97 protein-coding genes and 3 pseudogenes (1 of these 100 running past the window's edge) are annotated in these 115,343 nt (G+C 70.5%); 38 read left to right on the forward strand and 62 right to left on the reverse strand.

Features of this window, described 5'->3' with window-relative positions:
* The 15 genes from AB0D04_RS11320 to AB0D04_RS11390 all read left to right on the forward strand — a co-directional run.
* On the forward strand, positions 1-1,535 hold a 1,535-nt coding region (locus tag AB0D04_RS11320), incomplete at its 5' end, for a Gfo/Idh/MocA family oxidoreductase (protein WP_362701877.1).
* Positions 1,532-3,490: an alginate lyase family protein gene (locus tag AB0D04_RS11325; protein ID WP_362701878.1), complete on the forward strand. Its 1,959-nt coding sequence runs from the start codon at positions 1,532-1,534 to the stop codon at positions 3,488-3,490. The genes AB0D04_RS11320 and AB0D04_RS11325, both read left to right, overlap by 4 nt.
* 8 nt (positions 3,491-3,498) lie before the next feature.
* On the forward strand, positions 3,499-5,031 hold the full coding sequence (locus AB0D04_RS11330; protein WP_362701880.1) for a right-handed parallel beta-helix repeat-containing protein: 1,533 nt from the start codon (positions 3,499-3,501) through the stop codon (positions 5,029-5,031).
* Between the two features lies 1 nt (position 5,032).
* Positions 5,033-6,274 (forward strand): O-antigen ligase domain-containing protein, encoded by a 1,242-nt coding sequence (locus tag AB0D04_RS11335; protein WP_362701881.1) that lies wholly within the window; start codon positions 5,033-5,035, stop codon positions 6,272-6,274.
* An 11-nt stretch (positions 6,275-6,285) separates the two neighbouring features.
* Positions 6,286-7,527, forward strand: coding sequence for a glycosyltransferase (locus tag AB0D04_RS11340; protein ID WP_362701883.1), 1,242 nt, complete (start codon positions 6,286-6,288; stop codon positions 7,525-7,527).
* Positions 7,524-8,768, forward strand: coding sequence for a class I SAM-dependent methyltransferase (locus AB0D04_RS11345; protein ID WP_362701884.1), 1,245 nt, complete (start codon positions 7,524-7,526; stop codon positions 8,766-8,768). Before AB0D04_RS11340 ends, AB0D04_RS11345 begins: the two co-directional genes overlap by 4 nt.
* Positions 8,765-9,562 (forward strand): glucose-1-phosphate cytidylyltransferase, encoded by a 798-nt coding sequence (locus AB0D04_RS11350; protein ID WP_362701885.1) that lies wholly within the window; start codon positions 8,765-8,767, stop codon positions 9,560-9,562. Before AB0D04_RS11345 ends, AB0D04_RS11350 begins: the two co-directional genes overlap by 4 nt.
* Complete coding sequence (locus tag AB0D04_RS11355) at positions 9,559-10,206, forward strand: PIG-L deacetylase family protein (RefSeq protein WP_362701886.1); 648 nt, start codon at positions 9,559-9,561, stop codon at positions 10,204-10,206. The genes AB0D04_RS11350 and AB0D04_RS11355 overlap by 4 nt, the downstream gene beginning before the upstream one ends.
* A gap of 3 nt (positions 10,207-10,209) precedes the next feature.
* Positions 10,210-11,274 carry an NAD-dependent epimerase/dehydratase gene (locus tag AB0D04_RS11360; RefSeq protein WP_362701887.1) on the forward strand — a complete coding sequence of 355 codons (1,065 nt, stop codon included), beginning with the start codon at positions 10,210-10,212 and terminating at the stop codon, positions 11,272-11,274.
* Positions 11,271-12,545 (forward strand): DUF4910 domain-containing protein, encoded by a 1,275-nt coding sequence (locus AB0D04_RS11365; protein WP_362701888.1) that lies wholly within the window; start codon positions 11,271-11,273, stop codon positions 12,543-12,545. Before AB0D04_RS11360 ends, AB0D04_RS11365 begins: the two co-directional genes overlap by 4 nt.
* 5 nt (positions 12,546-12,550) lie before the next feature.
* Positions 12,551-13,849: a hypothetical protein gene (locus tag AB0D04_RS11370; RefSeq protein ID WP_362701889.1), complete on the forward strand. Its 1,299-nt coding sequence runs from the start codon at positions 12,551-12,553 to the stop codon at positions 13,847-13,849.
* The gene (locus AB0D04_RS11375; protein ID WP_362701891.1) at positions 13,846-14,793 is read left to right on the forward strand and encodes a glycosyltransferase family 2 protein; all 948 of its coding nucleotides are present in this window, start codon (positions 13,846-13,848) and stop codon (positions 14,791-14,793) included. Before AB0D04_RS11370 ends, AB0D04_RS11375 begins: the two co-directional genes overlap by 4 nt.
* Positions 14,790-16,073, forward strand: a complete 1,284-nt coding sequence (locus tag AB0D04_RS11380; RefSeq protein ID WP_362701893.1) for a polysaccharide pyruvyl transferase family protein — start codon at positions 14,790-14,792, stop codon at positions 16,071-16,073. The genes AB0D04_RS11375 and AB0D04_RS11380 overlap by 4 nt, the downstream gene beginning before the upstream one ends.
* Positions 16,070-16,621: a dTDP-4-dehydrorhamnose 3,5-epimerase gene (gene rfbC, locus AB0D04_RS11385; RefSeq protein ID WP_362701895.1), complete on the forward strand. Its 552-nt coding sequence runs from the start codon at positions 16,070-16,072 to the stop codon at positions 16,619-16,621. Before AB0D04_RS11380 ends, rfbC begins: the two co-directional genes overlap by 4 nt.
* A gap of 7 nt (positions 16,622-16,628) precedes the next feature.
* Positions 16,629-18,041: a glutamate-1-semialdehyde 2,1-aminomutase gene (locus AB0D04_RS11390; protein ID WP_362701897.1), complete on the forward strand. Its 1,413-nt coding sequence runs from the start codon at positions 16,629-16,631 to the stop codon at positions 18,039-18,041.
* Positions 18,042-18,048: 7 nt separating this feature from the next.
* On the opposite strand, the gene AB0D04_RS11395 is transcribed toward AB0D04_RS11390, so the two are convergent.
* Together AB0D04_RS11395 and AB0D04_RS11400 are read right to left on the reverse strand one after the other, a co-directional pair.
* On the reverse strand, positions 18,049-18,756 hold the full coding sequence (locus AB0D04_RS11395) for a phosphatase PAP2 family protein (protein ID WP_362701899.1): 708 nt from the start codon (positions 18,754-18,756) through the stop codon (positions 18,049-18,051).
* Positions 18,753-19,043: a hypothetical protein gene (locus AB0D04_RS11400; RefSeq protein ID WP_362701901.1), complete on the reverse strand. Its 291-nt coding sequence runs from the start codon at positions 19,041-19,043 to the stop codon at positions 18,753-18,755. The genes AB0D04_RS11395 and AB0D04_RS11400 overlap by 4 nt, the downstream gene beginning before the upstream one ends.
* Positions 19,044-19,572: 529 nt before the next feature.
* Here AB0D04_RS11400 and AB0D04_RS11405 point away from each other — a divergent pair.
* Positions 19,573-20,004, forward strand: a pseudogene (locus AB0D04_RS11405) (integrase core domain-containing protein); the annotation flags it as partial.
* Between the two features lie 526 nt (positions 20,005-20,530).
* Here the strand turns inward: AB0D04_RS11405 and dxs are convergent.
* From dxs to AB0D04_RS11440, 7 genes are all read right to left on the reverse strand, one after another.
* Positions 20,531-22,429 (reverse strand): 1-deoxy-D-xylulose-5-phosphate synthase, encoded by a 1,899-nt coding sequence (dxs, locus tag AB0D04_RS11410; RefSeq protein WP_362701903.1) that lies wholly within the window; start codon positions 22,427-22,429, stop codon positions 20,531-20,533.
* 326 nt (positions 22,430-22,755) lie between these two features.
* Positions 22,756-23,118 (reverse strand): hypothetical protein, encoded by a 363-nt coding sequence (locus AB0D04_RS11415; RefSeq protein ID WP_362701905.1) that lies wholly within the window; start codon positions 23,116-23,118, stop codon positions 22,756-22,758.
* Between the two features lie 595 nt (positions 23,119-23,713).
* Positions 23,714-25,618, reverse strand: coding sequence for a glycosyltransferase family 39 protein (locus AB0D04_RS11420; RefSeq protein ID WP_362701907.1), 1,905 nt, complete (start codon positions 25,616-25,618; stop codon positions 23,714-23,716).
* 81 nt (positions 25,619-25,699) lie between these two features.
* On the reverse strand, positions 25,700-26,788 hold the full coding sequence (locus AB0D04_RS11425) for an NlpC/P60 family protein (protein WP_362701909.1): 1,089 nt from the start codon (positions 26,786-26,788) through the stop codon (positions 25,700-25,702).
* A 38-nt stretch (positions 26,789-26,826) separates the two neighbouring features.
* Positions 26,827-27,309: a poly-gamma-glutamate biosynthesis protein PgsC/CapC gene (locus AB0D04_RS11430; RefSeq protein WP_069571427.1), complete on the reverse strand. Its 483-nt coding sequence runs from the start codon at positions 27,307-27,309 to the stop codon at positions 26,827-26,829.
* Positions 27,306-28,643: a poly-gamma-glutamate synthase PgsB gene (pgsB, locus tag AB0D04_RS11435; RefSeq protein WP_362701911.1), complete on the reverse strand. Its 1,338-nt coding sequence runs from the start codon at positions 28,641-28,643 to the stop codon at positions 27,306-27,308. The genes AB0D04_RS11430 and pgsB overlap by 4 nt, the downstream gene beginning before the upstream one ends.
* A gap of 13 nt (positions 28,644-28,656) precedes the next feature.
* The gene (locus AB0D04_RS11440; protein ID WP_362701913.1) at positions 28,657-30,981 is read right to left on the reverse strand and encodes a HAMP domain-containing protein; all 2,325 of its coding nucleotides are present in this window, start codon (positions 30,979-30,981) and stop codon (positions 28,657-28,659) included.
* 411 nt (positions 30,982-31,392) lie between these two features.
* Here AB0D04_RS11440 and AB0D04_RS11445 point away from each other — a divergent pair, with 411 nt between their 5' ends.
* Positions 31,393-32,649 carry a hydrolase gene (locus tag AB0D04_RS11445; protein WP_362701915.1) on the forward strand — a complete coding sequence of 419 codons (1,257 nt, stop codon included), beginning with the start codon at positions 31,393-31,395 and terminating at the stop codon, positions 32,647-32,649.
* A gap of 281 nt (positions 32,650-32,930) precedes the next feature.
* Here the strand turns inward: AB0D04_RS11445 and AB0D04_RS11450 are convergent, their stop codons facing one another.
* Positions 32,931-33,845 carry an MBL fold metallo-hydrolase gene (locus tag AB0D04_RS11450; protein ID WP_362701917.1) on the reverse strand — a complete coding sequence of 305 codons (915 nt, stop codon included), beginning with the start codon at positions 33,843-33,845 and terminating at the stop codon, positions 32,931-32,933.
* 100 nt (positions 33,846-33,945) lie between these two features.
* Between AB0D04_RS11450 and AB0D04_RS11455 the strand changes: the two genes are divergently transcribed.
* Positions 33,946-34,881: an AraC family transcriptional regulator gene (locus AB0D04_RS11455; protein ID WP_362701919.1), complete on the forward strand. Its 936-nt coding sequence runs from the start codon at positions 33,946-33,948 to the stop codon at positions 34,879-34,881.
* A 202-nt stretch (positions 34,882-35,083) separates the two neighbouring features.
* On the opposite strand, the gene AB0D04_RS11460 is transcribed toward AB0D04_RS11455, so the two are convergent.
* The 15 genes and pseudogenes from AB0D04_RS11460 to AB0D04_RS11530 form a co-directional block, all read right to left on the reverse strand.
* Positions 35,084-35,383: a DUF6506 family protein gene (locus tag AB0D04_RS11460; protein WP_362701920.1), complete on the reverse strand. Its 300-nt coding sequence runs from the start codon at positions 35,381-35,383 to the stop codon at positions 35,084-35,086.
* A gap of 585 nt (positions 35,384-35,968) precedes the next feature.
* Positions 35,969-37,180 carry a helix-turn-helix domain-containing protein gene (locus AB0D04_RS11465; protein WP_362701921.1) on the reverse strand — a complete coding sequence of 404 codons (1,212 nt, stop codon included), beginning with the start codon at positions 37,178-37,180 and terminating at the stop codon, positions 35,969-35,971.
* Between the two features lie 50 nt (positions 37,181-37,230).
* Positions 37,231-38,646: an NAD(P)/FAD-dependent oxidoreductase gene (locus AB0D04_RS11470; RefSeq protein WP_362701922.1), complete on the reverse strand. Its 1,416-nt coding sequence runs from the start codon at positions 38,644-38,646 to the stop codon at positions 37,231-37,233.
* Entirely contained in the window at positions 38,639-40,390 is a 1,752-nt protein-coding gene (locus AB0D04_RS11475; protein WP_362701923.1) for a DUF3556 domain-containing protein, read from the reverse strand. The genes AB0D04_RS11470 and AB0D04_RS11475 overlap by 8 nt, the downstream gene beginning before the upstream one ends.
* Before the next feature lie 20 nt (positions 40,391-40,410).
* The gene (locus AB0D04_RS11480) at positions 40,411-41,901 is read right to left on the reverse strand and encodes an AMP-binding protein (protein ID WP_362701924.1); all 1,491 of its coding nucleotides are present in this window, start codon (positions 41,899-41,901) and stop codon (positions 40,411-40,413) included.
* Between the two features lie 303 nt (positions 41,902-42,204).
* The gene (locus AB0D04_RS11485; RefSeq protein WP_362701925.1) at positions 42,205-43,464 is read right to left on the reverse strand and encodes an acyl-CoA dehydrogenase family protein; all 1,260 of its coding nucleotides are present in this window, start codon (positions 43,462-43,464) and stop codon (positions 42,205-42,207) included.
* On the reverse strand, positions 43,461-44,453 hold the full coding sequence (locus AB0D04_RS11490) for a 3-hydroxyacyl-CoA dehydrogenase NAD-binding domain-containing protein (protein WP_362701926.1): 993 nt from the start codon (positions 44,451-44,453) through the stop codon (positions 43,461-43,463). The genes AB0D04_RS11485 and AB0D04_RS11490 overlap by 4 nt, the downstream gene beginning before the upstream one ends.
* On the reverse strand, positions 44,450-45,205 hold the full coding sequence (locus tag AB0D04_RS11495) for an acetoacetate decarboxylase (protein ID WP_362701927.1): 756 nt from the start codon (positions 45,203-45,205) through the stop codon (positions 44,450-44,452). Before AB0D04_RS11495 ends, AB0D04_RS11490 begins: the two co-directional genes overlap by 4 nt.
* Positions 45,206-45,225: 20 nt before the next feature.
* Positions 45,226-45,999, reverse strand: a complete 774-nt coding sequence (locus tag AB0D04_RS11500; protein WP_362701928.1) for a crotonase/enoyl-CoA hydratase family protein — start codon at positions 45,997-45,999, stop codon at positions 45,226-45,228.
* 28 nt (positions 46,000-46,027) lie between these two features.
* A complete protein-coding gene (locus tag AB0D04_RS11505; RefSeq protein WP_362701929.1) occupies positions 46,028-47,197 on the reverse strand; it encodes a CoA transferase in 1,170 nt (389 codons plus the stop codon).
* Between the two features lie 156 nt (positions 47,198-47,353).
* Positions 47,354-48,259, reverse strand: coding sequence for a LysR family transcriptional regulator (locus AB0D04_RS11510; RefSeq protein WP_362702010.1), 906 nt, complete (start codon positions 48,257-48,259; stop codon positions 47,354-47,356).
* Positions 48,260-48,495: 236 nt separating this feature from the next.
* Positions 48,496-48,795 carry a hypothetical protein gene (locus tag AB0D04_RS11515; RefSeq protein WP_362701930.1) on the reverse strand — a complete coding sequence of 100 codons (300 nt, stop codon included), beginning with the start codon at positions 48,793-48,795 and terminating at the stop codon, positions 48,496-48,498.
* 49 nt (positions 48,796-48,844) lie between these two features.
* A pseudogene (locus tag AB0D04_RS11520) lies at positions 48,845-49,168 on the reverse strand (NmrA family NAD(P)-binding protein); the annotation flags it as partial.
* A 441-nt stretch (positions 49,169-49,609) separates the two neighbouring features.
* Positions 49,610-49,951, reverse strand: a complete 342-nt coding sequence (locus AB0D04_RS11525; RefSeq protein WP_362701931.1) for an AzlD domain-containing protein — start codon at positions 49,949-49,951, stop codon at positions 49,610-49,612.
* Positions 49,941-50,585, reverse strand: coding sequence for an AzlC family ABC transporter permease (locus AB0D04_RS11530; RefSeq protein ID WP_362702011.1), 645 nt, complete (start codon positions 50,583-50,585; stop codon positions 49,941-49,943). Before AB0D04_RS11530 ends, AB0D04_RS11525 begins: the two co-directional genes overlap by 11 nt.
* A 174-nt stretch (positions 50,586-50,759) precedes the next feature.
* Between AB0D04_RS11530 and AB0D04_RS11535 the strand changes: the two genes are divergently transcribed.
* Positions 50,760-51,209 carry an Lrp/AsnC family transcriptional regulator gene (locus AB0D04_RS11535; RefSeq protein WP_362701932.1) on the forward strand — a complete coding sequence of 150 codons (450 nt, stop codon included), beginning with the start codon at positions 50,760-50,762 and terminating at the stop codon, positions 51,207-51,209.
* 694 nt (positions 51,210-51,903) lie between these two features.
* Here AB0D04_RS11535 and AB0D04_RS11540 read toward each other — a convergent pair.
* The 4 genes from AB0D04_RS11540 to AB0D04_RS11555 all read right to left on the reverse strand — a co-directional run bounded on the left by AB0D04_RS11540 (position 51,904) and on the right by AB0D04_RS11555 (position 55,655).
* Positions 51,904-52,527: a hypothetical protein gene (locus tag AB0D04_RS11540; RefSeq protein WP_362701934.1), complete on the reverse strand. Its 624-nt coding sequence runs from the start codon at positions 52,525-52,527 to the stop codon at positions 51,904-51,906.
* Between the two features lie 410 nt (positions 52,528-52,937).
* Entirely contained in the window at positions 52,938-53,828 is an 891-nt protein-coding gene (locus AB0D04_RS11545) for a geranyl diphosphate 2-C-methyltransferase (RefSeq protein ID WP_362701935.1), read from the reverse strand.
* A gap of 2 nt (positions 53,829-53,830) precedes the next feature.
* Positions 53,831-55,162: a family 2 encapsulin nanocompartment cargo protein terpene cyclase gene (locus AB0D04_RS11550; protein ID WP_362701936.1), complete on the reverse strand. Its 1,332-nt coding sequence runs from the start codon at positions 55,160-55,162 to the stop codon at positions 53,831-53,833.
* Positions 55,163-55,259: 97 nt separating this feature from the next.
* Positions 55,260-55,655, reverse strand: a complete 396-nt coding sequence (locus AB0D04_RS11555; RefSeq protein WP_362701938.1) for a hypothetical protein — start codon at positions 55,653-55,655, stop codon at positions 55,260-55,262.
* A 476-nt stretch (positions 55,656-56,131) separates the two neighbouring features.
* Here AB0D04_RS11555 and AB0D04_RS11560 point away from each other — a divergent pair, with 476 nt between their 5' ends.
* On the forward strand, positions 56,132-58,228 hold the full coding sequence (locus AB0D04_RS11560) for a prolyl oligopeptidase family serine peptidase (protein ID WP_362701939.1): 2,097 nt from the start codon (positions 56,132-56,134) through the stop codon (positions 58,226-58,228).
* An 89-nt stretch (positions 58,229-58,317) separates the two neighbouring features.
* Positions 58,318-58,785, forward strand: coding sequence for a Rieske (2Fe-2S) protein (locus AB0D04_RS11565; protein WP_362701940.1), 468 nt, complete (start codon positions 58,318-58,320; stop codon positions 58,783-58,785).
* 233 nt (positions 58,786-59,018) lie between these two features.
* Here AB0D04_RS11565 and AB0D04_RS11570 read toward each other — a convergent pair whose 3' ends face one another.
* The 6 genes from AB0D04_RS11570 to AB0D04_RS11595 form a co-directional block, all read right to left on the reverse strand.
* Positions 59,019-60,218 carry an aspartate kinase gene (locus AB0D04_RS11570; protein ID WP_362701941.1) on the reverse strand — a complete coding sequence of 400 codons (1,200 nt, stop codon included), beginning with the start codon at positions 60,216-60,218 and terminating at the stop codon, positions 59,019-59,021.
* Positions 60,215-61,264, reverse strand: coding sequence for an aspartate-semialdehyde dehydrogenase (locus AB0D04_RS11575; RefSeq protein ID WP_362701942.1), 1,050 nt, complete (start codon positions 61,262-61,264; stop codon positions 60,215-60,217). The genes AB0D04_RS11570 and AB0D04_RS11575 overlap by 4 nt, the downstream gene beginning before the upstream one ends.
* A gap of 31 nt (positions 61,265-61,295) precedes the next feature.
* Positions 61,296-62,270, reverse strand: a complete 975-nt coding sequence (locus AB0D04_RS11580; RefSeq protein ID WP_362701943.1) for a helix-turn-helix domain-containing protein — start codon at positions 62,268-62,270, stop codon at positions 61,296-61,298.
* A 104-nt stretch (positions 62,271-62,374) separates the two neighbouring features.
* Positions 62,375-62,740 (reverse strand): LuxR C-terminal-related transcriptional regulator, encoded by a 366-nt coding sequence (locus AB0D04_RS11585; RefSeq protein WP_362701944.1) that lies wholly within the window; start codon positions 62,738-62,740, stop codon positions 62,375-62,377.
* A gap of 219 nt (positions 62,741-62,959) precedes the next feature.
* On the reverse strand, positions 62,960-64,417 hold the full coding sequence (locus tag AB0D04_RS11590) for an aldehyde dehydrogenase family protein (protein WP_362701946.1): 1,458 nt from the start codon (positions 64,415-64,417) through the stop codon (positions 62,960-62,962).
* Positions 64,418-64,465: 48 nt separating this feature from the next.
* Positions 64,466-65,725 carry a hydroxyacid-oxoacid transhydrogenase gene (locus AB0D04_RS11595; protein WP_362701948.1) on the reverse strand — a complete coding sequence of 420 codons (1,260 nt, stop codon included), beginning with the start codon at positions 65,723-65,725 and terminating at the stop codon, positions 64,466-64,468.
* A gap of 454 nt (positions 65,726-66,179) precedes the next feature.
* Here AB0D04_RS11595 and AB0D04_RS11600 point away from each other — a divergent pair, with 454 nt between their 5' ends.
* Both AB0D04_RS11600 and AB0D04_RS11605 read left to right on the forward strand, forming a co-directional pair.
* Positions 66,180-67,430 (forward strand): MFS transporter, encoded by a 1,251-nt coding sequence (locus AB0D04_RS11600; protein WP_362701949.1) that lies wholly within the window; start codon positions 66,180-66,182, stop codon positions 67,428-67,430.
* Positions 67,431-67,496: 66 nt separating this feature from the next.
* Positions 67,497-68,741 carry an ATP-grasp domain-containing protein gene (locus AB0D04_RS11605; protein WP_362701951.1) on the forward strand — a complete coding sequence of 415 codons (1,245 nt, stop codon included), beginning with the start codon at positions 67,497-67,499 and terminating at the stop codon, positions 68,739-68,741.
* A 124-nt stretch (positions 68,742-68,865) separates the two neighbouring features.
* Here the strand turns inward: AB0D04_RS11605 and AB0D04_RS11610 are convergent, their stop codons facing one another.
* From AB0D04_RS11610 to AB0D04_RS11680, 15 genes and pseudogenes are all read right to left on the reverse strand, one after another.
* Positions 68,866-69,969 carry a M14 family metallopeptidase gene (locus tag AB0D04_RS11610; RefSeq protein WP_362701952.1) on the reverse strand — a complete coding sequence of 368 codons (1,104 nt, stop codon included), beginning with the start codon at positions 69,967-69,969 and terminating at the stop codon, positions 68,866-68,868.
* Positions 69,970-70,060: 91 nt separating this feature from the next.
* Complete coding sequence (locus AB0D04_RS11615; protein WP_362701954.1) at positions 70,061-70,825, reverse strand: hypothetical protein; 765 nt, start codon at positions 70,823-70,825, stop codon at positions 70,061-70,063.
* Positions 70,826-70,838: 13 nt separating this feature from the next.
* Positions 70,839-71,567 carry a hypothetical protein gene (locus AB0D04_RS11620; RefSeq protein ID WP_362701956.1) on the reverse strand — a complete coding sequence of 243 codons (729 nt, stop codon included), beginning with the start codon at positions 71,565-71,567 and terminating at the stop codon, positions 70,839-70,841.
* Positions 71,568-71,588: 21 nt separating this feature from the next.
* Positions 71,589-72,677 carry a hypothetical protein gene (locus tag AB0D04_RS11625; RefSeq protein ID WP_362701957.1) on the reverse strand — a complete coding sequence of 363 codons (1,089 nt, stop codon included), beginning with the start codon at positions 72,675-72,677 and terminating at the stop codon, positions 71,589-71,591.
* 197 nt (positions 72,678-72,874) lie between these two features.
* The gene (locus AB0D04_RS11630) at positions 72,875-73,945 is read right to left on the reverse strand and encodes a hypothetical protein (RefSeq protein ID WP_362701958.1); all 1,071 of its coding nucleotides are present in this window, start codon (positions 73,943-73,945) and stop codon (positions 72,875-72,877) included.
* Between the two features lie 311 nt (positions 73,946-74,256).
* Positions 74,257-75,459 (reverse strand): IS110 family transposase, encoded by a 1,203-nt coding sequence (locus AB0D04_RS11635; RefSeq protein ID WP_362701959.1) that lies wholly within the window; start codon positions 75,457-75,459, stop codon positions 74,257-74,259.
* A 678-nt stretch (positions 75,460-76,137) separates the two neighbouring features.
* A complete protein-coding gene (locus AB0D04_RS11640) occupies positions 76,138-76,686 on the reverse strand; it encodes an SRPBCC family protein (RefSeq protein WP_362701960.1) in 549 nt (182 codons plus the stop codon).
* Between the two features lie 75 nt (positions 76,687-76,761).
* Positions 76,762-77,358: a TetR/AcrR family transcriptional regulator gene (locus AB0D04_RS11645; RefSeq protein ID WP_362701962.1), complete on the reverse strand. Its 597-nt coding sequence runs from the start codon at positions 77,356-77,358 to the stop codon at positions 76,762-76,764.
* A gap of 80 nt (positions 77,359-77,438) precedes the next feature.
* Positions 77,439-78,851, reverse strand: coding sequence for an alpha/beta hydrolase (locus AB0D04_RS11650; RefSeq protein ID WP_362701963.1), 1,413 nt, complete (start codon positions 78,849-78,851; stop codon positions 77,439-77,441).
* A gap of 143 nt (positions 78,852-78,994) precedes the next feature.
* Positions 78,995-79,228 (reverse strand): annotated as a pseudogene (locus tag AB0D04_RS11655) (hypothetical protein); the annotation flags it as partial.
* Between the two features lie 28 nt (positions 79,229-79,256).
* A complete protein-coding gene (locus AB0D04_RS11660; protein ID WP_362701965.1) occupies positions 79,257-80,753 on the reverse strand; it encodes a hypothetical protein in 1,497 nt (498 codons plus the stop codon).
* Positions 80,754-81,114: 361 nt separating this feature from the next.
* Positions 81,115-82,755: an alpha/beta hydrolase gene (locus tag AB0D04_RS11665; RefSeq protein ID WP_362701966.1), complete on the reverse strand. Its 1,641-nt coding sequence runs from the start codon at positions 82,753-82,755 to the stop codon at positions 81,115-81,117.
* A gap of 396 nt (positions 82,756-83,151) precedes the next feature.
* A complete protein-coding gene (locus AB0D04_RS11670) occupies positions 83,152-83,694 on the reverse strand; it encodes a DUF6368 family protein (protein ID WP_362701967.1) in 543 nt (180 codons plus the stop codon).
* A 333-nt stretch (positions 83,695-84,027) separates the two neighbouring features.
* Entirely contained in the window at positions 84,028-85,155 is a 1,128-nt protein-coding gene (locus AB0D04_RS11675) for an NADH:flavin oxidoreductase (RefSeq protein ID WP_362701968.1), read from the reverse strand.
* Positions 85,156-85,281: 126 nt separating this feature from the next.
* Positions 85,282-87,366, reverse strand: a complete 2,085-nt coding sequence (locus AB0D04_RS11680) for an MFS transporter (RefSeq protein WP_362701970.1) — start codon at positions 87,364-87,366, stop codon at positions 85,282-85,284.
* A 268-nt stretch (positions 87,367-87,634) separates the two neighbouring features.
* Between AB0D04_RS11680 and AB0D04_RS11685 the strand changes: the two genes are divergently transcribed.
* Positions 87,635-88,090 (forward strand): MarR family transcriptional regulator, encoded by a 456-nt coding sequence (locus AB0D04_RS11685; RefSeq protein WP_362702012.1) that lies wholly within the window; start codon positions 87,635-87,637, stop codon positions 88,088-88,090.
* A 156-nt stretch (positions 88,091-88,246) separates the two neighbouring features.
* Here the strand turns inward: AB0D04_RS11685 and AB0D04_RS11690 are convergent, their stop codons facing one another.
* The gene (locus AB0D04_RS11690) at positions 88,247-90,805 is read right to left on the reverse strand and encodes a hypothetical protein (RefSeq protein ID WP_362701971.1); all 2,559 of its coding nucleotides are present in this window, start codon (positions 90,803-90,805) and stop codon (positions 88,247-88,249) included.
* 189 nt (positions 90,806-90,994) lie between these two features.
* Here AB0D04_RS11690 and AB0D04_RS11695 point away from each other — a divergent pair, with 189 nt between their 5' ends.
* Positions 90,995-91,282: a hypothetical protein gene (locus tag AB0D04_RS11695; RefSeq protein WP_362701972.1), complete on the forward strand. Its 288-nt coding sequence runs from the start codon at positions 90,995-90,997 to the stop codon at positions 91,280-91,282.
* A 23-nt stretch (positions 91,283-91,305) separates the two neighbouring features.
* Here AB0D04_RS11695 and AB0D04_RS11700 read toward each other — a convergent pair whose 3' ends face one another.
* Positions 91,306-91,950, reverse strand: a complete 645-nt coding sequence (locus tag AB0D04_RS11700) for an isochorismatase family protein (protein ID WP_362701973.1) — start codon at positions 91,948-91,950, stop codon at positions 91,306-91,308.
* A 121-nt stretch (positions 91,951-92,071) separates the two neighbouring features.
* On the opposite strand from AB0D04_RS11700, the gene AB0D04_RS11705 reads away from it, so the two are divergent.
* From AB0D04_RS11705 to AB0D04_RS11715, 3 genes are all read left to right on the forward strand, one after another.
* Positions 92,072-92,536: a pyridoxamine 5'-phosphate oxidase family protein gene (locus AB0D04_RS11705; RefSeq protein WP_362701974.1), complete on the forward strand. Its 465-nt coding sequence runs from the start codon at positions 92,072-92,074 to the stop codon at positions 92,534-92,536.
* 277 nt (positions 92,537-92,813) lie between these two features.
* Positions 92,814-94,274, forward strand: a complete 1,461-nt coding sequence (locus tag AB0D04_RS11710) for an acyl-CoA synthetase (RefSeq protein ID WP_362701976.1) — start codon at positions 92,814-92,816, stop codon at positions 94,272-94,274.
* Positions 94,267-95,649: a carboxyl transferase domain-containing protein gene (locus tag AB0D04_RS11715; protein ID WP_362701977.1), complete on the forward strand. Its 1,383-nt coding sequence runs from the start codon at positions 94,267-94,269 to the stop codon at positions 95,647-95,649. Before AB0D04_RS11710 ends, AB0D04_RS11715 begins: the two co-directional genes overlap by 8 nt.
* Positions 95,650-95,686: 37 nt before the next feature.
* Here AB0D04_RS11715 and AB0D04_RS11720 read toward each other — a convergent pair whose 3' ends face one another.
* Positions 95,687-96,595 (reverse strand): LysR family transcriptional regulator, encoded by a 909-nt coding sequence (locus tag AB0D04_RS11720; RefSeq protein WP_362701978.1) that lies wholly within the window; start codon positions 96,593-96,595, stop codon positions 95,687-95,689.
* Between the two features lie 74 nt (positions 96,596-96,669).
* Here AB0D04_RS11720 and AB0D04_RS11725 point away from each other — a divergent pair, with 74 nt between their 5' ends.
* The gene (locus tag AB0D04_RS11725) at positions 96,670-97,662 is read left to right on the forward strand and encodes a DMT family transporter (RefSeq protein WP_362701979.1); all 993 of its coding nucleotides are present in this window, start codon (positions 96,670-96,672) and stop codon (positions 97,660-97,662) included.
* A gap of 112 nt (positions 97,663-97,774) precedes the next feature.
* Here the strand turns inward: AB0D04_RS11725 and AB0D04_RS11730 are convergent, their stop codons facing one another.
* Both AB0D04_RS11730 and AB0D04_RS11735 read right to left on the reverse strand, forming a co-directional pair.
* The gene (locus tag AB0D04_RS11730) at positions 97,775-98,074 is read right to left on the reverse strand and encodes a hypothetical protein (RefSeq protein WP_362701980.1); all 300 of its coding nucleotides are present in this window, start codon (positions 98,072-98,074) and stop codon (positions 97,775-97,777) included.
* A gap of 20 nt (positions 98,075-98,094) precedes the next feature.
* A complete protein-coding gene (locus AB0D04_RS11735) occupies positions 98,095-99,426 on the reverse strand; it encodes an aminotransferase class I/II-fold pyridoxal phosphate-dependent enzyme (RefSeq protein ID WP_362701981.1) in 1,332 nt (443 codons plus the stop codon).
* 35 nt (positions 99,427-99,461) lie between these two features.
* Here AB0D04_RS11735 and AB0D04_RS11740 point away from each other — a divergent pair, with 35 nt between their 5' ends.
* Positions 99,462-100,184, forward strand: a complete 723-nt coding sequence (locus AB0D04_RS11740; RefSeq protein ID WP_362701982.1) for a pyridoxamine 5'-phosphate oxidase family protein — start codon at positions 99,462-99,464, stop codon at positions 100,182-100,184.
* 9 nt (positions 100,185-100,193) lie between these two features.
* The gene (locus AB0D04_RS11745; protein ID WP_362701984.1) at positions 100,194-100,844 is read left to right on the forward strand and encodes an FMN-binding negative transcriptional regulator; all 651 of its coding nucleotides are present in this window, start codon (positions 100,194-100,196) and stop codon (positions 100,842-100,844) included.
* Between the two features lie 46 nt (positions 100,845-100,890).
* On the opposite strand, the gene AB0D04_RS11750 is transcribed toward AB0D04_RS11745, so the two are convergent.
* The 3 genes from AB0D04_RS11750 to AB0D04_RS11760 form a co-directional block, all read right to left on the reverse strand.
* Entirely contained in the window at positions 100,891-101,871 is a 981-nt protein-coding gene (locus AB0D04_RS11750; RefSeq protein WP_362701986.1) for an EamA family transporter, read from the reverse strand.
* A 178-nt stretch (positions 101,872-102,049) separates the two neighbouring features.
* Complete coding sequence (locus AB0D04_RS11755; RefSeq protein ID WP_362701987.1) at positions 102,050-103,126, reverse strand: EamA family transporter; 1,077 nt, start codon at positions 103,124-103,126, stop codon at positions 102,050-102,052.
* A gap of 49 nt (positions 103,127-103,175) precedes the next feature.
* Positions 103,176-103,706 (reverse strand): Clp protease N-terminal domain-containing protein, encoded by a 531-nt coding sequence (locus AB0D04_RS11760; RefSeq protein WP_362701989.1) that lies wholly within the window; start codon positions 103,704-103,706, stop codon positions 103,176-103,178.
* A 288-nt stretch (positions 103,707-103,994) separates the two neighbouring features.
* On the opposite strand from AB0D04_RS11760, the gene AB0D04_RS11765 reads away from it, so the two are divergent.
* Together AB0D04_RS11765 and AB0D04_RS11770 are read left to right on the forward strand one after the other, a co-directional pair.
* Positions 103,995-104,519 carry an HAD domain-containing protein gene (locus AB0D04_RS11765; RefSeq protein WP_362701990.1) on the forward strand — a complete coding sequence of 175 codons (525 nt, stop codon included), beginning with the start codon at positions 103,995-103,997 and terminating at the stop codon, positions 104,517-104,519.
* An 82-nt stretch (positions 104,520-104,601) separates the two neighbouring features.
* On the forward strand, positions 104,602-105,030 hold the full coding sequence (locus tag AB0D04_RS11770; protein WP_362701992.1) for an SRPBCC family protein: 429 nt from the start codon (positions 104,602-104,604) through the stop codon (positions 105,028-105,030).
* Between the two features lie 77 nt (positions 105,031-105,107).
* On the opposite strand, the gene AB0D04_RS11775 is transcribed toward AB0D04_RS11770, so the two are convergent.
* The gene (locus AB0D04_RS11775; protein ID WP_362701994.1) at positions 105,108-105,752 is read right to left on the reverse strand and encodes a PadR family transcriptional regulator; all 645 of its coding nucleotides are present in this window, start codon (positions 105,750-105,752) and stop codon (positions 105,108-105,110) included.
* Between the two features lie 338 nt (positions 105,753-106,090).
* Between AB0D04_RS11775 and AB0D04_RS11780 the strand changes: the two genes are divergently transcribed.
* Positions 106,091-106,414 carry a hypothetical protein gene (locus AB0D04_RS11780; protein WP_362701995.1) on the forward strand — a complete coding sequence of 108 codons (324 nt, stop codon included), beginning with the start codon at positions 106,091-106,093 and terminating at the stop codon, positions 106,412-106,414.
* Between the two features lie 241 nt (positions 106,415-106,655).
* Entirely contained in the window at positions 106,656-107,477 is an 822-nt protein-coding gene (locus tag AB0D04_RS11785) for a PhzF family phenazine biosynthesis protein (protein ID WP_362701996.1), read from the forward strand.
* 46 nt (positions 107,478-107,523) lie between these two features.
* Here the strand turns inward: AB0D04_RS11785 and AB0D04_RS11790 are convergent, their stop codons facing one another.
* Positions 107,524-108,369 (reverse strand): CPBP family intramembrane glutamic endopeptidase, encoded by an 846-nt coding sequence (locus AB0D04_RS11790; RefSeq protein WP_362701997.1) that lies wholly within the window; start codon positions 108,367-108,369, stop codon positions 107,524-107,526.
* Positions 108,370-108,565: 196 nt separating this feature from the next.
* On the opposite strand from AB0D04_RS11790, the gene AB0D04_RS11795 reads away from it, so the two are divergent.
* Positions 108,566-110,464 carry a substrate-binding and VWA domain-containing protein gene (locus AB0D04_RS11795; RefSeq protein WP_362701998.1) on the forward strand — a complete coding sequence of 633 codons (1,899 nt, stop codon included), beginning with the start codon at positions 108,566-108,568 and terminating at the stop codon, positions 110,462-110,464.
* Between the two features lie 8 nt (positions 110,465-110,472).
* Here the strand turns inward: AB0D04_RS11795 and AB0D04_RS11800 are convergent, their stop codons facing one another.
* A complete protein-coding gene (locus AB0D04_RS11800; RefSeq protein ID WP_362702000.1) occupies positions 110,473-112,023 on the reverse strand; it encodes a glutamate-cysteine ligase family protein in 1,551 nt (516 codons plus the stop codon).
* Positions 112,024-112,625: 602 nt separating this feature from the next.
* Here AB0D04_RS11800 and AB0D04_RS11805 point away from each other — a divergent pair.
* Complete coding sequence (locus AB0D04_RS11805) at positions 112,626-113,216, forward strand: hypothetical protein (RefSeq protein ID WP_362702002.1); 591 nt, start codon at positions 112,626-112,628, stop codon at positions 113,214-113,216.
* Positions 113,217-113,516: 300 nt separating this feature from the next.
* Positions 113,517-113,720: a DUF5999 family protein gene (locus tag AB0D04_RS11810; RefSeq protein ID WP_362702004.1), complete on the forward strand. Its 204-nt coding sequence runs from the start codon at positions 113,517-113,519 to the stop codon at positions 113,718-113,720.
* Positions 113,721-113,837: 117 nt separating this feature from the next.
* Here the strand turns inward: AB0D04_RS11810 and gcvP are convergent, their stop codons facing one another.
* Positions 113,838-115,343, reverse strand: partial view of an aminomethyl-transferring glycine dehydrogenase gene (gcvP, locus tag AB0D04_RS11815; protein WP_362702006.1) — the 3' portion only. 1,380 nt of this gene lie beyond the right edge of the window; only the last 1,506 of its 2,886 coding nucleotides appear in the window; the start codon falls outside the window, past its right edge — the gene reads right to left on this strand; its stop codon occupies positions 113,838-113,840.

Below are 115,343 nucleotides of genomic sequence, written 5' to 3' on the forward strand. Positions count from 1 at the left end.
CCGCGTCCGCGGCCGTGGAAGCCGCCGTCGCAGAACTCACCGGCGGTCACGGCGTGGACCAGGTGTACCTGGCCGCCGGCGGCGGCAGCAACCAGCCCGTCGAGCTGGCCGCCCGGTTGAGCCGGGATCGCGGCCGGGTCGTCGACATCGGCAAGTGCCGCCTGGACCTGCCGTGGAACGCGTACTACGAGAAAGAGCTCGACGTCCGGTTCTCGCGCTCGTACGGCCCCGGGCGCTACGACCCGGAGTACGAACTCGAGGGGCGGGACTATCCGATCGGCTATGTGCGCTGGACCGAGCGCCGCAACCTGGCATGTTTCCTCGATCTCCTCGCCCGCGGCAGCGTCGACGTGGAGCCCTTGGTCTCCCACATCGCCGACTTCGATGACGCCGTCGAGACGTACCAGCGCCTGAAGGACGGCGATCTGAAGGCCGTGGCTGTGCTGTTCCGGTACCCCGAACGCGCGGGGGAAGCGGGGGAAGCGGAGGCCCCGGCGGTGGCCGTGCCCGCGGTGCGACGCAGCGGCGTAGCGTCCACCCCGGCCCGGGCTGCCAAGGCGCAGGTGCGGCTGGCGTTCGTCGGCGCGGGAAACTACGCGACGTCGATGCTGCTGCCGCACCTGGCACAGCGCGACGGCATCACGCTGTCGACCGTCGTCACCACGACGGCGCTGTCCGCGGCCAATGCGAAGCGGAAGTTCGGCTTCGCCGAGGCGACCACCGATCTCGACGCCGTGCTCGGCGACCCGTCGATCGACGCGGTGTTCGTGGTCACCCGGCACAGCTCGCACGCCGAACTGACCCAGAGGGCGCTGCTGGCCGGCAAGACGGTGTTCGTGGAGAAGCCCCTAGCCCTCACCGAGGACGAGCTGGCCGGCGTGCTCGCGGCGGTGGAGGAGTCCGGCAACGACCGGCTGCAGGTGGGCTTCAACCGCCGGTTCGCGCCGCTGTTGCAGGAGGCCAGGAAGCGGTTCGGCGCCCGGACCGGTCCGGCGAGCGTCCGCTACCTGGTCAACGCGGGCCAGTTGGGGCACGGCAGCTGGTACCTCCAACAGGGCACCGAGGGCTCGCGCTTCGCCGGCGAGGGCGGGCACTTCATCGACACGGTGAGCTGGCTGCTCGCGGGCGACCCGGTCTCGGTGTACGCGGTCGCCACGTCCGGCAACGAGGACCTGCAGGTCGTGCTGCGCTACCCGGACGGGTCCACCGCCACCATCAGCTACGTCACCACCGGCGCGGCCAGTTTCCCCAAGGAGACGCTGGACCTTGTCGCGGACGGCAAGGTGCTGAGGCTCGACGACTTCGTCCGTGCCGCTGTTTACGATGGCCGCCGCAAGCGGTGGGTCAGCTCGCGGCTGCCCAAGGCCCGTGACAAGGGCCAGTCCGCCGAGTTGGCCGCGTTCATCAAGGCCGTGCGGACCGGCGGGCCGATGCCGGTGCCGCTGGAGTCGCTGATCGCCACCACGTCGGCCACCCTCGCCGTCCAGGCCGGCCTGGTCGGCGGCGCGCCGGTGACACTGGCGAGGGCACGATGACCATGAGCGTGGGCTGGTACCTGAGGCGCTTGTCCCGGATGGGACCGCGGGAGGTCGGCGGCCGGGTGGGCGACGCGGTGCGCAGGCGGCGGTGGCGGTCGTCGCTGCCGGACTGCCCGAGCGTGACCGGCGCCCGGTTCACCGCGGTACTGCCCGCCGGGGCGATCGCCGCAGTGCCGGCGGAAGCCGCGAAACGGCTCATCGCCGAGGCGGATCGGCTGATGTACGGGCACGTCGAGTATTTCGGGGTGGTCCGCGACGACCTGGCCGACCCGGACTGGTGGTGCGACCCGAAGACCGGGCGCCGGGCTCCATGGGGCTACGCCTTCGACGTGCCGTACCGGAACGAGGACGCGGTCGGGGACATCAAGCAGATCTGGGAGCTGTCCCGGCATCAGTACCTCACCGTGCTCGCCGCCGCCTACGCGATCACCGGGAACGAGCGGTACGCCGAGCGCGTGGCCGAGCACCTGCGGTCGTGGTGGACGGCCAACCCACCGCTGCGCGGCGTGCACTGGATCAGCGGCATCGAGCTGGGCATCCGGCTGCTGTCCTGGGTGTGGATCCGCCGGCTGCTCGACGGCTGGCCGGGCGCGGTCGGGCTGTTCGAGGGCAACCCGGTGGCGCTGAACCAGATCTGGCACCATCAGCGCTGGCTGGCCGCCTTCCCCAGCCGCGGGTCTTCGGCGAACAACCACGTCATCGCCGAGGCCGCCGGGCAGTTGGCCGGGGCCTGCGCGTTCGGGTGGTTCCCCTCCTCGGCGCGCTGGCGGGCCGGCGCGCTGCGGTCGCTGGAGTGGCATCTGCGAAGCAACACCTTCGACTCCGGCCTCAACCGCGAGTTGGCCACCGAGTATCACGGACTGGTGCTTGAGCTCGGCCTGGCCGCGGTGGCCGAGGCGGATGCCGCCGATGTGCCGGTCCCCGCGTCCATCCGGCTGGTGCTGCTGCGCATGACCGACGCGCTCGCGGCCGTCGTGGACGGCCGGTTACGGCCGCCGCGCCAGGGGGACGCGGACGACGGACACGGTCTGGTCGTGGACGGCACGGGAACCGACCGCTGGGCCTCGCTCCTTGCCACCGGGGACGCCGTGTTCGGCCGGCTGGCCTGGTGGCCGACGGTGACCGGCACCGATGTGCGCACCCCGCTCCTTGCCGCGCTCATCCGGCCGTACGCGAAAAGGGAAACCGCACCGGCCGTGTCCCGCCCGGCAAGCCGACCGGCCCATTTCGCCGACGCGGGCATGACCATCCTGCGCGGGACCGAGGAGGTCTGGTGCCGCTGCGACGGTGGTCCGCACGGGTTCCTGTCCATCGCCGCGCATGCCCACGCGGACGCGCTGTCCGTGGAGGTCCGGCACGACGGGGTCGACGTGCTCGCCGACCCGGGAACGTACTGCTACCACGGGCAACCCGAGTGGCGGCAGTACTTCCGGTCGACCCTCGGCCACACCACCCTGCAACTGGACGGCGGTGACCAGTCCGTCTCCGGCGGCCCGTTCCTGTGGACCCGGCATGCCCGCAGCCGCGTCCTGGTCGCCGAGACGTCCGAGGACGGTGTGGCCCGCTGGTGCGCCGAGCACGACGGTTACCAGGGCTCCGTGCACCGCCGCCGGGTGGAACTGACCGCCGCGAGCCAGGAGTTGAGGGTGGTCGACGAGCTGCGCGGCCCGCGCCGGGCCCTGCGCCTGGCGTTCCACCTCGGCCCGGCGATCGCCGCGGACCTGGTGGAGAACCGGGCACAGCTCACCTGGACCCGCGACGGCGAGGACCGCTCCGCGGTGCTCGACCTGCCCGGGCAGCTGTCCTGGCGGGCGCATCGCGGCGAGAGTGACCCGCCGCTGGGCTGGTACTCCCCCGGCTTCGGGCGCAAGGAACCCACCACCACGCTGGTCGGCACCGGCTTCGCCTACGGCGCGGACGGGTTCACCACCGTGCTCAGGTTCCGCGGCTAGGGGGGCGCATGGGGATCAAGAGGCGGCACTGGGCGTGGGCGGCGGCACCGCTGGCGCTGGCCCTGCCGGCGGCGGCCGGCTGTGAGAGCTCGCCGGGCGCCCCGGCGGAGCCGACCGGTGCGCCATCCACGTCCGCGGCCCGATCCGTGGCCCGGGTGTGCGCCAAGCCCGCGGCCGGGCCGGCGAAGGCGCCGGCGGGCGCGGTGACGATCGACCCCGCGGTCGTTGGTGACCTGGCCGCGAAGACCAAGAGCAGCCCCCCGAACACCACGTTCTGGCTTCGACCGGGCAAGCACAGGCTCGATCCGGACCGCTACTCCCAGGTCATCCCCAAGAAGGGGAACCGCTACCTCGGCGCGCTGGGCGCGGTGCTCGACGGCCGGAAGACCAACCAGTACGCGTTCGGCGGCACCGCCCGCAACGTCACCATCCGCTACCTGACCGTGCAGCGCTTCGTCGCGCCGGCGGACGAGGGCGTGGTCAACCACGACTCGGCCGACGGGTGGGTGATCGAGCACACGACGATCCAGCACAACTCCGGCGCCGGACTGATGGCCGGTGCCCGCCAGCAGGTCCGCGCCAACTGCCTGCGCGAAAACGGTCAGTACGGAATGAACGCGTACAAGGCCAACGGCCGCATCACCGACCTGGTGGTCGAGGGCAACGAGATCGTGGGCAACAACACCGGCGAGTGGGAGCGGCGACGGAAGGGCTGCGGCTGCACAGGAGGCATCAAGTTCTGGGCCGTCAACGGCGCCGACGTACACGGCAATTGGGTGCACGACAACCGGGGAACCGGGTTGTGGGCGGACACCAACAACAACGACTTCCACATCGAGAACAACGTGCTCGAGGACAACGACGGTGCCGCGCTGATCTACGAGACCAGCTACAACGCGGTCATCCGGAAGAACACGATCCGGCGGAACAACTGGGTCGAGGGCCGCAGGGAGGCCAAGCGCGGCGACAACTTCCCGTACGCGACCGTCTACCTGTCCGAGTCCGGCGGCGAACCACGGATCCGAGCACGCACCGACAAGATCGAGATCTACCGGAACGTGCTGGAGAACAACTGGTCCGGGATCACCCTGTGGGAGAACGCCGACCGGTTCTGCAACAGCCCGGCCAACACCTCGTCCGGTGACTGCACGTTGCTGGTGAAGAACACCGACCGTTGCGCACAGCCGGCGATCGCCACCGCACCGCTCTACGCCGACTGCCGGTGGAAGACCCAGCGGGTGGACATCCACGACAACCGCTTCGTGCTGGACAAGTCCGTCGTCGGGTGCACGGTGAAGTGCGGCCGAATGGCGGTGCTGGCCAACTACGGCACCTATCCGGACTGGTCGCCGTACCCGGGCGAACGGGTGGCTGAGGCGATCACCCACAAGCAGCGCAACCGCTGGCACGACAACGTGTACCGCGGACCATGGAACTTCATCGCCCACGACCCGAGCCGAAAGCTCGACTTCGGGCAGTGGCAGGGCACGCCGTACCAGCAGGACGCGGGCAGCACCTTCCGCGCACGGGACGGTGGTTGAGATGAGCCCAGACCACACAGACCACTCGCCGAAGATCGTCGGGACAGCCTGGGGGCTGCTGATCCTCAACACGCTCGGCTCCGCCGGGGCGGTGACCATCATCCCGCTGCCCCGCTCCCTCATCCAGATGGTCACCATGGGCGCGCTGGTCGCCGCGTTCGCGCTGGCGCTCGCGGTGAATCTCCGGCTGCGCATCCGAGCCAGCGCCTTCGTGCTGCTGCTCACCCTGCTGCTGGTACCGAGCCTGATCTCGAGCGTGGATCTGGAGTCCGGGTTCGGCGCGCTGTTCCGCTGCGGCCGGCTGGCTCTCTTCGTCGGCACGCTGTGGCTGCTCAGCCGCTGGTGGGACGGCGGCCTGACGTTCGTCCGGCACCACATCCGGATGTACTTCGCGGTGCTCGGGTCGGTGGCCGCCGGCCTGGTCATCTCACCGGGCGCGGCCCTGCCCGAGCTCTACGGCGGACGTCTTGTCGGCGCGTTGTGGCCGCTCACCCCGCCGCAGATCGGACAGTACGCCGCGGTGATCATCGGGCTCACCGTGCTGCTCGTCCTGGGGCGCCGGGCCGACAGAGTCAGTGCGGCCGTCATCATCGTGCCCTCACTCGTCCTGCTCGCGCTGACCCATACCCGGACGGCCACGCTCGGCCTGTTCATCGGCCTTGCGCCGGCGATCGGCTCGCTCCTCCTGACCAGCGCCGCCGCCCGCCGGTTCTTCACCTGGACGGTGCTGTGCGCCACGGTGGCCGCGGTGGGGTTCGGCTCCGCGCTGCAGGCGTGGTTCCTGCGCGGGCAGAGCGAGGAGAACTTCTCCAACCTCACCGGTCGGGCGAAGGTCTGGGATGCCCTGCTGGCAGCGCCCCGGACGACCACGGAGCAGCTGTTCGGCATGGGCCTTGGCGACAAGTCGTTCGGCGGGCTGCCGATCGACAACAGCTGGCTGGCCGTTTACCAGGAGCAGGGTCTGACCGGCGCCGCCATCGTGGCGGCGATCATCATCGCGCTGGGCGGCGTCGCGTTGCTGCGGCCGCCGTCGCTGCCGCGGGCCTGCGCGATCTTCCTGGTCAGCTACTGCGCCACCGCGTCGTACACCGAGGCCGGGCTCGGCGACGCCTCGCCGTATCTGCTCCATCTGGCCGTGGCCGCCTCGCTGTTGGCGGCGCCTGCCGCGGCCACGCACCTGCCGACGCCCGCAGCCCCTCGACGGCACATCCCGCGATGGGCCCGGAGATCGGAGATGACCTGAGCATGCACGGCATGAACGTCTTGGTAGTGCACAACCGCTACGCCTCGGCGCAGCCGAGCGGGGAGAACAAGGTCGTCGACCAGGAGGTGGAGCTGCTGCGCGCGGCCGGCCACCGGGTCGAGGTGTTCGAGCGGCGCAGCGACGACATCGCCGCCCGGTCCCTGCCCGGCAAAGTCGCGGTGCCGCTCCTCGTGCCATGGAACCCGGCGGTCCGTGCGGAGTTGGCCGCCCGGCTGCGCGCCGAGCGGCCGGACGTCGTCCACGTCCACAACGTCTTCCCGCTCCTGTCGCCCGCGGTCCTTGCCGCCTGCGCCGACGCCGGCGTCCCCGCCGTCGCCACGCTGCACAACTACACCCAGGTCTGCCCGCCCGGCACGCTGCAGCGGGACGGACAGCCGTGCACCGAGTGCGTCGGGACGGCGCCGCTGCCCGCCGTCCGGCACGGCTGCTACCGGAACTCCCGCCTTGCGACGGTGCCGCTCGCGGTCAGCCTGTCGGTCAACCGGCGGCGGTGGTGGTCCGGCGTGGAGCGGTTCTTCTGCATCTCCGCGGCGCAGCGCGACGTCCTGGTACGGGCAGGCATGCCGGCCGAACGGCTGGCGGTGAAGCACAACTTCGTGCCAGACCCGGGCACGTACCGGGCGGGCGACGGCGCGCATCTGCTGTATCTCGGCCGCCTCGCGGAGGCCAAGGGTGTACGGCTGCTCATGGCCGCGTGGGACGAGCTCGCCGCGGACGGCGGCGTGGGCGTGCCGCTCGTGATCGCCGGCACGGGGCCGCTGGAGCGCGAGGTGACCGCCTGGGCGGCGGGCCGGGACGACGTGCAATACGTCGGCCTGTACGACACGGCCCAGTGCCGGGAGGCCATTGCCAGGTCGGTCGCCGTGGTGGCTCCCTCGACGTGGCTGGAGGCGTTCGGCCTGGTGGTCGTGGAGGCGATGGCGGCGGGGGTCCCGGCCGTCGCCGCGGGTCACGGCGCCTTCGTCGAACTCGTCGAGGACGGGGTGACCGGGCTGCTGCACCGGCCGGGCGAGGTTGTCTCGCTCGCGTCCTGCATACGCCGGATCACGGGCGAGCCGGCCCGCAACCGGGAGATGGGCCAGGCGGCCCGGCGCCGTTATGAGCAGGGGTTCAGCCCGGCCGTCGGGCTGGAGCGCCTGCTGGAGGAGTACCGCACCGCGATCGCGGGTCGGTCGGCACTGGCTCGCGGCGGGGAAACCCGCACGAGCAGGGGGGATGGGGACAGTAGATGACACGATGCCGACTCTGCGGCTCGACGACACTGGCGAGCGTCGTCGATCTGGGGGCGACCCCGCCGTGCGAGAGCTTTCTCGCCGCGGACCAACTGGACCAGCCGGAGCCCGCGTACCCGCTGCACCTGCGGGTCTGCACCGACTGCTGGCTCGCGCAGATCCCTCCGCTGATCACGCCGGAGGAGACGTTCAGCGAGTACGCGTACTTCTCCTCCTTCTCGACATCCTGGGTGGAGCACGCGCGCACGTTCGTCGCCGACGCCGTACAGCGGTTGGATCTCGACTCCGAGGAGAAGGAAGCCTTCGTCGTCGAGGTCGCGAGCAACGACGGATACCTGCTGAGGCACGTGGTGGACCGGGACATCCGCTGCCTCGGCATCGAGCCGTCGGTGAACGTCGGCGCCGCGGCGCGCGACGCGGGCGTGCCCACGCTCATGGCGTTCCTGGACCCGGCCACCGGCTCGGCCGTCCGCGCCGAACACGGCCCGGCGGACCTGGTCGTGGCCAACAACGTGTACGCGCACATCCCCGACGTGGTCGGGTTCACCCAGGGCCTGCGCGCCCTGGTCGCCGACGACGGCTGGGTCTCCATCGAGGTGCAGCACCTGCTGACCCTGATCGAGGAGAACCAGTACGACACGATCTACCACGAGCACTTCCAGTACTACACGGTCGCCTCCGCGATCCGAGCCCTCGCCGGCGGCGGACTCACGCTCGTGGACGTCGAGTTGCTGCCCACGCACGGCGGCTCCATCCGGCTGTGGGCCCGGCCGACCGAGGTGGCCGGCGAGCCGACCCGGGGGGTGGCAGACGTGCTGGCCCGGGAGAAGGCCGCCGGGCTGCAGGAGCTGTCCGGGTACACCGAGTTCTCCGCCCGGGTGGCCAAGGTGCGCCGGGACCTCCTGCGGTTCCTCATCGAGGCGGCCGAGCGCGGCGAGACGGTCGTCGGCTACGGCGCTCCGGGCAAGGGCAACACCCTGCTCAACCACTGCGGCATCCGGCCCGACCTGCTCCCGTACACGGTCGACCGCAACCCCTACAAGCACGGCAGGTTCACCCCGGGCACCCGCATCCCGATCCTGCCGCCCGAGCAGATCAGCACCGACAAGCCCGACTACGTCCTCGTCCTCCCGTGGAACCTGCGGGACGAGCTGGTCGGGCAACTGTCCTTCATCCACGCCTGGGGCGGCCGGCTGGTCTTTCCCATCCCGGAACTGAGCATTGTCGAGGTCAAGCCATGAAGGTCGTACTGTTCTGCGGCGGTTATGGGCTGCGTATGCGCAGCGGAGCCTCCGACGACATGCCCAAGCCGATGGCGATGGTCGGCCCACGGCCGCTGATCTGGCACGTCATGCGCTACTACGCGTACTACGGGCACACGGAGTTCATCCTGTGCCTCGGGTACGGGGCGCACCACATCAAGGACTTCTTCCTCAACTACGAGGAGACGACGTCCAACGACTTCGTGCTGCGGGAGGGTCGGACCGAGCTGCTGTCCACCGACATGGCCGACTGGACGATCACGTTCGCACAGACCGGCATCGAGTCGCCGATCGGGGAGCGGCTGCGCCGGGTGCGGCACCACCTGGACGGCGACGAGATGTTCCTCGCCAACTACGCCGACGTGCTCACCGACGCCCCGCTGCCGGAGATGATCGACCGGTTCGCCCGGCGCGACGCCGGTGCGTCGATGATGGTGGTGCCGCCGCAGTCGTCGTTCCACTGCGTGGACCTGGGCGAGGACGGCCTGGTGGGGGGCATCACCGCGGTGAGCGACATGCCGCTGTGGGAGAACGGCGGCTACTTCGTGCTCCGCCAGGAGGTCTTCGACCACATCCCGGAGAACGGGGACCTGGTCGCCGACGGATGTGCCCAACTGGCCAAGCGGGCCCGGCTGGTGGCGCATCAGCACCGCGGCTTCTGGAAGCCGACCGACACCGTGAAGGAGCGGGCCGCGCTCGACAACGCCTACGCCCGGGGCGACCGACCGTGGGCCGTGTGGGAACGGGACGGCGCCGCGGTGAGGACCGCGTGATCCGGCTCGGGGCCGGGCCCCTGGACCGGATCGTCGCGGTGGGCGCGCACTGCGACGACATCGCCATCGGCGCCGGCGGCACGCTGCTGACGCTGTGCCTCGCGCGGCCGGGTATCCGCATCGACGCGCTGGTGCTCTCCGGCGGCGGCAGCGAGCGGGAGCAGGAGGAGCAGGCCGCGCTCGCCGCCTTCTGCCCGGGCGCCGAACTGCGGCTGACCGTACTCAAGTTGCCGGACGGCCGAATGCCCGCGCACTGGGAGGAAGCCAAAGCCGCGGTCGAGGAGCTGCGTGGGCAGACCGAGCCGGACCTGGTCCTTGCCCCGCGTACCGATGACGCGCACCAGGACCACCGCGGCCTGGCGAAGCTGATGACCACCGCATTCCGCGACCACCTCGTCCTCGGCTACGAGATCGTCAAGTGGGACGGCGATCTCGGCCGTCCGGCGGCGTACCAGCCGCTGTCGCCGGAGATCGCCGAACAAAAGGTGCGGCTGCTGCAGGAGCACTATCCCTCGCAGCGGCACCGGCCCTGGTACGACCGGGAGGCCTTCCTCGGGCTGGCGCGGATCCGCGGCATCGAATGCCATGCGCGCTACGCCGAGGCGTTCGCCGTCACCAAACTCACTCTCAACCTGGGGGGTTGAACCTTGCGCGTACTACTGACCGGACACCAGGGCTACTTGGGCACCGTGATGGCCCCGGTGCTCGCCGCCGCCGGGCACGAGGTCGTCGGCCTCGACTCCGGCCTGTTCGCCGACTGCGTGCTGGGCCCGCCGCCTGCGGACCCTCCGGGGGTTGGGGTATCCCCTGCTCGAGCGGAGCCGAGAGCTTGGGGAAGGGTGGACCTGCGCGACGTCACGGCCGACCACGTGGCCGGGGTGGACGCCGTGATCCACCTGGCCGCGCTCTCCAACGACCCGCTGGGATCCCTCGCCCCGGACCTCACCTACGACATCAACCACCACGCCTCCGTACGCCTGGCCCGGCTGGCCCGCGAGGCCGGAGTGCGGCGGTTCCTGTATGCGTCCACCTGCTCGGTCTACGGCGCCGCCGGCGGGGACGGCCTGGTGACCGAGGACGCCCCGCTGCGCCCGGTGACGCCGTACGCGGAGTCCAAGGTGCGGGTGGAGGACGACCTGCACGCGCTGTCCGACGGCGACTTCAGCCCGGTGTACATGCGCAACGCCACCGCCTTCGGCTACTCGCCCCGGCTGCGCGCCGACATCGTGCTGAACAACCTGGTGGGCCATGCGCTCCTGTCCGGCGAAGTGCTTGTGATGTCCGACGGCACCCCGTGGCGTCCGCTGGTGCACGCCGCCGACATCGCACGGGCCTTCGCGACCGCGCTGACCGCGCCGCGGGAAGCGGTGCACGACCGGGCGTTCAACATCGGCAGCGAGATCAACAACGTCACGGTCGCCGAGATCGCCGAGCAGGTCGCCGAGGCGGTATCCGGCGCGAAGGTGGTGATCACCGGGGAGACCGGTGCCGATCCGCGCTCGTACCGGGTGGACTTCTCCCGGTTCCGCGCCGCGATTCCCGGCTTCGACTGCGAGTGGACGGTAAAGCAGGGCGCGCTCGAACTCGCCGACGCCTACCGGAAGTTCGGGCTGACCCGGGAGGACTTCGAGCGCCGCTTCACCCGCCTCGCCGTGCTGCGCGCCGCGTCCGACGCCGGCGCCGTCGACGACACCCTGCGGTGGCGCCGATGATCGCGGCCGGCGAAGAGATGTACGCGCTGGTGGAGCGGCTGTACCCGCTGTGCCGGAGCATCACCGGCGACGGTGTGCGCGCCACCCTGGAGATCGTCGGCGAGTACGTACCGCTGCAGGTGCACGAGGTGCCGACCGGGACGCAAGTGCTCGACTGGACGGTGCCGCAGGAGTGGAACATCCGGGACGCGTACATCGCCGACACCGCCGGCAACCGGGTCGTCGACTTCGCCGCGTCCAGCCTGCACGTGCTCGGCTACAGCGTGCCGGTGTCAAAGACCATGCCGCTGGCCGAGCTTCGCGCCCACCTGCACACCCTGCCGGACCACCCGAACTGGGTGCCGTACCGCACGAGCTACTACGAGCCGAAATGGGGGTTCTGCCTGGCCCAGGAGACCTTGGACGCGCTGCCGGACGGCGAGTACGAGGTGCGCGTCGACTCCACACTCGCGGACGGCCACCTCACCTACGCCGAGCACGTGGTCCCCGGACAGGTCCCCGACGAGGTGATCGTCTCCTGCCACGTCTGCCACCCGTCGCTGGCCAACGACAACTTGGCGGGCATCGCGGTGGCGACGTTCCTGGCCCGCGCGCTGGCGGAGCAGACGCCGTACTACACCTACCGGTTCCTCTTCGCGCCCGGCACCATCGGGGCGATCACCTGGCTGGCCCGCAACGCGGACCGGGTGGAACGGGTGAAACACGGACTCGTGCTGGCCTGCGCGGGCGACTCGGGCCAACTGACGTACAAGCAGAGCAGGCGCGGCAACGCGGAGATCGACCGGGTGATGGGGCATGTGCTGGCCGCCTCCGAACGCCCGCACCACGTAACCGAGTTCACTCCGTACGGCTACGACGAGCGGCAGTTCTGCTCGCCCGGGTTCGATCTCGGCGTGGGGTCGCTCAGCCGGACTCCGTACGCCGGCTACCCCGAGTACCACACCTCGGCGGACAACCCGGACTTCGTCTCCCCGGAGGCGATGGCGGACACGCTCGCCGTCTGCCGCGAGGCCTTCGCCGTACTGGACGGCAACCGGCGGTACGTCAACCTCAGTCCCTATGGCGAGCCGCAGTTGGGGCGGCGTGGGTTGTACGACTCGCTCGGCGGCCGGAGCGATGCGAAGCAGACCGAGATGGCCATGCTCTGGGTGCTCAGCCTCTCCGACGGCGAGCACAGTCTCCTTGACGTCGCCGAGCGGTCCGGGCTGCCGTTCGACACCGTCGCCGCCGCGGCCGACGCTCTGCACGGCGCCGGGCTCGTCAAGGCATGACTCCGATGACCACCGAGGGGGAGAAGCCGCAGACAACGGCGCCACCGGCCGGATCCGCCAAGCGGGCCCTCGTCGGTCGGCTGTCCTGGGGCCTTGCCGACCAGGCGGCCTCCAGCATGAGCAACTTCGCGGTGGGCATCTACGTGGCCCGCTCGCTGGGGGTGACCGCGTTCGGCGTGTTCAGCCTCGCCTGGGTGACCTGCGGCGTGGTGCTCAACGTCTCCCGCGGCCTTGCCACCGATCCGCTCGTGGTGCGCTTCAGCGGTGTGTCGGACGCGTCCTGGCGCGGGGCGGTGGCCCGCTCTTCGGGTACCGCGCTCAGCGTCGGTGTATCCATCGGCGCGGCGTGCCTGGTGGTCGGCCTCGCTCTCGGCGGTCGCTTGGGACCCGCGTTCGCCTGCCTCGGCGTCATGCTGCCGGGGCTGCTCCTTCAGGACGCCTGGCGGTTCTCGTTCTTCGCCGCCGGCATCGGGCGTAAGGCGTTCGTCAACGACCTCGTGTGGGGCGTCGCGCTCGTCCCGGCCCTGGTCGTGGCGGCCCGCGTGGGCAGCGTGGCCGCTTTCGTGCTCGCCTGGGGCGCGTCCGCCACGGTGGCCGCGGGGTATGGCTGCGTCCAGTCAGGCATCCGGCCCCGCATGACCGGGGCGCGCGGGTGGCTTCGCGAACAGCGCGATCTCGGCTACCGGTATCTGGTCGAGAACGTCAGCCTCAGCGGCGCGAGCCAGCTGCGGGCGTACGGGCTCGGCGCGATCGTCGGGGTCGGCGCGGTGGGTGCGGTCCGGGGCGGCGAGCTCCTGCTCGGCCCGTTCCTCGCCGTGCTGATGGGGCTCTCGCTGGTCACCGTCCCGGAAGCGGCACGGGTGCTCCGGCGGGCCCCGCACCGACTCGGCACGTTCTGCCTTCTGTTGGGCGGCGGGCAGGCCGCCGGCGCGCTGTTCTGGGGCGGGGCGCTGCTGCTGATGCCGGGCCGGCTCGGCGAGCTTGTGCTCGGCGGCGTCTGGCACTCCGCCTCGGAGCTCATCGTGCCGATCGCCTTCAGCGTCGCGGGCGCAGGACTCGGCACCGGTGCGGCGGCCGGCCTTCGCGCGCTCGGCGCGGCCCGGCGCAGCCTGCGCTGCCAACTGTTCGCCTCCGCCTGCTATGTCGGCGGCGGGCTCGGCGGGGCGGCCGTGGGCGGCACGGTCGGCTCGGCCTGGGGCGTCGCCGCCGCGACGTTGAGCGGCTCGGCCGTGTGGTGGCTGCAACTGCGGTCCGCCCTGCGCGAGCACCACCGCAACCCCATCCCCGAAGTGAGGACGCCATGACCGCCCAACCCAGGCTGAGCATCGGCCTGCCCGTGTACAACGGCGAGGAGTACCTGGCCGAGTCGCTCGACGCCCTGCTCGGCCAGACCTACGAGGACTTCGAGCTGGTCATCTCCGACAACGCCTCGACCGACGGGACCGAGGACATCTGCCGCAAGTACGCCGCGCAGGACGCGCGCATCCGGTACATCGGGCTGCCTCGGAACACCGGCGCCACGCCGAACCACAACCACGCGTTCGCCGAGTGCCGCGGCGAGCTGTTCAAGTGGGCCTCGCACGACGACCTGTACGCCAGGGACCTGCTGCGGCGCTGCGTGGAAGCCCTTGACGAGCGGCCGGACGTGATCCTCGCCCATGCCGACCAGGCGGTGATCGACGGCGACGGCCAGGTGACGGTGCCGTACAAGTACACGCTCGCCACCGACTCGCCGCACCCGGCGGAGCGCTTCCGCAGTCTGCTGTTCGAGCCCGGTGGCGACGACTTCTACGGGGTGATACGGGCCGACGTGCTGCGCCGGGTGAAGCCGATGGACAGCTACCACCACGCGGATCGCACGTTCGTCGCCGAGATCGCCCTGCACGGGCCGTTCCACCAGGTGCCGGAACTGCTGTACTTCCGCCGCGACCACCCCACCCGCGCCGAGCGGGCGAACCCGAGCATGCGCTCCCGGTGCGTCAACCTGGACCCGCGCCGGGCAGGCCCGCTGCACCCGACGCCCCGGCTGCTCGCCGAGTACGTCTGGGGCTTCGCCTCGGCGATCCGGCGGGCGCCGTTGTCCTCGGCCGACCGGCGCGCGTGCTACCGCCACCTGGCCGCATGGATGACCAGCCGGGCCCGTCCTGGCTCCGGCGAGCGGGTCGAGGACCGCGCCCCGGTCGACCCGGCCCTGCTCACTGTCTCCGTCGACGCCCTTGTCGCCGGACGTGAGGGGAGCCAGGCATGACGTCCGCGGACGAGACCGACGGACAACCTCCGGTGCGCATCGGGGTGTTCGGCCTGCTCGGCTCCGGCAACCTCGGCAACGACGGGTCGCTCGAGGCCGTGCTCGGCTACCTCCGCGCCGAACACCCGGACGCGGTCGTGGACGCGCTGTGCGGCGGACCCGAGGTCGTCGCGACGCGGTACCGGATCCCCGCGACGCGGCTGCACTGGTACCGCGGGGAGTACCGGACCGCATCGCGGGCGGGCGCGATCGCGGCGAAGGGTCTGGGCAAACTCGTCGACGCCGTCCGCACCGCTGCCTGGGTGCGCCGGCACGACGTGGTGATCGTGCCGGGTATGGGCGTCCTGGAGGCGACACTGCCGCTGCGGCCGTGGGGCTTCCCGTACTCGCTGTTCCTGCTCTGCGCATCCGGCCGGCTGTTCGGCACCCGGGTCGCGCTGGTCAGCGTCGGCGCCGCCGAGATCGGCAACCGGCCGACCCGGGCCCTGGTGCGGTGGTCGGCGAGGCTCGCCACGTACCGGTCGTACCGGGACGACCTGTCCCGCGACGCGATGCGGGCGATGGGCGTGGACACCGTGCGTGACGAGGTCTACCCGGACCTCGCCTTCGCCCTGCCAACGCCGCCGTGCCCCGAGCTCTCGGCTTCGCTCGAGCAGGGAGGTACGCCCATCGCGCCCTCGGGCCCGCCGGGCCCGGTCTGCGTCGGCGTCATGGACTTCCACGGCGGTGACGACGACCGCGCCCGGGCCGAGGAGATCCACCGGCGCTACCTCGACGGGACGACCCGCTTCGTCCGCGCGCTGGTCGAGGACGGCAGGCCGGTCCGGCTGCTCACCGGCGACGAGTGCGATGCGCCGGTGGTCGCCGCGATCCTCGACGCGGTGGACTCGCCGCTGGTCACCGCTGCCGAGGCGGCCTCGCTGGCCGACCTGATGAAGGAAATGGCGGCTGCCGGCGCCGTGGTGGCGACCCGGTACCACAACCTGATCTGCGCGCTGAAGGTCGGCGTGCCGACGCTCGCACTCAGCTATGCGGCGAAGAGCGACGCGCTCATGGCCCAGATGGGGCTTGCCGCGTACTCCCACCCGGCTCGCGAGGTCGACGCCGACCGGCTGCTCGAGCAGTTCCGGGCGCTGGAGCAGCGATCGGCGGAACTTCGGCGGACGCTCACCGAGCGGAACCTGGATGCCGCTCGTCAACTCCGGGACCAATTCACCGACTTGACCACGGCCCTGTTCCCTGTGGCCGACCACACCCATGCCCTGCGAGAGGCTCCATGAAGGCGACCGAAATCCCGGCGATCGACGGCGCTTACCTGTTCGAGCCGACGCCGTACGCCGATGAACGCGGCTTCTTCTGCCGCACCTTCGACGCCGACGTGGTCCGCTCGGTAGGCCTCGACCCGGCCACCTTCGTCCAAGACAGCGTGTCCCGCTCGGCCCGGGGCGTGCTGCGCGGCCTGCACCTGCGCTCCGGAGCCGGCGAGGCCAAGCTGGTGCGGTGTTCGTACGGGAGGATCTTCGACGTCGTCGTGGACCTGCGGCCGGACTCGCCGACCTATCGCAACCGGGCCTTCTTCGAGCTGTCCGACGAGACGCAGACGACCCTGTACATCCCGGCGGGGTGCGCGCACGGCTTCCAGGCGCTGACCGAGACCGCCGACACCTCGTACCGGATCGACCGCCCGCACGACCCGGCCGAGGACGTGACGATCGCCTTCGACGACCCGGAACTCGCCATCCCCTGGCCGCTGCCGCCCGTATCGATGTCCCCGCGGGACCGGGAAGCGCCGAGCCTCGCCGAGGCCCTGAAGCAAAAGGAGAGGTGAAGTCGGCGTGGACACCGAAGACACCGAAGAGTTCCTCCTGCCCCGGTCGCGGCAGGCGAACGAGCGGCTGCACGCCATGATCCCCGGGGGCGCGCACACCTACGCCAAGGGCGACGACCAGTACCCCCAACACCTGGCCCCGGTCATCAGCCACGGCCGCGGTGCCCACGTGTGGGACATCGACGGCAACCGCTACGTCGAGTACGGCTCAGGCCTGCGGTCGGTCAGCCTCGGCCACGCCCACCCACGCGTGCTCGAGGCGGTGCGGCGGGAACTCGACCGTGGCAGCAACTTCGTCCGGCCGTCCATCGTGGAGGTCGAGGCCGCGGAACGCTTCCTGGCCACGGTGCCGACCGCCGAGATGGTGAAGTTCGCGAAGAACGGCTCCGACGTCACCACCGCCGCGGTGCGACTCGCCCGCGCCGTCACCGGGCGCCCGCGGGTGGCCATCTGCGGCGACCATCCGTTCTTCTCCACCGACGACTGGTTCATCGGCACCACGCCGATGTCCGCCGGCATTCCGGCGTCGACCACCGAACTCACCGTGGCCTTCCCCTACGGCGACCTGGCCGCCACGGAGGATCTGCTCACCCGGTACCAGGACGAGGTCGCCTGTCTGATCCTCGAACCTGCCGGCCACACCGAGCCTTCCCCAAGCTCTCCACTTCTTCCCCAGGCTCTCGGCTTCGCTCGAGCCGGGGATACCCCACTGAGCAGGGAAGACCCCACTCCCGGGTACCTCGAAGGCCTCCGCGAACTGGCCGACCGGCACGGCTGTGTACTGATCTTCGACGAGATGATCACCGGCCTCCGCTGGTCCGAGGCGGGCGCCCAGGGCCTGTACGGCGTCGTCCCCGACCTCTCCACGTTCGGCAAGGCCCTGGGCAACGGGTTCGCCGTCTCCGCGCTGGCCGGTCGCCGCGATCTGATGGAGCGGGGCGGGCTGCGTCACTCCGGCGAGCGGGTGTTCCTGCTGTCCACCACGCACGGTGCGGAAACGCACTCGCTGGCAGCCGCGATGGCCGTGCTCACCACGTACGTCGAGGAGGGGATCACCGCGCAACTGCACGCCCTCGGCGAGCGGTTGGCCGCCGGTGTCCGCGAGGCCGCGGCCGGTATGGGCGTCGGCGACCACATCGTCGTCCGGGGCCGGGCCAGCAACCTGGTCTTCGCCACCCTCGACGAGAACCGGCAGCCGTCGCAGCAGTACCGCACCCTGTTCCTGCGTCGGCTCCTCGCGGGCGGAGTGCTGGCCCCGTCGTTCGTGGTGAGCAGCGCGCTCGGCGACGCCGACATCGACCGCACCATCGACGTGGTGGCCCAGGTATGTGCGGTGTACCGGAAGGCACTGGACGCCGCTGACCCCACCCCCTGGCTGGCCGGGCGGCCGGTGAAGCCCGTGTTCCGCCGCTTGGTGTGACGTGGCGTCAGCGACGCTCCTGCCGACCGGCGCCGGCCGTCCCATCGCCCCGCCGGTCGGCCGTCCGATCGCCCCGCCGGTCGGCCGTCCGGTCGATCAGCCACGCGGTCGCCGGTATCACCACCAGCGCGGTGCACCAGCCACCGAGGACGTCAGTCGGGTAGTGCGCGCCCAGGACGACCTGCGCCCAGCCCATGGCGGCGCCGGCGACCAGCGCCGCGGCGAGCACGAGTGAGGTGCCGGCCGTCCTGCCGAGGCCGAACCGGCCGGTCGCGAGCAGCGCCACCACGAGGGCGAGCGCGGTGGCGAAGGCGGTGTGCCCGCTCGGGTAGGACAGGTTCTCGTCGCCGTGGATGGTGCGTCCCACCAGGTGCTTGAGCAGCGTCGCCGTCCCTACGGTGATGCCGGCGCCGGCAACGACGAGCACCGCTGCGCGAGGACGCCGAAGCAGCAGGCAGCCCGTCACGGTGGCCACGACCAGCGTCGCCGCTCCCACGGGCTCGCCCAAGAAGTCCGTGGCCAGAGCGACGTGCCGCCACAGCGGCCCCACACCCTCCACCGCCGCCCGGATCCGCGCGTCCACCCTGCCGGGCCGGCCGGCGTCGGCATACAGGACCCCGAGCACGACGACCACCAGCGCGGCGAGGGCCGCAATCAGCCCGAGCCACACGCGCAGCGATGGGAGCAGCACCGCGGGCGCCGGCCGGCCGGTCACCCGCCCACCTTCTTGTCCACCGTGTGCAGCGTCGGGCGTTGCGGGATTACGTCGCCGCCCTGCTGGCGCTCCACGACGGCGGGGCGTTGTTTCCGGACGACTCCGGTGACCGTAAGTCCGGGCACGCCACGGCCTCTGTGTCCCGTCACGTCCTCGGCTCCCGCGGGCAGGTCGGAAACGGCATCGTCGAACTCGACCGCGCCGCAACCCCCTACGTGGTGGCGGTCGACTTCCACTTCCGCTCCGGCCAGACGATCCAACGCGAGCCCCCCGTCGTGTCCGACCACCCTCCGGCGATCACGACTGCCTGGCGGACACCCGCTCCTGGCCTGTACGGCTCCGCGGGAGCGGTAAGCCTGTGTAAGCCTGTGCAGCCCCGAACTCGCCAGCTTGGCCATCGCCCTGGCCAAGGGCATCGGGATCAGCCTCTACTTGTCACCCTAACCAACAATCCGGTCGCGGCAAACGCCGTCGGACAGTCGCGAGGTCGAGGCGGATGTCGGCGACCGCGACGAACGGCCGGCCACCGCCGAGTGCGAGGAGTCGAAGCAACTCCGCAACAAAAGAGCGGAGTTAAAGCGGGCCAACAAGGTATTGAGGGCCCGCTTCGGTGTTTCTTGCCCACGAGATCGACCGCCCCCGGACGAGGCGAGCGAGCGGCCCATGCCCGTGATCGAGGAGATCCACGCGACCTCTGGCGGCACCTGTGGGGCTCGCCGGATCACCCGCGCGCTCCAGCGCAAGGGTGTCTGAGGTGGCCCGCTGCACCATCGAGCGGCTGATGCGCGAGCTGGGCCCATGGCCACGGTCATCGACTGCCGCACGGCCGGCATCCGCCGGTCCATGGGCGCGGTCGGCTCGAGCGCGGGCAACGCGGCCGCCGAGTCGTTCTTCGCCTTGCCCACACGGGAGGTCCTGCCCGGACGGCGCGGCCGGCCCACCCAATGGGCCGCTCGGCTCGCGGTGTTCCGCTGGCTCGGCTTCTACAACCACCAGCACAGGCACTCGGCGGTCGGCTGCCTCGCTCCTGCCGTCATCGAACAGAGGTCAACTACCCTCGCCGGCCCGCGAGAGCGCGCGGACCGACCGCGACGGCCGCAAGCAACGCTGCGCCGAGAATCCAGGAAACCCGGTGTCCGGTTCAGGACCCGTCCAGCAGGCCACAAAGTCACCCGGTGCGACCAAGATCTTGACCTGGCGAACCTGTGGGTTCGCTCTGCACCCGGTCGACGCCCTGCACCTCGGTGACGCAGTCCGGTTGATACGCGAAGGTGAAGTGGACCCCATGGAGGTTCCAGGCTCACGTGGCCGAAGATCCGGCGTGGGCCCGCATACTGAGTCGAGGCATCCACGACATCCACTCCAGCGACGTACCGGTAGAACGCTCACCGGCGAGTTGGGCCGCAGTCTCCAGGATCCTTGGTCGACCCTGCTCGACCCTGCTCGACCCTGAACTCCGTATGCGTGAGCCCGACCTCGATGCCGAGTGCCTCGTGTGCGGCGGACGTGAGTCCCCCACCTCGGCCGACACCTTTTCGCGGTCGTCGGCGTCGTGCGGAACACCTCGGCGAAGTGCGGCCCGTCCATCGGCAGCGGCCTGCCGTGCGTCACCCAGGAGCGCAACCCGCTGGGCGACGGTTGCGCGCGCTTTTCTGGAAGAACCGCCGGAACGCTGCCGGAGTCCTGGTGGTGTCCCCCGAGAAATACGAACGTCGGCCTCCGGGATGCGCTCCGGTTCCGGAGGCCGACGCCGGCTCCGCCGCCGTGCCCCGCCTCAGCCCGGGAACACCATTTCGTCCCGCCCCAGACCGGCGAAGACGCCCGAGACCCGGCGAGCGATTTCCGCCGCCGTCAGACCGACGCGTTCGAGCACCCGCCTGCGCTCGGCGTGGTCGAGGAACTCGACGGGGACGCCGAAGTCACGGAGCGGGACGTCCACTTCGGCGTCCCGCAGCGACTGCGCGATGGCGGAGCCGACGCCTCCCGCCCGCACCCCGTCCTCGACGGTCACCACGAGCCGGTGCCGGGCGGCGACGGCCGGAAGGTCCTCGTTCACCGGTTTGATCCACCGCGGGTCCAGCACAGTGGTGCTGATGCCCTGCTCGGCCAGCCGACCGGCGATCTCCAGACACATGGGAGCGAGCGCTCCGACGGAGACGATCAGCACGTCGGCCCCGTCCTCTGCGGAGCCCCTTAGCACGTCCATGCCCCCTACCGTGCCGACGGCGGCCACCTCGGGACCGACCGTGCCCTTGGAGTAGCGCACGACCGTTGGCCCGTCCTCCACCTCGACGGCCTCGCGCATCTGGGCCCGCAGCTGGTCGGCGTCGCGCGGCGCGGCAATCCGCAGCCCCGGCACCACCTGCAGGACGGCCATGTCCCACATGCCATTGTGCGCGGCGCCGTCGTCACCGGTGATGCCCGCGCGGTCCAGCATGAAGGTCACCCCGCAGCGATGCAGGGCCACATCCATCAGGAGCTGGTCGAAGCACCGGTTCATGAACGTCGCATACACCGCGACCACCGGGTGCAGTCCGGCGGTGGCCAGCCCGGCCGCGGAGGCCGCCGCGTGCTGTTCGGCGATACCGACGTCGAAGAACCGGTCGGGGAACCGCTCAGCGAACGGCGCAAGCCCCGTGGAGCGTTGCATCGCCGCCGTGATCGCCACGATGTCCTTCCGCTCGGTGCCGAGCCGTACCATCTCCTCGCCGAAGACGGTGGTCCAGTCCTTGCCCGAGACGGAGACCGGCTTCCCCGTGTCGGGGTCGATCACCTTCACCTGGTGGAAGCGCTCGTCGGCCTCCTCGGCGAAGCTGTAGCCACGGCCCTTCTCGGTGATGCAGTGAACGATCACCGGACCGCCGAAGCCCTGAGCGCGACTCAGAGCGTTCTCCACGGCCGCCACGTCGTGGCCGTCGATCGGCCCCACGTACTTCAGGCCCAGGTCCTCGAACATGCCCTGAGGCGCGATGAAGTCCTTGAGGCCCTTCTTCGCCCCGTGCAGCGCGTCGTAGACCGAGCGGCCGACGAACGGCGTGCGGTCGAGTACGTTCTTGGTGCGCTCCAAGAACTGCTCGTAACCGTCCGTCGTGCGAAGGGCGGCCAGATGGGTGGCGAGTCCCCCGATGGTGGGATTGTACGAGTGGCCGTTGTCGTTGACCACGACGACCAAGGGGAGTGTCTTGTCGGCGGCGATGTTGTTCAGCGCTTCCCACGTCATGCCCCCGGTCAGCGCCCCGTCACCGACCACCGCGACCACGGAGCGGTCGTGCCGGCCGGCCAGCCGGTCGGCCTTCGCGAGGCCGTCGGCCCAGCTGAGCGCCGCGGAGGCATGCTGGTTCTCGACGATGTCGTGCGGTGACTCGGCGCGGCTCGGATACCCCGAGAGGCCACCCTCCTTGCGCAGCTTGGAGAAGTCCTGGCGGCCGGTCAGCAGCTTGTGGACATACGTCTGGTGGCCGACATCGAAAACGATGCGGTCCGTGGGTGAGTCGAAGACCCGGTGCAGCGCAATTGTCAGCTCCACCACACCAAGATTCGGCCCCAGATGTCCCCCGGTGCGGGAGACGGAATTGATGAGGAATTCCCGAATTTCCTCGGCAAGTCTGCCCAGCTCATCGGCGTCGAGCTTTTTCAAGTCCTGCGGCCCGCGGATCGACTCCAGAATGCCCATGCGTCATTCTCCTTCGGCACTGCTGATAAAAAGGGTTTCGCTTCGGTACATGCACCGGATCCGCAGCTTGTCGTCCGTCGGATCCACCGAGTGGTTCACCTTGTCATGGCCGATTGACAGCAGCTCATCTCCACGGCAAACGCGAGGCCGACGGGGTCCCGGCACCGAAGCGGCGAGGCGCCGCCCAAGGGAAGCGAACGCAAGTTCACCTGTCGAATCACTGGACTCGAGAACCCGGCCGCGGCACCGTATGCCAGACATTGCCGTGCCCTCTCAGAGGACCGCAGCGGCGGACCACGAGGAGTGGCGACAGTCCATCGCCCTTGTCATCCAGCAATCACCTCCTCGTGCACGCTGAGGTGACAGGTTATCAATTCTCTACGGATATGCGCCTTACTGCCGGGCTTACTGCCGGGTGGGGTCAGTCCCTGTCGGGACTTCCGCTGTCGAGACCGGCGGAGGCCCTGAGGATAGGTGTGCCGCAGCAGATGGAAGCCGTCCTTCGGTGCCGCCTCCCACTGCCACTGCTTCGCCTCCTTGGGACGTGCCGGAATGATGCCGGCCTTGGCCGGCGCCGGCTGCGTGAGCACATCCGCCTGATCGCCCGGACGTCCCCCGCCGACTGGAACATCGCCGCCTTCTCCACCTGGAGCCTGACCGAACTCGCTTCTCACCTCGTCGAACGGCACGTGGTGCCCCACATAAGCCGGGAGATCCTGCGTCGTATCCTGCGCGAGGGCAAGGTCTCCTGGCAGTCAGCCACGACCTGGAAGGCGTCCACCGACCCGGACTCTTCGCCACGGTGCAACGGGTCCTGGCTCTGTGTGGTGACCGGCACCGTTCAGGGCATGCTCCAGCCGTCTCGGCCCTGCCAGGTGGTCAGGCAGGCCTCGTTGCTTTCGATGTCGGCGAGTACCCAGAAGGCTGGTGCTCGGGTCGCGGACGCCAGGCGGCCACCGGCAGCCGGCGCTCGCGACTCGTCACCCCTGCACGGTCCAGCGACTGGAGAGTGAGCACGACCCGCTCAGGCCGGACATCGGCGCGAAGGTGTTGATCGGCGTAGTCACCGCACACCACCACCACGCTCGTCGCCATCTGGACGCCCTCGGCCGGCGATCCGACCGGGACCGACGTTCGTATCGTGCCCAGCAGGAAGCGCCACCCCAGATCGCTCACCGCGTCGGAGGCTTGCGCCCACTCAGTATCTGCTCCCTGGCGACATCCCCGCAGCCCGGTATTCCTGGGGTGGCGTCCGCGGAACCCGTCGCGTTCAGCAGGTCGGATTCACGGGGCGCAGTCGTAGAGGGTGAAGCTTCCGTCCGAGATGCGGCCGTAGGCGCGCGGCGGAATGCGCGTGCAATTCCCCTTCACCCAGGCCGTTGCCGGTGTGGACGGGCGGCGTGTGGTCAGCAGGGCGTAGCGGAGTTCGTGGGCGGTGACCAGGGTGGTCAGCCCCTGGGCCGTCGGATACGGGGTCAGGCCGGTGAAGCCGCCCATGACCAGCACGGGTTGGGAGGTGGCGCGCAGCAGCGGCTCGGCGCCGTAGGCGGCTTGGGTGGCGAGGAGGTATGTCTCCCCGGAACGGTGCGCGGTGAGGTAGTTCAACAGCGCGGCGTCCCGCGTGGACGGGGTGTTCAAGGAGATGGGCCGGGGCTTGTGCCGGTGGTGGCGCATTTCGAGGTAACCGGGTCCGACCGGCCCGGCCACCGGCGACATCGGTGAGCCGGCGTACCGCGGGTCCAGGCAGGAGGTGGCCCAGACGGCCGGGGCGACCAGCGCGGACGCCAGGCCCGCCGCCAGGGCGCTGTGCACCGCCCGACGCGTGCTGCGCGGCCCGCAGGACCACAGGCCGATGGTCCCGCACAGGCCGAGCATCAGCACCACTGGCAGCAACCAGGGCGCGAACCCACTGTGCGGACCGTCAATGACCACGGCCCACAGCGCGGTCAGACCGACCGCGGCGGGCAGCGCCGCCCGGCGCGGGCCGCCGGCGCGGTATTCGGCCCAGAAGAGGGCCGCTCCGCCACCGGTCAGCGCGGCCAGGGCCGGGGCGAGTACGGCGGTGTAGTAGCCGTGGTTGCCGTTGGAGGTGCTGAATACCACGACGTGCACCGTCAGCCAGCCGCTCCAGAGCAGCAGCCCCGCGCGCGGCCCGTCGGTGCGCGGGTGCCCCGTACGCCACAACAGGCCCAGCACCAGGGCCAGTGCGGTGAACGGCAGTAGCCAGGCGATCTGCGGGCCCACGATGTGGTTGACCAGCATGGTCCAGCCGGTGTTTCCGGTGGTGCGGCTGGCGGCGGTGCCGGCGACGGCGCCCAGCGCATGCGGGTCATGGCCGAAGCGGCTCAGTCCGTTGTACCCGAAGACGAGGGTGAAGGGGTTGTTGTTGGTGGTCCCGTCGGCGTAGGGGCGGTTCGCGGCAGGCGTCGCCCACACCAGCAGCAGCCAGGAGCAGGAGACCGCAAGTGCGGTGACCCCGGCGAGCAGCACCCGCCATGCCCGGTCCCACCGCGAGCCGGGAGCGGCCAGTTGGTACACGGCGGCGAGGACCGGAAGGACCAGCCAGGCCTGGAGCATCTTGGCCTGGAAGGCGAGCCCCACCCATATCCCGCAGACGAGCAGCGGCAGCAGCCTCCCGGTGCTGACCGCCTTCTGCAGCGATCCCGCCGCGAGGACCAGCAGCAGGACGAGCAGGGTGTCCGGGATGGTGTGCCGGTTCAGCGCGACGGTGATCGGGGTGAGGGTGAGTACCAGCGCGGCCAGCAGCCCGGCCGGTGCACCGGCCCAGGCACGGACGATCCGGTGCAGCGCCCAGACGGCCAGTACGCCCTCCAGCGCCTGCGGCAGTGCTGCCGCCCAGTTGTACGGCCCGAAGAGCCGCACGGAAAGGGCCTGCGGCCACAGCGCACCGGGGATCTTGTCGACGGTGATCGAGCCGCTCGGGTCCAGTCCGCCGAAGATGAAGGTGTGCCAGTTCGCCGCCATCGACCGCACGGCCGCGCTGTAGTAGGGGTGCACCCCGGCCTGGTCGATGCCCCAGGAGTAGAGCACCGCGGCCAGGGCCAGGATCAGGAGCAGGGACCACAACTCCCATCGTTCGGCGGCCTGTTGACGCAACACGGCCAGCCGGCCGCCTCCGGTGGGGCGGGAGCGGGCCGTGGAGTCCCGGGTGACGGGGATGGTGGCCATGGCGGGGCCTCTCAGGGGGCGTCAGGCTGGGGGCGTTCAGGGAGGAGCGTCAGGCTGGGGACGATGAGGGAGTCGGCGGCTTCACAGGCGGCGGGCCATGCGCAGCCCCTGGGCGTAGAAGCCGTCGCCGTCGAGCCTCGCGCGGCCGGCCAGGTCGCCCATGGTGGGGCCGTTGGCTTTCGAACGGCTGGAGTAGAAGCGCGGATGCCCTTGGTCGTCCGGCCCCAGGTAGATGCCGCAGTGGTCGATACCGTGCGGCCTGCCGATGTCGATGGCGAAGAAGACCAGGTCGCCGGGTTGCAGCAGGCTGATGTCCGCGGGCGGCCGGCCGGTGTTCGGGATCAGCAGTACGCCGGGGGCCCGGTCGGCGATGGCGTAGGCCCGGCGGGGCAGGCCGATCCCCGCGGTGTTGGTGGCGTGCATGGGGTAGCCCATGCGGTACCCCCAGACCAGGCGCATGAAGCCGGAGCAGTCCACGTCGCCGTAGCGTGCCTTCTCCGGGTCCTTGCGGGTGCCGTCCGGGAACGTCCAGGGGGTGCCGAGGTAGTCGTAGAAGTCCGACTTCTCGTCGCGGTAGTGGAACGACCACGGTGACTGCCCGGCGACGCGCGGTCCGAAGTGCGCCTTGCCCGCATAGCGCAGGCCGGATGCGGTGCGGCGGTCGGGTGCCCCGTCGCCGTACTGGAAGGCCGTGCCGATGACGTCCGGTCTTCGGCCGGCGAGGGCCTTGGGGAACCATTCCCGGAACCACCGTGTGTGCTCGTGGCCCGCCCGCCATCCGTCGGGCATCAGCCGTACCCAGGCGTTGCTGCGTACCACCGCGCTGGTGGTGCGGGGCTCGCTCCAGGTACGGGTCGGGCCGGTCAGCAGTGCGGTGCGTGCACCGTCGGTGAAGGTGGCCAGCACGCGGCCGTCGGCGGCGCGGACCACGGTACGGGCGGGTGTCCGACGGCGCTCGAAGCGGTAGCCGCCGGTCGGCGCCGTGAAGTCATCGTGCGGGGTGCCGGGATCGGGGTGCTGGAAGTGGTACCGCGCGTAGGCGCTGACCGCTCCGGCGGTCACGGCCAGACCGGCGACGCCGCCCAGGACCTGACGGCGGCTGGGGCCGCGGCGCGGGGTGGGATCGGTGCCCATGGTGACCTCCTCGACGTACGGATGGGCGGCGGACAAGGACGGTTCCGGCTCGGACGGCCGGGGGACCGGCTTGGTCAGCCGGTGGGCAGTGCCCCCAGCAGCAGGCCTGCGACGAGCACCACATACGTGCCGAGGGTCACCGCGGTGGTGGAGATCGCGGTGGCCGCCAATGGCTGACGGATCAGCTGATAGGCGATCAGGCCGGGCACGATGAAGCCCAGGGTCTGTGTGGTGTACAGGAGCGGGAACTCGTGCTGGAGCGCAAGCATCACCGTGGCCTGCAGCACCACCGCGCACAGCACCACGGCGGCGAACAGCCGCTTCCCGTAAAGGATCACCTGACGCTGCAGGACCTTGGTCGCGAAGAAGGTGAGCGCCGTGACGCCGATCATCAGTGCGGCCCGGCCCGCGTCGGTGACGAGGGTCAGCGCCAGCCAGCCGGGGGTGATCATGCCACCGGGAGAGAGATTGGTGGTCAGATAGCACACCAGCGAGAAGACCAGTCCGAGGGCGATCCCCAGCGCGGCTGTCTCCGGAGTGACGGTGACGGGGATCATGGCTGCTTCCTTGTCGAGTCGTACGGGGCGTGGTGGCCGGCGGAGGCGGGACTTGGGGGATGCGGGCCGGGCTCCGGGCCGTTCAGCGGTGCCACCCAGCTGTACGGCTCCGGCTCGGGCGGGTGCGCGAGGGCGAGGGGTTCGCCGGTGTCGTCCGCGTCCAGCTCGCCGAGGTGCTCCAGGAACAGTTCGCCCTGGCCGTGGATGTTGCCGATGGCCACCAGGGAGGAGTCCGGACCCAGTTCGGCGAGGAGGGCGTGGGTCAGCTCGGTCGCGTCCCGCCGGTCGCCGCCCAGGTCCACCACGCGTCCCGATGTCCAGTCCGGTGGGATGCCGTCGCGGGCGCTCTTGGTGGGGTGTCCGATCAGGAAGACCGTCTCCGGGGTCAGATCGGGGATGATCGCGCCCATCTGCCCGTTGCGTTCCACCCGGTCCGGGCGGCAGTTGATGACGACGTTGAGCGGGCGGCGGATCGCGCCGAGTTCCTCCAGCTGACGGATGTTCATCAGCGTCGACTCGGGGTCGTTGGCGGCGAAGACATTGGCGAAGCGCAGCCGCTTGCCGTCCGGTGTGCGGTAGCGCTCGACGGAGAGCACGCCGGGGTCCGGCGGCGCGTCCCACATACCGCGCAGCGCGGTGTCCCGGTCCACACCGAGCAGCTCCGCCACCGCCAGCGCGATGGCGACGTTCTCCTTGAAGGTGAACCAGCTGAACCCGCGCAGCTCCTCGTCGGTGACCGACTCCGGATCGACCGCGATCAGGCGGCAACTCCGCTTGTGCGCCTCCTCCTTGAGGATGGGCAGCCGCTCCCGCTCGGCAGTGATGCAGACCCCGCCGACCGGCATCGACCGGCACAGCGAGCGGGCCACATCGTCCAGCGTGGGACCCATCTCCTCGAGGTGGTCCTCGCGGACGTTGCACAGCACTCCGATGGTGGAGCGGATCAGTTTCTCCTGGTTGACCTCCTGCAGTGCAGGCATCACCGCCATGCACTCGATCACCAGCGCATCCGGCCGGTACGCCGCCGCGCGCCGGACGATGCCTATCTGCTCCACGACATTGGCGATGCCGAACTTGCGGTACACCGGCTCCTCGGTGGCATCCGGGTGGATGAACCGGGCCGCGGTACCGGTGGTCTTGGCCACGGTGACCAGGTCACCGCCGCGCAGCGCCCCCGCGCACAGCCGGGTGATGGAGCTCTTGCCGCGAATGCCGTTGACGAGAACCCGAGTGGGGATCTGCGCCAGCGCCGCGTAGTGGCGCCGTTGTTCCAGCACGCCGGCGACCAACAGCACCGCACAACTCAGCAGCAGCACAACATAGAGGAAAAGCACGTCAGTTGTTCCTTTACGACCCCGGGGCACTTCCGCACCGTGACGACTGGGCAGGGACAGGGACCAGGTCGGCTCCACCGCCACGGCCCCGGTCCGCGAGCGCCTGCCGGAGGAGTTCCAGGCTGCGGGCCACCGAACCGCATTCGTCGTGATGGACCGGGTACAGCACCGTGCGACGGTCGCCGCCGGCCAGCCGCTCCGCGCATCCGGCAAGGGCGCGTAGCGGTCTGACCACCACGATGTGCAGCCAGCCCAGGCAGGCGATGCCGGCGGCCAGGGCGAGCAGCCCGGCCAGCATGGTGCGCGCCTGCGCCTGATACACCGTCAGTTTGAGCGCCGCGGCGGGCTCCGCCGAGACCACCCGCCAGCCGAGCGCGGCGGCAGGCCCCGTCTGCGCCAGGGGCGCGGCGGCCGCGACCGACGGGCCGGCACCCGGCGTGGTTTCCGCATGCAGTACGGCCGACACCGGGCTGCCCACCGTCCCGGGTGCCGCCTCGGTCCTGGCCACCAGACGGGTGAAGCCCTGGCTGGGCAGCGGCTGGAAAGCCTGGAAGCCGACGCTTGCCGCGAGCACCCTGCGGTGTTCGTCGGTGAGCCAGACACTGCCGAGCCCCGGCCGGGACAGCAGGCTGTTCAGCGCATTCACATCGATCTCGGCGAAGAGTACGGCCGGGGCGGCACCCTTGGCGTTCTTGGCCGACGGGATCTGGGCGTAGGCGGCGATCGAGGGGATCCTGCCCGAGGTGTTGACACGGGTGATTCCGCTGCCGGTCGGCGCATGGACGAGGGTGCGCAGCGGCTCCTCGCCCACCCGCGTCAGGATGGCGCCCGTACGGTCCAGTACATACAGCGAGCGGTACTTGGGATGGCCGGCGAGCGCACGCCGCAGAGCCTCCGTCGTCCGCTCCCGCGACTGCCCGGAGGCGGCGGACGCAACCTCCCGGAGGTCGGTGTAACTCTGGCCCAGGACCTGCCGCACCCGGTCAGCGGCGGCCTCGGTGCGTGCCTGCTGGTCGGCAAGGGCGGCGGCCGGTACGGCCTTGCCGGCCTGCACACGATGGACCAGGAACAGCATCGGCACCCCCCAGGTGGCGATCACGAGTACGCAGGCGACCACCACGGACCGGACACCGGGGCGCCGGCGCACCGGCAGCGCAGGCTCCGGTCCCGTCTCACCGAGCAGTTGGCGGCGTATCGACTCCAGAGCCCGACCGGTCCTGCCCAGCTCGCCGAAGGCCGGATCCGGCACCGGCCGCGCCAACTCCTTGCGCGCCTCAGGTTCCAAGGCGCCCCTGGCCAGCCGCGCGGCGGACAGATGGAGCCGTAGCAGCGGACGCTGCACAAGGCGCCATAGCGCCACGGTGACCAACACGGCGATCACCAGCAGCGCACCGGCGACGACGATGGCGAACCGGGTGTAGTCGGGGCCGCCCTTCGCCGGCGGCACATCCCTGAAGGTGAGGAGCCTCAGTCCCAGACCCGAGGTGAGGCCCTTGTCGTCTGCCGCGGCGACCGATGCCCAGCCCGCGACCCTGCGCAATCCGTCGTGGCCGTCACCGAGCAGGCTTCCGGAGGAGTCGACGGTGCCTGAACCGGCGTTCGCGGCGCGCTCCACCGCGGCAAGCAGGGCCTGATCGCTGGTGCCGGGTGCCCGCGCCGGGCCGCCGGTGGCAGTGGTGGCGAGCACTTGTCCTTTCCGGTCGACCAGTTGACCGGTGCGCCCGTCCCCGTACACCTGAGGGGCGAGGACCTTTTCGGAGACGACCAGCAGAAGTGTGCGCCGGCCACTCCCCTGGCCCTCGTCCAGGTCCCGTGCCTGGTCGGCGTTCTCGTCCTTGTTGCGCCCCGGAGCGGGCATCGCCACCTGCGCGAAGAACAGCAGGCGGGGCCCGGCGTCCCCCGTAGTGACCAGCCGGGGCATGATGTCGCCGGCGTCGGTCCGTGCCAGGGCGGTCACGTCCACCTCGGACAGCGGCACGGGTTCGCCGCCGGCCGCCAGCTGCTTTCTGGTGCTCGGGACGAGCAGCACACCGCCCTGTACGGAACGTCCGGCTGAAGGCCGGGCCGGCAGAAGGGACTTCATCATCTGCGCCGGAGTGGTCCCGGCGGCGGGCGTGACCGAAGCCGCGGAGCGGCGCAGTGCGGTGGCTCTGGCGGTGACGGAGGTGGCTACCGAGGCGGCGGTGTCGGCGGCGATCTGTTGTTCCGCGTCGCTCACGGCCTGGGGTACGTCCCGTTCGTGAACGGTGCCGAGACCGACTGCGGAGAACGCGGCAATCGCCAGCAGCGTACAGAGCAGTGCGGCGATCGGCGGGCGGACGCCTCCGAGCAGGGGCATGTCGGCGCGGCGTCGGGTGCGGTGTCGACGGGGCGCGAGGGCAACCGGGTGCAGGGCAGGCGTCCTCTCGGCACAGGGGAATCCGTGGTGAAACTCGCGGTATGAGCAAGTCCCCTCGCGATAAAATCACAAAATCGTTCGCGCTTCGTTCCCAGATACGAGCGCAGGTGCAACCGCTACGCCCAACCCGGGCCGGACGAGGCCGCTTGCACGCCTCCCACCTCATCCCGGGGCAGCGGGTGGGCATGCCGCCAAAGCACCGCCCACCTCACCGTCTGCGCGTGGGTGACAACTCCCCGCATCCGCAACGGGCGTTGTGGCGGCCGCGGCAAAATCCGGCACCGGACACCGCTACGATGTGCGGCTATGCGCCGGTCACATTTGCGATCGCCATCGTGGAGAGGGCTGCCCATGAAACACGCACGGAGAAGGCCCCGCAGCCGGTTGGGTGCCCGGGTTGCCGGTACCACGGGAGCACTGGCCGTCGTCCTGGGCGCCGGGATCGGGTCGGCCACCGCTGCCGGGAAGACCACCGCCGCGCCCACGGCCAAGGAGGCGCCCCTGGACACGGCGGACACCCCGGGCGAACTGACCCTTCCTGCCCCGAGCGGGCGTTACCGGGTCGGGACGGCCAACCTCCACCTGCTCGATACGAAGCGCACGGATCCGTGGACGCCCGACCGCCGGCCGCGTGAGCTGATGGTCTCGCTCTGGTACCCGGCCACGGACACCTCCCGCCACCCCGCCGCGCCCTACTTGGAGCCCGCCGCCGCCGCGCACTTCCTGACCAGCCGGGGGCTGCCGCCGAACGCGGTTACCCTGCCCACCACCGCCGGGCACACCGGTGCCCCGGTAGACCGCAAGGCCGGTAAGTTGCCGGTGCTGCTGTACTCGACCGGGCGGGGCTCGGACCGCGCGACGGGCACCGCGCTCGCCCAGGACCTGGCCAGCCGCGGCTACCTGGTCGTCACCCTCGACGACACCCACGATGACAGCGAAGTGCAGTTCCCCGGCGGGCGGCTGGAAGTGGCCACGATGCCGCCAGGCACCCCTGCGTCCCGCGTGATCGCCGTCCGGGCCGCGGACACCCGCTTCGTCGTCGACCAGCTGGCCGCCCTCGCCCGTGGCCACAACCCGGACGCGGACCACGCGCCACTCCCCCACGGGCTGTCCCACGCGGTGGACATGAACCGCATAGGGATGTTCGGCGCTTCGCTCGGCGGGGCAGTGGTGCCGGAGGTCATGCACAAGGACCACAGGATCCACGCCGGTGCGAACCTGGACGGCCAGTTCTTCGGCCCGGCGAAAACCCGCGACCTCAAGCGTCCCTTCCTGCTGTTCAGCTCCCAAAACCACAACCGCAACAACGATTCGAGCTGGTCAACCTTCTGGAAACACCTGGACGGCGAGCGGTTCGACCTGAAGCTGCGCGGCTCCGAGCACCTCTCCTTCATGGACTACCAGGCCCTCTGGCCCCAGATGGCCGGCCCGCTCGGACTGTCCTCCGCCCAACTCGTCCAGATGTTCGGCACGATCGCCCCTGACCGTGCCATCGAGATCCAACGCACCTACCTCGCGGCCTTCTTCGACAAGGAACTGCGCCACCAGCACAGCCCCCTGCTCGACGGCCCCTCCCGCCACTACCCGGAGATCGCCTTCGTGCGCTGAATCGACCGACCGTGGCAGAGGACCGCTACACGCTCCGGCCTGCAGCGGAGTGGCTGCCAGGACGAGTTCCCCCGGTGGCAGTGGCTGATGGTGCGGGACATCCCCGCGAGCCCGTTCTGACGCACACCGGCGCGGCCGGATCGCCGGTGCACCGGCCCCACGAAGCGGCGGCGTTCCTCCCTCGCACGGGAGAGGAACGCCGCCGCAGCTGCGTGTGTACCGCCGTTACAGGACGACAACCAGGCGTTTGCCCCTCAGCAGGACGCGGCAAGAACGGCCCTCTACTCCCTTCCGTAGGACGCCCACCGCTCAAGAGCGAACCCACCACGCTCCCGCCGGACCTCCACGGCACCCGCACCGCCGAAGTGTGCAGGGACGACCAACTCCCGTTCGGCTGCGGCCCGTTCGAGGATCCGGCGGCGGCTGGTCACCGCTTCTTCCGGGTTGAGGCAGAAGCAGCTGTTGCAGGAGGGGTGGAGAATCTGCACCGGGCTGTGGAGCAGATCGCCGACGAAGACCGCCCGGTCGCTGCCGGACGCGAGCCGCAGCACTGACGAGCCGGGCGTGTGGCCGGGCGCGGACTCCAGGGTGAGGTGTTGGTCGATGCGGTGGGAGCCGTCCCACAGCACGACCTGACCGGCCCGGTGGACGGGTGCGATGCTGTCCTCGTAGATCAGCCGGTCGTCCTCGCGCAGGCCGTTGCCGTACGCATTGTCCGGGCCGAAGTGGAAGTCGTCGGCGGCCGGGATGAGGTACTGGGCACGGGGAAACGTCGGCACCCATTCCCCGTCGACGTCCATGGTGTTCCAGCCGACGTGATCGCCGTGGACATGGGTGTTGACCACGACGTCGACGTCCTGCGGGCGGACGCCGGCCCGCGCCATGAGGCCGAGGAAATCACCCTGCCAGTGGTGGAACTGCGGCGAACCGGGCCGCTCTCGCCCGTTGCCCACCCCGGTGTCGATCAGGACGGTCCGCCCGCCGCTGCGCAGCACCCAGGTCTGCAGCGCGACCACCGCCCTGTCGCTGTCCGGGTCCCAGTGGTCCGGCGCCAGCCACTCCTCGTTGTCCTTCCACACCTCGGCGGCGGACTCCGGGACGAGACTGCGGGCGGGTGCGAACGGCTGCTGCCACTCGGTGATGCGGATGACCTCGACCTCGCCCAACATGGTGCTCTGCACGCTCTCGCTCTTCATGTCCTTGATCCTAGGAACGGCAGTTGACCTCCTCAATGCTCATCAAGCTCAGCTGAATACGCATCCATCTCATATCTGAGTCCACCGATACCCTGGCTCGATGGATGTGGTGAGCGACGCGATCTCGACCGTGCGCATTGGGCGGCCCTCCTCCAACCGGGTGCGGGTGAGCGGGGGCTGGTGCACCCGGCTCGCCCCGTACGACGGCGCGGGCTTCCACGTCGTGCTGGAGGGCAGTTGCTGGCTGCTGCCCGACGGCGGCACTCCGGTCTCACTCGGCGCAGGTGACGCGGTGCTGTTGCCACACGGCACGGGACATGTGATCGCCGACTCTCCCGTCGACGCGGTGGCTGTGAAGCAGGCGGTGCCGTTCGAGCGATGGCTGGACGGGAGGGAACCGAGCGGGCCACCGACCGCCTCGCGCGAGATGGAGATGCTGTGCGGCAAGTACCGGCTCGACCGTAGTCGCGTGCACCCGCTCATGGCGGAACTGCCCAAGGTCGTCCACCTGCCGAACCGAGCGGGCAGCCACCCCGAACTCCGCGCGGCCATCGACCTGCTGGGCAGCGAGCTGGGTGCCCAGCGGCCCGGTTCCTGCATCGCGGTCCCCAGCCTGCTCGACCTCCTCCTCATCTACATGCTCCGTTCTTGGATGACCGAGGGCGCGGCCGGAGCCTGGCCGGCGGTCCTGGGCGACACAGTGACGGCCGCCGCCCTGCGGGCGCTGCACTCCGCGCCGTCCGCCCCGTGGACCAACGACCGCCTGGCCGCCGAGGCGGGCGTCTCCCGCCCCACCCTGGCCCGCCGGTTCACCACCCTGGTCGGCCGCCCTCCGATGGCGTACCTCACCTGGTGGCGCCTGACCCTCGCCGCCACCCTGCTCCGCGACACGCCGGACCCCCTGGCCACCATCGCCCGCCGGGTCGGCTACGGCACCCCGTACGCCCTCTCCCACGCCTTCAGCCGGGAGTTCGGCACCACCCCCGGGCGGTACCGGGCGGAGACTGCGGGGCGGGCGGCGGAAGAGCCATCGTAGGGGGACCCATGGGATCCCGTTCCGACTGTGGACGGGTATCCGTGGCGGGGCCTCCCGTCCCGGATGGGGAAGCGGCCGTGGCAGTGCGGGCGGCGGGCCCACTGGCTTCGACCGGGACCTGTACGCGCGCAGGAAGGAACAGGAATGAAGTCGAGCGGACCTTCAATGTCCGCAAGGGCTTCAACCTGCCTGCGTCGTACGATCAGGAGAAGATGGCGTGCACCTGATCGACTGCTTCGGGCCCATAGCCAACCGTGCCCACGGGCACCGCACCGTCGATCGCCTCGATGACGCGCCCGGCCCAAACGGGCCCGAACCCTCCGCACAGCTCGATCAGTTGCACACCCTCGTCCACCAGGCGGCGCGCGACCTCGATGCCCTCCTCGGGTTTCTCCACCCCCACGAGGACAGTGCGGCACTTGCCGGTGTCCAGGACGCTGACATCGCCGCCTGCCGCGCTGCCGGCCGCGGTGTAGATGAATCCCCAATGCGTGAGCGCCATGCGTGTGGACCTCCTGTGACCGTCGAAGCCTCCAGCCAAACAGATCCGGGACGAAAGCGTCCCGGATCGGAGGTGACCCGCGTGTGATCCGCCCCTCACTCCGACCGCGGCGCAGGCTGGAGGCGGCAGCCTTCGCCCCCTCCACGCATGACTCGTCGGACACGCCCTGGTCCCGTCTTTGACGGGAGTCCACGCCCGGCTGCCCGCCGGCCCCAGGGTTCCGCGCCGCTGCTCCTGGTGGCGAGGGAGCCCAGGGGTCTGTTCCGGCCCGTCGAACCAGATGCGGCACCCCCGCTCCCCATACGCGCAGGTACCGGTACCGGTAGAGGTACGTGTTGGTGTGCTTGGTGAAGCCCGCCATGTCCGGCCAGTTGGCTCCGGACCGAGGTAGGCCGCAGACAGGCCGTGCCAGACCGTCGGCTCAGCGCCGTCCTGGATGCTCAGGACACTGGACCCCAGCAGCGCGCCGCCCAGGGCCCGCCGGCCGGCGGCGTAGCGCGCGGCCAGGCCGACGGCTACCTGGAGGGCCGGCCGGCATCCCCGGCCTCGACACCGGCACCGAAATGGCGGCCGGCTGGTCCCGTCTCACTTGGGGCGCAGGACCTTCGGCCCGTGCCAGCGGCAGATCATGAGAGCGAAGTGGAGGTCGAAGGCCTCGGCGTCGAGGTCGAGGTGGTAGTGGTCGACGGCGCGCTGGACGCGGTAGTGGACGGTGTTGCGGTGGACCATCAGCTGGTCCGCGGTGGCGGTGTAACTGCGATGGGTGGCGAGGAAGACGCGGAGCGTCTCACGGAGGAGTGCGGGACGGGGGGCGTCCACGGCGAGGTCGCCGAGGGTGTCGGAGACGAAGTCGGCCAGTTCGCGGGGCTCGTCGACCAGGAGGGCGACCGGGGCGACGCGGCCGAAGGCCACCACTGCGGGGGTGCCGGCCCCCGCGGAGAGGGCGAGGGCCTTGGCACGGGCAGCGGCGCGGGTGCTGCGGCGGAAGCCTTCGAGACCCGGGCGGACGATGCCGAGGGCGACTCGTACCGGTAGCGCGGCGGCGGCCAGTTCGGCTGCGACGGTGTCGGGGTCCACCGGGCAGTCGGGTCTGACGGTCAGCCAGATCCGGGCGCCGGCCTCGTCGGTGTGGACCAGCAGGGGGCGACCACGGGCACGCAGGACGGTGGACAGCAGCGAGGTCAGCCGGTCGAAGACGGCGGTGGGGTCGGTGGTCGCCGTGGCGCCGTGGAGCCAGCTTTCGACGGCCAGATGGCTGCCGGACAGCTGGTGGTCGAGGGCGGCCTCGGCCTGCAGCAGATCGACGCGGGGATTGTCGAGGAGCTGGTTGACCCAGTACTGGCGCAGCATGCCGCGGGCGCCCACCCAGCGTTCGCGCTCCTCCTCGTAGGCGCGGCCTACCTGGTCGCAGACCCGGTCCAGGTAGGCCGAGGTAAGGCTGACCAGGGTGATGACGGTGCCGGCCGGGTCCGGCAGCCCCAGCCGGACGGCCTCGCCGAGGAGCAGGTCCAGACTCTGCGCATGGCCGAGCCGGTAGGCGCGCAGCAGGGCCGAGAGGGGAACGTCCCGCTGCGCGAGCCGGCGGGCGTAGGAGAGGGCGGAGGCGGGCGCATCCACGGTCTGCGGGTCGATGCGGTTGAGGACGACGTGCAGGGCGGTGACGATGTTCTCGGTGATGCTGGCTTCCAGGAGCCCCCGCAGCGACTCGTCGTGTTCCAGCTGGGCGATCTCCGCCTCGGTGGTGGCGACCAGCTTGGCGATGAACTCGTCCCGGCGTGCCCGCATCACCTGGGCCACGAGGACGACCGGATCCGATGGCCCTTCCGCCGGCCGTTCCCCGGGGCCGTTCACCGGGCCAGGTACCGCAGCGCGGAGCGGGCGGCGTTCGCACCGCACATGCCGTGCACCCCCGCACCGGGTGGGGTGGCCGCCGAGCACAGGTACACGCCGGGGATGCCGGTGCTGTAGGGGTCGAGGGCCATGCGGGGGCGCAGCGCGATCTGCCGTGCGCTGTTGGCGCCGGCGACAATGTCGCCACCGACGAAGTTCGCGTTGTAGCGGGCCAGTTCGCCGGTCGAGCGCGCCGAGAGGTCCACGATCCGCTCCCGGACCCCCGGCGCGAACCGCTCGATCTGGCGCAGCACCGCTTCGGTGGCGTCACCGGGGTAGCCGTGCGGGACGTGGGCGTACGCCCAGATGGGGTGGAGGTCACCGCGGGAGCGGCCAGGGTCGGCGAGGTACTGCTGGCCGACCAGGACGAACGGTCGCTCGGGCAGCCGCCCGGCGGCGGTCTGCGCCTCCGTCCGGACGACTTCCTCCAGGGTGCCGCCCAGGTGCACGGTGCCCGCGCGGCGGCATGCCTCATGGGTCCACGGGATGCCGTCCTGGACGGCGAGGTCGACCTTGAACGCCGCCGGTCCGTGCCGCCAGTCGCGGTAGGCCCGGCGCACCCGGCCGGGCAGCCGGTCGCCGCAGATGCGTGCCGCGGCGCCGGGCGCGGTGTCGAGCATGACGATCCGGGCCGGGGCGAGTTCGGCCAGGGAGTCCACCCGCACCCCTGTCTCGATGGTCCCGCCGAGCTGGGCCAGCAGTGCGGCCAGCGCGTCGGTGATGGTCCGCGACCCACCGCGGGCGACCGGCCAGCCGAAGCGGTGGGCGGCACCGATCAGCATCAGCCCGACCGCCGAGCCGGCCGGTCCGGTCAGCGGATACATCAGATGTGCTGCCGCCCCCGCGAACAGCGCCCTGGCCTCCGCGGTGCGCCAGCGCCGGGCCACCGCCGTGGCCGGCTGGAGCGCCCTGAGTCCGAACCGGGCCAGCGCCACCGGATGCGCGGGCAGATGAGGCACCGGGCGCAGCACATCCTCGGTAAGCGCGTCGAAGTCGTCGGCCAGTGGGGCGAACAGCCGCTCCCAGGCGGGGCCGTCCACGCCGAGCCCGTGCACGGTCCGCTCCACGGAGCGGAGCAGCACCCCGGCCCGCCCGCCGTCCAGCGGATGGGCCAGATCTACCTCGGGCCACGCCCAGTCGACGCCGTACCGCTCCAGGCCGAGAGTCCGCAGGAACGGCGAGCCGACGCCCAGCGGGTGGACCGCGGAGCAGTGGTCGTGCAGCAGTCCGGGGAGGGTCAGTTCGCTGCTTCGGGTGCCGCCGCCGATTTCGTCGGCGGCCTCCAGGACGGTCACCTTCAGCCCCCGCTGGGCCAGGGCGACGGCGGCGGCCAGCCCGTTCGGGCCGGACCCCACCACGATCGCGTCACTCATGTGCGGCCGCCACCCCGGTCGCCGGTCGCGGGCGCGCGACGGGCTCGACGGGAATCGCGGGCGTCTCGTCGTCGAGCCAGGGCTGCCGTCTCACCATCTCCCGTACGTTCACATATCCCTCCTCGATCAGGCCGCTCGCCGCGTCCACGATGCGGTAGTGCTGGCGCTGCCGGTGCGTCGGCTGGGACTCCAGCACGACGACGCGCAGGTCGCCCGGCGCGAAACCGCACCGCTGCTGTACGGCGGCCACCAGCTGCTCGTTGTGCAGATGGCCGTCGCCGAAGTTCCAGCCGAGGACCGCTCCCGCCACGGTCTCGCCGTCGCGCACATCGTAGGACTCCACGTCGTCCACGGCCCGTGGCAGCAGCCCGGCCAGCGCGCGTCCGTGGCTGTGCATCGCCCTCCAGGCCAGCCCCTGGTGCAGCACCAGATCGGCGGCCTCGGCTCCGTACAGACGGGTGAGCTGGTCCACGGGCAGACCGGATGCCTTCACGACGTGCTCGTTGAGCCGGTGCTCGGTGCCCTTGCGGAAGCACCACAGGCTGGTGGCCCAGTTGCCGGCGTAGTAGCGCATCGAGGGGAGGAACGACACCAGGTCGGGGCGGAGGTGACCGAGCAGCGGGACCGCCACCAGGCCCAGCACCAGTGCCGCGGTCAGCAGCGGGGAGTGCAGGGCGAAGGCGCCGACCGACGCGTCGTGGCCGAAGAGGACGAGCGCCGAGTAGATGAAGAAGACGTTCCACTCCAGCGGCACGCCCATCGGGAACGTCGACATGATGTGCAGATGGAAGACGACCATCACGGCCAGCGCGATCGTGGTGGCGGTCCCGCCGTGGGAGAGCACCAGGACCAGCGGCACCGCGTACTCGATGACCGTGCCGCCGTGCGCGGCCACGGCGGCGAGAGCGGACGGCCTGAGATCGTCGGGATGGTGGCGGTACAGCCGGCGCTTGAACCAGGCCGGACGCAGCGGGCTGTTGCTGATCATCACCGCCACCACGAACGGGAAGTGGCGGTTGAGCTTGGAGGAGGCGGCGCCCCACCACAGGGCGAGCATGACCAGTTTCAGCGCGGCGGTCATGTCACTCACCGGGAAGAGGAAGACCAGGAGCGTCAGCCCGTAGTGCTCCGCGCGGGCGGCGAGGAAGACGGCCTTGTCGCGCAGCCCGAGCAGCGCGAGCAGCGCGGCGAGGACGGCGACGCGCCAGGGAGCCGGCACGCCGGACGCGCCCGGGTCGCCTCCCTCGCCCGGTGAGCACAGCAGCCACACCGCCGCCCCCAGCAGCGCCGCGTACAGGGCCACGTCGGCCACCGTGCGCCGGGTCCCCGCGGTGAACGGAATCCGGCCGGGCCAGGGGGGCAGCCGTACCGTGCCGGGGCGCAGCCAGTGCAGAAAGGCGCCCACCGGTGGCAGGAAGTGTGAGCTGAGCGGGCCCGAGCCGCAGCCGAGGCCCAGCACCTCCCACAGCAGCGTCCAGACGACGAGTTTCTGATAGACGATCGGCTGCGCCCACCAGGAGCCGAAGTGCGCGATGCTGCCCACGCCGGGGGTCGCGGAGACGACCGCGATGCCGCCGAGTGCATACGCGGTGATCTTCACGAGGTACAGCAGGTGCACGATGCCGGGGGTGCCGAAGCCGTGCAGGGTCCAGTGCTCGGCCAGCGGCCTGATGCGCTGCTGGTAGGGGCGGCTGCGCCACTGCGGTATGTCGACGTCGGCCGTGTGCGGTACGAGGAATCCCATGGCTGCCCTTCCGTTTCCGTTCAGCCGGCCGTGGTGACGGCGGTGGTCCTGGCGCGCAGCGCGGGCTTGTCCGTCTTGCCGACGGGATTTCTCGGCAATCGGTCGACCAGAGTGATCCCGGTGGGCACCTTGAACCGTGCCAGCCGGGCCCGGCAGTGTCCGACCAGGTCGCCCGCGTCGGCCGTCGCGCCCGGACGCAGCGCCACGAACGCCACCGGTACTTCGCCGAGCCGCGGGTCGGCGGCGCCCACCACGGCGGCTTCGAGCACCTCGGGGTGGTCGCCGAGGACGGTCTCGACCTCCTTGGGGTAGATGTTCTCGCCGCCCCGGATGATCATGTCCTTGATGCGGTCGACCAGCACCAGATAGCCGTCCTTGTCGAAGCGGCCGACATCGCCCGTGTGCAGCCAGCCGTCGACCACGGCGCGGGCGGTCTCCTCCGGGCGGCCCAGGTAGCCGCGCATCACGTTGGGTCCGCGGACGACCACCTCACCGGTCTGTCCCGCCGGGACGATCCGGCCCTGCGGGTCCATCACGGCGACCTGCTGGCCGGGCAGCGGTCGTCCGACCGTGCCGGGCCTGCGCGGGCCGTCCAGCGGGTTGGTGGTGGAGGCGCAGGTGCCCTCGGAAAGGCCGTAGCCCTCGAGGATCGGGATGCCGTAGCGGCGCTCGAACCGCTCGATGAGCGCGGGCGGCATCGGGGCCGCCCCGCAGGCGGCGAACCGCACCGACGAGGTGTCCGGCCTTACGTGGTCCGGCAGTTCGGCGAGCATCGAGTAGATCGCCGGCACCGCGGAGAAGCAGGTCGGGCGCGCGACGGCGACCAGGTCGAAGAAGGTCTCGGCGCGGAACCGCCCGGCCACCGTGACCCGTCCGCCGGCCAGCAGCGGGGACAGCACGCCGACCACGATCCCGTTGACGTGGAAGAGCGGCAGGATCAGCAGGCTGTGGTCGGCCTCGGAGAGCCGGGCGGACTCGATCATCATGCCCGCCATGGCGGCGAGGTTGGCGTGGTCGAGCATGACGCCCTTGGGGCGCCCGGTGCTGCCGCTGGTGTAGATCAGCAGGGCGAGCGCGTCCGCCTCCGTCTCCGTCTCCGGTGCGGCCGTGTCCTCGGCCGCAGCGCGCAGTTCGGCCACTGTGAGTGTCCCGGCGCGTGGCGACGGCTCCGCGGTGACGACCAGCGCGGCACCCGCATCGTCGAGCTGGTACCGCACCTCGCCTTCGGTGAGTGCCGGGTTGACCGGGGTCACCGCCGCGCCGAGTCGCCAGGCGGCGAAGAGCGCGACGACGAAGTCCACCGTGTTGGGCAGCAGCAGGGCCACCACGTCCCCGCGCCCGATGCCCCGCGCCCGAAGGGCCGCCGCGGCCTGCCGGACGCGGCCGGCGAACGCCGCGTTGTCCAGGGGTTCCAGGGGCTCCAGAGGCTCCAGGGGTGACACTTCGTCAGCTATGCAGGGGCCGTCCGCGTCCTGTCGGGCCCGCAGATCTGGCAGTTCCGCGATGTGCATGTCGGCTCCTCGAAGTACGTCGACGGACGTCGGGCGGACGGGTGCGCGTTCCGACGCGGGACGGATGTCCGGTACGTGAGGAGAGACGGTAGGAATCGAAGGTGCTCCCGGCCCATGGGCGCGGACGACGACGCTCGCGGCCCGACTTGTGCGCGGCGCACGAAACCGGGGCGGCACGCCCGAACTGGGCCGCACGCCCGCACTGGTCCACACGCCCGCATTGGGCCGCACGCCCGCACTGGTCCGCGCCGGCCCCGAGGCACGCTTCACTCGGGGCCGGCGCAGGGTCGTGGGGAGTCCGGGTCAGACGAAGGCACTCTCGCCGGTGACCGCCTTGCCGACGATCAGCGTGTTCATCTCGCGGGTGCCTTCGAACGAGTAGATCGCCTCGGCATCGGCGAAGAACCGGGCGATGTCGTAGTCGAGCACGATGCCGTTGCCGCCGAAGATCTCCCGGCACCATGCCACCACTTCGCGCATCCGCGACGTGACGAACGCCTTCGCCAGCGAGGAGTGCTCGTCACGGAAGACGCCGGCGTCCTGCAGCCGTGCGAGCTGGACCAGCATGCCCCAGCAGGCGGTGATGTTGCCGAGGCTCTTGACCAGCAGGTCCTGCACCATCTGGAACCGTGCGATCGGGCGGCCGAACTGCCTGCGCTGCTTGGCGTAGTCGAGTGCCAGCTCGTAGGCGCCGATCATCACGCCGAGGGCCTGCCAGGCGACCCCGCTGCGGGTGGCGCGGAGGATCTCCGCCACGTCGCGGAAGGAGTTGATCCGCTGCAGCCGGTTGGCCTCGGGCACCTTGACGTCCGTCAGGGTGATCTCGGCGTTCTCCACGATCCGGAACGCGATCTTGTTCTCGATCTTCACCGGGGAGAAACCCGGGGTGCCCTTCTCGACCACGAAGCCCTTGACCTTGTCGTCCGCCTCGTCGCGGGCCCAGACCACCACCAGGTCGGCGAAGGTCGCGTTGCCTATCCACCGCTTGGCGCCGTTGAGCACCCAGTTCTCGCCGTCCCAGCGGGCCGTGGTGCGCATGCCTCCGGCCACGTCGGATCCGCCGAGCGGTTCGGTCATCGCGAAGGCACCGATGGTGTCCAGCGCGGCCATCGAGGGCAGCCAGCGGTCCCGCTGTTCCTGGTCGCCGCCCCGGTAGATGCTGTACATCGCGAGGCCGCTGTGCACGCCGAAGAAGGTGGCGCTGGAGGCGTCGGTGCGGGTGTACTCCATGGACAGCATGCCGACCAGCAGGTTGCTTCCGGCCGTCAGCGGGTCGCCGTATCCCTCGTACGGGACGCCGGCGAGGCCCAGCTCACTGAACTTGCCGATGAGCTCGCGGGGGAACTCTCCCTTGGCCCAGTACTCGTTGACCAGCGGCTTGATCTCGGCGCGCATGAACGACCGTGCCCGCAGCAGCAGTTCGCGCTCGTGGGGCGGCAGCAGCGCCTCGACGTCGTAGAAGTCCGCGGCCAACCGCTCATCGGCAGGAGCGTTCTCGGATGCCTTCTCGGATGCCTTGTCGGTGGCCTTCTCGGTGGCCTTCTCGGGCAGCAGGGCGGTCATGACCGGGTCTCCTTCTTCGTGCTGGTGGCGCTGTTTCGGGCGGACAGCACGGCGATCTGCCGGGCGTCGCGCTCCTGACTGAGGTCGGCGTAGGAACGGGAGCCGTAGGCGTCCTCGACGGCCGCGACAAGCCGTTCGGTCTGTTCGGGGCCCTGCTCCGGGCGGCCGAGCGAGTCCCACATCTTCTGCATCGACACGCCGATGTGCTCGGCCATGTGCCGGTAACCGCCGGGGCCGCCGCCGAGGTGCGCGCCGAGGAACGGCCCGACCGTCGCCCAGCGCAGGCCGAGTGAGTTCACCATGACGGTGTCCAGCTCTGCCGGGCTGACGACTCCCTGCTCGACCAGGTAAATCGCCTCCCGACTGAGGGCGTTCTGCAGGCGGTTGCCGACGAAGCCGGGGATCTCCTTGCGCTCGACGACCGGGACCCGGCCGACGAAGCGGTAGAACTCGACGGCCCGCGCCACGCTCTCCTCGGAGGTGCGCTTTCCCGGCACCACCTCCACCAGCGGCACCAGGTGCGGCGGGTTGAAGGGGTGGCCGATCAGGATCCGGTCGGCCTCCTCGATGGTGTCGGTGAACGCCGTTGCGGGGATCGCCGAGGACGAGCTGAGCAGCAGCGCGTGGGCGGGGGCGGCATTGACCAGAGTCGTGAACAACTCCCGCTTGAAGTCGACGTTCTCCGGCCCGTTCTCCTGGACGACGTCGGCGTCGCGCACCGCGTCGGCGAGATCGTCGGCGATCAGCACCCGCTCGGCGAGGCCGTGCACGTCCAGGCCCTGCGCGGCCAGTTGTCCGGCCGCCCGGTCGAGCGCCTCGGCGACCGCCTCGGCCAGGTCAGGACGGGGGTCCGTGATACGGACCCGCATGCCGTGGCCGGCGAAGAGCGCGGCCCAGGACAGGCCGATCGTCCCCGCGCCGACCACCGCGGCGCTCGTGAATGGCTTGGTCATCACATGTCTTCCTTCTGCGTCCGTGGCCGCGTTCACCGCACGGGGTGGGCGGGGCGGGCCAGGTAGTCGTGGACGGGCTTGACCGGTGCCAGGGTCAGGTCGGTCAGGATGTGGCTGGCGGAGACGATCTCGCGCACCGGCAGATCGGCCAGCGGTGCCAGCACGTGCGCGAAGAGCTGCAGCCGGGCGGGGCCGGTCCAGGCGCCCTTCACCGTGATGTCGGTGATCTCGCTGCGCACCAACTGGGCGACCTGCGGAGCCCCGTCGAACCCGGGGACCAGCTTCAGCATGTAGGTCGGCACACCGACCTGGGCCACGGCTTCCTCGACCGGCAGCTCGTAGTGCTTGTAGCCCATCGTGGCGGTCGCCACCCGCAGCGTGCCCACGTCGAGGACACCGACCAGCGCTCCGTGGTCGACGTAGAGCGCGGGCGAGCCGGCCGTCTTGGGATAGGCGCTGGCCTCGCGGCCGGACGTGATGGCCGGAAGGTTGTCCAGGTACATCGCGTGCAGGTACTCGCCCCGCTCGCCTTCGTGGCGGACCGGGATCGCCTGGCCGGACTCGGTGTACGGGCCGTATCCGCTGACGTCGCCCATGCGCATGACCTCGAAGCGCACCAGCGGCTCGTCGATCTCCAGCGGCTCGGGCACGACGGCGCGCAGTGCGTCGTGGTCGGTGCGGTAGACGATGTTGAGGTACTCGCGGTCGGTGAAGCGCGGCGCGACCGGCGGATAGGCCGGGTTGGCCAGGGGCGTGGCGATGTGCCGGGGCACGTCGTGCTGTTGCATGGTGTGTTCTCCCTCGGGGCCTACCGGCCCTGCCAGACCGGGGAGCGGCGCTCGGTGAAGGCGGTCATGCCTTCGCGTACGTCGGCGGAGGCGGCGAGCTGGGCCATCTGCCGCCCCTGCACGGCGAACGCCTCCGCTTCGGGCGCGCCGTCGGCGGCGCGGACGAGTTCCTTGACGGCGGCCAGTGCCAGCGGGGCGTTCTGCGCGATCCGCTCGGCCAACTGCAGGGCGGCAGCGAGGGTTTCCCCGGCCGGCACGACACGATTGGCGATGCCCAGCCGGCCGGCCTGTTCGCCGGTGACCGGCTCGCCGGTCAGCAGCAGTTCCATGGCCAGGTGGTACGGGATGCGCCGGGGCAGCCGGATCACTCCGCCGCCCGCCGCGATCAGCCCGCGGCCGACCTCCGGGAGGCCGAGCCGGGCGTCGTCCGCGGCGACGATCAGATCGCAGCCCAGGGCCAGTTCGAAGCCGCCTCCCATGGCCCAGCCCTCGACGGCGGCGATCAGCGGCTTGGTCGTGGGGGCCTGGGTGAGACCGCCGAAGCCGCGCCCCGGGATCTCGGGCGATTCACCGGCCAGCGCGGCCTTGAGATCCATTCCGGCGCTGAACGTGCCGCCGGCGCCGGTGAGCACGCCGACCCGCAGGCCGGGGTCCGCCTCCAGCTGGTCGAGGGCCGTGGACAGTCCGGCGGCGACGGCCGCGTTGACCGCGTTGCGCGCCTTGGGCCGGTCGATGGTGATGAGCAGGGCGGAACCGATGGTCTCGGTCCGCACCTCGTTCGTGGTGCTGTGCATGATGTGTGTGTCCTTGCTGGGCGACCGGTCAGCGACCGGCGGCGAGTTCCTGGAAGACCTCTTCGGTGTGCTGGCCGGGCAGCGGGGCAGGCCGGCGGACCGATCCCGGTGTGGCGGAGAACCGCACGGGGATGCCGACCGAGCGGATGGCGCCCTCGCTGGGGTGGTCCACCACGTCGAGCAGCCGGCCACCGCGCACATACGGGTCCTCGGCGGCCCGGTCGAGTTCGAGCACGGGGGCCATCGGGATGCTGTGCTTGGCGCAGACCCGCTCCCACTCCTCGGTGGTCAGGCGGGGCGAGCACTCCCCCACCAGCTCCATCAGGGCGTCGACGTCGGCATCGGCGATGGACTCGCCGTTGACACGGGGGTCGGCGGCGAGGTCGGCACGGTCGGCGGCGAGGAAGAAGTCCCGGAAATTCTGTGGGTTGTACGGCATGACACAGGCCAGGCCGTCCCCGGTGGGCACCGCGCGGTGCCCCCGCTTCATCGACAGCGGGAACCCGGTGGGCCCCTCCGGCGGCTCGAAGACGTGGCCCGCCAGGTGCTCGACGAGGTTGAACGCGATGAGCGTGTCGGTCATCGGGATCTCGACGTACTGGCCGGCGCCGGTGCGGTCACGGTGGACCAGCGCGGCGAGCACCGAGTAGACGATGGTCAGCGCGCAGACCTTGTCGCCGATGATGGTCGGCAGGTACGCCGGGGTGCCCAGCGCCCGGTTGGCCACGTCCACCAGACCGGAGGCGGCCTGCACGGTCTCGTCGTAGGCCGCGTTGCCGGCCCGGTCGGAGTCGCTGCGGAAGCCCTGGGCGTGGGCGTAGACCAGGCCGGGGTTACGGGCGGCGATGTCGGCGTGACCGAGGCCGAGGCGGGCGAGCGCGCCCGGGCGCATGTTGGTGACCAGCACATCGGCGCCGTCGACCAGTTCGAGTGCCCGTGCGCGGTCGGCGTCGTCCTTGAGGTTCAACGTCACGCTGCGCTTGTTGCGGTTGACGTTGAGGTTGAGCGGGGTCATGCCGGGTGTGGTGCGGTACGGACCCACCCGAACCGTGTCGGACGGGGACTCGATCTTGATGACGTCGGCGCCGAGGTCGCCCAGGATCTGCGCCGCGTAGGGCCCCATCACCACCGTTGACAGATCGATCACCCGCACGCCGTCCAGCGGACCTGTGGTGCCGGCGGCCGTAATGTCCATCATCACTCCTGTTCACGCAGTAATTTCACGATGAATGTTTCCACCGACGACGTTATGCGTGAACGGACCGGAAGGGAATGATCAACTGGCGAACAAGGGTATGACCACAGCAGTCACACCCTTTCCTGCACTCCACGGAAAAGGAATTACGGAAGTCATTCAGGCGGTGATGACATCGTCGAAGATCCGGCGGGCCCGGGCAGCGACCTCGCTCAGGTCCCCACCGGCATTCGCCCGGTCAGCGCGGAACAACAGGCCGGTTGTCAGGGTGGGTTGGAAGTCCTCGACCGGCAGCACGGCCACGTTGTCCAACCGGTAAAGGTGCATGGGGCTCTCCGGCGAGAGCATGGTCATCGAAAATGCGATGCCGGAGGAAATCAATTCCGAGCTTCCGGAATAGTCCGCGACGTTAATGCGGATCCTCTTCTTCACGCCGACCGAATGAAGACGGCTATCGATTTCCTCGAAATAGACCGGGGTGGCGTCGTTCGGCGTGGCCACATACGACAGGTCGGCGAGTTCCTCCAGGGTGACGGACGCCCGCCCCGCGAAGCGGTCGGCCGGAACCGCGGCACCCAGCACCTCGCGCATCACCTCGATGATCTCCAACGCAGGGTCGGAGACCGGCAGCCGGGCCAGCGCCATGGCCAGCCTGCCGTCGCGCACCGCGTCCGCCAGGTCCGCCGACGTACCGGGCCAGCGCTTGAGTTCGCACACCTCACGGCAGGCGTCCTCCAGCAGCCCGACCCGGTCCCGCAGCAACGGATGCACTCCGGCGGGCATACCGATGAACAGCCTGCCCAGCCGCGGCTGCACCGCTTCGCTCAGCCGCCACGGGATCGAGTTGACCCGCTCCAGGATGTCGCGCGCCATCGGCAGCAGCGCGGCACCGGCCGGGGTCAGATCGACGCGGTGGGTGGTGCGCTCGAAGAGCTCATGACCGAGTTCGCGCTCGAGATCCTTGATCCGCTGGCTGAGCGGAGAAGCCGCCATGTGCAGTCTGCGCGCCGCCTGCGAGAAGTTGAGTTCCTCGGCCACGGCGACGAAGTAGCGCAGGTGCAGCATGTCCACACCGGTCAGCCTACCCATGGCGGGAGTCCCCGGTCAGATGCTGTGGCGCCCGTGTACCACCAGCAGACGCAGAACTTCCTGAACGCCCCGCAAAGAATCCATCTGCGAAGGTCAGAGGTCCATATGACCGCTTCACCCAGGTCAGGGCCGTTGGTGGGGCCAACCAGGGGTGACACGAAGAGTCGCGGTGCTGCCGATGGCCAGGGTGCGCGCGAGTCCGTACCTGATCTTCAAGCCGCGCGACTGGCTGTGAGGGGAGCCTCGTCCGTTGCGGGCGCGGGGACGCCGCCCTTGCCGAACAGGTCGAGCATGGCCTGCATGTCGGCATTGGCCTCGTCGCCGAGCGACATCTGCTCATCGCCGGCACCGCCCACCTCGGCGGCGATTTCCTTCGCCGACGCGGTGGACGAGGCGATGTCGACACTCTTGCCGATGAACTCGACGCGGTTCTCCAGTACGTACACCGCGAAGGCCGCGATGTCGTCCACCGCGATCCACGCGATGGGGACGTCCGGGGCCGCGAGGTGCATGAACTGCCCGCCCTCGAACTGGTCCAGGATCCAGGAGCGTCTGGGTGCCGGCGGAGGAGCTGTAGAGGAAGTGGCCGATACCCGCCGCGTGCGCGGCGTCGATCAGGGCCTTGCCCTGACGGACCTCGCCGTCCACGCCCGCACCGCCGAACGGAGTCCCCATGGCGAACACGCCGTCGGCGCCCTCCATGGCGGTCCGCAGCACGGCGGCGTCGTCGAATTCACCGACGACGAGCGCGGCGCCTGCCGCGTGCAGCGCCGCGGCGGCCGGGGAATCGGCGTTGCGCGTCAGGGCCCGGACGCGGTGTCCGCGCGCCGGCAGCAGCCGTGCGACGGCGCCCCCTGTGCTCCCGTCGCTCCGATTGCCAATAATTCAAACAACACAGAATCTTCCTTCAGAACATCACGGACACGTCACTGGATGCGTCCTGGGGTCGGTGGTGCTTTCCCCCGTGCGCCGTACGGCGATCAGCCGTCCGACGCCAGACTCTGGGTAGACGCGAGAGCGGCGGGCTCGAACAACAATCCGCCGTGCCGGACGACGCCCTGCACCTCGCGCCAGATGCGCTGGACCGGATCGCCGTCGGTCCGGAATCCCACCGTCGGCCGTGGTCGCCATCCGCGTCATCAGTCGCGACGCCGCGTCGACCTCGGCCGCGGCACGGGCGAACGACAGCCGCTGGGCCTCTGTCCCCGGCCGCCCCAGGACTCCCGCCAGGGACTCGGCGGCCAGGCCGACCGCCGCCCGCGCCCACAGCGAGGAGATGGTTGACCGAGACCTGCACCTGAGCTCGACCTGGTTGCTGATCGTCACTCACGCGGGGGCCCCGGACAGGAAATTGATCAAAAGGATGTAGGTGCTGGTGCCGGCGACGATACTGAGGACCGCATTGCGCCTCCAGAGATGCAGCGCGGTGGTCACCAGCAGCGCCACGGCTTGCGGGATTCCGTAAGGGCTGTTGTTGAGGGGGACGTCCCGGAGTAGGTAGACCACCAGGATCACCATGAATCCGGGTGGCATGAGGCGTGCGAGATACTTTGTGACGGCGGATGAGCGGAGTCGGGCGACGCATACGAACGGGACGGCTCGGAGGGCAAAGGTGATCACCGCGACCGTCAGGACCGCGCCCGCTATGAAAGCGGTATCAGACCTCATGGGGTGTCCTGGGGGTACGGGTGAGGCGGTAGCGGGTCAGCAGCGCCAGCACATACAGCGACATGCCGACGACGAGTATTTCGCCCGGGGCGACAAGCCGCGCAAAGAGTGCGCACGCGGCGGCCACGACAGGTGCGGGAACGTCGCGGGTCGCGCGGCAGGATTCGATCGCGAGCACGGCGAACAATGCGGTGAGAGTGAAGTCCAGCCCGTTGATGGTGGGAATCCAGCGGCCGAACAGCGCACCGGCTATACCGCCCGTCACCCAATAGGAGTGCAGGAGGGCCTGGGTGGCGATGATGCGTTTACTGGTGAACGATTCCGTGGGGCGTGTGGCGAGTAGTGCGTAGGCTTCGTCGATGAGCGCGAACATCGCGTAGGTCTTGGCGAGTTTGCCGCGGACGCGGTGCAGGGGAAACGACAAGCCGTAGAAGATATGGCGGAAGTTGACGGCACATGCGGTGAACGCGATCGAGGCCAGCGGTGCCGATGCCGCAAGCAGGCCAACCAGAAGAAACTCGAATGATCCGGCATAGATCGACCCGCTGATCAGAGGTGTCCACCACCACGCCAATCCGGACTGGACGACCAGCAGCCCGAAGGTGAGGCCGAGCGAGACCATGCCGAGCCCGATCGGCCACGTCTCGGCCCATGCTCGGCGTAGATCCGATCGTTCTCGGCCGCCAGGCGTGCGTTCCGGTTGCGTGGACGTTGGAGGGGATGTCATGGCGGCAACGCTAGCCATCCGCCTCGGCAATCCGATGGCGAAATCTTGCTCCTCAGCGTCCGGCTGCGCACAATAAGCGCTGTGGACAAGATAGATCGCGCAATTATTGCGCAGCTTCAGCGTGACGCCCGAATCTCGAACACGGAGCTGGCCGACCGGGTGGGCCTCACACCCGCGCCATGCCTACGACGCTTCCGCCGACTCGAGCAAGACGGCGTCATCCTCGGGTACCACGCCCGTGTCGATGCGGAGTCGATGGGTCGCTCCTTCGAGGTGAACGTCAACGTCGAGCTCTCACACAAAGACCGCGAAACAGTGGAGAATTTCGAAGCGCGCGTCGCCTCATTCGATGAAGTCATCGAGTTTCGGCGCATGTTCGGCCTACCGGACTACTTTCTGCGCATCGCCACGGCCGACCTGAGCTCGTACGAAAGGTTCGTCACTTACAAACTTGAAGACACCCCTGGAGTCGCCAGGGTCGATTCCCACCTCACCATGAAAATCATCAAGACGACCCACAGCATGGAATGAGGTCTTCTCCAGTGAACATGGGTGCGTAAGTGGCGGGTTCACCGTGCCTCACTCAGCCTCAGACGCAGTCGAAGCCCCAGAGAGCGTCCGAGAGGGATTCCGCCCCGTGCCACGGCAGTTGGTCGACCCGGGCCGGAACGCCCGCCCGCTGAAGCGGCGCCGACCCCCACCACAAGAACCCGGGTATCCCGCCCTCGGCGGAAACCTTCGCGGGGACGTTCGGCCCCGTGGGTCAGGAACGCTATCCGCTCCTGAAAACGGGCTTCTTCCTGCTCGCTCAGTATTCCCTGGGGCTACTCGGGAACGCGGTGAAGCGCCGGCACACAACTCCGCGAGCGTGGCTCCCGAGCTCAGCGGCCCCGAGAGTGCAGTCACCCACTTGCCGTTTACTCCCAACCCGATTTGCTCTCAATTGACTTCACTCATCGAAGATCAGCCCGCAATATTCCGGCAACTGCAGGAACGCCAAACCGGCAAGCAATAACAGCCATATACATGGTGCAGTCACACAATTGTCTTGCGTTTCCCACGCGCTTGGATGTCCGCAGCACCTCGAAAACGCTTGTGCCTTCATCGGTGAACGGCGCTACCGGTCGGCGAGTCGCTGCCCGGCGGTCTGACGCCGGAGCGGGCGGGGTTCCGGGTACTTGTGGCGTTGCTGGGGCGGGGCGGGACTGACCTCCACAGCCGCCTGTTACCGCAGCCGTACGAGGCAGGACGTGGTGGTGCCACCCGGGCCGTACTTGATATCGGCGTAGAGTTCGCCATCGGCACAGGTTGACTTCGGCTTCTCGAGCCTTCGGGTCACCTTGTACTCGGCGTCGGCCGATCCGCAGTCCGTGACCTGCAGGTCCTGATCCTGCCAGTCGCCTTCGTTGCGTACGCAGTCACCTACGGCAAGGGTCGGTGCCTTCTCGGACTCGTTGCCATAGGGCTGCTGTTCCTTCGGCTTACCGACGATCATGCCGAACACGGTCAGCGCGAGTAGCGCCAGGACCAAGAGAGCCACAAGAGCCACCGGCACCAGACACATCAGGGCCTCAGGCCTGCGCAGAAGAGATTTGCCCGGGTCGAGGGAGGGGCGGAAACCGCCTGTGGGAGCGGCGAGTTTACGAAAGCGCGCCCGGGGGCCGAGGTTCGCCAGCAGGGTGAGCGGCGTGATGACCACGGACAGCGGCCCCCACCAGCCCTGCCAGAGGGTCTTCGCGGACATCTCACGGTAGGTGGCCAGCCCACAGGAGCGGCAGAACACTCCCCGACGGCTCAGGAACCTCATCACCACGATCAGGCCCTGATGCCCGCGCACGGTGGCCGGCACGGCAGGCTGAGCACCGCAGAACTGGCAGCCCGACGTGCCGGGCTGGTGCCCATGGGGATGGGGATGCGGCGCGTACGGATGGGGTGGCGCGTACGGCGGGGTGTACGGGACGGCGGCATGCGGCGCTGCGTACGGGCCGCCGGGCGCCGGAGCGGGCGAATACGGGCCGGGCGGTGGTGGCGGGGTGGCCACGGAGATCCCCCTTGGTCTCGCGTAGCGTCGTCGGGTCCGGCGACGCCGGAAGACCCTATCGGCCCTCGTCGGCCGCCTTCCCACGGGCGGCCGAGGTCACCATCCGTAGCGCCGACCGAGCGCCCTCCTCCGGCAGGGCGCGGGAGCGGAAGCCGTCCTGGCGCCCCGAAAGGGCCGGGCCGTCGGGTGACGGGCCGGCCCTTTCAGTGGGCGAGCGGTCAGACGCGGTCGGCTGCAATCAGGAGGTACTGGAAGGAACCGTCCTTGTACGAGTTGATGAACGCCTCTTCGATGCCGGTGACCAGCGAGGACGTGGCCCGCAGCTCCCAGTAGGGCAGGGTCGCAGCAGTCAGGTCGACGACGGCCTGCGGTACGAGACGGTTGTCGGCCATGGCGCGCAGGTATTCGCGGCGGGAGTGGATGTTGCACTCGAAGTGCGCGTTGATCTGGGAGACCCACTTCGAGGGCTGGCCGTAACGCGGGTTCCAGCAGCCGGTGATGGTCACATAGCGACCGCCGACCTTGAGGATGCGCGAGTGCTCGGCGAAGAGGTCGTGCAGGTCGACGTACATACTCGACTCGTTGTTCCACGAGGCCGCGGCCTGCCCCGTCTCGAAGGGCATGTCGAGCATGTTGCACACGCGGGCCTGGACATGGTCCTGGATGCCGAGTTCGTGGGCGCGCCGGTTGGCGAAGGCGGCCTGCTTGGCGGACAGGGTGACGCCCTCGGCCTTGCATCCGAAGCGCTGATGAGCCATGACCATCGAACCGCCCCGGCCGCAGCCGGCGTCCACGAGCGTGTCGTCACGCCCGAGGGAACCGAGGTGGTCCAAGAGGACTTCGGCCTGCGCCGACTCCAGGCGATGGAGCTCGGCGATCAGCTTCTTCTCGTACTCGCTGTCGTCGGCGTCCCCGAGGGCGGTGTGGTCGACGTCGCCGATGCCGTAGTGGTGGTGGTAGAGCCCGTCGACGTCGCCGAGACGCAGGTTCACGGGCCTGGCCTCCTCGTCCCAGTAGCGGGCGATGTCACCCTGGTAGGGCGACGCCGGGGCGGGGACGAAGGTGGAGGTGGCGGTGGTGAGATCGGTGCTGGTCACAGATAAGTCCATCCTTACCAGAAATCGGGCAGGCTGTAGCGATAGGTGTTGGTCTGGTGCCAGTAGTGGTTTCCGTCGACCCAGACGGCCACTCCCTGCAGGAAGCGCAGCACGTTCGGGGCGGGGCAGGCGGCGGCCAAAGCGGCGGCTTCGGCTTCGAAGGTGTGCATGAGGTCGTTGTGGACCTCGACCGCTTTGAGGTAGGCCTCCCGGTCGGAGACGCCCTCACGTTCGGCGATCACCACGGGCAGGTTCAGGTGCCGGCCGGGGCTGTTGAGTTCCTTGGTGTACGAGTACAGGTCGTTGACGATGGTGGTGGCGTTGCCGGCGAGCGCGATGACCCGTTGCATGGCGGGCTGGGCGTGCAGGTCTGCCGGCAGTTCGTAGCCGCCGACGGTGTCGGTGATGGTCGGGCAGGGGCGGAAGTTGTTGAACTGGCGCATCGCCAGGTACTCCCACACCTCGGGGACGTGGTCCATCTCGGCCCAGGCGGCTTCGGCGAGGTACCCCATGTGCAGCCGGGCCATGTCGTGCCGGAACCGGTCGGCCTGGGAGGGGCTGGCCGCCTGGACGAAGTACTCCATGGCGGACCGGTAGGCACGCCGGGGGGCGTCCGAGTGGAGCGATTCCGCCCACCCCCGCTCGTACTCCTGCGTGGTGTGCAGCGGGTCGAGAGCCGTGTGCGCCAGCAGGAGGCGGCTGCCGAGACCGATGGGCGAGCCGCCGTGGTCCTCGCAGTAGCGGTCGTCGACCGCGTTCTCGGCGACCATCAGCCGCGTGGCGAGCATCAGGTGGTCGATGGTGGGAGCGTCGGGATGGCAGGCGACCATGTAGCGGCCGACGGAGAAGCCGTCGAACTGGTCCTCCCACTCCGGGGGGTACACCTGGGCCTCGTCCACCGCCCATGTCTTGATCCTGCGGCTGACCTCCTCGGCCCGCGCCGGCTCGGGCTCCGGCACCGGGCGGTAGTAGAGGCCCGGGACAGGTGTGCCCTCCACCGGTGTCTCGGGCTCTGGAGGCTCCTCGCGCCGGACCAGGTGCAGGCTCGCCGTGCCCAGACCACTGGGGCCACGCAGGATCCGTTCCAGGACAGCGTTCGAGCTCCTCACCGCGGCCGCATCCTCCTGGGCGTGCGGAGCGATCAGGTCGCCATCCGGGCCGTCGTCGGGTACGGACGCGTGCACGGGAACGGCCCCGGCGGCAGGGACGGGGGCGGAAGGCGGGCCGGGCAGGGCCGGCTGGGCGCCGGCTTCGACGTCGGCGGCGTGGGTGCCGGCTTGGGTCCCGAGGCGGGCCGCGGCGCCCAGCAGGCTCGACTGCAGAGGGGAAATCCCAGGATCAGGCATCCGTAGCTCCTTGGTGAGGTGGGTGTGCTGTCCCGGACCCCGGGCGTGCTGCCCGGCCCGGGAAGGTCCGGGCCGTGGTGGCCGTCGGACGGGGCCTCTAGTCGCGTCTGCGCGCGATCTGCACGTTCTCCAGCACCCCGAGCGCATCGGGCACCAGGCCGGCGGCGGAGCGGTAGGTGGTGAGCAGGTCCGAGACAATCGCCTGCCCGCTGGTGCCCATCAAGCGCACCGACAGGCCCGGCTCGCACTCCTCCGGCAGGCCGGTCCGGCGTACCTCGCCGACGCGGAAGTCGCGTGGGACGCACCGGCCGACGACCACGGTCAGCACATCGGCACCGTCCTGGAACTCGATGCGCCCTTCACCGACGGTGCAGTTCAGCCGGCGGTTCGCCCGATAGGCGCCACCCTTGGCAAGGTTGCGAGCAGCCGCGGTGTGCGGGCTGGACTGCCGAGGCGGCGCCATCTGCGCTTCCGGGCTGGCCTCAACGGTCATCGGGCGAGCTCTCCTTCGTGAGGTCGGTGATCGGCGTACCTGGCGTCAAAGTGAAAGAGAAAAATGGTTCGAATACCTGGCAATCAAGAACGAATATCCGAGAATCCGTCCAGATCCCAGAAAACAGTAACGGCCGGTACGCCCGGCTCGCCCATGAGGCCGTTGGAGTTACCTCGATGCAGTGATCTTGCTCCGCACCGGGTTTATCCGGACGGGCGACGGCATTCGGGCCAGCTGATCGAGAGCACATTTCACATACAGCAGGGCATCCACTCTGCCCCCATCTTCGGTGCTCACAGCCTGATTTGACGGCTCATCAGCCACAAACAGGCCTCCCGGCCCCTTCCGCCCGGTCCCGTACCGGACCGCGAAAGCGATCACGGCCCCTTCCGTGCCGCGTTCTTTTGTGCCTATACAGCCGGGGAAGCCCTGGAGCTTCCCAGCCCCCGCAGGACAGCACTCTGGAGGACGGCGCCTTGGACGGCACACCCCTTGACTCGGCCGATTTTCCCCGGCAGTTCGCACGCACCCGCCGCTTTTCCCTCGGTGTACCGAGGCAGTTCGCCCTCTCCCCTGACGGCCGACGGGTCCTCTTCGTCCGTACGGGGTCGGGCACGGACCCGATCGGCCGGTTGTGGCAGTACGAGGACGGGGCGGAGCGGCTGTTGGCCGATCCGGCGGTCCTGGTGGGGGCCGGTCCGGAGGCGGTGCCCGAGGAGGAGCGGCTGCGGCGGGAGCGGGCTCGCGAGCGCTCGGTGGGCGTGGTGGCGTATGGCGCCGACCACGCCGCCCACCTGGTGGCCTTCGCGCTGTCCGGGGCGCTGTGGGCGGTGCGTACGGACGGCGGCGCGCCGTTCTCCGTACCGGCGGCCGGACCGGTGGTCGACCCCCGCCCCTCCCCCGACGGGCAGCACATCGCGTATGTCAGCCGCCGGTCCTTCCACGTCGTCGGCCTGGACGGCACGGACCGGCAGCTGGCCCGCAGCGAGGGGCCCGAGATCGGCTACGGGCTCGCCGAGTACACGGCCGCCGAGTCGATGGGCCGGTCGCGCGGCTACTGGTGGGCGCCGGACAGCCGCCGCCTCCTGGTGGCGCGGGTCGACACCTCCCCCATGGAACGGCGTTACCTCGCCGACCCGGCCGACCCGGCGAAGCCGCCACAGGCGATCCGCTATCCGGCGGCGGGGACCGCCAACGCCGAGGTCGGCGTGCAGGTGCTCACTCTGGACGGGAAGCGGGTGGACGTGACCTGGGACCGCGCGGCGTACGAGTACCTCGTCGACGCGGGCTGGGACGCACACGGTCCGTTCCTCGCCGTACAGAGCCGTGACCAGCGCACCGTACGAACGCTCACGGTGGATCCGGCGACCGGCGCCACCGAGGTGTGCCACGAGCGGACCGATGCCGCGTGGGTGCAGCTCGTGGCCGGAACGCCGGCACGTACCGCCTCGGGCGCGCTGGTGCTGCCCGAGGACACGGACGACACCCGGTATCTGACCGTCGGGGGCCAGCGGGTCACCCCCGGCGGGCTCCAGCTGCGCGCGGTCCTCGGCGTCGAGGGCGAGCGGGTGCTGTTCACCGCGAGCGAGGACCCCACCGAGACCCATGTGTGGCGCTACGAGCCCGGCCACGGCATCCGCCGGCTGAGCGGGGAGCCCGGCAGGTACGGGGGCGTGGGGCGCGGCGGCACGGTCGTCCTGGCCGGGGTCACGTCACGGGGCGCCGAGGTGACGGTCGTACGCGAAGAGGACGGCGAGGAGGTGGCCCCGGCGGTCATCGCCTCGCTCGCCGAGGACCCGGTGGTTGCGCCCCGCCCGCTTCATCTCACGCTCGGGAAACGGGAGTTGCGGGCCGCGCTTTACCTCCCGTCGTGGCACAAGGAAGGCGCCGGGAAGCTGCCGGTGCTGCTCGACCCGTACGGGGGCCCGGCCGTGCAGATCGTGGGGCGCGACCGTGGCTGGCCCGCGGGTGTGTCGCAGTGGTTCGCGGAGCAGGGGTTCGCGGTCCTGGTGGTCGACGGCCGCGGGACGCCGGGGCGGGGGCCGGCCTGGGAGAAAGCCATTCACGGGGACCAGCTCAAGCCCGCCCTCGAGGACCAGGTGGATGCGCTGCGGGCCGCCGGGGAGCGCTTCGGCGACCTGGATACGGCGCGGGTGGGGATCCGTGGCTGGTCGTTCGGCGGGTTCCTGGCGGCGGCCGCCGTGGTGCACCGGCCCGATGTCTTCCACGCGGCGGTGGCCGGTGCCCCGCCCACCGACCAGCGGCTGTACGACACGCACTGGAAGGAGCGGTTCCTGGGCCACCCGGACGAGCACCCGGAGCACTACGCGCGCTCCTCTCTGGTCGGCCACGGCCACCGGCTGCGCCGTCCGCTGCTGCTCATCCACGGCCTCGTCGACGACAACGTGGCGGCCGCGCACACCCTGCGCTTCTCGGCGGAGCTGCTCGCGGCGGGCAGGCCGCACTCCGTACTGCCGCTGCCCGGCGCCACCCACAGCCCGGCCGATGACGCGGTCAACGAGAACCTGCTCCGCTTCCAGCGCGATTTCCTGCGCGACGCCCTGGGGGAATGAACGGGGGCGGCGCGCCGCCCGTATGGAGAGGAGGAACCCGGGATCCCCTACCGCACGCACCACGGCGCACCAGAAACCGGAGGCACACCATGGCTCGACAGGAATCAACGGAGCGGACGGCATCGGAGGGGACGGCCGGGCCCGGGCGACGGGCCGTCGTCGCGGCGGCCGGCGCGGTGGGGCTGACCGCGGCCCTGGCAGCGTGCGGCGGTGGCGGCGCGTCCGACGGGGGCGGCGAGGCGGGCGCCGCGGCGGCCACCGGAGGCGACGGGGGCGTCCTCGCGCAGACCTCCGAGATACCCAAGGGCGGCGGCAAGATCTTCAAGGCCGAGAAGGTGGTGGTGACGCAGCCGGAGGACGGCGAGTTCAAGGCGTTCTCCGCGGTCTGCACCCATGTGGGCTGCATCGTCGGCGAGGTCTCCGGCGGCACCATCAACTGCATGTGCCATGGCAGCAAGTTCGACCTCACCGATGGCAGTGTGAAGGACGGGCCCGCGACCGGGCCGTTGGCTCCCGCCAAGGTGAAGGTCGAGGGAGGGTCGGTCACCCTCGGCTGACAGCGCGGCGGCCCGGCGCCGCCGAGACCGGATCCCCACGCGCGGGCGTCACAAGCGCCGCTCAAGCCGCTGGAGAGAATCCCGACTTCTTCCAGAGGCCCGGAGGAAGGCGCCTGACCTGGACTTTTGCCCGTCAGGCGCCTTTCGCTCGAGCCACTCGAAGCCGGGTCCGGAATGCGCGGTGCCTCCGGCCGTCGCGACACCGCCGTGCGTGGCGGCGGTCCCGGCCCGGGTCAGTCCAGCGGCCTGTTCTCGGTGGGCAGCGGCCGGGCCGGGCCGACCAGGACGCCGCTGTGCGGGGAGCGGGCCTTGGCCGGCGGGGGGACGGCCTGTCCAGGGGTGTCCCCGGGGGCCGGGTACAGCAGCGCGTGGCACCGGCGGGCTTCGGCCGCGGCCTCGGCGCGCGGCACCACGGTGTGTTCGGTCCTGCCGTCCGCCCACAACGTGGTGACCAGGCACAGGTCGTCGAGGCGGCGCGCGGTCCGCAGGTGCCGGGCCACGCCCCGCGCTCCGGTCGGCACCGTCAGACATGCCTCGCCCGCGGCGTCGAACTCCGCGACCGCCAGGCCCTCGGCCCGTAGTCGTCCCCCCGCCGCCTGGCGTTCCCGGCCGGAGCGGAAGCGCCACACGTCGCTGTCCTTGTGCACGACGACCGCAGACACTTCCGGGCCCGTACCCACGGCGGTCCCGCCGTCCGGGCCCTCGCGCCAGGGGAAGGGACGGCACAGCAGCTGCACCCCGCCGCGCTCCGCCCAGTCCACGGCGCCCTCGTGGACGACCTTGGCCCCGTGCCGGGACATCCGGCGCACTCCCTCGTAGCTGATTTGGGAGAGAGTTCGGGCCTCCGGGACCAGATAGGGGTCGGCGGTGCACACTCCGGGCACGTCGGAGAAGAGTTCGCACGTGTCGGCGCCCAGCGCCGCGGCCACCGCCACCGCCGAGAGGTCCGAGCTGTTGCGGCCCAGCATGACGGCCCGCCCGGCCGCGTCGACCCCCTGGCCACCGGGGACGACCACGATCGGACAGTCGGCCAGCGCCTCGGCCAGCGCCCCGGGGCCGGCCGAGGTCAGTCCCGCCCGGTCGCCGGGCCCCTCGGCGAGGAGCCCGGTGCCCGCCGCCGGGAGGGGGCACGCCCGCACGCCCTCGGCGTCGAGCGCGGCGGCCAGCAGGGCGACGCTCACTGTCTCGCCGGTGGTCAGGAGCATCGCGGCGGCGTGCGCGGGCGGGTCGTCGACCAGGGCGTCCAAGGTCTGCTGGAGCCTGCCCGTCGTCCCGGACATCGCGCTCACCACGACGACCAGCGGGCGCTTCTCCTCGGTGACACGGCGCACCGCGTACCGGGCCACCCGGTGGTAGCCGTCGAGGTCGGCGAAAGCGGAGCCACCGAACTTCAGCACCAGCGGACGGCTGTCGGGCGAGCGGCCGGCCGTCATCCGAGCCACCCGTTCTTCGTGGCGAGTTCCACGATCTGCAGCGCGTTGAGCGCCGCCCCCACCCACAGGTTGTCGGCGACCACCCAGAGCGCCGCCGCCCTGTCGTCCTCCGGATCGACGCGTATACGGCCGACGTGGACCAGGGCACGGTCCTCAGGGCCGGCGAAGACGGTACGGGGCATGGGGTACGAGGGGCTCTGCGACCGGCGGTAGACCCGGAGACCGGGTGTCGCCGCCAGGGCCGCCTCGACGGACTCGGTCGTGACCGGCTCGCGCAGCCGGACGTGCACGGCCTCGGAGTGGCAGTCGAAGACCGGCACCCGCACCGCGGTGGCGCTCACGCGCAGGTCCGGCAGGCCGAGGATCTTGCGCGGTTCACGGACGAGCTTGCGTTCCTCGTGGGTGAGCCCGGTGTCGTCCTGAAGCCCTATCTCGGGAACGAGGTTGAAGGACAGCGGCTGCCCGAAGCGCCCGCCGGGGGCACCCTGCGCATGGGGGTCGTCCAGGATGGCCCTGGACTCCTCCGCCAGTTCCCGCAGGCCGCGCACGCCGCCGCCGGACGCCGCCTGGTAGGTCGCCACCACGACGCTCTCCAGTCCCGCCAGCTCGTGCAACGGGCTCAGGACGCGCACCAGCTGGATGGTCGAGCAGTTGGGGTTGGCCACGAGGTTCAGGCCCGGCCGGTCGTCGAGCACAGCGGGGTTGACCTGCGGTACGACGAGGGGGACGTCAGGTCGCATGCGGAAGGCGGAACTGTTGTCCACGACCAGCACCCCGGCCGAGGCCAGCCGCTCCGCCACCCGGGCGCTCACCTCCGCGCCCGCGGAGAAGATGGCGACATCCAGAGCTCGGGGGTCCAGGTCGTCGAGGGTCACCAGCTCCGTCATGGGCAGCGACAGCTGCAGTTCGGTGCCCAGATCCCGGCCGACGCTGCGCGCCGACCCGACGGGCACCACCTGTTGCACGGGCACGATCCCGCCGTCGAGCAGGGCCAGGCACTCCCGGCCCACCGCTCCGGTGGCGCCCACTACCGCGATGCTCAACATTTCCGTCCTCCTGTTGGGCCCCGCGCGGGGCTCAGTGCGTGGTGGTGTCGGATAACCGGCCCCGGAAAGCACGCCGGTAGGCGTTGGGGGTGGTATTGAGGGAGCGCACGAACTGGTACCGCAGGGCTGCCGCGTTGGCGAATCCCGTACGGGCCGCGATCGCCTCCATCGTCTCGTCGGTGTTCTCCAGCAGCCGCTGGGCGCTCAGCACCCGCTGAGCCAGCAGCCAGCGGTAGGGAGTGGTCCCCGTCTCCGTCCGGAAGCGGCGCGCAAAGGTGCGCGGCGACATACAGGCCCGCGCCGACAGCTGTTCGACGCTCATCTCCTGGTCCAGGTGCTCCTCGACCCAGACCAGCACCTCGCGCACGCCGTCCTCCCCGTAGTGGGCAACCGGTCGCTCGATGTACTGGGCCTGGCCGCCCTCCCGGTGCGGGGGCACCACCATGCGCCTGGCGATGGCGTTGGCGACGTCGCTGCCCTGAAGTTTGCGCACCAGGTGGAGGCAGGCATCGATCCCCGCGGAGGTACCGGCCGAGGTGAGGATCGGGTCCTCGTCGACGTAGAGCACTTCCGGTTCGACCTGGGCCTTGGGGTAGCGCTGGGCGAGCGCGTCGGCGTACCGCCAGTGCGTGGTGCAGCGTCGTCCGTCGAGCAGCCCGGCGGCGCCCAGGACGAAGGCGCCGACGCAGACGCTCACCACCCGGGCCCCGCGGGCGACCGCCTGGCGCAGGGCCTCCAGGAGGGCGGGCGGGAAGTCCCTGGTGTGGAAGTCGTCTCCGACCGGGATGGCGATGAGGTCGGCGTCCTCCAGCCGGTCGAGCCCGTAGGGCGTGCTGATGGTGAATCCGGGCACCGCCCGCACCGATGAGGATTCCGCGGCGACGAGCGCGAAGTCGTAGACGGGCAGCCCCTCCTGCCGGCGATCGATCCCGAACACTTCGCAGATGACACCCAGCTCGAATGGATGGACGTTCTCCAGCAGAACCGCGGCTACGTTCTTCAGCATGGGACCCAATGTGGCAGTAATGCGTGGTGTTCTGACAGTCCCCACCCTGTTCCATGACCGAATCGCCCCTCATACTCTCAGCATGGACCTGAATCGGTGGGGAGTCATTTACTCCCGCTCATGGGCGGTGACGCATCCCCGAAGGGCTCACCGAGGGAGACGATCCCGCTGCGGATTCCCAATACCACGGCTTGAGTACGATCGGACACACCGGCTTTCGTGAAGACCGCGGACAAGTGGTTCTTCACCGTCTTCTCGGAAATTCCGAGCGTCTTGGCGACGCGACGATTCGAATTCCCCTGGGAGATGAGCACCAGAATCTGACGCTCGCGGGCCGTCAGGAGGCCGAGCGCCGCCCGGGCCGCGAGGACCTCCTCGGAGAGGTGCGGTCTCGCGGCCGCCCGTAAGTCCTCGATCAGTTGCTCCTGGGCTTCGAGCGCGTTCTGCGCCTCGCCCAGCGCCTTGTGCACGTTGGCGACAGCTTCGGCCAGGCCCGGCACGGGCCGCGTCGGCGCCCCGCAGAACTCACAACACCGCCGGCCGCTCAACTCCGCGACGGGCCCTCGCACAACATGTGACATTCGATGAACTCCCTCCACCGATATGAATGGACCTGAACGCGCTTCTCCGTAGGGCTCGGGGTTCTCCGTAAGGCTTGGAGGACGGTGCGGGCGAGTCGGGGCACCGGGTCAGGAAGAAAGCCGCGCGTGGATCGCCACCGTCTTGCACCGCGTGTATTCACGCAGCGCCTCCAGCCCCTTCTCCACTCCAATTCCCGAGCGCCGGTAGCCACCGAATGGCAACTCGACTCCCCCGGCCGCGCTGTAGTCGTTCACGAACACCTGCCCCACCCGGAGCCGCCCGGCGAGCCAGTGGGCCGTGGTCACGTCGGACGTCCAGACTCCGGCAGCCAGTCCGTACGTGGTGTGTTCCGCGAGTGCGACCGCCTCGTCCAGCGTGTCGAAGACCGACACGCAGAGGACCGGGCCGAATATCTCCTCGTTGAAGACCCGGTGTTGCGGGGCCACCCGGTCGAGGATGGTGGGCTCCACGTAGAAGCCCTCGGCGTACGCCTCCCCTTCGGGCACTCCACCGCCGACGACGACCTCGGTGTCCCGCCGGCCCGCTGCCAGGTGGCCGAGCACCCTCTCGCGCTGTTTCGCGGAGATCAGCGGCCCCATGTCGGGATCGTCGATCCCCGGGCCGATGCGCAGCGAGCGGAACCTTTCGGCGAGGGCGGCCACCAGCTCGTCGTGGACGGACCGGTGGACGAGCAAGCGGCTTCCGGCAGAGCAGTTCTGCCCCGCGTGCTCCGTGATCGCCTCCACGATCTGCGGCACCGCCCGCGCGGCGTCGAAGTCGGGGAGCACCAGGTGCGGTGACTTTCCGCCCAGTTCCAGGGTGACCGGCACGATGTTCCGCGCGGCCGCGGCCATGACGGCCTCGCCGACCTCCCGCGAACCGGTGAACGCGAGGCGGTCCACGTCGGGGTGCGCGGCGAGCGCGGCTCCGGCTTCCCCGCCGTAGCCCGGCACGACGTTCAGGACACCCGCCGGGAGTCCCGCCTCTTCGACGAGGCCGGCCAGGCGGAGCGAGGTCAACGGCGCGTCCTCGGCAGGTTTGAGGACACAGCAGTTTCCCGCGGCGAGAGCCGGGGCGACGGTCCTGGCGGCGATCTGCAGCGGGTAGTTCCACGGGATGATGTGCCCGCACACGCCGAACGGTTCGCGCAGGGTAAAGGCCAGTCGATCCGGCTGCTGCTGGATCGTCTCACCGCCGAGGGCCTCTACCGCGTTGGCGTAGAAGTCGAAGTACCGGGCGGCGACGTCTGCGTCCGTCAGCGACTGGCTGAACGGCTTGCCGGTGTCGAGGGTCTCCAGCCGGGCCAGTTCCTCGCGGCTGCTGCGCAGGGTCTCGGCGATGCGACGGCAGACCTGGGAGCGCTCCACGGGCGTCGTGAACCGCCAGACCGTCTCGTAGGCGTGCCGGGCCGCTTCCACGGCCGACTGGACCTCGGCCGGACCGCAGCGGGCGACGCGTGCGAAGGGGCGGGCATTCGACGGATCGAGGACGTCGATCCACCGCTGGGTGGGCACGCTCTTCCCCGCGATGACAGCCGTGTGCTCGGGTAACCCTGCTTCACTCACGGGAAAATCCAGCTCCTTGACATGGGGGGTGGGGGCGTTGCTTTGCCGTCAGCCGGTCATCGAGCCGGCGATGACCCTTTCGAGATCGCGAGAGGTGACGTCACGCGGGCAGCACACCAGCAGCCGCTGCTGCTTGAGCGCGCCCTCGACGAGTTCGGGCAGGTCCTTGGCGCTGTACCCGAAGTTCCTCAGTCCGGCGGGCCCTCCGGTGTCCGCCACGATGCTCAGCAACGTCGCCGGGAGCACGTGGGAGCCGTTGGCCGTGGTCACGCCGCTGAGGCTCGCGCCGAGCAACTCCGCGGCACGCAGATGGCGTTCCGGAGACGTCGGGTAGGTGAACTCGAAGGCCGCTGCCGCGGTGGAGACGACCGCGGCTCCGTGCGGCACCATGGCATGGCCGACGTCGTATCCGTCCGGTCGGTAGTCGCGAACCAGCCCGGCTATGGGGTAGGCGCAGGCATGCGGAATATGGGTTCCGGCATTGCCGAATCCCATTCCCGCGAAGCTCGCCGCCCGGCTCATTCCCGTACGGGCTTCCAGATCGGCGGGGTTGAGCACGGCCCGCCTCAGATAGCGGCCCACCAGTGCCAGTGCCTGCTCCGCCCATACGTCGCTGATCGGATTGGCACCGATGTACAGCGGCCGGTCCCCGGGCCTGAGGTACGGGGGGCGCCGGTCGTAGGCGCGTGCCGTGTACGACTCGCAGGCGTGCGTCAGGACGTCGTAGCCCGAAGAGGCGGTGACCGCCGGGGGCAGGGTCAGAGTGTTCGCCGGGTCGACCAGCGCCAGGGAGGGCAGCAGCCGCGGGTCGCTGATCCCCGTCTTCACGTTCATGCTCGTGACACCGAGGGCGACCATGGCGGTGCACTCGCTGCCGCTGCCGGCCGTGGTGGGCACCGCCACCAGCGGCTTGAGCGGGCCGGGAATCGTGGCTCCGGCGCCGATCGGCGCGTTCAGGTAGTCGCGTACCGGGCGGCCGGGGTAACTGAGCAGCAGGTTCAGCATCTTGGCGGTGTCGATCGAGCTGCCGCCGCCGAGACCTACGTAACCGTCCACCTGGAGGGCTTCCAGTTCACGGGCCGCCTCGGCGCAGCTCTCGTCGGTGGGTTCCACCCGGGCTCGATCGAACAACGCGACCGAGATCCCCTCCTGCTCGATCTGCTTGGCGACACGGGCGGGCAGACCAAGACCGGCCAGGACGGGGTCGGTCACCAACAGCACCGACTTGATACCGGCCTTGCGTAGTTCGTCACCGATCTCCCGGGTGGCGCCGACACCGAATTTCAGCGGTGGAGCCTGCCAGCTCATTATTCGTTCCTGCTCCGGCGCATTTCCGCCCCACCCGAACGACTCCACAGTCCGACCCCGCCTTCATTCACTGAACTTGGAAATCCGACCGAGGGACAATTGGCGAACGACGACGCATAGTTGGACGACTCGGCCGACTTGGGTGAGGGTCATACTAGGAAGTCGATTTCGGTCACGCCATAGGACTAGAGTCCTATGGCTGGATTGGCCTGGTACGAGAACCGGAGATCTTGAAAGTCGGTGATCGGCAGGGCCGGCCGATGCCGGCCGCGGTGGACGCGCGGCACGGCGGTGGCAGTAATTCGATGTTCCTCGTCAGTGCTGACACTGTTGCTGTCGCAACTCCTTCCGCACAGTGAGTCGCATGGCACAGAACAACGCGACGAGAGCGTCGGACAGAGCCGGGAAGCAGCACGCGGGAGTGCGGCAGGTCTGGCGCGAGTCCCCGGCAGCGGTGAAGTCCCTGCTGGCCGGCACCATGATCAATCGGCTTGGCGGCTTCGTACAGGTCTTCATGGTGCTGTACCTGACCCAGCGCGGCTTCTCCGACGCCCAGGCAGGTGCGGCGCTCGGTGTGTACGGCGCGGGAGCTGTGCTCGGGACGCTGGTCGGGGGCTGGATGTCCGACAAGCTCGGACCGCGGCTGACGATCGTGTCCACCTTGCTGGGCTCAGCGGTGCTGCTCCCCTGCATTCTCTATCTGGACAGTTACTGGGCCATCCTCACGGTCATCGCCGTCAGCGGTGCGGCGAGCCTGGCTTACCAACCTGCCTCCACCAGCATGATCAGTCACCTCACGCCGGCCGAACGCCACGTCATGATCTTCGCCATGGGCCGGTTGGCAATCAACCTCGGCACGACGGCCGCGCCCCTGCTGGGCGCGGCGCTCGTCAAGATCTCCTGGGACTTCCTGTTCTGGGGCGAGGCGCTGGCCGTGGTGGTCTTCTCCGCGCTCGCCGCGACCACCCTGCCGCACCGCGCGGCATCGGACACAACGGGGCCGGCGGACGACGGCCCGGGGGACGGCAGGGAGCAAACTCCCAAGGCCTCGTATCTGGCGGTACTGACCGACCGCCGGTATCTGCTGTTCCTGCTGGCGATGTTCGTCAGTTCCGTGATCTATATCCAGCACATCTCGGCTCTGCCACTGACCGTGCGGCACCTCGGTAGGGGAATCGAGGTCTATGCGGCGATGATCGCGCTCAATGGCCTTCTCGTCATCACCTGTGAACTCCTCGTCGCCAAGGTGGTGCAGCGCTGGCCGATCCGGACAGCCGTGATCACAGGTGTGCTGCTGACCGGCATCGGCATGAGCCTGTACGCCTTGCCCTGGGGGTTGGCTGCACTGGTGATTGCCACCCTCGTCTGGTCTCTCGGCGAGATCATCGGCTATCCGTCCCTGTTCTTCGCCTACCCCGCGCAGGCGGGCCCGCCCGGGCTGCGGGGACGCTATCTGGGGGCCTCGAACGCGCTGTACGGACTCGGTAGCGCGGTAGGCCCGTTCATCGGAGTGATGATCTGGAATCGCTTCCAGGAAGGGTTGTGGCTCGGCTGCGGGGTGGTGGGCCTGCTCGCCGGAGCCGCCGCGTGGGGCGGGGTGCGTCCGGCCGCCGCGGCGGACAAGGACAGCGCGGCGGACAAGGACAAGGGGGACGGGATGGGCGATGCCGGAACAGCCGATGCAGAGATCCGCACGGGAACTTAGGGCGGCGCCGCATCCGCACAAGACCGGGCAAGCAGCGGGAACCATCGCAGAAGGGGAAGCAAAGAGATGCAACGCCATGTAGTCCTGGTCGATCCCTATTCCGAGGCTGCCGAGTACGCGAACGCCTTTCGGGACCGGGGGGTCGAACCGGTGGCCGTGCTGAGCACACCGGCACCACTGAAGTCCTACCTTCACGGCTGGAAACCGGATGCTTTCAGCGCAACGCACTTCCACGACGGCGACTTCGCGAAGCTCACCCGAATCGTGCGCGGCTATGACCCGGTCGCCATCATCCCGGGCAATGAGCACGCGGTCATGCTCGTGGACGCGCTGATCGAAGAGCTGGCACCCGGGGCGGGGAATGAGCCCGAGCTCTCCGCGGCGCGCCGGGACAAGTGGCCCATGGTCCAGGCCGTGGCGAATGCGGGCATTCCGCACCTTCGCACGTTCGCTGCCGCGACCGAGGAAGAGGCGGCCGACTGGCTGCGAGAGACCGGCCTGGAGGGGCAGGCGCTGGTGCTCAAGCCCCGGTGCAGCGGAGGCACGGACGGTGTGCACAAGGTGGAGGCTGGCGAGGACTGGCGGCTCCCCTTCCGGCAGTTGCTGGGCTCCGTCAACATGTTCGACCTGGCCAACGACAGCATTCTGATCCAGGAGTTCGCATCAGGAACCGAATTCGTCGTGGACACCTACTCCGTCAACGGGGAACTCGGTCTGTCGGCCGTAGTCCAGTACAGCAAGTCAACCAGGGGGAACCGCATCGGAGTTTATGATGCGGAGGACTATCTTCACCCCGATGATCCGCTGGTCAGCGTTCTGGGAACCTATACGCGCCAGGTCGCCCAGGCGGTCGGCATTCGTACGGGATGCACACACACCGAGATCATGCTGACGGACCGCGGTCCCCGGCTGATCGAAATTGCGGCGCGCCTCGACGGGGGCTGTGCGCAGCAAGCTGCGCGGCTCGCGACCGGAGATTCTCAGATCGACCGCACCGTGCGGCACCATCTGGACTCCGCCTTCGTCCCCGGATTCGAGATCGTGCAGCCCACCCGGGTGGCGTGGCTCTCCGCCGCGAACAGCGGCACCATGCACAATGCGGAGGTGCTCGACGCGGTACGTGAGCTGGCCTCCTTCCAGAAGCTGGGCTGCCGCTACCCCAACGGCTCCCAGGTACCCAGGACCGAAGATCTCTTCACCACTCTTGGCTGGGTGCTGCTCTCCACCCCTGACCAGGACGTCCTCGATCAGGACACCAAGCGGGTGCGGGAGATCGAGGCCAAGGTGGTGATCGATCCGCTCGGTCCGTAGCTCCGGCCCCCATGCCGCGACTCCGAGGTGAGAACCACCCGCAGTTCATCGTCGGGCTGCGGGGTTCGGCCTCCAGCATGTGCGGGGTTGGGGCGGGCTCTCCGGAACGTCACGCGGCCTCCCCCTACTTGTCGTCGGCGAGCCCGACGAGAGCCTGGTCGAAGACCTCCCGCGCCCGCTGGAGGACCCGCCCGCGCCAGTCGGCATCGTCGGGGCAGAACGCGTCGCGGATCAGTCGCTTGAGGTCGGAGCGGACGGCGTCGGCCGGCGGATGGTGCCGGTGCAGCCAGGTGTCGGCGCACAGCGCCAGCAGCACCTCGGGGCCCGGCAGGGTGCCGAACTCCAGGGTGATTGCGGTCAGTCGGCTGTCGGCGCCGAGGCCGTCCGCCACGGCGGTCGCCGTGTTGCCGACGATCGGCGTGGCGGAGGAGGTGCCGTGTTCCGAGGCGGTGAGCGCGTCGCCGTACCAGCGGCGGGCCCTCTGGTGGGCGTCGGCGTCGCGGCCGCCGCGGAAGATGGGTTCGCCGACGCCGCGTTCGCCGAGCCCGGTGTGCAGGTCGATGTAGCCGACGTGGGCCGCGCCCGCGATCTGCTCGGCCACCACCGTCTCGAACACCCGCCGGGACCAGGTCGGCGCGTGCCCGCCGTAGAACAGACCGTCGGGGTGGCGGTACTGGCCCCGGGTCACGGCCTCCTGGAGGCGTTGCGGGCCGAGCCGGCCGCGCAGCGCGGTGAGGTTCGCGACCAGCTCGCCGGGGGCGAACTCGGCGCTCTCCGGCGGCACCAACGTACGGTGCACGGCCTCGTAGGCGTCATTGTGCGGCGGAGTGTCGTGGTCGACGAAGTTGCGGTTGAGGTCGACGTTGGCCTCGTTGACCCGCCGCAGATAGGCGAAGCCGTACGGGTTGAGGCCGTGAAGGAGCAGCACGCCGGTCGCGGGCCCGGCGGCCGCCTTCGCCACGCCTTCCCGCAGCAGGATCCGGGTCTGGCAGGCCGAACCGCAGAAGCCCTCGATGCCGTGTGTCCCGGACACCGTCACCAGGAGCTTCTCCGGGTCGGGCGGCCCCAAATAGGCGGTGTCGACACAGAGTTCGCCGCAATGGGGCCCGCGGTGGCCGGGCAGGACGAAGGTCCTCAGGTGTGCGCCCGCCTCCTCCGCCGCTCCCAGGAAGCCCGTGCGTGCCCGGGAATAGTCGAGGGGAAAGTCGAGGGGAGACTCGTCTGACATGCTGCCTCGCGTTCCTGGAGTTCCTGGTGGGTGGGGACGGCCGACGGGCCCGGAGCCTCGTAGGGGCGCCGGACCCGGTCGGCCGAGGGGCTCAGTGCTGTGGGGAGGGCAGCGGCACCCCCAGGGCCGTCAGGATCGAGTGCGCTCCCGCCCGCGTGGGTACGTGCAGCAGGCACAGCACCCGGTCGCCTCGCTCGGTGTGCTCGGCGAAGTACCGGTTGGCCGCCGGCACATGACTCAGCGGCCTCTCCCGGTAGAGGTCGAGCGGACGGCCGATACCCGGGACGACGCCGCTCACCGGGTCGAAGGCCGCCCCCGGTGCGAGCGCCCCGGCCACCTCGGCCGCCAAGGCCGCCCGGCTGTCGTCCTCGCCCGTGAGGTCCGGGTACATGCCAATCTCCGGATGGCCGCTGAACGCCGACATCGCGCAGTGCACCACGGGGTTGTACGTCTTGAGCGCGATCACCTCGGGGAACGGGAGGCCGTCGGCCAGCAGCCGGGCGAAGTGCACCGCCCAGCTCTCCTTGAAGACCGTGCCGCTGCGGTACGCGTCGCCGACGAACTGAATCATGATGTGCAGACAGGCCCGCCCCGACGGGATCCCGGCCCACCGGGAGGTGAGCAGCGCGACGACCCGCTCGCGCTCCCGGTCCACCCCGACGACGACGTGGTCGGCCTCGGTCAGCATGTCGCGGCGGAACGTGAAGAGCTGGCGGGTGCGCAGCCCGGGCATGGCGAGGACCAGGCCGTCCACGATCCACTTCTCGGTCTCGGTCGGCAGGTCCCGGCCGGGTGGCAGGGTCAGTACCTCGACTCTGCGCCGCCCGTCCGGCCGCGTGGCACGGTCGTCAGACACCGCCGTGCCCCGCTCAGACCTCGGCCGCGGTGGGCAGCGGAATCTGCGCGTCGCTCTTGCCGACCACGGTGAGCTGGTGCAGCTCCACGAAGTACAGCTTCCACAGCCAGTAGATGTGGTTGAGGTGCTCGACGACCTTCTGCTCGTCGGCCTCCGACGTGATCAGTGTGGACAGCACCCGCCACACGAAGTCGTCGTGGTCGTCGTCGAGGTCGGTGTTGACGTGGGCGCGGGCACCCTTGACGTTGTCCTCGCCGAGGACGTCGCCCAGGTTGTCCAGCCATTCGGGCTGGGTGCGGGTGGTGACGTACTCCACGAAGTACACGCTGGTGATCAGTGCCAGTGGGCTGTCCTCGAACTCCATGCCGTACTGGAGGTATCCGGTGAGCAGCTTGGTGGAGAGCAGCGGCTCCGTGGAGTAGATCTGGTCCTTGGTGACGCCGACCTTGGCGAGGTCGGCGGCGAACAGGCTGTCGTGCAGCATCTCGTCGTCGGTGTAGTGCGCCCACGCCTTGGCCTGGACCGGGTCCACCTTGGTGAAGTACTTGATGGCCAGCGCGTCCACGGTCCGCTTGCGGCGCAGTCGCAGGATCGTCTCGATGTTGTGGCGCTTGTAGTAGTCGAGGTTCAGCTCGGAGGAGTTCTTCTGGTGCTGGGCGTACGGAACCGTCTCGTAGAAGTCCTTGATGAAGGTCTCGAGGATCGCGTCGACCTTCTTGCGCAGTTCGGGGTTGATCGTCATGGCGTGCTTCCCTCCTTGGGGTCAGTGGCAGCCGCAGCTCGCGCTGGAGACGCGCTGCATCCGGCCGCGGCGTACCGCCTTGCGGGCACCGAGGACGGCGGTTCCGTCCGATGTCACCAGCGAGCTGCGGGGGCAGAGGAAGGCCAGGGCGAAGCGCGTGGCCGGCGTGATCCCCAGCCCGAGGTTCACGACGCCGCCGGTCGCGCCGTACACCTCGTTGGGGCCGCAGTTCGCCGGAATGACCTCCGTGGCGGTGTTGATCCCGAAGCCGAGTTCCCAGATGACGCGGTAGCGCGGGTCGTCGGTGAGGAGCTTCTCCAGCTCCACGGCGGCCGGTGTCGCCGCCGCCGTCTGCGGGGTGACGCCCTCGATGCTTCCGGCGGCGACGTGCAGCGTCACGGCGTTGGCGACGAGCGGCGAGAGCGCCTCGAACAGCCGTTGCTGGTCGGCGCCGTCGGCCGGGTCCTCGTGGCGGTGGACGATGGGCCATCCGCGCAGGGTCAGGTCCCCGTTGAGGCCGAGCAGCCGGGCGTCCGGTGCGAACGTGGTGATGTCCGCGGCGGTGACGCTCAGCTTCCCCGACGGGAAGATCTGCTGGTCGCCCGCTTCCAGGACGCCCGCCTGCTGGTTCCAGACGCACTCGCCGAGCCCGTGGTCGAACTCGGCCTCGGTGCCGGAAACGTCGTCGACGATCGTCAGCCGGTCGCTCTCCCCCACCAGGTCGAAGAACTCCTCGGCCACCCGTGCGTGTTGGACGACATCGGTGCGGGCGGCGGTGCGCAGGAAGTAGCGGATGTGTTCATCGGTCAGCGGCGTGGACCCGGCCGGCAGCACGGCCAGCTTGCGCCCACCCAGCTCCCGCTGGGTCGGCGAGTCGAGGAACCGCCCGGGGCAGACCGCCAGCACGTGCGCGTCCGCGGGGACGCACCGCGCGATCAGCTCGCCGAGGCGCGTGCCGGGCGGGAGCGTCAGGTGGAGCACGCGGGAACATCCGTCACCGGGAAGCAGGGAAAGCGGCTCGCCGTGCTGTTCACTCGTGATCAGACAGAATGTCTCGACCGGCCCGCCGAACTGATCGAAGTCGCTTGTCGTGAATTCCAGCGGTGGCACGGGTGCACTCCCTAGAAAAGACGATGAGAACCCCACGGCGGGGCATGGTGAATGCCCCGCCGTGGGTCGGTACTCAGCCCAGGAGCGTGCCCAGGTAGTTGCGGTTCTTCTGCACCTTGATCTTCTTCATGGCGAGTCACCTCCTGTTTGTTTTATTTCCTTGAATTCACCCCGACGGGCCGGGCGGTTGTCCTCCGCTATGTGGCAGGAACGACCCGCTCGACGGTGGGGCGGTCCGGGTGGCCGATCGCCGCGACTCCGCCACTGGTCAGGACGCGGGTGTCGGGCACGATGATGTCCAGGTGGTATTGGGTGTACGGAGTGAGTCCGAGGCCGAAGTGCAGGCAGCCTTCCGTACCGCCGTACACCTCGTTCATGGCGTGGTTCCCGGGCAGGATGTCGTGTGTGGTGTTGAGGGCGTGCCCTATCTCCCACACGATCCGGTAGCGGGAGTCCACGGCGAACATCTGCTCCAGCATCGCCACCGCCGGCGCCGCTCCGGCGTCCAGCGCCTCCAGGCGCGTGATCCTGCCGTCCTCGACGATGGCCTTGATCGCGCTGTCGCGCATCGTCCAGAGCTGGGAGTGGATGCGGGCCTGGTCGATCCGGGAGAAGGAGGGCGTGCCGTTGTGCAGGATCGGGTAGCCGCGCAGCGTGATCTCGCCCTCCAACGGCAGCTTCAGGGCCTCGTCGAACTCCCTGATCTCGACCGGCAGCACACTGATCTCACCGGACGGGACGATCTGCTGGTCGCCCCAGTCCAGCGGCCCGGCCTGCTGGTTCCACACCAGGCCCTCGCGCAGGTGGTCGAGGGTGGCGCGGGTGCCGTGCACCGGGTCCACGTACACCAAGTGGTCCGATTCCTCGGCCAGTTCGAAGAACGTGTCGCAGAACGCTGCCTGGTCGGCCGCCGAGGTCCGCTCCATCACACCGAGGAAGTGCCGGATCTCCTCAAGGCTGGTGGGCGTCGAGTTGCACGCCATGCCCATGATCTTCCGCTGCCCCACCAGATCGGGATCCGGTGATTCGAAGAACCTGTGGGGGGATATCACCAGCACATGAGCGGGTTCCGGTATCTTCTTGTCGAGGATTTCCGTGAAATCGTCTCCCCGGTCCAGCGTGACGGTGAGGAATTCCCGGTAGGGAGCCGTCTTGACGACTTCGATCCGATTGACCAGCTCGGAATTCGTGATCAGGCAGAAGCTGCTTCCGGTGGCTTCACCGAACTGACTGAAACGGCCGGGATCAATTCTTATGTGTTCGGACACGATCACTCCCGTCATGGCCTCTGCGTATTTCCTCGCCGTGGCCATTACTTTGACCGACCGCTGAGGGGTTCCGCTATAGGACAATGGTCCCTGCGCGCTGTGCCGGGAGCCCTGGTTCCGCTGTGAGGCCTTACCGCCGCTGTCGCCGGGCAGTCCGGAGGCGTGTTGCCGCTGAAGCGGACGACGCGGCGGGGTGGTGCATCCGCCGGCGGACCTGCCGTTGATGGTCACCCCGGCACGGTCAAGACGGCGGTGACCTGGTTGATGCGGATACGGGCCCCCCTTTCACGGGGGGGCCCCTATGGGTTTCGTCAACCCGTGGGGGCGGGTTGGGGGTCATAGAAGGTGCCGTCGCGGAGCATCGCGAAGAGCACATCGGCTCGTCGTCTCGCGAGGCAGAGGAGAGCCTGGGTGTGGTGCTTGCCCTGAGCGATTTTCTTGTCGTAGTAGGCCCTGGAGGCCGGGTGGGCCAGGGCAGCGAACGCGGACAGGAAGAAAGCCCGTTTGAGCTGCTTGTTTCCCCGCCGGGAGGGCTGCTCGCCGCGGATCGACGAACCGGAACTCCGCGTCGCCGGGGCGAGACCTGCATAGGCGGCGAGGTGGGCGGCGGAGGGGAAGCGACTGGCGTCGCCCACGTCGATGAGGATCCTTGCTCCGGTCCTGACGCCGATCCCCGGCATGGACGTCAGGACCTTGGAAAGAGGGTGGGCCTCCAGCAGTTCCCCGATCCTGGCGGCGAGGAGTTTGCGCTGGTCAAGCACTGCCTGGAGGGAGCTGGCGAGGCTGGGGACGATCAAGGCGGCCGCGTCCGTGCCGGGCACGACCACCGTCTGTTCGTCCAGGGCCGTGAAGATGTCGTCGACCAGCCGCTCGGCCATCCGCGGTGCCTTCGGACGGAGCAGATTCACCAGCCGGCGCCGTCCGGCCTTGCGGATCCGGGCCGGAGACCCGAATTGGCCGAGCAGTGTGAGCACGGCCGGGTGCTGCACTCGCGGGCCCAATACGCGCTCCAGCGACGGGTGGACCTGCGTCAGCAGGCCCCGCAGCCGATTGCTGATCCTCGTCGCTTCGCCGGCCAGGTCGTCGTCGAAGCCCACGATCATCTCCAGCTCGGCGACCGCCTCGTCGGCAAGCTCGATGGACCGCAGAGTGTGCGGCATCGAGCGGGCGGCGTCGGCGATGACGAATGCGTCGCGGGCGTCGGTCTTGGCCTCGCCTGGGTAGAGATCAGCGATCCGCCGCATTGTCAGCCCCGGCAGATATGCGACGCGACACCCGGCATCGCGGGCGACTGCCAGCGGCAGTGCACCGATGGATGCAGGCTGGTCGACGACCACGAGCACGGTGCCGTGCTTGGCCTTCAGCTTGGCGAAGACCTCGCGGAGTTTGGGTTCGCTGTTGGGCAGCCGCTTGTCGAATGCCTTCTTCCCGGTCGGGGTGACGGCGGTGGCGTGGTGTTCGCCCTTGCCGACGTCCAGGCCGAGGAAGGCGCCGATCTCGCTGACGTCGATCACGTGCGTCCTCTGGTCGTTCCCACCCGGCCGTACCACGGCACCGATCGCCACATCCACATTACGAAGAGCCTCCCGACCTGCGAAGAAGCCGGTGGTCATGCCCCTAATCAGCGGTCTGTCAGTGCCTCCGGAACCGGTGACACCACCCCCCAGGCCATGCGTTCGGCAGGGGGAGAAAGTCATGCCAACTCCGGAGGCCGGGCGCCCCATTGCGGGGCCACCAAGAAGGTAATGGGGAGCCTCCGGGCGGCCGACGGCTGAACTGGTCCTCGAAGTACGGGACAAGGCCTTCCGTGCCGTCCTCGGCCATTGACGACGTCCCCGCCCAGGACTATTCGCCGCCGGCCCCGCGAACCGGGCCTTGAGAGCGGGTACTTGCCCTCCGCCCAGCGACGCCACCGCTCCTACGCAATGCCCTCCATCGCCTGTGCTCTGGGCGCTTCGTCGTCGATGGATTTCGCGATGTGCTCGGCCCGTTCGGGGTCGGTGGCCGCGAACGCTTTCGCGATCTTCGCCCGCGAAAGGTCTACGGCCAGGCACCGTGACGGCCCCGGTCTCGTACTGGTGCAGCTTCAGCCCAATTCCGCTTCCTGGGCCGGAAAAGCAGGCACGCGGCGCCTGCCTCGGCCATTCAGCCCACCAGGGTTGATCCGGCCGGGGCGGGCGCGCTTCGCTGGGTCACCCCACGCTTCGATCACTGCGCTGCGAACTGTCCGCCGCGCTGGGCGGAGGTGACTCCAGATGGCGCTTGAGGCGCTGCAGTGTGGTGTCGATGTTGGTGTTGTTTGCCCCGGGGCGGTCGAAGACACCGGTGATCATGATGGCGAAGGGAATGAACCACAGCGGCACCCGCAGCCAGTTGGTCTCGGTGACGGTGCAGCCCTCGGCGGTGGGTGCGATGTCGTACTGCCAGCGGGAGATGGGGATTCCGAGCGGCGCCGTCACCTCGTAGGCGAAGCACCGGCCCGGATCGGCATCCGTGATACGGCAGTTGGTGACCCATCGGCGGATGCCGTTGCGGTTGTGGCCGCGGAAGCGGGCGCCCACCGCCGCGGCCGTGGCGCCGCCCAGCCAGCGGGCACGGTGGGCCTCTTCGGCGAGACGGATCACGGCGGGCGGATCACCGACGACGCGGTACGCATCGGCCGGGGTCGTCCTGATCGTCACCGTTCCGGTGGCCGCGGGGTCCGGGAACCGCGGTATGCGCGACAGGCGCGGTAGGGGCATGGGAGCCTCCTCGACTGATGTAATCATCGATTGCATCAGCGCACGGAGTGAGGGTCAAGGCCCTGTGGGGCCTGGTCAGTTGGCGATCCATGGGCCGAAGGTGTCCAGGACCTGCTCGGCCAGCTGCTCCGCCCGGTCCGGCGGCAGATACCCGTCGACGATCATCTGTGACAGGCCGTAGACCAACGCCTGGCCCGCGAGCCCCACGATCGCGGGGTCGCCGGGGCGCAGCACACCGGCCTTCTGGTCGGCGACGATGATGTCCGTGAAGACCCGCTCGATGTCAGAGAGACGCCGATGCAGTTCGGCGGGCCGACTGTCACCGAACACCCTGGTCCTGATCAGCTCGAAGCGGCGCGGATGGCGGATCGCGAAGCGGACGAAGCCGAGGCCGAAGGCTCGCATCACCGAACCCTCGACATCTGCGACCATACCGAGCTGCCACTGCCCGAAGTCGGCCAGGATACGGTCGGCGACCGCCGTCAACAGCGCCTGGCGGTCGGCGAAATGCCGAAACGGCGCTCCCGGCGACACCCCCGCCCGGCGCGCGACTTCGCGTACGGTCACATGCTCCGTCCCACGCTCGTCCAGGAGCTCGATCGCCGCCGCGGTCAGCGCGGCGGGCAGATCGCCATGGTGATAACCAGCGCGTTCAGTGGACTTGCCCTTCATGCACGCAGTGCTACCACACGCGGGCGCCGCAACGGCAGCATCGATACTGCCGCCCTCGGCAGTACAGGTCTGCGCCCACGTCAGCGCGCAGACAGCTTTTCCTGAAGCCAGTCGAAGACGACCTCGCAGTGCTGTTGCGGAGCCATCGGCGAGCAGTGCAACTGTGCGCCGGTGGCCGTGGTGAGCTTCACGTAGTCCTTGGGAGCCGTCAGCTTGTCGAACATCTGGCGCGGCTGGCCGGGATAGAACTGCTCGTAGTCGTAGTCCAGGACCAGCGTGGGCATCGTGATGCGACCCACGACGTTCGTGATGTCCAGGGACTCGATGCGCTTGGCGGGGGTGGAGAAGTCGGTGAAGAGCTTGCCCTCGCGGGCGGCGAGCATCGCCGGCACGGAGAACGGCTCCATGCGCTTCTTCATCGTCATGGCCGCGGTCGCAGACAGTTCGGGGGCGACCTCCTTGTTCCAGATGCGGTTGGTCTCCTCCTTGTCCGGGGTGAGGATCTTCCGGACCTCCGGAGGGAAGCCCAGCCAGGGCTCCAGCACGCCGGGCATCGCCACCAGAGCGGCGATTCTCCGCTCGTACGCCGCGGCCCGAGGGGCCAGGTCGCCCGCCATGCTCAGCCCTGTCAGGGCGATCTTGCCGGCGTCCACATCGGACCGGGCGACCAACCAGTCGACGAGCGGGGTGACCACGGTCTCCCAGCGTGGGGCGAAGACCACCCGGTCCACGAAGAGCAGCTGTCCCTGGCCGGGCCCGTCGTACACGAGGGCGTTCCAGCCCCGCTCCAGAGCGGCGGAAACGCCGTAGGTCCACATATCGACGTTCTGTCCGTCGCTGCCGTTCGTGAGGATCACGGTGGGCCGCCGCTCGTCGGATTCGTCCGGCCGGAAGAACCACACCGGCAGCGGGGTCCTGCCGTACGGGATGTTCGCCGTCACCGGCGCCGGGTCGCACAGCGCGCAGAACGTGTCCCAGGCGGCGCGCCCGGCCTTGTACAGCCGTTCCTCGCTGCCGGGGTCGTCGGAGCCCAGGACGAAGAACAGGGCCTGGCCGTAGTACTGGGCGGCCCGCAGGGCACGGAAGCGCGTGGTCTCCGTCCCGGGTTCGCTTCCCTGGGGCGCCGCCATCAGCTGGTCGCCGAGTGTCTTGAAGGTCTCGGTATACGTCTGCGCGGAGAGGCCGGCCTTGTTGATCGCGTTCACGGCGGTGAGTACCCCGCCCACCTCACCGGCACGGTTGCCGGACGCGCCGAGCGCGAGGAGCCCGCTGAAGTTGAACAACGGGTCCTTGAAGAGGGTCATCACCCCGGGCGTGGGACCGCCCGCCGCGGCTTGTGCCGCTTCCGTGCGACGGGAAGTGGGCGCATGCGCGGACTCCGCACCCGAGGTCGTACACCCCGCGGCCAGGACGGCCCCGGCCCCACCGGCGAGCCCGGCAAGCGCGGTGCGGCGGGTGGGGCCTGATGCGCGATCACTCGAAACGTACGTCATGACAGCCGAACGTACGAGCCCCGCCTCCGGGGCGGCCCCGCGACACTCACCGTTCCCCCGAGCGGCGCATCGCATGAAGTCGGACCTGACTCACCGGGCGCGGCGGTGATGCTTCCGCTGGACTTCGAAAGAGCCACCAACCGTTAAGGCTGCTGGTGTGGTTGCGCGTCGTCCACCGTGGCGCCGTCGGGCTTCCGTCCGAACGCGGCCACAAGGACGGCGGAGAGGTCGGCCTCTGGGGCGGCGGCGCTTACCTCCGCCAGGACATGGGGAAAGTCGTCATCATCGATGGCCCCGAGGTACTCCTGGCGCAACCGGTGGATGACCTCGACGAGATCGGGCCGCAGCCGCGGCCAAGCGCGGGATGTGCGGATCTGCCGACTGAAGGGCGGCGGCGGTGCCGATTTATCGCGGCCAGAAGTCGGCGAAACCCTGCGCCCACGTCCGTGCTTTCCCGATCTGTTCGTCAGTGACTTGGGTTCCCGGCCCCGGATCATTCAGGACATTGTTCGGCTGCGTGCTGTGCACCTGCGAGTTAATGATCAAATGACCGATCTCGTGGGCGATTATTGCAAACTTGTCCGATGCGCCGGAAGAAATGCCAACGCAATTATCGCCGACGAGGGCCCGGCCGGGGTGCGGTGAGTCCGGTGGCTCTATCCGATGCATGAAGATCACTTTGAGCACTCGCTTGTCCGAGATGTGCTGCGGGTGATTGGAAAGGGCGTCGTTGTTTTCCCGGAGGCGTCTGTCGTCCGCGCCCTGTCCGGCCACCGGGGCGGCGTGCTCGTTGTCGGTCTTGATGTCGATGTAGTTGACCAGCCGGAATCTGATTTTCGCTCTGCCCCAAATGCTGTCGGGCGACACCCAGCCGAGGTGGGTGTAGAGACCCTCGGCATCAAGAGTGGGCCAGTAGTCCCATGCGCGCTCGGCGAGCCTCAGTTCGGCGGTGCTGCCGTCTATGCTCCGGAAGTTGGTGGTCCCACTCACGATGGGGACCTGGTCCCACAGCGCCATCTGGCCGGGCATCGAGATGTTCGACACGGGAATCTGGTCGGAGAAGAAGCGCGCGACTTCGACGGGGACGAGGAGCACCTGCGGGTCGAGCGCAATGCGTGCCTTCTCGGCCGAGTTGGCGGCGAAGCCGTTCTTGGGCGCCTCGACGAGCAGTTTGACGTCGACCGGGCGATAACCGACGCGGATACGGGACAGCATTCTGACTTCGGCTCCGGCCTCGCCGCTGAACGTTCCGCCCGCGGCGGGCCAGGCGTAGGCACTGTCGCTCAAGGATCCGGCCCGGACGGGGCGCAGCCCGGCTTCCGCTTCGCCGTTACTGACGGAGAGCCGGGCATCTCCGTTGGTGAATCGCCAGCCGTTGTCCTGCCGGATGAGTTCCTGCGGCACCATGCCCTGCGCCCACTCCGCGTTCACTTTGATCAACTTGGTCGCGACCTCGACCTGCGGGTTGTCCGTGTCGACGAAGGTGACCCCGTCTTGGGTGTTCAAGAATCCTTCGACGACCAAGGAGAGCGTCTGAAGTGGCGGTTGCGGTTGGTTCTGCGGCTTCAACAAGGAGGAAAAATTGGTTTCCTCCCTCGCATAACGGTTGTTGAAGCCTTCGAGGACCGCGGCCTCCAGGACTGCAATATCAACGTCTTCGAGCTGACGGGGCGACGGATTGCCGGGCGAGTGCTCGTAGTTGAACACGATGACGTCGAGGAAGACCGGGCGTTGCAGCATGCGGCCGTTGAGTACTTTGAGCAGTGCCGCAGCGATCGCCGGATACGGCGTGAACTCGGCGTTGCCCAGAAAATCGGCGAGAGCGGATTTCGGAATGCTGAAATCGACGCCCACGTTGTCGAGGGCACGAATCACGGCTTCAGGATCGGTATCGTTCGGCATGACGATCGCCCTTTGCGTCCGGGTTGTTCCGACGCGTGGCCGGTGACGAGCCCGTTTGAGAATGATCGCGGTATGCCTGCTGCAGACAATTCCGATCGTCTCACGGCGTAAGGCGTGCCGCGAGCGCTGCTCGGGACAACGCGGCCCATGCCCCTCGTTCAGCTCCGGGCGAAGCACGGCCGACCGACGGCCGGCCCCAGGCGGGTCTTCGCACGGTGCACAGCCCGCACCGGACGCGGGAACTTGCGCTGAGGAGGCACGGTGAACACCCGTATGAGCTCACGACGTTGAGCGGTGACGACCGCACGGCCGGCTCACACGGCACCCGGCCACGAGTGACGCGAGAGACTTCGGCGCCGGCTCAGGAGACGTCTCCTGCCATCGCGCCCCCGCCGGTGGCGACGCCGCCGCGTGGCATGGGTGAGGAGAAGGGCTGCGTGTCCGGTTGGCACGTCGTTCCGGGCGGCGGGAGGCTGCCGTCGATGAAGTACCGGCTCTCGTAGGCGTTGATGCAGCTGCTGGAGTTGATCAGTGCGGTGTGCCCGTACCCGTTGTTGGTGAGCAGGCGGGCTGTGGCCAGTTCTTTGGCCATGGCCTGCGTGCCCGCATAAGGGGTGGCGGGGTCGTAGAGGGTGCCGACCACCAGGACGGTGTGCGCCGTGGGGTTGTTCCACGGGCCGTTGTACCGGTTGGCGGCTTGGGCGGGCCAGGTGGCACACGGCTCCGCGGCCCAGGCCCAGAAGCGTCCGGCATCGCCCGCACGGGTGGCACCGGCCTCCTCCAGTGCCTGATAGACAGCGGGGTCACGTGGATTGGGGCTGTCACCGCAGAGCACGGCAGCCCCCTGTTCTTCGCCCGTGTACGGATTCGGAACCGGGGGCGGAGGCAGGGGCAGGGGCGGAGGTGCGGACGGCTTCGGGGCGTGGCCCTGCCACAGATCCTGAAGCCGGCCGGCGAGATCCGTCCATCCCGGGTGAGCGACGTACAGGCCGCTCACTACGTCACCAACCGTCCTGGCGTAGGTCCACGTGCCCACCGGATGCTCCCGGAGGCGCCGCATCAGCTGATCGAACTTGTCGCGGGTCGCTTTCGGGCTGCCGGCGGAGAAGGCGCAGCGGGCGGCGGTGGTGGATCCGCACAGGGTGACGAACTGGTCCAGGGTTGCTGCTGCGCCGCGGTCCGCGCCCATGCGCAGGAATGTCGTGAGCCTCGGTTCGCTCTGCGAGGCGTGGTGCGTCCAGGCCTGCGGGTCGATATTGCTGTCGAGGACCATGGCGCGGACCTTGCCGGGGAAGAGGCCGGCGTAGGTGGCGCCCAGGATCGTGCCGTAGGAGATCCCGAGGTAGCTGAGTTGTGGGTCGCCTACCGCCTGGCGGAGCAGGTCGAGGTCGTGAGCGGTGTCGGCGGTCGACACATGGCGCAGGAGCTCGGGGTCGCGCCGTCGGCAACGCTGGCCCAGATCTTTGTACGCGGCGATCCAGGCCGCCCGCTGCTGTTCGCCCACGGGGAAGCCGGCCGGTTTGCTCGAGCGCCAGGCGGCGGCTTCCTTGGGGCTGTCGAAGCAGTTCACCGCGGTGCTGTGGCCGACGCCGCGGGGGTCCCAGCTGACGATGTCGAACCGCTCCCGCACCTCCTGCGGGAAGGCCTCGTAGTTCCGTGGCATCTGCACCGTGCCGGGCCCGCCGGGGCCGCCGGGGTTGAAGAAGAGGGTGCCGAGGCGCCGCCCGGGGTCGGTTGCCTTCCGTCGGATGACTGCCAGGTCGATGGTGCGGCCACCGGTGTCGCTGTAGTCCAGCGGGACCTTGGCAGTGGCGCAATCGAACCGACTGCCGGGTATGCAGGGGATCCAGATCCAGTCCGGCCGCGGGACGGTCACCGACGGTGACGGCATGCCATCGGCCTGAGGACGTTCCGGGCCGGTGAATATCGTTGAGCAGATCACCGTCGCGGCGAGGGCCGCCGCACAATGGCGGCTGCCCGCTATGGATCCGCGTATGGACATGCCCCGTCTTCCTCCTTCGCCGTTACGGGTCCGGTGCGGCCAATGCCGTGCCGATCGGTATGCATCCGTGTGCACAACGACACTGCGGTCCGGCGATGCGCGCGAGCCGACCGCGGCCGAATGAGGCGGGCCACCAAGGCCGTGGCCGCCGGCTACCGATCCGCATGGGTGTCAGATGCACGAAGGCCGTAGCCGTGTGTCCGGGCTGTGGAGTCTGGCCGGGCCGCGCGCACGGCTTCTGCCTGCGGTTTCCCGCTGACCTTCCCGACGCGGGGCGGCGCGTCATGCTGTGCCCTGGGATCCGGCGGTTCACCTGCGCGGACGCCTCGTGCGAACGGCGGACCTTCGCCGAGCAGGTCCCGGGGCCCTCGCCCGAGTCGGCTGGATGAGATCCCGCTACGTCAAAAGCCGGAAGCCGGGTTGCGCAGCCCACACTCTGAGGAACTCCGCCGAGCCGTATGCGGCGGGCCGCGGCTCGGTCATCGTCGCGACGATTCCGGGAAGGCCGGCCACGATCGGCACCTGGTCCTTGCGCAGTTCGGCGTTGGCGACGCCGCCGATGACGTCCATGACGGCGGCTGTCAGCAGGGCTGTGACGACGTGGTCAACTGGCGTGTTGCAGAACGTGATGACGTCGACGGCGTGGGTCGAGGTGAAGCCAAGGAAAAGTTTCTGGTCGTCTTCGTCGGCGTGCTCCGCTTGGAAGATGGCCTCGTCGCCGACGTCGGGTCCCATGAGAGAGACCAGTACGGGCCGACACCCGTCGACGCTCCCGGTGTCTGTGATGCCGAGACTCTCCGCGCGAATGTTCAGCTCGTACTCGCCGACCCGGTTCTCCTGAAAACGTGCCGATGAGCGAACCAGGAATTCGCGAAGCCGCTCGATCGACGCAGACGGGACCGCCTCCGCCAACTCGATCGCCAACACAGGCCCACTCATGGCTCAGATCCTAGGCAGCCAGGACGATCATCCCGAACCGATGACTCAGCGTGACAGCAGGAGGCCATCGGCCAGGCAGTCGCCGCCCAGTGCCCCCGGGCCGGACTTGAGGACCATTCCACCAGCAGAACCGCCACGGCCTGCGAGACCACCGAGCGGCCGCCGCCCTCGACCCAGATACGGGGGGGGGACGGCCTGACCTGGAACGACAGGAGGGCACCGGTGAGAACCGGTGCCCTCCGTCCATACGGGCTGCTACGTCTGCCGCCGAGGAGTAGTCGAGGCAGGCACGTCACTCGGATGCGGTCCCATCGCCGCAGCCAACGGGTAGGCCTAGCTCAGCGTCTTCAGGGCCGCCGCGTCGTACGGCTTCAGCTCCTCGAACCGGTCCCCCAGGACCTTTGCCGCCCACTGTGGGTCCTGGAGCAGGGCGCGGCCGACGGCGACGAGGTCGAACTCGTCGCGTTCCAGGCGGTCGAGGAGGTTGTCGATGCTGCCGACCGCGGCGCCTTCGCCGGCGAAGGCGCGGATGAAGTCGCCGTCGAGGCCGACCGAGCCGACGGTGATGGTGGGACGGCCGGTGAGCTTCTTGGTCCAGCCCGCCAGGTTCAGGTCCGAGCCCTCGAACTCCGGGAGCCAGTAGCGGCGGGTGGAGGCGTGGAAGGCATCGACGCCGGCCGCGGCGAGCGGGGCCAGGATCGCCTCCAGCTCCTGCGGGGTCTGGGCGAGCCTGGCGTCGTAGGCCTCCTGCTTCCACTGCGAGTAGCGGAAGATCACCGGGAAGCCGGGCGAGACCCTCTCACGGACCGCGGCCACGATCTCGGCCGCGAACGTCGTACGGGCCACTGCATCGCCGCCGTAGGCGTCGGTGCGGCGGTTGGTCCTCGCCCACAGGAACTGGTCGAGGAGGTAGCCGTGGGCGCCGTGCAGTTCGACACCGTCGAAGCCGATGCGCTCGGCGGCCGCGGCGGCCTCGGCGAAGGCACCGATGACCTCGTCCAGGTCGCCCCGGTCCATCGCCTTGCCGGCGTTCTCGGTGCCGTCGACGCGGATGCCGGAGGGCCCGACGGCGGGGGCGTCGGCGTAGGGCGCATCGCCCTGCTTGCGCACCATGCCTATGTGCCACAGCTGCGGCACGATCGTGCCACCCGCCGCATGCACGTCCTCGACGACCTTCGCCCACCCCGCCAGCTGCTCCGCACCGTGGAACCGCGGCACACGGTCACTCTGCCCGGCCGACTCGTGGCCGACGTAGGTCCCCTCGGTGACGATCAGACCCACACCCGCGGCGGCCCGACGGGCGTAGTACGACCGCACATCCTCACCCGGGACACCGCTCGGCGAGAACATGCGCGTCATCGGCGCCATCACGATGCGGTTCGGGACGGTCAGGCCGTTCAGTGCGATGGGCCGGGACAAAATCTCGGCCGCGCGGGAGGTAGAGGACGCAGAGACGGTCACGGGGTGCTCCTTGTAGATATCAGTCGGTATGTGTCATGCGTATGGATGTGTGTGGGGTCAAATCGCCCGGGCGATCACGGCATTCCGCCTGTCCGGCGAGCTGCCTGTGGTCCCGGACACCACCGCTTACTGCGCTGCGGGGTGCGCCAGCTCCATGTCGAAGCCGTCCGTGCCGTGGCCCGCGACGGCCAGCGCCGACGCCACGGGTGGGTAGCCGGTGGCGACGAGCGAGTACTCTCCCGCGGCCAGGTCGGTGAAGGTGTACGCGCCGTCGGCGTCCGTGATGGCGGTGCGCACCACGTTCCCGGCGGCATCCACCAGCGTCAGCCGGGCATCGGGCAGCGGACGGCCGCCTTCCCCGGCATGTACGGTGCCCCGCACCTGCAGACCGGCCGATCCTGTGGCGCGGGGGAGCCTGACGCCGTACGGGACCGGGGTGGCTGCCGCCATGACCGTGGCGGCCTGCGGCTGATGGCCGTCGGCGGCCGCGATCAGGACGTACGGGCCAGGGGTCGGGGCGTCAAGCGCATAGCGGCCGTCGGGGTGGGAGACCGCGCGGCCCACCTGCCGTCCGTCCGGCGAGATGAGCGTGAGGGCGGCACCGCCCAGCGCCTCACCGTCGGCGTCCCGCACCAGGCCGTGAAACCCGGACCCGGCAGGGACGGCGTCAACCGGGACTGCGTCAGCCGGGACGACGTCAACGGGGACGACGTCGGCCGCGACGGCCTCGGCCGGGGCCGTGGGCTCCGTCACCGGATCGCCCACGTGCCTCTCCGCGGCTGGAGTTTCCGGGGCGGGTGCACGCCTGCCCCGTCCCGGCAGGAACGCGGCGATCAGCAGCGCCACCACACATGCCGCGCACGCGATGATGAACGAGGTGCGGAATCCGTCCATGGACGGCAGCGGCACACCGCCCAGCGGCTGGGTCATATGGGAGAGCACAACTCCGAGGACCGCGCTCGCGGTTGAGGTGCCGATGGACCGCATCAGGGTGTTGAGGCCATTGGCGGCGGCCGTCTCCGAGGACGGCACCGCGCCCATGATCAGGGCGGGCATGGCCGCGTAGGCCAGTGCAATGCCGCCGCCGATGATGGCCGAGACGATCAGCGTCTGCCAGACCGCGTGCACCAGGCCGAGCGCCGACGCATAGCCGATGGCGATGACGACGCTGCCCAGCATCAGGGAGACCTTGGGTCCGCGAGCCGCCGAGAGCTTGGCGGAGACCGGGCTGAGGAGGATCATCACCACTCCGCCGGGCACCACGCACAGCCCCGCGACCACCATGGACTGCCCCAGCCCGTACCCGGTGGCCTTCGGCAGCTGCAGCAGCTGCGGGAGCACCAGCGACATCGCGTACATCGCGAAACCGACGGCGATCGCGGCCAGGTTGGTCAGCAGCACCTGGCGGCGCGCGGTGGTCCGCAGGTCGACCAGCGGCTGTTCCACGCGCAGTTCGACGGCGCCCCAGGCGAGAAGGATCACCACCGAGGCGGCGAACATCCCGAGTGTGGTGCCGCTCCCCCAGCCCCAGTCACTGCCCTTGGATATCCCGAGCAGCAGACAGACCAGACCCGCGGAGAGCCCGACCGCCCCGATGACGTCGAAGCGCCCGGGGGTGCGGACCGGCGACTCCGGTACGAACAGCGCGACGAGCAGCAGCGCGACCGCGGCCAGCCCGGCCGATCCCATGAACAGCACGTGCCAGTCGGCGTGCTCGGCCACGTAGGCGGCGGCCGGCATACCGAGCGCGCTGCCGACGCCCAGTGAGGAGCTCATCAGCGCCATGGCCGAGCCCATCCGCTCGGCAGGCACCTCGTCCCGCATGATGCTGATGCCGAGCGGGATCACCCCCATCGCCCCGCCCTGCAGGGTGCGGCCGACCACCATCGGCACCAGATCCGAGGTGAACGCGCAGATCAGCGAGCCGATGATGAGCAGCCCAAGGCTGCAGAACAGGATCCGCCGCTTGCCGAACATGTCGCCGAGCCGCCCCATGACGGGGGTGGCGACCGCTCCGGCGAGCAGGGTGGCGGTGATCACCCAGGAGGCGTTGGAGGTCGTGGTGTGCAGCAGCCGTGGCAGCTCGGCGATGAGCGGCACCACCAGGGTCTGCATCACGGCGACGACGATGCCCGCGAACGCGAGCACCGCGACGATCGGGCCTCCGGTGCGCGACCGCGCGTGAGTGGCCCGGCTATGGGGTGATGACACGCTTACCGCCTAGAGGTTCAGGCTCGGGCTCGCTTCAGACCCGGGGCCGAGGGGGATACGGCCTGGGGCCGACAGAAGGGTGTGCACGATGCACAGGATGTGCAGGATGCACACCGTACACCATGATGTGTATCATGCACATTGCGGCCGGGAGCGAGAACCCTGCACCATCCCGGGGGGCCGGGGGCCGGGGGCCCGGAACTCCGGGAGAGTGGAGTGCCGGGAAGGATTGGGAGGCGCGGTGCTGGAGAGACTGGAGCGGGAGCTGATGCTGCTCTCGCGGCACCAGGTGATGGCCCGCCGCGAGCGGGACCCCGAGCGACTGGAACGTTCGGCCTATCTGCTGCTCAGCCGGATCGACACCCAAGGCCCCATGTCCATCGGGCAGTTGACGGAGGCATTCGGGCTCGACACCTCGACCGTCAACCGGCAGACGGCGGCACTGCTGCGCTGCGGTCTGGCCGAACGCGTCGCGGACCCGGACGGCGGCATGGCCCGCAAGCTGCGGATCACCGACGAGGGCGGGCGCAGGCTCGCCGCCGACCGCGATGTCAACCGCTCGTGCCTGGCCAGGGTGGTCGCGGACTGGTCGGCGGACGAGGTGCGGGAGCTGGAGGACGCACTGGTCCGGCTCAACCACAGCGCCGAGGCGCTGGAGGGACGGTGCTGGCCGCGCGCGGAGGACCACCCGTCGGCGAACGCGCCGGCCCAGGAGGGGCGGTAGCGCCCCGCGCGCAAACGAACAGGGGCGGAAGCCGATCGTCCGGGCGGTGGAGCCGTACGGAGGCGCAATCGGGTACGGAGCGGGGCCCGCGGCCTCGCGCATCGTCCCACCGCTCCGCGCCCCCTCCGCCTCCGCCCCAGAGGCCGTGGCGAAGGCTCACCCCATGCTGCGCACCGTGTCACGCAGGCGCCGGGCCTCGCCGATCCGCTTCTCGTAGGTGGCCCCGAGCAGCAGCAGGAGCAGCCCGGCCGCGGCCAACGGCACCCAGCGGGGCAGGAGGCCGAACACCTGGACCACGGTCGGGGCGAGTTCGTGCATCCCGGCCAGCACGAGTACGCCGCCGCCGACGACCAGCGGTGCCTGCAGGCGCGTGCGCACCCCGACAACGGTGGCGAGCAGGGCCGCCACGCCCAGGAGCAGCGGCCGCGCCCAGTTCCCGTCGCTCCACATGGCGGCGAGGCTGGGGAGCATGGTTGCGCCCAGCCCCGCCCCGTAGGCGGACCAGGAGCCCGTCCCCGGGGTGGTCGTACGGCGGCGGTGGCCGATGACCAGTGCGGCTGCCGTGACCGGGAGCGTGTACGCCTCGGGGGCGGAGACGCCCGCCAGCGCGAGGCGCACCCAGGAGGAGGCGATGAGCAGGCCGGTTCCGACGAGTGCGGCGCGGCGGCGATCCGGGCGCAGCGCGATGGCCAGGCCCGCGACCCCGGTCACGGCGAGGGCCAGGCTCAGCGCACCGGGGTGAGGGACCGTCAGGGCGAGGGCGGTTGCCGCAAGGGCGTACCCCGTGCCTTCGACGGCCGTCGAGACCTGATCACGTCCCGGGATCCGGTGCCAGGCCGCCGCGGCGCAGGCGGCGGCGACAGCGACCGCGAGTACCGCGAACGCCGTGACATGCCCGGGCAGGCCGGCCGTGATCCCGGAGGCGACCGCCTCGACACCCAGGGCAAGGACGGAGAAGGCACCCGCGGCCCGCGCCATCGCGCGCTCGGCGGGCCGGGTGGTCGGCGCCGAGAGGACGTGGGCGAGTACAGCGGCCGACGCGGCAAAGGTTCCCCACACCGCGAGCACGGCGGCCCGGTCGGCCGACGACCACAGCAGGGCGAGAGCGCCGGTGGCGGCCAACGCCAGGAGCCGCGGTAGGAGTGCGGCCTCCGGCCGGCGCACGACGTCCACCGCTACGGCGACGGACGCCGCTGCGGCGGCCGCCAGCACCCACCCGTACGGCAGCCCCAGCGCCACCGGCAGCAGGAGCAGCGCGGGGACGGCAGCCAGTGCTCGGGCGTGGTGCAGCGCGTTCGCCAGTCGGTCCGTGTGCCGGTCGCCGACGGCACGGGCACGCAGTTCGGCCATGGCGGCCAGGACGGAGGCGAGCAGCCAGAGCACGACCAGCGGCGCGGTCGCGAGCTGCCAGCTCCACCGCGGCGGGTGACCGTCGCTCCAGAGCACCACGCCGTGCGCAACGGGCTGAGTGAGGGCATGCGCGAGCTCCGGCAGCACCACCACACCGGTCAGCAGCACGACGGTTGAGGCGGCGATCAGCTCTCCCACCGCAGCCGCGGCTCCGGGCGGCGGTGCGCACGGCCCACCCGTCGCAGGCTTCGCCCACCGGCCGCTCCGTGCACAGGACACCGCCGCCCACACGGCGATGAGCGCCGCCGGTGCCGCGTATCCGGCCACGGCCCACCCCGAGGGCATGATGTGCCGCAGACCGGCGCCGACGGCCACGATCAACGCCACGACGGCCACGCCCTCGGCGCCGGAGCGCAGCGCGATCGGCAACGTGCGGAAGCCGCGGCACAGTGCCGTGCCGAGCAGCACCAGCAGACCCAGCGGCACCCAGGCCCGCACCACCTCGGCCGGCGACGGGGCAACGAGCGCGTGCCCCGCCGCGAGCGCCCCGCCCAGCACCGCCCAGCCGCCGCCGACCGCCCGGGCCCCCATGACCAGGGCGGCTGCGGCCCGTTCACCGCCCAGCCGGTCGCGGAGCCCGGCGTGCCCGGCGCCGTCGCGTGCCGTGAGCGCGTACAGGACCGCGAAATCCACGGCGGCCGTGGCGATCATCGCGATCGCGTAGTCCTCGGCTGTGCCGCCCAAGGCGGCGGTGCCCAGGAGGCCGGGCAGTCGTGCCATCAAGAACCCCACGGGCAGCGGGAGACGGAGCCGCTGCCACCAGCCGTAGACCGCCGCTCCCACCGCCATCAGCGTGGTGAGCACCGCCCAGTAGCCCGCCGTCCCGACGCGGTCCAGACCGCCGAGTCCCGCCTCCCGGGCGGCGTAGCCGTCCAGGAGCACCAGGGCGAGTCCCACCGCGGCCGACGCCTCGGCGGTGGCCGTGAGCTGCCGCCGCCGCAGCGGACGGGGCAGTGCCAGCGCGCACGCGGTCAGCGCGAGCAGCACGGCGGCCCGCCCTCCGATGCCCAGCCGTCCCCAGCTCACCACGGTGAACACCAACGCGGCCACGACCACCAGCACTCCGCCGACGATCAGCAGCGCGGTCCGGCCGGACGGCGCGGAGAACTCCCGCCCCGAGGCGCCCGCCGCACCGCCGCCTCCGCCGACGGGAGCGGTCACCGGCATTCCCGCGGATGCGGCCACCGGCATCCCCGTGGGTGCGTCCCGGCGTGCCCGCAGCCCGGCCACCAACTCGCCGTGCCGCTGCACCAGCCACTGCCGGCGTGCGTCCAGCGCCCGCAACTCTCCTGTGACCTGCCACAACGCGAGGGCATCCGGCCCGGTCAGGGGAATTCGGCAACGGGCGCACCGCGCGGGCGGAGGCGACCCCAGAGGCGTTCCGCAGTCCGGGCACCCCGGCGGTTCCATGTCCATGGCGCGAGTATGCGCAGCCTTGTGGGCCACGGGCTTGAGTACCCGTACTCAATGTCGCCCTGCCCTACCGAAGGTGAGGTGGCGGTTTGGCCGCAACGTCCGCACGCCCAGGAATACGAGGTAGCCGGCGCCCAGGAGCTTGACGACCAGGTAGGCCGCGGGTGCAGCGGCCGGCACGGCCCCGCGTCCGGTGCTCAACAGCACGACCACCGAGGACAGACCGAGCCCGAGCGCCGTGCGACGTTCGTCGGCGGCCACGCCGGTGAGCGCCGTGCGGAGACCGGCGAGCGCGGCGGCAGGGCCTCCACCAGGGCGCTGCCCACGGCCAAGGTGAACGTCAAGGGCGGCTCGGTCGCGTTCGGCTGACGGCCGCTGCGGCGCGCCCTGGTTCAGCGGGTGCGGCGGGGCCGCTTCCAGCAGGCCAGGATGTCGTCGGTGGTGGCGATGGTGGCCACCAGGGCGAGCGTGTTGCGGACCATCGCCGGGGTGTATTCGGCGGGCACCCCGGCGATGGCGTCCGCCGGTACGACGGCCGTGTAGCCGAGGTTGACCGCGTCGAACACGGCGTTGGGGATCGCCACATTCGCCGAGACCCCGGTGACGATCAGCGTCCGGCACCCGACATTGCGCAGCAGGGCGTCGACCTCCGTGCCGGCTATCGGGGACAGGCCGTGCAGCCGGCGCACCACCAGGTCGTCGTCCGATACGGGGATCGGCTCGGCGACGCGTACCGCGGTGGACCCGGTGGTCTGCTGGACGGGCAGCCGCTCGGCGGCCTTGAAGAGCCGGGCGTTGCGGCTGGCGCCGCGCCCGTCGGGGCGGCGTTCGGCGATCGCGTGCAGCACCTGGGCCCCGGCCAGGTGGGCGGCGGCCACCAGGCGGGCGACATTCGCCAGCGCCCCTGTTTTGCGGGCCACATCGGCGAGCTCGGGCAGCGCGCTGTCCGTACCGACCACGCCGCGCTGGCACTCGACGGTGAGCAGCACCGTGGTGGCCGGGTCCAGTTGCTCGATGAGTCGTGCGTCCGACGGCATGGGCAATCCCCTCCTCTGCGAGGCGCGCAGGCTAGCCGCCATTGCGTCCTCTGGGAAGAGCCCGCATGCTTTCTGACGCCCAGTCAGGTTGCACGAGGGATGACAGCGGAGGCGATGACGGATGGCGGACACTCAGCGGCGCGGGCGCCAGATCATGATGACGCGGGACGAGCTCGACGCGTTCCTGGCGGCGCAGCGGACCTGCCGGGTCGCGACGGTCGGCGGGGACGGCGCCCCGCATGTGGGAGCACTGTGGTTCGTCTGGGACGGCACCGCACTGTGGCTGTACTCCATCACCCGCAGCAAGCGCTGGGCACAGCTGTGCAAGGACCCGCGGATCGCGGTGGTCGTCGACGACGGGCACGAGTACGGGGAACTGCGCGGCGTCGAGCTGGCGGGCTCGGCGGTGATCGTCGGCGAGGCGCCCCGTACGGGCGAGCCCTGCCCCGAACTGGACGGGCCGGAGCGGCTGTTCGCGGCCAAGTACTTCGGGATGGACGAGATGCCGCACGACGGGCGGCATGCGTGGCTGCGGCTGACGCCGCAGTCCGTCGCCTCCTGGGACTTCCGCAAGATTCCGGGCTGAGCGGCATTCCGGGCCGAGCGGCGGGGCGGGGTGAGCAGGGGGCGGATGAGCAGGGGGCGGGCGAGCAGCGGGGGGTGCGCGGCAGGGCAGGTGCGCGGCAAGGCCGGTGAGCGGCGAGACGGGGTTCTCTTCACGTCTTGATCGCGCTGTCGGAGACCGCATTGTCAGTGGTCTCTGCGAGAGTGGAGTGGTCAGCCCGTTCGCGACCGTCACGGGTGCGGGAGCGGGGTGGCCCGGCCGCCACGGGCCGGGCGCCGACGAGGACGAAGGAGATCCGGTGAACGTGCTCTTCCCCGCGCTGCACGAGGCTTCGCCCGCCCCCGCGCTGCGCTTCGGTGACCGCGCGCTCAGCTACCGCCAACTGACCGCCGTGGCGGTGCCGCTCGCCGGGCGGATCGGCGGCGAGACCCGTGTGGCGCTGTGGGCGACGCCGACGCTGGAGACCGCGGTCGGCGCCGTCGCCGCGCTGCTCGCCGGGGTGGCCGCGGTGCCGGTCAACCCCCGGATCGGCGAGAGCGAGCTGGCGCACATCGTGGCGGACAGTGCCCCGTCGCTCGTCCTGGCCGCACCGGGCGACGATCTGCCGGCGGCGCTCGCCGCGCTCCCGCGCATGGACGTCGAAGTGGCCGCGCCCGAGGTCGAGCCGGAGCCGGCCGTGCTTCCGTACGAACCGGGCGACGAGGCGCCGGCCCTGATCGTCTACACCTCCGGCACCACAGGGCCGCCCAAGGGTGTCGTCCTCCCCCGGCGCGCCATCGCCCACACCCTCGACGCACTGGAGGACGCCTGGCAGTGGACCGCCGATGATGTCCTGGTCCACGCCCTGCCGCTGTTCCATGTCCATGGCCTGATCCTCGGCATCCTGGGCCCGCTGCGCCGCGGCGGCAGCGTCCACCACCTGGGGCGCTTCAGTACGGACGGGGTCGCCCGGGAGCTGTCCGCGGACGGCACGATGCTGTTCGGTGTGCCGACGATGTACCACCGGCTGGCCGCCGAGGCCGGGCACGACCCCCATCTCGCCAAGGCGCTGTCCCGGGCGCGGCTGCTGGTGTCGGGGTCGGCCGCGCTGCCGCTGACCGATCATGAACGGATCGCGGCGGCCGCCGGGCGGCGGGTGATCGAGCGCTACGGCATGACGGAGACGCTGATGAACACCAGCGTGCGGGCGGACGGCCCGGATGCCGCAGGGACGGTGGGGGTGCCGCTGCCGGGGGTGTATGTCCGGCTGGTGGACGACGCCGGGCAGGCCATCGAGGCGAGCGACGGCGAGACGGTGGGCGAGATCCAGGTCCGCGGCCCGAATCTGTTCGTCGAGTACCTCAACCGCCCCGATGCCACGGCCGCGGCGTTCGAGGGCGGCTGGTTCCGTACGGGCGACATGGCGATCCGTGACGCGTCGGGGAACTACCGCATCGTCGGCCGCAAGGCCACCGACCTGATCAAGAGCGGCGGCTACAAAATCGGCGCGGGCGAGATCGAGAACGCCCTCCTGGCGCACCCCGGGGTCGCCGAGGCGGCCGTCACCGGCGAGCCGGACGAGGACCTCGGCGAGCGGATCGTCGCCTGGGTCGTGGCCGAAACGGGCCCGGACGCCGGGCCGCCGCCCTCCGGCGAGGAGCTTGCCGAGCATGTCGCCCGCCAACTGGCGCCGCACAAACGGCCCCGGGTGGTGCACTTCCTGGACGCCCTGCCACGCAACGACATGGGCAAGATCATGAAGCGCGAGCTCCATGCATGAGCCCGACGCCCCGGCCCCGATGCCGAGCATGCGGCTGACGGCCCGCCAGGCCATGGCGGCGGTGTCGGACTCCTACGTCGAGCTGCCGGCGCCCGAGGGTCCGGGGCCCGGCCGGCCGGACGGGCCGCTCGGCTGGCGCGGCTACGACGTGTCCCGGGCCCGCGCCCGCGCCAGGACCGGCGAGGACGAGTCGGTGGTCAGCGCCCTGGCCACCATAGGTGGCACCGAAGTCGTCCTGCTCTCCTTCGAGTTCGGCTATCTGGGCGGCTCGCTCGGCGAGCGCACGGGCGACCGCCTGGAGGCCGGGTACGCCGAGGCCCGTGAGCGCCGCCTGCCGCTGGTGTCGCTGATCTCCACGGGCGGCAGCCGCATGCAGGAAGGGATGCGTGCGCTGACCCAGCTCCAGCGGGTGGCCGGGCAGTCGGCGCGGAACCGCGCCGCGGGGCTGGCGCAGCTCGCCGTGCTGCGCGATCCGACGACCGGCGGCGGCTGGGCCACGCTCGGCGCGGGTGCCGATGTGATCCTCGCCCTGCCCGGTGCGCAGATCGGCTTCGCGGGCTCGCGCGTACGCCCGGCGGAGGCCGATCCGCATGCCTACTCCGCCGAGGGCCAGCTCGCGGCCGGGCAGATCGACGCGATCGTCGCTCCCGACCGGCTGCGCGGCGCGCTGCAACGCTGGCTTCGACTCCTGGGCGGCAAAAGGGAGCCGGGAGCCGCACCCGAGGCGGCCCCGCCGCCGTCCGCGCTCGGCGAGAGCAACCTTCCGGAGACCGGCTGGCGTGCGGTGGTCCGCGCCCGCGATGCCCGGCGGCCGCGCGCCGAGGCGTATCTGCGCGCGTATTTCGACGACTGGGAGGAGATCAGCGGCGACCGGTGCGGTGGTGTCGACGGCGGGATGCGCTGCGGTTTCGGCCATCGCGACGGCCGGACCATCGCCTTTGCGGCGCAGTGCGGTACGGCCACCCGCCCGGCCGGATTCCGTACGGCGGCCCGCCTGGTGCGGCTCGCGGACCGGCTCCGCATCCCGGTGCTCACTCTGGTGGACACCCCGGGCGCCGCCAATGACGCGGAGGCCGAGCGGGCCGGCGCCGGCGCGGCCATCGCCGATGCCTTTGCCGCGCTGGCCTCGGCGCGGGTGCCGGTCACCTCCCTGCTCATCGGCGAGGGCGGCTCGGGAGGCGCACTGGCCCTCGCCGCACCCGGCCGCCTCTGGGCGACAGCGGACAGCTATTTCTCCGTGATCGCCCCGGAGCTCGCCGCCGCCATCCTCAAACGCGACCAGCAGGAGGTGCACCGCACCGCGGACCAACTCCGTATCCGCCCGCAGGACTTGCTGGCCCTGGGCATCATCCGCGAGATCGTCCCGCCGGCCTGACCGGAACGCCTGCGCGCCCCGGAAGTGTTCCGCCCGCTCACCCGCCCGATACGGCCTTGCCCGCCTCCTGGAGCGCGGTGACAGCGGCGCGGATCGAGGGCCTGCGGTCGGCGTCCGCGCGCCAGATGGCGTAGACATGGCGGCGCATCGTATGCCGTACGGGCACCACGCTCACCCCCTCGGGCACCGGCCCGCGGCCCAGGCGCGGGGCGACCGCGACGCCCAGCCCGGCGGCGATCAGGGCGAGTTGGGTGTGGTGCTCCTCGGCCATATGGGCAATACGGGGCTCCACTCCGCTGCCCCGCAGGGTGAACATCAGCCAGTCGTGGCAGAACTCGGCGTGCGGCCAGGAGATCCACTCGTCGTCGGCGAACTCCTCCAGGTCGACGGTGCTCCGGCGGGCCAGACGGTGGTCCGATGGCATCGCCACATCCGCCGGATCGTCGAGGAGCGGGGCCTTCGCCAGCCCATCGGGCAGCGGCAGCGGCCGGTTGTACCAGTCCAGGACGACGGCCAGATCGAGGTCACCGCGCACCACGCCGCGTACCGATTCGGCCGGTTCCATCTCCTGCAGCCGCGCGCGGAGTTGGGGGTAATCGGCGCGCAGTGCGGCGAGCGCGGGCGGGAAGAGCCCGCGGGCGGCGGTGGGGAACGCGCCGAGCCGCAGATCGCCCACGGCCTGGCCGCGGTGCGCCTCCAGCTCGGCCTGCGCCAGCTCGACCTGCGAGAGGATGCGCACCGCATGATCGGCGAGCAGCCGTCCCGCATCGGTCAGCCGTACCCCGCGTCCGTTCTTCGCCAGCAGCTGCTGCCCGGTCTCCCGCTCCAGCTTGGCGATCTGCTGCGAGACCGCCGAGGTGGTGACATGCAGCCCTTCAGCGGCCGCGCTCACCGAACCATGGCGGGCGACCGCGCTCAGGGTCCGTAGACGATCAAGGTTCAACACATAAGCAATGCTACGCGATACTCCCCACAAATTCTCGCTTGTGCTACGAGATCGCGGTCAGCATCGTAGAGGGCATGAGCACCGCCACTGGCCCAGCCACCGACGCCACCCGCACCACGCCCCCTTCGTCCGCGACCACCGACGCCCCTGTCCCCGGCGAGGTGACCGGCGGCCCCGCCCGCCGCCGCACCCTCGGCTGGCCGGTCCGCTTCGCCATTCTCTGCACCGTCTGGGGATTCAGCTTTCTGTTCATCAAGGTGGGCACCGAGGGCTTTGCGCCGTTGCAGTTCACGCTGGGCCGGCTGGCCTGCGGCGCGCTCGTACTGCTGGCGATCCTCGCGATCAAGCGGGAGCGGCTGCCGCGCTCCCCCCGGATCTGGGGCCACCTGGCGGTCGCCGCGCTCATTCTCAACGTCGCCCCCTTCACCCTCTTCTCCTACGCCGAGACCACCATCCCCTCCACTCTGGCCGGCATCTGCAACGCCACCTCCCCGCTGTGGGGCATGGTGCTCTCCCTCGTCGCACTCTCCGAGGACCGCCCCACGCGGCGTCGCGTCGCGGGGCTGGGGGTCGGGTTCCTGGGCGTGCTGACCGTCCTCGGCGCCTGGCAGGGCTTCGCCGGTACGGACCTGGCGGGCACCGCGATGGCACTGGGCGCCTCGCTCTGCTACGCCATCGGCTGGATCTACGTCCGCCGCACGCTGGCCGACGCCGAGCACTCCCCCCTCGCCATGACCGGCACCCAGCTGCTGCTGGCCACCCTCCAACTGGCCGTCGTGACCCCCCTGTTCACGTCGATGCCGACCTCCTTCCCCCTCGCCTCGGTGCTCTCCGCCTTCGCGCTCGGCGCCCTGGGCACCGGTTTCGCCTTCGTCCTTCAGTACCGCCTGGTCGCCGAGATCGGCCCCACCACGGCCCAGATGGTCACCTACTTCGTCCCGGTGATCGCCACCGCCGCCGGCGTGACCCTCCTGGACGAACGGCTCAGCTGGAACACCCCGGTCGGCGCCCTGATCATCCTCGCCGGCGCCGCCCTCACCCAGTCCAAGCCCCGCCGCAAGGCGTAGCGCCGCCCTGGCTCCGGCCCTCGAAGCCACTCCTCTGGAGAGCTCCCGAGCCCCAACTCGGGGGCTCTCCCCTGCCCGTTCCCGCCCGTTCCCGCCCGTTCGCCCTCCCGTCTCACTCAAGGACGACCGTGACGCCGTAGCGTTCCTCGAGGAATCGCCCGATCCCCTCGAAGCAGGAGAGCCCCTCCGCGGCGCCGTAGTCGCAGGGAACGTCCGCCGGCGCCTGACGCGCAACGTCGGCGTCGCCCCATATCAGGGTGAAGGGCGCCGCCACGCCGTATCCGCCGTCCAGGCAGTCCTTGACATTGCTCCGGCCCGATCCGAAGTACCCACCGGACCCGGCGAACGCCTCACCCATCGCGCAGTGCAGGCCGGGCACATCCGTACTGGGAAGCCCGCCCCCACACGGCATGCCCCTCGGCCTCCTGGACCTCACTCATACCGCCGCGCCTCCCCGGCACCCGTAGCCGCCGCAACGGCGTCGGCCATCGGCTCGATGTCGTCGTCGGACAGGCCGGACACGGTGATCCGGACGCCGGGCGGTGAGTCCATCCGGAAGCGTGCTCCCGGCGCCACCACCCAGCCGGATTGCAGCAGTCGGGCGACGGCGCCCGTCTCATCGGGGACCGGTACCCAGACGTTCATCCCGCTGCGCCCGCGCGCCCGTACGCCCCGCTCGGCCAGGGCCCGTATCAGGGCATCGCGCCGGCGGCCGTACGCCCCGGCGACCCGCTGCGGGTCGATGGCGGACGTGCGCCAGAGGTGGACGACCGCGTGCTGGAGCAGATGGCTGACCCAGCCCGGCCCCAGGAGCTGTCTGCCGCGCACCCGGTCCACGGTGATCGCATCGCCGGTGAGCACCGCCAGGCGCAGGTCCGGGCCGTAGGACTTGGCCGTGGAACGGACCAGTACCCAGTGGTCGGTGACGCCGGAGAGGGGATGGAGCGGGAGCTCGACGATGCCGTGGCCGTGATCGTCCTCGATGAGGAGGATGCCGGGGTGGCCGGCCAGGAGGGTGCGGAGTTCGGTGGCTCGGGCGCGGCTGACGGCGGCTCCCGTCGGGTTCTGCGCCCGGTCGGTGACGACGACGGCACGGGCGCCGTCCCGGAGTGCGCGGGCCAATTGCTCGGGCAGCGGGCCCTCGTCGTCCACCGTGACCGGAGCGGGGCGCAGCCCGAGCGCCGGGATCAGATCCAGCAGGCTGCCCCAGCCCGGGTCCTCCACCGCCACCGTGTCGCCGGGCCGCAGATGCGCGGCGAGCACCCGCTCGATGGCGTCAAGCGAGCCGCTGGTGACGGCGATCGGCGCTTCGGGCACGCCGTCGCGGAGGAAGGCCGCGCGGGCCAGCGCCTCGAGATCGTCGTCGACCGCGGACGTGCCGTAGAGCACGGGCCGCCGGGCGCTGCGCGCCGCGGCCTCGGCCAGCGCGCCCTCCAGCAGGGGCAGGAGCGCCGGATCGGGGTTGCCGTCCGAGGCGTCCCGTACGCCCGGCGGCGCCTCCACCCGCAACGCCTCCCGAGAGGTGCTCGCCGGTCTGGAACGCACCCGGCTGCCGCGCCGGCCCGCGGTTTCGATCACACCGCGGTCACGCAGCGTCCGGTATGCGGACGCGACCGTATTGGGATTGACCTCGAGATAGACCGCCAACTCCCGCAGGGGAGGCAGCACTTCACCTGGTTGGAGCTCGCCCGCACCGACGGCTCGCTCGACACTGGCGGCAATCTCCGATGCGCGCCGCCCTTCGATCCGATACTCTCCTAGCACAAACTTGATTATGCACTAGTGCAATGGAGAGGGCAATGGCACGAGAAGAAATGGCACAGGTTCCGGCACAGGACGTGGCACGGGACGCGTCGTACGCGCCGACCGGGCGCACCGTCCTCACCCGCGCCCGCGAGCGCGCCGCCTACGACCACGAGACGGTGCACGCCATCCTCGATGCGGGATACCTCTGCCATCTCGGCTATGTGCGCGACGGCGCCCCGGTCGTACTGCCCACGCTCTACGCCCGCGCCGGGGACCGTCTCTATCTGCACGGTTCGACGGGCTCCCGCCCGATGCGGAGGGCCGGCGAGACCGGCGAGACCGGCCACGGAGCCGACCCCGGCCTGCCGGTCTGTGTCACCGTCACGCATGTGGACGGCCTCGTTCTGGCGAAGTCCGCCTTCCACCACTCCATCAACTACCGCAGCGTCGTGGTCCACGGCATCGCCCACCAGGTCATCGACGAGGACGAGAAGACGGCCGCCCTCGACGCCCTGGTCGACCATGTCCTGCCGGGCCGCGCGGCCGACTCCCGGCCGGGCAACGCCAAGGAACTGGCGGCCACCGCCGTGATCCGCCTCGACCTGCGCGAGGTCTCGGCCAAGATCCGCACCGGCGGCCCGCACGACGAGCCGGAGGACCTCGAGCTGCCGTACTGGAGCGGCGTCGTCCCGGTGGCCCCGGCGTACGGCGCCCCCATACCCTCCGACGATCTCGCCCCCGGTACGGCCCTGCCCCCGTATCTGACCACCCGCTGAGGAACGACGATGCTGATCCACCCCTGGGACGCCCCCACCGACGACGCCGAGTGGCAGGACTGGCTCGCCGCACACGACTTCGGCCAGCTGGCCGTCAACGGCCCGGCCGGCGCACCGCCGATGGTGCAGCCGACGCACTTCGCGTACGACCCGGTCCACCGTGAGGCGATCACTCACCTGGCGCGCCCCCACCCCATCTGGCGCGCACTGGAGGAACGGCCGACGGTCCTGCTGAGTGTGGTCGACGACTACGTCTTCATCCCCGGCCCCTGGCAGGCGGCGGAGGGCGCGCCGCCCGAACACGGCGTCCCCACCAGCTTCTACGCCGCCGTCCAGCTGACCTGCACCGCCCATATCGTGGACGACCCGGGGGCCAAGGCCGCGCTGCTGCAGCGCCAGACGGGCCACTTCCAGCCGGAGGGCGGCTCGGCCCCGGTCGCCGCCGGCCGGGCACCGTACGGCCGGCAGCTCTCCGGGGTGCGCGGGCTGCGGCTCGAAGTGCGTGAGGTGCACGCGAAGTTCAAGTACGCGGGCAAGCGGAGCGAGGCCGTCCAGCAGCGCATCGCACAGCGCCTCACCGAGCGGAACGGCCCCGGCGACGAGGCGGCCCGCGGCCACCAGGAGCGCCGCCGGGCCGCCCTGTCCGGCACCAGGCCCTGAGGCGCCGCGGTGCCCGGCCGACCACCGGCCGGCCGGGCACCCCCGCTCACCCCACTACCGCCACCCCGCCCGGCTCTTCGGCCACCGTGCCACGCCGTGTCTCGGTCACCGCCAGCGCGGCAACGGCCGTCAGCAGTATCCCGGTCCCGACCGCCGTGGTCATCGTCAGCCGCTCCCCGAGGAACAGCACCGCGATGACCGCGGCCGACACCGGCTCGAGCAGCAGGATCACGGACGCGGTCGCGGCGCGCACGACGGCCAGCGCCGCGAAGTAGAGCACATACGCCAGCGCCGTCGGCACCGCAGCGATGTAGCCCAGCAGAAGGAGGCTGCGGCCCAGCTCGTGCGCCTGCGGCCACAGCCCTTCCGCCACCGCGAGCGGCAGCAGGCACAGCGCGCCGACCGTGAAGGTGCTGATCGTCGAGGCGTACGGATCGCCGCTCCCGCCCTTGCCCAGCCGCCGTGTGAGGAGCGTCATCGCGGCACAGCCGGCCGCGGACAGGAAGGCGTAGCCGATACCGGCGGGCCGGACCGTTGCGCCGCCCCCGCCGAGGACCAGGACCATCAGCCCTGACACCGCCCCGGCGACGGCCAGGACGCCGCCCGCGCCCAGCCGTTCGCCCATCGTCACGCGCGCGCCGATGGCTATCAGGACGGGCGCCGCCCCCATGGTGACCACGGTTCCCACGGCCAGGCCGGTGCCTTCCACGGCGGCGAAGTAAGCGGTCTGGAAGACGGCGAAGGCCATACCGGTGACGGCGATCCGTGCCATACGGCGGCGCACCGGCTCATAGGGGACGGCGCCGGCGGTGGTACCGGACCGGCGGCGTAGCAGCGCCCGTACGGCGAGCAGCAGCACCAGGCCGCCGAAGGTGCGCCAGAAGCTGATGGCGAGCGGGCCGAGCCCGCTGCCCCCGTAGAGGAGGGCGGCGGTGGCACCCGCCGTGCCCCAGACGATGCCGGTGAAGGTGACGTACAGCAGCCCCCGGCCCACGGGCAGGGCGGAAGACGGTGTGGTGGTGTACATGAGAGATGTGCTCCGGGAAATCCCGCACGGCGCGCTGCGCCGCGCAATGGTCGCGTGGTCCCGTATGCAGGCAGCGACGATCGGCCCGGGAACTCGCCCGGGCCAGGGTTTCCGCGGAGGCCGCCGCCCGCCTTACGCGGCGGGCGGGGACAGCACAGTCAGGTACATGATCGGCACTCTACGGTGCGCCCGGTCCGGCCGCCACGCCGCCCCCGGCGGGCACCGGTTCCGGGGCACCCGTGGCCGGTTCCTTCGGCTTCGCCGACTGCGCGATGAAGGCGCCCACCAGCACCACCACGCCGCCCGCGATCTGCGGCGCGGAGAGATGCTCGCCGAGCAGCACCCAGGCCAGTACGGTCGCGATCACCGCCTCCAGACAGGCGACCACTCCGGCCACCTGGGGCGAGAGCAGCCGGATGGAGACGACTCCGGTGAGGTAGGCGGCCACGGTGGCGACCAGCACGATCCAGCCGAGGAGCAGTACGGCGGGCACCTGGGTGCCGTTCATGGAGGCGCTGCCGCCGAGCACCTGCGCGTGCATGGTCCAGGGGCGGGCGATCACGGTGAGCACGGCGGCGCCGATCAGCAGGCCGTAAGCGATCACGCCGAGCGGGTCCGGCGTATCGTCGCCGTCGCCGCCGTGGTCGGACAGCACGAAGTAGCCGACCTGGCAGCAGGCCGCGCCGAGGGCGAGCGCCAGGCCGATGACATCGAAGCTCAGCCCGGACCACACCTCGACGACACAGCCGAGGCCGCCGACGGCCAGGACGACGCCGATGGCCGCGGCGCGGGTGACCGGCCGTTTCTGGACGAAGCGCACCCAGCCCAGCACGAGGGCGGGCGCCAGATATTCGATGAGCAGCGCGACGCCGACGGGGATATGGGATATCGCCGCGAAATAGCAGGCCTGGACGCCGGCGACGGCCAGCAGCCCGTAGCCCACGAGCAGGGCGGGCCGGCGGCGCGGCAGATCGCGGTGGCGCCAGGCGAGGGGCAGCATGACCAGCGCGGCACCGGCCACCCGCAGCCAGGTGACATGCAGCGGCTCGAGGCCTGCCTCGATCAGGGGTTTGGCGGCGACGCCGGAGCCGCCGAAAGCGAGTGCGGAGAGCAGCGCGATGCCGATGCCTGCGCCGCGCCCCCGGGGTCCGCTCCTCCCGGGGGCCGGTGATGCCTGTGGGGTCGCCGTGGACCCTGGTGCTGCTGGGCCGATACCGGTGGCGGGACCGGTGGGGCTCCCCGAAGACGCGTGCATCGGGTCATCATGACAGCCGCCGTCAGCAGCGCCCTCCCCGAGACCCCTGTCACTCCTGGCCGGGGCCGTCCCCGTCCAGCCGCACGGCGAGCGAGGCGGTGTCGACGGAGGCGCGGCGCAGCACCTTTACTGCCCGGGACTCGGGGTCGTCCACCAGGGCGGCGAGCAGATCGAGGCAGCCGGCGCGGGTGGCGTAGCGGGCGTGCGCACGGTCGAGGGCGCCGTCCAGGGCGGCGGCTGCGGCGGGCGACCATCCGGGGACGCCGCCCTCGGTGACCATGGGGACGGAGCCGGAGTCCTCGACGGTGCCGTGCCACTGGAGTCCGTAGCCGATGCTGCGCTGGACGAGATAGCCGAGCAGCCGGGCGATCTGAGGGCCACCGTCGAAGGCGTCGCGTACCGCGGGGTCGGATTCCAGGAGGCCGTGGAGCAGATGCGCGGTGTCCACCTGGCGGTCGCCGTCGCGGGTGGCCCTCCTGCGGGCAGCGGAGACGACGGTCGCCAGCTCCACGGTGAGCTGGGTGTCGAGGTCCACCTGGACGGGGCCGTCGCCGCCGCCATACGCAGTACGGTTTTGCACAGATCCACCCCACCAGCCCCTGCGGCCCGGAGCATCCCCGGCGGGAAGCATTTACGCATCCCACCCTGGTTGGGGACGCCCGCACCCCATCTCATCCTTAGGGAGGAGATGCGGCGGAATCATGGACTCCGAGCCATTTGGGCGCCGGTTCCCTTAAGGTGCCGTGACCGGCAACCGGAGACCGCCCCTCGTACGTCCTTCTCCGACAGGCTCCGCGTCCTCCCCGCCGGACAACGCCCGTCTGTCCGCGCCCTGTTACCCCGAACTCCTCCGTGGCGAAGGATTCCGATGGCCACCCGACCGCTGCTCTTCCTCGATATCGACGGCGTGCTGAACCCGGTGCTGCCGTCGCCCGGTTTCACCGCGCACGATCTGCTCGATCACACCGTGCTGCTCTCCGTCGACCACGCCGACTGGCTGCGCGAGCTGTCCGCCACGTACGACCTCGTCTGGGCCACCACCTGGGAGCATCACGCGAACACCCATATCGCGCCGCTGCTGGGGCTGCCCGAGCTGCCGGTCGTCGAGTTCACCGGCCATCCCGGCCGCCCCGATGACCCGCAGTTCGAGGGGCCGGAGAGCCTGCTGGCGCGGAAGTGGGCGCCGTTGCTGCGCCATGCGGCAGGCCAGCCGTTCGCCTGGGTGGACGACGTGATGCCCGACAGCCTGGTACGACGCAGCCGCTGGCGGCCGGACCGGCTGCTGATCCCGGTGGACCCGGCGCACGGACTGCGCCGCCATCATGTCGACCGGCTGCTCGCCGCCCCGCCCCGGCCGCGGCTCTGCATGAATCTGACAGCCCATCAGCATTGATGGCCGCCGGTATTGAACCTTCACCCCTGTGCGGCTACGTTCCGCGGCACCAGCCAGGGACAGTCACCGAAGGGGTGGTCGTATGGCCGAAGTCACCGCTCAGGCCCGTATCGAGGCGCCGGCCGAGCAGGTCTGGGACCGGCTGACCGACTTCGACTCGTACGGACAGTGGAACGCCACCCACACCGCCTTCCCCAAGGGCGGCCCCGCACCGCTCGAAGTGGGCGCGGGGTACGAGGAGAACATGAAGCTGATGGGATTCCCGGCCGAGGTGACCTGGACCGTACGGGAGCTGGAGCCCGGCCGCCTCCTGGACATCACAGGGAAGGGCCCGATGGGCGTCAGCCTGGGGATGCGCTACGAGCTGACACCGGACGGCGGGGCGACCACCCTGCGGATCGACGGGGCGTTCACCGGGGCCGCGGTCTCCCTCATGGCCGGCAAGCTGAAGGACTCCGCGGGCGCGGCGCTGAACGAGTCGCTGCGCAAGCTCGCGGGGCTGGTGGGCTGAGGGCCGGCGGGGCGGCGCGGGGCGCGCCACCTGCGGCGCGCCCCGGCTCACCTCTCCTCGCCGCAGCCCTCCCCGGCTCAGTCCTCCTCGGCAAGGATCAGATACAGCTCCTTGCGCGCCTTGTTGACCACCGCCATGGCCTTCTCCCGCTGCTCGGGGCTGCCGGTGGCCCACACCTGCCGGAACGCCTCGACCAGGCCGCCGCCCGCCTTGCGGATCTCGTTCATGGCCTCCCAGTCGACGCCGCGCCCGGCGTCCTCCCAGGGGGCGTCCGAGCCGCCCTCGGCCTCGGTGCGACCGGCCTCGGTCAGCGAGAAGAGCTTCTTGCCGCCCTCGCTCGCGTTGGTGATCAGCCCCTCGTCCTCCAGGAGCTGGAGGGTGGGATAGACCGAACCGGGGCTGGGCTTCCACGCCCCGCCGCTGCGCTCGGCAATCTCCTGGATCATTTCGTAGCCGTGCATCGGACGGTCCTTGAGCAGCGCCAGTATCGAGGCGCGCACATCGCCGCGCCGCGCCCGGCCGCGTGGCCCGCCGCGGCCCCGGCCGCCGCCGAACGGCGGCCCTCCGAAGGGCGGCCCGAAGCCCCCGAACGCGGCCCGCCGGCGCTCGAAGCCGCCGGCGAACTCGCCCCAGCCGCCCGGCCGTCCGGGTCCGCAGTGCTCGTGGCGGTGCTCGTGTCCGTGCTCGTGGTTGTTGCCGTGCTGGTGTCCCTGGGAACGCATGACGACGTCCTCTCCGGTTGTTCTTGCAGACGCTCTTACGGTCGTTACAGCATCGCCATCGTTGACCGATCGCGATGCCTCAACGATATATCGGAACCGTTCGCCGAACAACCCCTCCGACAGCCGACCCGTTGTCCCTTCTCACAGAAGCCAGTCCCTGTCTCATCCAATCCAGTCGGGATACAGCCGGCTTCTGCGTATCCCCCAACACGGGACTGGTGCCGGACGCCAAGTACTCATGGGTGGCGATCGCGGGGGACACATTGAGCATGTGTGCTCAGGAGGGTTGAGTACGCGACCGGATCACCGCACGCGGGCCGGTGCACTGGAATGAGGACATGAACACCGCCCCGCAGCCCCTCACAGCGCGCGTCGTCACCAGATGGTCCGTCGCCGGACTCGTCCTGCTCGTGCCGACCGTCGTCGTCGCGTGGATCGCCGTACTCAGCACCGGTCGCGGCAGCCGCTGCCTGACGTACGGCGATCAGTGCTCGACGGTCCCGGGCGAGGCCCTCTACGGCTGCTTCTGGGGCGCCCTCGCGGCCGGTGTTCTGGCACTGGTGTGGCCCCGAGCCCAGTGGACGCGCGCCAGGGCGGGGGTCGTCCTGCTGCAGTGGGGTGCTCAGATCACGCTGGGCGCGCTCATCCTCAGTGGCGCGTGACGTCCCCCTCCGCAGGCCACGCCGATGGCCTGTCTGCTCCCACCGAAACCAGTCGGCGTGGCCCGACTCGTGCCGACTGGATTGGATGAGACGGCGACTGACTTCGTTGAGAACAGACACCCGTGCTTCGTCCCGTGCCGCGCCCTGCCCCCTCCCGTGATCCATCCCGTGATTCCTCCGGGGCCAATTTCCCGGGATTGGCCTTGGCCTGCGGCTTTGCGGCCCCTCTACGCTCACGGCCATGAGGATTCGTATCGTCGACGCCTTCAGCGCGCGTCCATTCGCCGGCAACCCCGCAGGAGTCGTACTCCTCGACTCCGACGCCTTCCCCGATGACGCCTGGCTCCAGCAGGTCGCCACCGAGGTCAATCTCTCCGAGACCGCGTTCGCGCACCCGCTGCCCGCGGGCGGCGACGCCGACTGGGCGCTGCGCTGGCTGACCCCGGCCGCCGAGGTGAACCTGTGCGGGCATGCCACATTGGCCACTGCACACGTCCTGCACACCACCGGGACGGCAACGGGCACGGTCCGCTTCCGTACCCGGAGCGGAGTGCTGATCACGACCACCGGGGACGACGGGTCGATCACCATGGACTTCCCGACGGCACCACTGACCGAGGTGGCGGTGCCGCCCGTCGTCGCCCGGGCCCTGGGCACCGAGATCCGCTCGGCGTACGACACCGGCCCCGACGTCGGGGATCTGCTGGTCGAGCTGCCCGACGAGAAGTCCGTACGGGCCCTGTCGCCGGACTTCAAGGCGCTGGCGGGGCACGGCGGCCGGGGCGTGATCGCCACCGCGCGCGCCGAAGACCCCGACGGCGGCCACGACTTCGTCTCGCGCTGCTTCTTCCCGTACGTGGGCGTCGACGAGGACCCGGTGACGGGCAGCGCGCACACCGCGCTCGCGCCGTTCTGGTCGGCGCGACTGGGCCGCGATGCGCTGGTCGGGCTGCAGGGCGGCGCCCGTACCGGCTTCGTACGGACCGAGTGGCGCGGCGACCGCACGCTGCTGACCGGCAGCGCGGTCACCGTCATCGACGGTGAGCTGCTGGCCGCCGGCTGAGACCGCATCGGGCGCGGGGGCGGGGATACCGCGCCCCCGCGCCCCGTCATGAGGCCGTGGGCAGCCACCCCACCCGGCCCGCGAGCAGCGCGTAGCCGAGGAACGCCACGATGTCGATGAGGGCATGGGCGGCGACCAGCGGACCGACCCGGCCCCACCGCCGGTAGAGCAGGACGAAGATCACGCCCATCACCATGTTGCCGAAGAAGCCGCCGATGCCCTGGTAGAGGTGGTACGAGCCGCGCAGCACCGCGCTGGCCGCCAGCGCCGCCATCGGGGCCCAGCCCAACTGCCCCAGTCTGCGCAGCAGATAGCCGACGACGATGACCTCCTCCAGGACGGCGTTCTGCACCGCGGAGGCGATCAGCACCGGGATCTTCCACCACACGTCGGGCAGCGCCTCGGGGACCACCGTCAGATTGACGCCGGCCGCCCGCGCGCCCAGATAGAGCAGCAGTCCGCTGCCTCCGATCACCGCGGCCAGCGCGCCGCCGCGGCTCAGGTCGAAGCCGGGCCGCAGCCGGTCGAAGCCGACGGCGCACAGTCCGCCGGCCCGTTCCCTCAGCAGGAAGTGCGCCACCAGGGCGACGGGCACCAGGGCCGTCGCGATGCCGAACAGCTGCCAGGCGAGATCCAGCCAGGGCCGCCCCGGCGCATGGGACCCATTGAGCGTGGCCGCCTGATGCTTGAGGGCGCCGGATCTGGTCACCGAGCCGATGAAGCTGATGAGCGCCGACACCCCGCTGGCCCCCAGCGAAAGCGCCAGGACGAGCAGCGTCTCGCTCTTCAAGACGCTCCGGCAGGGCTCCTCCGCGACCCCCGCACTCCGCCCCGCACCAGGACCCTGACCTGGAACGTCCGCATCAGCCACGGGACTTGTCTCCGACTCCACGCTTCCTCCACTTCCGCGATACCGCCTCGTCACCACCACCGCCCCGCTAGGGTCTCGACAGCAGATACGAAGATCGCGCTCGACAGGCCGGGGACGGGCGCCCTCCACGTGGCGCGTTCTCTCCCCATGGAACCCCCATCGAATCCCGATCGAGTCCGGGAACCGGGCTCCGAGTATCAGGAGAGGCGCTACGGCAATGGGACGTCACAGCTTGCCCGATCCGTCCGCACCGGAGAGCACGGGGGCCCGTCCCGGCTCCTCCCCCAAGCTCTCGGCTGCGCTCGAGCAGGGGGACCCCCACGAGCAGGGGGACCCCCACGAGCAGGGGGGACCCCCACGAGCAGGGGGCACCCGCCGCCGCACCCTCGTCATCGCCACCGCCCTCGTTGTCGCCGTCGCCGCCGGCTCCGTCGTGGCACTGCGCAGCGATCTGCTGCCCTTCGCCCAGCCGTGCGACGGCAAGTCGGTGCGACTGCGGGTGCTCGCCTCCCCCGATATCGCCCCGGCACTCGGCACGGTGGCCGCCAGGGCTCGCGAGAACGAGACGCGCAGCGACGGCAGATGCCTGGACGTCAAGGTCACCGCGCGGGCCTCCTACGAGGTCGCCGACTCCCTCGGGCAGCGGCCGGCCGACCCCGGGTTCCAGGTCTGGATACCGGATTCCAGCCTGTGGGTGGACCGCGTCGGCTCGGAGAACGGCACCGAGCTGACCGCCGTCGGCGCCGTCGCCTCCTCGCCGATCGCGCTGGGCGCCGTCCCCACCGCCGCCAAATCGCTGGGCTGGCCGGAAAAGACCTACACCTGGTCCGAGCTGACCCGCACCGCCACCACGGACGACACGCTGCGCCTGGGCGTCGCCGACCCGGCCCGCAGCGCCACCGGGCTGCTCGCACTGGCCCGTATCAACGCCTCCCATGCCAAGGACGGCAAGGACGGCAAGGGCTCCAGGGAGGGCGGCGACGCCGACACCCGTACCGCCGCCGCGGCCAAGCTCCTGTACGAACGGGTCGCGGACGGCGACAGCCAGGTGCTGGCCACCTTGCCGCGCGACGGCTCCGGTGCGGAACAGGGCAATCCGCGCCGCAACCAGGCGCTGCTGCTCTCCGAACAGGCCGCCCACGCCCACAACACCGGCCCGGTCAGCGGCCCCGACCTCGAGCTGTTCTACCCCCAGGACGGCACCGCCCGGCTCGACTACCCGTACACCCTGGTGGACGACGACAGGCTGAGCACCGACCAGACCCGCGCCGCCAGCCGGTTCATGACCCTGCTCGGCGGCGCCGCGGGACAGCGCGAGCTGCACAAGCGGGGCTTCCGCGACGGCCATGGCAAGGCCGACGCCAAGGTGACCCGTGCGGCCGGTGGCCAGGACCCGCAGCCGTACACCGCCGCCCCCGCCGATCCCCCGTCGGCCAGGAAACTCCAGGCGCTGCTGGGCATGTGGACGATCACCGTGCAGAGCGCCCGGATCGCGACGGTCGTCGACGCCTCGGCGTCCATGGGCAACGCGGTCCCCGGCCAGGGCGGCCGGTCCCGGATGGAACTCGCCAAGAATTCGCTGCTGCAGGCGCTGGCGACGTTCACGCCCGAGGACGAGATCGGGCTGTGGAAATTCGCCACCCACCTGGACGGCGACAAGGACTACCTGGAGCTGTCCCCCACGAGCCGCCTCGGCGACCGCGGCGAGCACGGCGGCACCCACCGCGATGAACTCGCCGCCGCGTTCGGCTCACTCGCCCCGGTGCCCAACGGTGCCACCGGCCTGTACGACACCACGCTCGCGGCGTACAAGAAGGCCTGCGGAACGTACGCGAGCGGAAAGTTCAACTCCCTGGTCATCGTCACCGACGGCGCCAACGACGACTCCAGCAGCATCGGGCTGGACGCCCTGACCGGCAAGCTCAAGAAGCTTGCGGACCCGAAGCGTCCGGTACCGGTGATCGCCATCGCGATCGGCCCCGAGGCCGATAAATCGGCCCTGGACCGCATCGTGGCACCGACCGGCGGCTCCGCGCACCGCGTCAACGACCCGTCGCAGATCCACCAGGTGATCCTCAAGGCGATCATGGCGGCGGGCATGAAGGGCCCGCGCTAGACGCCGCCCTACGCGCTCTCGACCGTACGCCGCGCGCCCGGTACGGCCGGCGGCGTCCCCACCGCCCAGGCGACCGGCCAGGTGTGCACCGGTTCCCCGGCGTGCATCAGCTCGCTGTAGCGCCGGGTCATCGCGGCCAGCGCGGCGTCGCGGTCCAGGCCCTGGCGGAGCGCGTGGTGAAATGCCGCGGCCTGCCAGGACGCGCCGTTCACGCGGCGGGCGCAGCGGTCCTCGATGATGCCGAGATACAGGTCCCGGTCGGCCGGTTCGATTCCCCAGGCATCCAGCCCGGCCGCGGCCAGCGGCAGCAGTTCCTGGCGTACGAGCCGTACGGCCGGGATCTCGGCGACGCCGCCGGCGCGACCGGAGCGCGGCCAGTGGAGGCAGGCGTCGATGCCGTAGCGGCAGGCCGTGTCGAAGTTGGCGGCCGCGGCGGCGAACGGCAGGCGTTTCCAGATGGGGCGGGGTTCTTCGGCCAGCGCCCGTACCAGGCCGTAGTAGAAGGCCGTGTTGGCGATGACGTCGGCGACGGTGGGGCCGGCCGGCAGGACCCGGTTCTCGACCCGCAGATGGGGGGCGCCGTCGGCGACCCCGTAGACGGGGCGGTTCCAGCGGTAGACCGTGCCGTTGTGCAGCACCAGTTCCGCCAGGTCGGGCACCCCGCCCTCGTCGAGGACCCGCAGCGGCTCCTGCGCCCCCGGGATCGGCAGCAGCGGCGGGAAATAGCGCAGGTTCTCCTCGAAGAGGTCGTACGCGGAGTCCACCCAGCGCTCCCCGAACCAGGTGCGCGGGCGCACTCCCTGGGCCTGCAGTTCGGGCGCCCGGGTGTCGGTGGACTGCTGGAAGACCGGCGGCCGCGACTCGCGCCACAGCTCACGGCCGAACAGGAACGGCGAGTTGGCCCCCACGGCGACCTGCACGGCGGCGATGGCCTGCGCGGCGTTCCAGACGGCGGCGAAGCGGCCCGGGGTGACCTGGAGGTGCAGCTGTACGGACGTACAGGCGGCCTCCGGCGCTATCGAGGCGGAGCGGGAGACCAGGCGCTCGACGCCCTGTATGTCGATCGCGAAGTCCTCGCCGCGAGCCGCCCGCATCTGGTCGTTGAGCAGCACATAGCGGTCGATCGCGGAGAGGTTGGCGGCCGTCAGGTCGGTGGCGGTCAGGGTCGGCAGAATGCCGATCATCACTATCCGGGCGGCGACCTCGCGGGCTTTTCCGTCGGCGTAGGCGAGGCCGGTACGGAGTTCCTCGGCGAGCTGGTCGAGGACGCGGCCCGCCAATCGGTGCGGGGTGATGTTGACCTCGAGATTGCACTGGGCGAGTTCGGTCTGGAAATCACGGCTGGCGATGCGTTCCAGCACCTGAGAGTTCAGCATGCGGGGCAGTCCGTCCGCGCCCGCGAGATTGAGCTCGATCTCCAGGCCGATGAGATTCCTCGGCCGGTCGAACCGCTTCTCCGCCAGCAGCCTGCGCAATCCCGTAAGACAGTCGTGGAGCTTTCTTCGATAACGCTCCCGGTCGGCCAGGTCGATCCCGTCCGCGGCGACCTTCTCCCCCATCGAAGGGTCCCTCCTCGATCAACGAACGGCCCGCGGCCACGGGCCGTTTGGGGCCGTCCCCGACACCACCGGGGCACGCGCTACGGTCGATGATGCCCCGGCAATCTGATCGATAACGCCTCGGGGACGGGCCGGTGCCGATAGGCTCGAAGTGGTGGAGCGGCCGGAACACACCAGGGCATATTCGGGGCACTCGCCGCTGGCATATCTCGGCGGCGATCGCCATCCGCAATTCTCTTGTAAAAAACACCGACGAGATCCGGCCTACCACGCTCCCGAGGAAATGCGAGGTGGCGCCCAAAAAGGCCCGTACAAAGCGGCGAAAATCACCCTGCGGAAGGGCCCGCGGAAGGGTCCTGTTTCCGCCTTGCCGGAAATTCACAAGACCAGTAGCCGAAACATTTTCAGAACATACGTCGTATAAACTCCGCACACGAGGCAGAGAGTTGGCGCCAGTGCTGCAGTGTTCTCACCCGCGCCGGGGCACTGCGGCCGACCCACCGGTCCGCCGCTCCGGTCGGCCATGCTCCGCCCCGCATGCTGACAGCGCCGTCCGCACCTGCCCGGCTTCACCGTGTCTCCGAAGTGAGAGGCGACTCACCATGCCGCTGCATCTCCCCCCTGCCCCTGCGCCCGCCCTGCGCAGCGTTCTCGCCGCCCTCGGCTCGCCCACCGCCGTCCGCGAGGCTCCAACCTCCGCCCTGCGCGCCCATCAGGGTCCGCTCAGCCCCGACCATCCGCTGCCCGTCCACGTGTGGGACGACGTCAGCCGCGTGGGCGGCCCGCCGCGCACCCGCCTGGCCGGCTGGCGTTTCCTGGTCCGCAGCGGGGAACGCGCCGTGGCGGCAGCCGAGGCGATGCTCACCGCCGACGGCTGGACGTTCTCCCACTTCTGCGGCGGCCCCTATGTCACCGCAACCGAACAGGCACTCGCGCAGACGGAGTCGCTGGCCGCGCCGTACCAGCCGCGGCTGCTGTCCGTACCGGAGCTGTACATGCTCACCCTGTGGCTGCATCACGACATCGCCTCGGACGGCGCCTCCGGCCTGCCCGCCCCCAGTGACCTGCTGGTACCGCTGGCGCCCGCCCCGCCGGGCATCGCCCCGCACCGCCCGCAGCGGGTCGCCGATCTGCTCCCCCGGCTCACTCTCCGCCTGACCCCCGGCCCGCTGCTCGACTCGCCGGCCGCCTGACGGCGCACGCCGTCGCCCGGCACTGCGCCCCGCGCCCCCTTTCGGCCGCGGGGCGCAGTGCTGCACTCACCCGGGCGGTCCAGTGTCCCTAAAACACTCCCAACCCCCTTGGGGCCGAAAGCAATTGAACCGCCCGCACGGGTGATGCGTCCCTATCCAGTGAGTACTACTGCTGCGAAATCCCTGCGGAAACCCGTCCGTGGGGCAACACTGGGACCAACCAATGGAAACGGGGGAGCGGCCATGACCACCTCGTCGAGCCGCACAACGACGTTCACACCGCAGCGAAAGACAACTTCCATGTGCCAGCACCAACCTCCTTGCCCGTCCGCAGACTCCAGCGACCGGGAAGCCGCGCATCCCGTGGCGCACCACCCCGAACAGGGCTGGAGCCTGCTGTGCAACGGCGTCCTGCTCTTCGAGGACACCGGTGAGCTGCTGCCGGACGGGCAGGTCATCGCCCCGCACCGGCCCCAGGCCGAACGGGTCGCCAGCGTCGCCTGACCCGTCAGCGCCTGGCAGTACAACAGGGCCCCCGGCAGATCTGCCGAGGGCCCTTGATGTTGTACGGAACGTTGTACGGGATGCCCCTACGGAATCCGCGGAACCCGTACGGACGGATCAGCCGTCGTACTCGTCCAGCGGCGGGCACGAGCAGACCAGGTTACGGTCACCGAAGGCACCGTCGATCCGGCGCACCGGCGGCCAGTACTTCTCCGCAGCCACGACACCGGCCGGGAAGACGGCCTCCTCGCGGCTGTAGGAGTGCGCCCAGTCACCGGCCAGCGCACCCGCCGTGTGCGGGGCGTTGCGCAGCGGGTTGTCGTCCTTGTCCCACTGCCCCGAGCCGACCTTCTCGATCTCCGCGCGGATGGCGATCATCGCGTCGCAGAACCGGTCGAGCTCGTCGAGGTCCTCGCTCTCGGTCGGCTCGATCATCAGCGTGCCGGCCACCGGGAAGGACATCGTCGGCGCGTGGAAGCCGTAGTCGATGAGCCGCTTGGCCACATCGTCGATGCTCACACCGGTCGCCTTGGTCAGCGGCCGGACGTCGATGATGCACTCGTGCGCCACCAGGCCGCCGGGGCCGGTGTAGAGCACCGGGTAGTGCGGCTCCAGGCGCTTGGCGATGTAGTTGGCGCTCAGGACGGCGACCTGGGTGGCGCGCTTGAGGCCCTCGCCGCCCATCAGGCGGACGTACGCCCAGGAGATCGGCAGGATGCCGGCGGAGCCCCAGGGAGCCGCGGAGATCGGTCCGACGCCCGTCTCGGGGCCCGCGGTGGGCTGCAGCGGGTGGTTGGGCAGGTACGGCGCCAGGTGGGCGCGGACGCCGACCGGGCCGACACCGGGGCCGCCGCCGCCGTGCGGGATGCAGAAGGTCTTGTGCAGGTTGAGGTGCGAGACATCGCCGCCGAACTTGCCGGGCTCGGCGAGGCCGACCAGCGCGTTGAGGTTGGCGCCGTCGACGTAGACCTGACCGCCGGCATCGTGCACCGCCGCGCAGATCTGGGTGATGTGCTCCTCGAACACGCCGTGCGTCGAGGGGTAGGTCACCATCAGGACCGCGAGCTCGTCCCGGTGCTTCTCGATCTTGGCGTGCAGATCGTCGGCGTCCACCTCGCCGTCCTCGCCGGTCTTGACGACGACGACCTTCATCCCGGCCATCACGGCGCTGGCGGCGTTGGTGCCGTGCGCCGAGGACGGGATCAGGCAGACGGTGCGCTGCTCGTCCCCGTTGGCGCGGTGGTAGGCGCGGACGGCCAGCAGACCGGCCAGCTCGCCCTGCGATCCGGCGTTCGGCTGGATGGAGACCTTGTCGTAGCCGGTGACGGTGGCGAGGCGCTCCTCCAGCTCCTGGATCAGCGTCAGATAGCCCTGTGCCTGGTCGGCGGGCGCGAAGGGGTGCAGCTGGCCGAATTCGGGCCAGGTGACCGGCTCCATCTCGGTGGTGGCGTTCAGCTTCATCGTGCAGGAGCCGAGCGGGATCATGCCGCGGTCCAGCGCATAGTCCTTGTCGGCGAGGGTGCGCAGGTAGCGCAGCATCGCCGTCTCGGAACGGTACTGGTGGAAGACCGGGTGGGCGAGGTAGTCGTCGCTGCGCAGCAGCTCCTGCGGCAACGTTTCCGC

The organism is Streptomyces sp. NPDC048483 (assembly GCF_040651455.1).
Lineage (GTDB): Bacteria > Actinomycetota > Actinomycetes > Streptomycetales > Streptomycetaceae > Streptomyces.

What these genes read in the sequence shown, in the direction of transcription:
- AB0D04_RS11775 (WP_362701994.1), bottom strand. Translation starts at nt 105,752, where the DNA reads ATGCGTTCCCAGGGACACCAGCACGGCAACAACCACGAGCACGGACAC.
- AB0D04_RS11740 (WP_362701982.1), top strand. Translation starts at nt 99,462, where the DNA reads ATGGCACGAGAAGAAATGGCACAGGTTCCGGCACAGGACGTGGCACGG.
- AB0D04_RS11440 (WP_362701913.1), bottom strand. Translation starts at nt 30,981, where the DNA reads ATGCCCCTGCTCGGAGGCGTCCGCCCGCCGATCGCCGCACTGCTCTGT.
- AB0D04_RS11580 (WP_362701943.1), bottom strand. Translation starts at nt 62,270, where the DNA reads ATGCTGAAGAACGTAGCCGCGGTTCTGCTGGAGAACGTCCATCCATTC.
- AB0D04_RS11330 (WP_362701880.1), top strand. Translation starts at nt 3,499, where the DNA reads ATGGGGATCAAGAGGCGGCACTGGGCGTGGGCGGCGGCACCGCTGGCG.
- AB0D04_RS11455 (WP_362701919.1), top strand. Translation starts at nt 33,946, where the DNA reads ATGGATGTGGTGAGCGACGCGATCTCGACCGTGCGCATTGGGCGGCCC.
- AB0D04_RS11365 (WP_362701888.1), top strand. Translation starts at nt 11,271, where the DNA reads ATGATCGCGGCCGGCGAAGAGATGTACGCGCTGGTGGAGCGGCTGTAC.
- AB0D04_RS11770 (WP_362701992.1), top strand. Translation starts at nt 104,602, where the DNA reads ATGGCCGAAGTCACCGCTCAGGCCCGTATCGAGGCGCCGGCCGAGCAG.
- AB0D04_RS11325 (WP_362701878.1), top strand. Translation starts at nt 1,532, where the DNA reads ATGACCATGAGCGTGGGCTGGTACCTGAGGCGCTTGTCCCGGATGGGA.
- AB0D04_RS11575 (WP_362701942.1), bottom strand. Translation starts at nt 61,264, where the DNA reads ATGTTGAGCATCGCGGTAGTGGGCGCCACCGGAGCGGTGGGCCGGGAG.
- AB0D04_RS11605 (WP_362701951.1), top strand. Translation starts at nt 67,497, where the DNA reads ATGCAACGCCATGTAGTCCTGGTCGATCCCTATTCCGAGGCTGCCGAG.
- AB0D04_RS11485 (WP_362701925.1), bottom strand. Translation starts at nt 43,464, where the DNA reads ATGACCGCCCTGCTGCCCGAGAAGGCCACCGAGAAGGCCACCGACAAG.
- AB0D04_RS11645 (WP_362701962.1), bottom strand. Translation starts at nt 77,358, where the DNA reads ATGAAGGGCAAGTCCACTGAACGCGCTGGTTATCACCATGGCGATCTG.
- AB0D04_RS11810 (WP_362702004.1), top strand. Translation starts at nt 113,517, where the DNA reads ATGTGCCAGCACCAACCTCCTTGCCCGTCCGCAGACTCCAGCGACCGG.
- AB0D04_RS11525 (WP_362701931.1), bottom strand. Translation starts at nt 49,951, where the DNA reads ATGAGGTCTGATACCGCTTTCATAGCGGGCGCGGTCCTGACGGTCGCG.
- AB0D04_RS11730 (WP_362701980.1), bottom strand. Translation starts at nt 98,074, where the DNA reads ATGCCGTGTGGGGGCGGGCTTCCCAGTACGGATGTGCCCGGCCTGCAC.
- AB0D04_RS11640 (WP_362701960.1), bottom strand. Translation starts at nt 76,686, where the DNA reads ATGCCCCTACCGCGCCTGTCGCGCATACCGCGGTTCCCGGACCCCGCG.
- AB0D04_RS11380 (WP_362701893.1), top strand. Translation starts at nt 14,790, where the DNA reads ATGACGTCCGCGGACGAGACCGACGGACAACCTCCGGTGCGCATCGGG.
- AB0D04_RS11430 (WP_069571427.1), bottom strand. Translation starts at nt 27,309, where the DNA reads ATGATCCCCGTCACCGTCACTCCGGAGACAGCCGCGCTGGGGATCGCC.
- AB0D04_RS11665 (WP_362701966.1), bottom strand. Translation starts at nt 82,755, where the DNA reads ATGTCCATACGCGGATCCATAGCGGGCAGCCGCCATTGTGCGGCGGCC.
- AB0D04_RS11555 (WP_362701938.1), bottom strand. Translation starts at nt 55,655, where the DNA reads ATGACCGTTGAGGCCAGCCCGGAAGCGCAGATGGCGCCGCCTCGGCAG.
- AB0D04_RS11340 (WP_362701883.1), top strand. Translation starts at nt 6,286, where the DNA reads ATGAACGTCTTGGTAGTGCACAACCGCTACGCCTCGGCGCAGCCGAGC.
- AB0D04_RS11550 (WP_362701936.1), bottom strand. Translation starts at nt 55,162, where the DNA reads ATGCCTGATCCTGGGATTTCCCCTCTGCAGTCGAGCCTGCTGGGCGCC.
- AB0D04_RS11685 (WP_362702012.1), top strand. Translation starts at nt 87,635, where the DNA reads ATGCTGCTCTCGCGGCACCAGGTGATGGCCCGCCGCGAGCGGGACCCC.
- AB0D04_RS11350 (WP_362701885.1), top strand. Translation starts at nt 8,765, where the DNA reads ATGAAGGTCGTACTGTTCTGCGGCGGTTATGGGCTGCGTATGCGCAGC.
- AB0D04_RS11715 (WP_362701977.1), top strand. Translation starts at nt 94,267, where the DNA reads ATGCATGAGCCCGACGCCCCGGCCCCGATGCCGAGCATGCGGCTGACG.
- AB0D04_RS11805 (WP_362702002.1), top strand. Translation starts at nt 112,626, where the DNA reads ATGCCGCTGCATCTCCCCCCTGCCCCTGCGCCCGCCCTGCGCAGCGTT.
- AB0D04_RS11755 (WP_362701987.1), bottom strand. Translation starts at nt 103,126, where the DNA reads ATGCACGCGTCTTCGGGGAGCCCCACCGGTCCCGCCACCGGTATCGGC.
- AB0D04_RS11800 (WP_362702000.1), bottom strand. Translation starts at nt 112,023, where the DNA reads ATGGGGGAGAAGGTCGCCGCGGACGGGATCGACCTGGCCGACCGGGAG.
- AB0D04_RS11745 (WP_362701984.1), top strand. Translation starts at nt 100,194, where the DNA reads ATGCTGATCCACCCCTGGGACGCCCCCACCGACGACGCCGAGTGGCAG.
- AB0D04_RS11660 (WP_362701965.1), bottom strand. Translation starts at nt 80,753, where the DNA reads ATGCCGAACGATACCGATCCTGAAGCCGTGATTCGTGCCCTCGACAAC.
- AB0D04_RS11650 (WP_362701963.1), bottom strand. Translation starts at nt 78,851, where the DNA reads ATGACGTACGTTTCGAGTGATCGCGCATCAGGCCCCACCCGCCGCACC.
- AB0D04_RS11610 (WP_362701952.1), bottom strand. Translation starts at nt 69,969, where the DNA reads ATGTCAGACGAGTCTCCCCTCGACTTTCCCCTCGACTATTCCCGGGCA.
- AB0D04_RS11620 (WP_362701956.1), bottom strand. Translation starts at nt 71,567, where the DNA reads ATGACGATCAACCCCGAACTGCGCAAGAAGGTCGACGCGATCCTCGAG.
- AB0D04_RS11700 (WP_362701973.1), bottom strand. Translation starts at nt 91,950, where the DNA reads ATGCCGTCGGACGCACGACTCATCGAGCAACTGGACCCGGCCACCACG.
- AB0D04_RS11370 (WP_362701889.1), top strand. Translation starts at nt 12,551, where the DNA reads ATGACCACCGAGGGGGAGAAGCCGCAGACAACGGCGCCACCGGCCGGA.
- AB0D04_RS11780 (WP_362701995.1), top strand. Translation starts at nt 106,091, where the DNA reads ATGAACACCGCCCCGCAGCCCCTCACAGCGCGCGTCGTCACCAGATGG.
- AB0D04_RS11345 (WP_362701884.1), top strand. Translation starts at nt 7,524, where the DNA reads ATGACACGATGCCGACTCTGCGGCTCGACGACACTGGCGAGCGTCGTC.
- AB0D04_RS11510 (WP_362702010.1), bottom strand. Translation starts at nt 48,259, where the DNA reads ATGCTGCACCTGCGCTACTTCGTCGCCGTGGCCGAGGAACTCAACTTC.
- AB0D04_RS11795 (WP_362701998.1), top strand. Translation starts at nt 108,566, where the DNA reads ATGGGACGTCACAGCTTGCCCGATCCGTCCGCACCGGAGAGCACGGGG.
- AB0D04_RS11595 (WP_362701948.1), bottom strand. Translation starts at nt 65,725, where the DNA reads ATGAGCTGGCAGGCTCCACCGCTGAAATTCGGTGTCGGCGCCACCCGG.
- AB0D04_RS11670 (WP_362701967.1), bottom strand. Translation starts at nt 83,694, where the DNA reads ATGAGTGGGCCTGTGTTGGCGATCGAGTTGGCGGAGGCGGTCCCGTCT.
- AB0D04_RS11545 (WP_362701935.1), bottom strand. Translation starts at nt 53,828, where the DNA reads ATGGACTTATCTGTGACCAGCACCGATCTCACCACCGCCACCTCCACC.
- AB0D04_RS11495 (WP_362701927.1), bottom strand. Translation starts at nt 45,205, where the DNA reads ATGCAACAGCACGACGTGCCCCGGCACATCGCCACGCCCCTGGCCAAC.
- AB0D04_RS11420 (WP_362701907.1), bottom strand. Translation starts at nt 25,618, where the DNA reads ATGGCCACCATCCCCGTCACCCGGGACTCCACGGCCCGCTCCCGCCCC.
- AB0D04_RS11725 (WP_362701979.1), top strand. Translation starts at nt 96,670, where the DNA reads ATGAGCACCGCCACTGGCCCAGCCACCGACGCCACCCGCACCACGCCC.
- AB0D04_RS11515 (WP_362701930.1), bottom strand. Translation starts at nt 48,795, where the DNA reads ATGCACCTCGCGGCCCCGGACGTCCCCATCGCGTGGATCGCGGTGGAC.
- AB0D04_RS11570 (WP_362701941.1), bottom strand. Translation starts at nt 60,218, where the DNA reads ATGACGGCCGGCCGCTCGCCCGACAGCCGTCCGCTGGTGCTGAAGTTC.
- dxs (WP_362701903.1), bottom strand. Translation starts at nt 22,429, where the DNA reads ATGGGCATTCTGGAGTCGATCCGCGGGCCGCAGGACTTGAAAAAGCTC.
- AB0D04_RS11500 (WP_362701928.1), bottom strand. Translation starts at nt 45,999, where the DNA reads ATGCACAGCACCACGAACGAGGTGCGGACCGAGACCATCGGTTCCGCC.
- AB0D04_RS11375 (WP_362701891.1), top strand. Translation starts at nt 13,846, where the DNA reads ATGACCGCCCAACCCAGGCTGAGCATCGGCCTGCCCGTGTACAACGGC.
- AB0D04_RS11565 (WP_362701940.1), top strand. Translation starts at nt 58,318, where the DNA reads ATGGCTCGACAGGAATCAACGGAGCGGACGGCATCGGAGGGGACGGCC.
- AB0D04_RS11450 (WP_362701917.1), bottom strand. Translation starts at nt 33,845, where the DNA reads ATGAAGAGCGAGAGCGTGCAGAGCACCATGTTGGGCGAGGTCGAGGTC.
- AB0D04_RS11480 (WP_362701924.1), bottom strand. Translation starts at nt 41,901, where the DNA reads ATGCACATCGCGGAACTGCCAGATCTGCGGGCCCGACAGGACGCGGAC.
- AB0D04_RS11445 (WP_362701915.1), top strand. Translation starts at nt 31,393, where the DNA reads ATGAAACACGCACGGAGAAGGCCCCGCAGCCGGTTGGGTGCCCGGGTT.
- AB0D04_RS11460 (WP_362701920.1), bottom strand. Translation starts at nt 35,383, where the DNA reads ATGGCGCTCACGCATTGGGGATTCATCTACACCGCGGCCGGCAGCGCG.
- AB0D04_RS11785 (WP_362701996.1), top strand. Translation starts at nt 106,656, where the DNA reads ATGAGGATTCGTATCGTCGACGCCTTCAGCGCGCGTCCATTCGCCGGC.
- AB0D04_RS11750 (WP_362701986.1), bottom strand. Translation starts at nt 101,871, where the DNA reads ATGTACACCACCACACCGTCTTCCGCCCTGCCCGTGGGCCGGGGGCTG.
- rfbC (WP_362701895.1), top strand. Translation starts at nt 16,070, where the DNA reads ATGAAGGCGACCGAAATCCCGGCGATCGACGGCGCTTACCTGTTCGAG.
- AB0D04_RS11475 (WP_362701923.1), bottom strand. Translation starts at nt 40,390, where the DNA reads ATGGGATTCCTCGTACCGCACACGGCCGACGTCGACATACCGCAGTGG.
- AB0D04_RS11470 (WP_362701922.1), bottom strand. Translation starts at nt 38,646, where the DNA reads ATGAGTGACGCGATCGTGGTGGGGTCCGGCCCGAACGGGCTGGCCGCC.
- AB0D04_RS11765 (WP_362701990.1), top strand. Translation starts at nt 103,995, where the DNA reads ATGGCCACCCGACCGCTGCTCTTCCTCGATATCGACGGCGTGCTGAAC.
- AB0D04_RS11705 (WP_362701974.1), top strand. Translation starts at nt 92,072, where the DNA reads ATGGCGGACACTCAGCGGCGCGGGCGCCAGATCATGATGACGCGGGAC.
- AB0D04_RS11335 (WP_362701881.1), top strand. Translation starts at nt 5,033, where the DNA reads ATGAGCCCAGACCACACAGACCACTCGCCGAAGATCGTCGGGACAGCC.
- AB0D04_RS11505 (WP_362701929.1), bottom strand. Translation starts at nt 47,197, where the DNA reads ATGATGGACATTACGGCCGCCGGCACCACAGGTCCGCTGGACGGCGTG.